The following is a 113817-nucleotide window of genomic DNA, read 5'->3' as shown; positions in this document are numbered from 1 at the left end:
AGGGCCAGTTGGGCGGCTGAAAGGCGATGGACACATGAGCACCTATGTTGTCATGGCTCCGCCTGAGTTTGACACTCTGGCCGGAGATCCGCGCGAAAGCGACCGAATTGTGTTTGTGCCGGACACGTTTTCCGTTCTGGCCTTTCTGTTCTCGTTCATCTGGCTGCTGGTCCACCGCATGTGGGTGGTCTTTCTTGCCTATCTGGCGGTAACCGTCGGGCTGGAGCTGCTGGCGCTGTCGCTGAACCCGGAGGCGAGCGCGGTCACGGCGTTTTTCGTGTCGCTGCTGTTCGGGTTTGAGGCCCAGGCCCTGCGCCGCTGGTCCCTGGAGCGCAAGGGCTGGCGGGTGATCGGAATTGTCGATGGGGCGAACCGGGCGGAAGCCGAATTGCGCTTCCTCAACAAAGAAGCCGGACAGGATGCGCCGGCAGAGCAACAAGAAGACCGGCAGCCCCGCCGGGTCCGTGAGCCGATTGTCCCGCGCGTGGGCTCGGAACGGGTGGTGGGCCTGACCCTTGGTCCGGAGACAAATCAATGACCATCGCGATTATCGATTACGGCTCGGGCAATCTGCGCTCGGCCGAAAAGGCGTTTGAGCGTGCGGCCCGTGCCCACGCGAAGTCTCCCGACGTGATCGTGACCGCAGACCCGGACCGGGTGCGCAAGGCCGACCGGGTCGTGTTGCCCGGAGTGGGCGCCTTTGCTGATTGCAAGCGTGGCCTTTGGGCGGTTGACGGAATGCCGGATGCCCTCAACGAGGTGGTGCGGCAGCAGGGCAAACCCTTTTTCGGCATCTGCGTCGGCATGCAGCTAATGGCCGAACGGGGGCTGGAATTCGAGACTGTCGAGGGGCTTGGCTGGATCAGCGGCGACGTTTCGGCCATGAAACCGGCGGATGCGTCCTTGAAAATTCCCCATATGGGCTGGAACACCATTGATGTCCGGCCGGAAAGCCACGAAGTGTTCAAGGGTCTGAAAACCGGGGCAGACGGCTTGCACGCCTATTTTGTGCATTCCTACCACTTTGCCTGTGCCCGCGAGGACGACCGGCTGGCCACCTTTGACTATGCCGGCACCTTCACGGCCATGGTGGCGAAAGACAACATGATCGGCACCCAGTTTCACCCGGAAAAGTCCCAGCGGCTGGGCCTGGAACTGATCGCGAATTTTCTAAACTGGGCGCCTTAATACCAAACCGTGGAGAGACGTTTATGAGCAAGGGCTACTGGATTGCGCGGGTGGATGTGCATGATGCGGACAGTTATCCGCAATATGTGTCGACGGCCAAACCGGCTTTCGAGCGGTTTGGCGCCAGGTTCCTGGTGCGCGGCGGCAAGACCAATGCCATTGAAGGCCCGGGCCGGGCCCGCAATGTGGTGATTGAATTTCCAAGCTTCCAGGCTGCGGTCGATTGCTATAACTCCCCCGAATATCAGGACGCGGTAAAAATCCGCCAGAAAGTTGCCGATGGCGAAATCGTCATCGTGGAAGGAATGGACTAAACATGATCCTGTTTCCCGCCATCGATCTGAAGGATGGCCAATGTGTGCGCCTGAAACTGGGCGACATGGACCAGGCGACCGTTTTTAATGATGATCCCGGCGCCCAGGCCAAAGCCTTTGAAACCCAAGGCTTTGAATGGCTGCATGTGGTCGATCTGAACGGTGCTTTTGCCGGGGAAAGCGTCAATGGCGCGGCTGTGGATGCCATTCTGGCATCGACCGGCAACCCGGTTCAGCTCGGCGGCGGGATCCGGACCCTGGAGCATATCGAGACCTGGCTGTCAAAGGGCATCACCCGTGTGATCCTCGGCACAGTGGCCGTGCGCGATCCGCAGCTGGTCAAAGACGCCTGCAAAAAATTTCCGGGCAGGATCGCGGTCGGGATCGATGCACGGGGCGGCAAGGTCGCCGTGGAAGGCTGGGCGGAAACCTCCGAGCTGACAGCCGTCGATCTTGCGAAACAATTCGAGGACGCTGGCGTTTCGGCGATCATCTATACGGATATCGACCGGGACGGGGTCCTGAAGGGCCTCAACATCCCGTCGACGCTGGAGCTGGCCCAAGCAGTCTCGATTCCGGTGATCGCCTCCGGCGGCCTGGCTTCGATTGACGATATTCACCGCCTGCTGGAACCGGACTGCGCCATTCTGGAAGGCGCGATTTCGGGCCGGGCGCTCTATGACGGGCGCCTCGATCCGAAGGAAGCGATGGATCTTATTCTGGCGTCCCGGAGCGCTGCGTCATGACCCTGAAAGCCCGTGTCATTCCCTGCCTCGACGTGAAAGACGGCCGTGTCGTCAAGGGCGTCAATTTTGTGGATCTGGTGGATGCCGGTGATCCGGTGGAAGCGGCCAAGGCCTATGATGCTGCCGGGGCTGACGAGCTCTGCTTTCTGGACATTACCGCCAGCCATGAGGGCCGCGACACGATCTATGATGTTGTCCGGCGCACGGCGGAGGCCTGCTTCATGCCGGTCACTGTGGGCGGCGGGGTTCGCACGGTGGAGGATATCCGCAAGTTGCTGATTGCCGGGGCGGACAAGGTGTCCATCAACACGGCAGCGGTGAAAAATCCGGATTTTGTGCGCGAGGCAGCGGAAAAATTCGGCGCCCAGTGCATCGTGGTGTCCATTGATGCCAAACAGGTCAACGCTCCGGGCACACCGGAAAAATTCGAGATCTTCACCCATGGGGGCCGCAATCCGACCGGGATTGATGCCATTGGGTTTGCCATGAAGGTGGTCGAGCTGGGCGCGGGTGAATTGCTGGTCACTTCCATGGATCGGGACGGCACCAAGGCGGGCTACAATATCGCACTCACCCGGGCAATTGCCGATGCGGTACGCGTGCCGGTGATCGCGTCCGGCGGGGTCGGCACGCTTGACCACATGGTCGAGGGCGTGCGCGACGGCCATGCAACAGCTGTTTTGGCCGCCTCGATTTTCCACTTTGGGGAATACACCATCCAGGATGCCAAGACACATATGGCCGGCGCGGGTATTCCCATGCGTCTTGATGCCTGACGCCTGCCGGAAGGACATAGCCAAATGACCAAGTTCACTCTGGATGATCTGGATGCCATTATCGCACTCAGAGCGCAAAGCAGCGACGAAAAGTCCTATACGCGCAAACTGGTGGGCCAGGGTGTTGCCAAATGCGCCCAGAAACTGGGGGAAGAGGCGGTCGAGGCGGCGATCGCCGCCGTTCAGAACGACCGGCAAGACCTGACGGCGGAAGCCGCTGATGTCCTTTATCATTTGTTGGTTGTTCTGAAGGTATGCAATGTACCTCTGGAAGATGTCATGGCCGAACTCGGGCGGCGTACGGGACAGACCGGACTTGAGGAAAAGGCGTCCCGGCCTCAGGAGTAGCAATCGGGCGCTGGACGGGAAGAAACTCTGCGGAACACGCAAGACGATGGATCAGAAAGTCGCAACGGCCCTGGACATGGATTTGTCCCCTTACCGGGTGTTCACCGAGCGCCAGTGGTCCCGTTTGCGTGCCGACACGCCCATGACCTTGCGCGAGCACGAGGTTGAGCAGCTTCAGGGCCTGAATGCGCCGGTCTCCATGGAGCAGGTGGAAACCATCTATCTGCCCCTGTCCCGCCTGCTGGCGTTCTATGCGGAAGCCACGATCAGCATTTACCGGGCCACCCAGACCTTTCTCGGCCATCGGGACGGCAAGACCCCCTTTATCATTGGGGTTGCCGGATCCGTCTCCGTCGGCAAATCCACCACCTCCCGCGTGTTGCGCGAACTTCTGGCCCGATGGCCCGCCAGCCCGAAGGTGGATCTGATTACGACCGACGGGTTTCTCTACCCGAACGCGGTTCTGGAAGCCGAAGGCCTGATGTCGAAAAAGGGCTTTCCGGAAAGCTTTGACCGGCCCCGTCTGCTCACGTTCCTGTCGGATATCAAGGCAGGCAAGCGCCATGTGCGCGCGCCGGTCTATTCGCACTTCTATTACGACGTCATGCCCGGTCACACGGTTGCAGTTGACCGGCCGGATATCCTGATTGTCGAAGGCTTGAACGTGCTGCAGGCTCGCGAGCTGCCCAAGGATGGGCGCGCGGTGCCGTTTGTCTCCGATTTCTTTGACTTTTCTGTCTATATCGATGCGGATGAAGACCTGTTGCACCATTGGTATGTGGACCGGTTCATGCGTCTTCGAGAAACCGCCTTCCGGGATCCAGGGTCTTACTTTCACAAATATTCCCGGATCTCGGATGAGGAAGCAGTGGCAACCGCCACCCGGATCTGGTCGGAGATCAATCTGATCAATCTGCGTGAAAACATTCTGCCCACCCGGCCGCGCGCAGATCTTATTCTCACGAAGAATGCCAGCCACCGGATTTCCAAGGTGGCTCTGCGCCGGGTCTGACGGTTCAAAAAAGACTTGAATTGCAGTGCGGGACCTCAGCCATTCCCATTGAGGGTTTTGCAAACCATTCGGCTTGCCGCCTCTTTGGCGAGGAAAAGAGGCCAGTCTCCTTTTGGGAAACCGGCCCCTGGTTTGTTTGCTTTATGCGGCGGAGCGCTTGCGCACCTCTTCCAGGAAATGCGCCACCTGGCCACGCAGCTGGGAGGCGTTGGCCCGCAGCTCCTGGGCCGAAGCATCAACCTTTTCCGCCGTGTCGCGGGTGTTTTCCGCAGCTTCCGCAACACTTTCAATATTGGTGGTCACATCAACCGTGCTGCGCGACGCTTCTGTTGCGTTGGAAGCGATCTCCTGGGTTGCAACACCCTGTTCATCGACAGAGGCCGTGATCGACGAGGCGATCTCGTTCATGTTGTTGATGATCTCGGTGACTGAAGAAATCGCGCTGGCCGCATGGCTGGTTTCTTCCTGGATCGCGCTGATCTGGCTGGAGATCTCTTCCGTTGCCTTGGAGGTCTGGGTTGCCAGTTCCTTCACCTCGGCCGCGACAACGGCAAAGCCCCCTTGCCGGCTTCCCCTGCCCGTGCCGCCTCGATGGTCGCGTTGAGGGCAAGAAGATTGGTCTGTTCGGCAATCGCCTGAATGAGCGTGACCACTTCCCCGATCCGGCTGGCGGCTTCCGACAGGCCGTTCATGCGCTGATTGGTGGCTCCAGCTTCTTCAGAGGCTTTGGCCGCGATCTCGCTGGAGGTCTGCACTTGACGGCGGATCTCATTGACAGAGGCAGACAGCTCTTCAGCTGCTGCGGCCACCGTTTCCACATTGTGAGCCGCTTGAGAGGAGGCATGGGACACCAGCCCGCTCTGTTCATTGGTGCGTGCCGCAACGCCGGTCATGTCCGAGGAGGCCGACTGGAGGTGCTGGACGGAGCTGTCGATAATGTTGAGCATCTCCATGATTTGCCGGTCGAAATCGCCGCTCAGGGTCTGGATCTCGGCGCCTTTTCGGGCGGCATCTTCCTGGGTTGCGGTTTGCTGCTCTTCCAGGCTGCGCCGTTCGGATTCGTTCTTGACGAAAACCTCCATGGCGGCGGCCATCTGGCCGATCTCATCGCCCCGGTCTGACCCTTCAATGGTAATGTCCGTGTTGCCGTTCGCCAGCGTGCTCATGTTCTCGGTAAGGGCTCTGAGGGGGCGCACGGTCTGGCGCAGGGCAACAATGGCAATGGCGATGGCAACCAGCGCTCCGGCAACCGCCAGCGCAATGATCTTGGCTGCGGTGCTCCAATAGGCCGCATCCAGATCATCCACATAAACGCCTGTGCCAACCATCCAGTTCCAGGGGGCGAACCCGGCGCCCCAGCCATATTTGGAAATGGCAATATCGCTGTTGGCGCGGGGCCAGAAATAAAGCACCGGGCCGCCGCCGGTCTGTGCCTTGTTGATCAGCTCCCGGACCATTTCCTTGCCGGTCTTGTCCTTCAGGCCGATCATGTTGGTGCCGTTCAGCGCCGTTTTCGGGTGAACCAGATTGATGCCGCTGAACTCATAGGCAAAGACATAGTTATTGCCTTCAAAGCGGATTGCGCCGATGGCGTCCTTGGCCCGTGCCTGGGCCTCTTCCCGGGTCATCTCACCCATCTGCTCCTTCTTGTAGAAATGGGCGGCAATGGCGACAGCGCTGTTTGAGATGTTCTCAATTTTGGTGATCCGCTCTGCGAACATGGCGGCGTAAAGATTGTTCAGGCTGAGGGCACAGATGGCGACCGTGAACACGAGGATCGTTGCGATGGGTAAGGTGATTTTCCAAGTTATTGGCCAGCGTGAAAAAGACATGGCTAAGTGATTCCCCCAAGGGTTGCAGTCGGGGGATATAACGCTGTAATTATTGACCAAATTCTTAAAGATCTCTAGGAAATCAACACAATTCAATCTTATGCAAAAGAATAAAAACTACCCTTGGAAAAAATACCTAAAGTATTTTTTGTAATCATCTAAATTTAATCGGATTATCGCCTTGCGCAAAACACATCCCTGAGACCGGGCCGCGACCAGGTCGCATTCTGGATCTGGCCCTTCAGGACGTGGCCCTGCGCCTCATAGTGGAAGGTATTCGGGCTGCCGAGACGTTGCAGGGTTACAGTGCCATAGCCCATCTCCGCAACCGTTGCGCTCTGCCCGTCCGGCGAAAAGACCACATTGAGGTCAATTCCTGCAGTGCACAGGTAGTCGGCCACACTGGCCTGGGCGTTCCGTTGCTGGACGGCGGGTTGCCCGCCGCCGCCAACGCTGCCTGGAGGCACCGGCCCGCCCTGGCCGCCCTGGTTGAACTGGTCTCCGCCCTGAAAACTGCCCTGGTTGTTGCCCGGAAAGACACCATTTTGCGCACCGCCCGGGAACCCGCCCTGCGGGGCGAACCCGCCTGCGCCGCCGCCTGTAATGACCACTTCCCGGTAAGGTGACTGGGTCACATAGATCCCCCGGCACTGCCCATTTGCGCCGCGCACGGTCCAGGCATGGGAGACATACGTCTGCTGTTCCAGGATCTGGCCGGGTTCCAGACGGGCATAGGGGCGTTCCCCGCCGCGGTAGTCCACCCAGTGAACTTCGATCGGCTCCTGGCTGGAATTGCGGAACACGATCTGTCCCGGTTGCACGGCCTCAATGGAACGGACGCGGCCGAGTTCGGCGCAGGACAGATCCGAGCCGGGGTCCTCACCGGTGCCGCCAAGGCCCTCTTCGCCGACAATTTGCTGCGGCAGGGCGCAGGTGGCCACAAACAGGCGCACCGGGTTGGCGCTGCCCTTCAGCGAAACCGAATAAGGCGGTAGGCCCTCCACCGAAATGGACAATTCGGATTCCCGGATCATGGCTTCCCAAAGGGGATCCGTCATCTCCACATTGACTTCCGGCAGCGAGACGCCCGCTTCATTGGCGCTGGACGAGCCGAAGGCGTTGAACGTGGCCGCATAGGTTCCTGCGGTGATCTGAACCGTCTGGGGCATGCCCTCTTGCAGCGCGGCCGGGGCCTGCTGGAACAGGATGCGGGCAAAGCCGGACTGCGTGGTGCAGTCGGCACGGAAGTCCCGGTCATCTGTCTGCGGCACGGCATGCTGGATCAGGGAGAGCGAGCCTGCCTGGTTGCCCGGATCGGTCACCCAGCTGCGGCTGTCGGACGGGGCAACAAGACGTGCCTGGCCAGTGCCCGGTCCGGACGCAGAACCGGTCACGGCCGTGTTCGGGCCCGGGGTTGAAATCGGTGTGTTGACCTGTTCAAGCGGTTTCAGGGAGCCGGGATCTTCAGGCGGCTTCACCTCAACGACAGACGGTGACGTCTTGGTGGCTTCTTTCGCCGTCTCTGTCGGCTCGGACGCCGGTTTGGGCAGTTCGGCCGGCCGTGTCTGTGCAGGTGCCGAGCTTGAGGGCCCGGCGGCAACACCGGCTTCCGTGCCCACAACCCGGGCGGCTGCGCCTGGCTTGCCGTCGCTGGACACGTCCACCACCAGGGTACCGCCACTGCACAGATTGGCGTCCCGGTGCAGAACCCGGCTGTTTTCCAGGGTCACTTCCAGTTTCACATCACAGGGCGGCAGCGTGTTGTCGCTGCCCATCGTGTCGATGACCACCCCCTTGTCGTCCCGGCTGATGATGGCCCGGTATTTTTTGTCGACGGTGATGGAACGGATGCCCGGTTCCGGCGGATCCACATTGATGCGCAAGGTTTCCGGGACGGATTGGGCGTGGGCGCCCAGCGACAGAACAGCCAGACCGCAGGCCGCAAACAGGCCGGATTTGAGGAACAGCGCAGTTTCATTGCGGGCAGCCAGAAGCCGCATGAGCAATCTCCGTCGGAGCGCCGGCCTCAACAAGCTGCGCACCGCCTGCCATCTCGACAGGTCCGGGCGCGGCGTTCAGGGCCGGGCAAGACCAGTTTTTCGTGTGAGTTGGGCTTGGGCCCCGGCTGGTGCTTCCGTTCCGCCGGTGCCAGGCCGAATCGCCTCACACGCGTGAATTCCCGATAGGACCTAATTAGGCAAAATGGCGTTGGAAGGGCAAGCCTCCATGCGGCCCGCCCGCGGGAAAGCGGGCTGAAACCGTCAGCGTGGTGCCCGTTTTGCTAGGATACGCTGCAAGGTGCGCCGGTGCATGTTGAGGCGGCGTGCCGTTTCGGAGACATTACGGTCGCACAGCTCATAGACTCGCTGGATGTGTTCCCAGCGCACCCGGTCCGCCGACATGGGGTTTTCCGGCGGCTGGGCCTTGTCTTCCGGCTTGCGCGCCAGGGCGGCGACAATGTCGTCCGGGTCGGCCGGTTTCGCGAGGTAGTCAATGGCCCCGAGCTTTACCGCCGTGACTGCCGTGGCAATGTTGCCATAACCTGTCAGCACGATGGCGCGCGCATCCGGGCGCTTGGCGTGGATTTTCTCGATGACATCCAGCCCGTTGCCGTCTTCCAGCCGCATATCGACAATTGCATAAGCCGGAGCGTTCTGGGCGATCTTCACCGTGGCATCCTGGACACCATCGGCTGTTTCAGCGGCAAAGCCGCGTTTTTCCATGGCGCGTGCAAGCCGTTGCTGAAACGGCTTGTCATCATCGACGATGAGGAGACTTGTGTCTCCGGAGCCGGTTGAAGGGATCATGTGGTCCGTCATGGCGTCTTACCGTCTGGTCTTCCATTCTTTCGTCAGGCGCCCGATCCATCAGAAGCATCACCCGCCTGTACAGTCAATTTCAGCCGTTATGGGGCGAAAACGATGTTTCGTCCACTCCATTGCTGCTCTCAAAGATTACGCGTGGCCAGCTGATGCGGATCTGCGCACTGTTTTTGGGCGGTGGCTGATTGTCCAGAACCAGCTTGGCCCCGGTGCGCTCCAGCAGGGTCTTGGCAATGAAGATGCCCAGCCCGAGCCCTCCGCCTGTGCCGCCCGAACCACCATGTGCGGATCTGCTGCCGCGCACGGAGACATAGGGGTCTCCGATCCGGCCCAGAATATCGATTGAAAAGCCGGGCCCGTCATCCAGAATGACGATCGACAGGGTGGTCTCGTCCCAGGTGGCGGTCACATCCACCCGTGATCTTGCGAAATCGACCGCATTCTCCACCAGATTGCCGAGCCCGTAGCGGATGGCGGCATTGCGGGTGCCGACCGGTTCTGCGCCCTCCCCGGTCCAGGTGGCATGAATGGCAACGCCGGTGCCCCGGTGCGGGTCGATCACATCCTCGAGCAGTTGTGACACCGGCATCCGCTGGTAGGTCCGGTCCTCTTCGCTGGACAGGCTGGTGAGCTGTTTCAGAATCTCCCGGCACCGTTCCGCCTGGGAGCGGATCAGGGCGACGTCTTCGCCCCTGGCGTCTCCGGTTTCGAACTCGCCGTCCAGCTCCTTCGCGGCGAGATAGATGGTGGCCAGCGGCGTGCCAAGCTCATGCGCGGCAGCGGTGGCCAGCCCGTCCAGGGCATTGAGATGCTGTTCCCGGGCCAGAACCAGTTCGGTGGCCGCCAGGGCATCGGCCAGCTGGCGGGCTTCTTCGGCCACCCGGAACGCATAGACCGCCATGAAACCGAGTGTCAGCACCAGGGCGATCCAGATCCCGGCGGAATATACCACCGGCAGGGCGAAATTCTCCGTATCTGGCCAGGGCAACGGAAAGTGGAAGACCGCCAGAAAACTGGCGCTGGCCGTGGCCAGAACCCCCAGCATGACCGTATAGCGCGCCGACAGGCCTGTGGCGGAGACCATGACCGGGGCCATCAGGAGAAAGGCGAACGGATTGCCGAGGCCGCCGGTCAAAAACAGGAGCACGCTCATCTGGATAATGTCATAGGCCAGCTGCAGCGCGGCGGCCCGTTCCGACAGGCGCATGGCGGAGGGCCAGCGGATCTTCAAAAAGATGTTGAGCCAGGCGGACAGGGCGACCATGGCAAAGGCGGGGCCGGCGGGTAGGCCATAGCCCAGGCCGACATGCACCAGAAGAAGGGCTGCTGTTTGACCGCCCACCGCAAGCCAGCGCAGCCTGACCAGGGTGTCGAGCTTCAGCCGCCTGTGCGGCAGCGTGATCATCGACGCAGGTTGATCCGTCATGACCTTCTTTTGAAATGGAATCGGCTTGCTGGCAAGGTCATGGCCCTTGTGCCCGCCGTTGGTAGATGTTAGCCAGCCGCTAACACGGCTGTCCGGATCACGCGGGCCGGCGGCCAGCCGGAGGGATTTCAGTACTCTTCATTTCAGATCAGCACCGCGAAACGGAATGAAATACGATGACCGACACAAATGACGGCGGCGCACAGCCGCAGACGGAAGGTGCTGCTGCACCGGGCATGCATATCCTGGGTCAGTACATCAAGGATCTGTCGTTTGAAAACCCGAACGCGCCGCGCTCCCTCCAGCAGGGCGAAGTTCAGCCGAAGCTTGACATCAATGTGAATGTCGGCGCCCAGCAGATGGGTGAGGACCAGTTCGAGGTTGTTCTGACCCTGACGGCCAAGGCTGCCCGTCCCGACATGGTCATGTTCAATGTCGAGCTGGTCTATGCCGGTCTCTTCAAGATCACCGGTGTGCCGCAGGAGCACATGCATCCGTTTGTGATGATCGAATGCCCGCGCATGATCTTCCCCTTCGCCCGCAACATTCTGGCCGAAGCAACCCGCAATGGCAGCTTCCCGCCGCTGATGCTCGATCCGATCGACTTTGCCCAGCTCTACCGCCAGAACATGGCCCAGCAGGCTGGCGACCAGAAGCCGAACTGACGCGCACCGGGCGCATTCAGCTTCAAGGTTCAGCCTTTAGGTAGGCGCTCAAACCCCGTGCCGGTCTCCGGCGCGGGGTTTTGCATTGAAGACCAATTTCAACGGACAGGGACCCTCTGTGCGTCATTCTAGACAGTGACATGTGAGAATGTTCCGTGGCCATCCCCAGTCAATCCGATGAAACGGGATTGGCTCTATTGGGCTTCAAATTCTGGATCGACGGGAACCTGAAGCGCGGTCACCAGGGCGTTGGTCATGGAGGCGAGACCGATGATCTGCACCAGTTCGCCATGTTCCTCATCGCTCATGCCTTTCGCCCTGGCGGATGCGGTATGGGAATGCACACAGTAGCTGCAGCCATTGGCAGCCGACACGGCGATATAGATCATCTCGCGGGTTTTCGGGTCGAGCGCGCCGGGCGTGGCCATCACCGCCTTCACCTGTTCCCAGGTGCGTTTCAGGCCGGCAGGGTCATTGGCGAGCGCCCGCCAGACATTGTTGATGAAATCGGAGCCGCGGGTGTGCCGGATATCGTCAAAGACCGCTTTGACGTCCGGCAGGTCTTCTGCCTCCTGATCTGAAATCAGCCGCACCGTAGCCATGGCTATCCTCCTCGTGAGCTTGGTGGTGGGCTCAGGCCTCTTCCAGAAGCGCCGCCCAGCTTTTTGGCGCCTCCCCGTTCAGCGGGTTTTTGGGGGAGCGTTTGTAGCGGATTGTTTCCATCCGGAAGCTGCGTGCGTCGAACATCACCATGCGCCCGGTGAGCCCCTCGCCGGTTCCGGTGATCTCCTTGATCACCTCCATGGCTTGCATGGCGCCGAGGATCCCGGTCAAGGCCCCCAGAACTCCGGCCTCCGCGCAGCTTGGCAGCAGCCCGGCACGGGGTTTTTTCGGAAACAGGCACCGGTAGGTGGGGTTGGGGGCACCATCGGCACCGGTTTCAAAGGGCCTCAAGGTGGTGATGGAGCCGTCGAACTGGCCGACCGCCGCTGTCACCAGCGGCTTCTTGGCAAAGAAGCAGGCGTCAGAAACCAGATAGCGGGTGTCGAAATTGTCGGAGCCGTCCACAACCAGATCATAGCCGGACACAAGGGCGAGCGCATTGTGCCCGGCTATGCGGGTTGGATAGGGCGTGACCTGCACATTTGGGTTCAGCCGGGCAATGGCCTCTGCCGCACTGGCAACTTTCGGCTCGCCAAGCTGGTCGGTATCGTGAATGACTTGCCTCTGCAGATTGGACAGCGACACCGTGTCGTCATCAACAATGCCGAGGGTGCCAACTCCGGCGGCCGCCAGATATTGCAGGACCGGTGCCCCAAGGCCGCCAGCGCCAATCACCAGCACCTTGGCCGCTTTCAGTTTCTGCTGCCCGGCCCCGCCAATCTCATGCATGACGATGTGGCGGGCGTAGCGTTCAAGTTCTGCGGAGGAAAGCATCTGGGGTCCTGCGAAACGGAAGGGGGTTATTTCAAGATGCGGCTGACAAGGCGGGCCGTGTAGTCGACCATGGGAATGACCCGCGCATAATTCAGGCGCGTGGGGCCGATCACGCCGAGCACGCCGACAATGCGCTGGTTGCTGTCCCTGTAGGGCGAGACGACAAGGGACGAGCCGGACAGGGAAAAGAGATTGTTCTCCGAGCCGATGAAGATCCGCACCCCGTCGCCCTTTTCCGCAAGGCCGAGAAGCTGGATCAGATCCTTCTTGTTTTCCAGATCGTCAAAAAGAAGCCGGATGCGCTCCAGATCCTCTGCTGCGTCCAGGTCGGTCAGCAGGTTGGACCGGCCCCGCACGATCAGGGTGCCCGGGTCGGTGGCCGTGTCGCCGCTCCACACGGCCAGACCCGCATCAATTACCTTCTGGCTGAGCTGGTCGAGTTCGGCCTGGTCCGCATCGCGCACCCGCTCCAGCTCTGTACGGATGTCTGAAAGCGTCCGGCCCTGGATCTGGGCGTTGAGATAGTTGCTGGCTTCTACCAGGGCGGAAGACGGCAGGTTGGCCGGAAGGTCGACAACCCGGTTTTCCACGGACCCGTCTTCGCTCACCAGAATGACCAGCGCCTTTTGCGGTTCAATGCGCACGAATTCGACATGTTTCAGCCGGGTATCGGATTTGTGGGTCAGCACGACCCCCGCGCCCATGGACAGCCCCGAGAGCATCTGGCTGGCCTCTGTCAGCACCTGTTCGCTTGAGGTGGCTTCCTGGGAGGCGCGCACCTGAACGTCGATCTGGCGGCGTTCGTCTTCGGTCAGGTCGCCCACTTCCAGCAGGGCGTCGACAAAAAACCGCAGCCCGACCTCCGTCGGCAGCCGGCCTGCGCTGGTATGGGGCGAGTGCAGCAGGCCAAGATGTTCCAGATCGGACATCACATTGCGCACGGAAGCCGGCGACAGGGACATGGACAGGGAACGCGAGACATTGCGGGAGCCGACCGGCTCGCCGGTCTCCAGATAGCTTTCCACGATGGAGCGGAAAATCTCGCGGGATCTCTTGTCGAGGTCGCTGAGGCTCAAAGGGCGTTCTCCGTATGACTGACCATGTTTTGCACCGGGTTTTGGCGCTGATACCCAAGATATAGGCGCAAAATGGGTCCGGCGTGAAGCAGGCCCTTTACCTTGCACGAAAATGAGGTCTACAAGGCGCACGGGATTTGAAGGAAACAGCGGTGTTGCACTGGACTGTTCCGTTTCATGGCGAAAGTCGAAAGGAAGTTTCATGCGTCCGTCTAAACGCGCAGCTGACGAGCTCAGGGCTGTGACCCTTGAGCGGGGAGTGTCCAAACATGCGGAAGGATCGTGCCTGGTCAAGTTCGGCGACACCCATGTCCTGTGCACCGCCAGCCTGGAAGAGCGGGTGCCGCCCTGGCTCCGCGGTCAGAACCGTGGTTGGGTGACGGCGGAATACGGCATGCTGCCGCGGGCAACCGGCGAGCGCATGCGCCGTGAGGCCAGCGCAGGCAAACAGTCCGGCCGGACCCAGGAAATCCAGCGTCTGATCGGCCGGTCCCTGAGGGCGGTTGTTGATCTGCAAGCGCTGGGCGAAGTGCAGATCTCCGTAGACTGCGATGTGATCCAGGCCGATGGTGGCACCCGGACGGCCGCCATTACCGGCGCCTGGGTGGCCTTGCGCGACTGCGTGGAATGGATGCGTTCCCGGGACATGGTGTCTGGTACGGTTCTCAAAGACCATATTGCCGCCATTTCCTGCGGCATTCATGAGGGCAGCCCAGTGCTGGATCTGGACTATGCGGAAGACAGCACGGCGGAAACGGACGCTAATTTCGTGATGACCGGATCGGGCGGCATTGTCGAAATTCAGGGCACGGCAGAGGGCGCGCCCTTCTCCGAGGACGAATTCAACCAGCTTCTGGGACTGGCCAAGGCAGGGATCACCCGTCTGGTCGATCTTCAGAAAATGGCCATTCTCTAAATCAGTGTGCCGGTCTCCCGCTGGGGAGGCCCGCCAAGAGGGGTCTGGCTTGACCAGGTTGAGCCGGTCCGGGAACATAGCATCATGAGCCACCGCAAACTCATCCCCGGCAAACTCGTTGTTGCCAGCCACAACAAGGGCAAGATTCGGGAAATCAATGAACTCCTGGGGCCATACGGGTTCGAGGTGGTCTCTGCCGGGGATCTGGACCTGCCGGAACCGGTTGAGGACGGGCTTACATTTGAGGACAATGCTGCGATCAAGGCTGAGGCGGCAGCAGAGGCGTCCGGCCTCCCTTCGCTCGCCGATGACAGCGGGTTCTGCGTTGAAGCGCTGAAGGGAGATCCGGGCATTTATTCCGCGCGTTGGGCGGGGCCGGACAAGGATTTTGCCATGGCCATGCGCACCATTGAGGAAAAGCTGCAGACGCTTGAAGGCGGCGCACCCGGCAACCGCAGGGGCTCCTTTGTAGCAGTGCTGTGCCTTGCCTGGCCCGATGGCCACAAGGAGTTTTTCCGGGGCGAGGTTGCAGGCGACCTTGTGTGGCCGCCGCGTGGCAGCCAGGGCTTTGGATATGATCCCATGTTCAGACCGGACGGGCATACGCGCACCTTTGGCGAAATGACGTCAGAGGAAAAACATGGCCTGGAAGCCGGAGCAGAGCCGCTGTCCCACCGCGCCCGTGCATTCACGGCCTTTGCTCGAGGCTGCCTGGAGGGGGCGACACGGTGACCGGTCAAGAGGCGGCAGAAGGCGGTTTCGGCGTTTATATCCACTGGCCGTTCTGCGCGGCCAAATGCCCGTATTGCGACTTCAATTCCCATGTCCGCCACCAGCCGGTCGACCAGGAGCGGTTCGCGGACGCTCTTGTCCGGGAAATGACCTATCTTGCCGGGCTGACGGGCCCAAAAACCGTCCAGTCCGTGTTTCTGGGTGGTGGGACCCCGTCGCTCATGGACCCGGCGACAGTGGAACGGGTGCTGGTGGCGGTCTCCGATTGCTGGAGCATGGACGAGAAGATCGAGATCACGCTGGAAGCCAATCCGACCTCTGTCGAGGCGACCCGCTTCAAGGGGTACCGGGCGGCCGGCGTGAACCGGGTTTCCCTCGGGGTGCAGTCCCTCCATGATCAGGATCTGAAGCTTCTGGGCCGCCTGCATGATGCAGCCACCGCGCGTGCGGCCATTGAAACCGCCCGGGCCACCTTCCCGCGCCTGTCCTTTGATCTGATCTATGCCCGGCCCGACCAGACTCTTGGCGCGTGGGAGGCGGAGCTGAAAGACGCAATTTCGCTCGCGGCCGATCACCTGTCCCTCTACCAGTTGACCATTGAGCCGGGAACGCCCTTCTTCGCGCTGCATCAGGCGGGCAAGCTGAAGACCCCGGAACCGGAACTGGGGGCCGATTTTTACGGGCTGACCCAGGATATTGCGGCAGAGGCGGGCTTGCCTGCCTATGAAGTGTCGAACCATGCCCGGCCCGGCGCCGAATGCAGGCACAATCTGGTCTATTGGCGCTATGGCGACTATGCCGGTGTGGGCCCGGGAGCCCATGGACGCCTGACGGTGGGGGCGAACCGGCTGGCAACATCCACGGAATCCCACCCGGAAACCTGGCTGGAAACGGTCGAAAACCATGGCCATGGGCTGGTGGAACAGGCGGGCCTGAATGAAGAGGAGCAGGGGGATGAATACCTGCTCATGGGCCTGCGCTTGACCGAAGGCATTGATCTGAAGCGCTATGAAGCGTTTGCGCACAGAGCCATTGATCCAATGCGATTGAAAGCGCTTCTGGAACACGGCATGGTGGAAGAAATCGGGGAAAACCGGGTCCGGGCGACGCCGGACGGATTTTTTGTGCTCGACGCGGTGGTCGCCGATCTGGCAGCCTGACCGTCGCGATTTGCCCATACGGCACATAAATCTACCAAGTTGATTTAAATACCCAATCTGCCTTTTGCGCTGCAAAGCGTTTCGGTGCCGAAGCAAGTTTGCCAATAGCACAGACCATTTACAGGTCTTGCAGCGTAGCAAATAGCAGTATTGCCGCAGGCTGCCTGCCTAGCTATTGTGCTGCAATGCAATAGATGGTGCCATAACAAGCGGGCCGCGACAAAAGATGTTCAATTTCATCAATGAGGCGCGCGGCTTCGCAAACAAAGGAGACGCGCCTTTGCCATTTTATCATCTGTACGAGCTGAACCATGCTGCCATGGCACCGCTGCGCGCGGTCGCCGACATGACCCGGCTCTGCTTTCAAAATCCGCTCAATCCCTGGACCCATACCAGCTATGGCCGCCAGGTGGCGGCTGGCTGCGAGGTGCTGGAACGCACGACCCGGCGCTACGGAAAACCCGAATTTGGCCTGCGCGAAACCACGGTGGGCGGTGTGCGGGTGCCCGTGCGCGAAGACATTGTCTGGAGCCGGCCCTTTTGCGATCTGATCCGTTTTGAGCGGGGCACCGCAACCCACCGCAACGATCCCAAGGTGTTGATTGTCGCGCCGATGTCCGGCCACTACGCGACCTTGCTGCGCGGAACGGTGGAAGCGCTGCTGCCCAACGCGGATGTCTACATCACCGACTGGATCGATGCGCGCATGGTACCGGTCCAGGACGGCAAGTTCGATCTGGACGACTATATCGACTACATCATTTCCATGCTTCATTTCCTGGGGCCGGATTCCCATGTGCTCGGCGTGTGCCAGCCGTCGGTTCCGGTTCTTGCGGCAACGGCGGTGATGGAAGCCCGGGAAGACCCTTATGTTCCGGCGACCATGACGCTGATGGGCGGTCCGATCGATACGCGCGTTGCTCCGACAGCGGTGAATGATCTGGCAGTTTCCAAGGGGATCGACTGGTTCAAGAACAACGTCATCATGAAAGTGCCGTTCCCGCATCCGGGGTTCATGCGCGATGTCTATCCGGGCTTTCTGCAGCTGTCCGGTTTCATGAGCATGAATCTGGACCGCCATGTCACGGCGCACCGGGATTTCTTCCAGCATCTGGTCGCCGGAGACGGAGACAGTGCGGAAAAACACCGGGATTTTTATGATGAATATCTGGCCGTCATGGACCTGACGGCCGAATTCTACCTGCAGACTGTTGAATCCGTATTCATCGATCATTCCCTGCCCAAGGGCAAGATGGAGCATAACGGCACGCCGATCGATTGCACTCAGATCAAACGCACGGCGCTGCTGACGGTGGAAGGCGAGAAGGACGATATCACCGGCCGGGGCCAGACACGGGCGGCCCATGACCTGTGCACCAGCCTGCCGGACGACATGAAGGCGCATTACGAGCAGCCCAATGTGGGCCATTATGGCGTTTTCAACGGCTCCCGCTGGCGGTCAGAAATTGCTCCGCGTGTGATGGACTTCATCCGCAGTCACCGGCCGGGTGTCTCCCGGCGCCCTGCTGCAGCAAAGAAAACCTCTACCCAGGCAAAAGTGGTCGCAGCCGTCAAATCCGCCGCTAAAGCGGTGACGAAACCGGCCGCCAAATCCAAAACCGCAGCCAAGCCGGTGGCCAAGACCGGAACGGCCTCTGCCAGGAAACCTGCCAGCAAACCCGGGCCGCTGGCGGACATTCTGCTGGCCAAGCCCGATGGGGCGGCGGACGACCTGAAAGCGATCAGCGGCGTCGGGCCGAAGCTGGAAACGGCTTTGAATGAGGCCGGTATTTTCCATTACTGGCAGATTGCCGGGCTCACCGGCGACCAAATCGAGGCGCTGGACAGCAAACTCGACTTCCGGGGCCGCATTGCGCGGGACAACTGGATCGAGCAGGCCCGCGAACTCTCGGAAGCTGTCAGTTGACAAGAGATGGATCGGGCACCGGGGCCGGGGCGATGCCGGACGGTGCCCGCAACCGGGTTGTTGCACGGTCAAAAGCTGGTTTGACCCTGTCCCGCGCAGGAAAATGAATTTTTCTTCATTTTCTTTTCGTTGAATTCCTGCGCCGGTTCTACTTTCCGAAGCGGCGGATTCCGTAAACAAAGCCAAAGAGTTGTCATTCCTTTAGACAATGCGCTTTCTGGGGCGCGTGTCTAGTCTACCGATGTGACACGCACCACAAATCCTTGAAGCGGCGGCGGGCAATGCCCACCTTTTTGGGGTGGATGTCTTTAATGGATAGGACGATGACGACGACCAAAAGTTGCATGATCAAACCTGCCTGGACGCCTGCGACCATCGGCCTGATGGTGCTGGGGTTCGTGGTGTTCTGGCCGCTTGGCCTCGCCATGCTCGCCTATATCTTGTGGGGTGACCGGTTCGAGGCCATGGCCCGCGATGCAAGAGATCACTGGCGGGGCAGCCCGCTGAAGGGAGCTTTCGACCAGATGTCAAACACACCTGCCTATGCACGGACCGGAAACGTGGCATTCGACGATTACCGTGAGCGTGAGCTGAAACGACTGGAAGAAGAGCGCGCGAAGCTGGACGCGATGCGGGCGGATTTCGACGAATTTCTGCGGGAGTTGCACCGGGCCCGCGACCAGGAAGAATTCGACCGCTTCATGGCCAAACGGGGCCGTTCAACCGGCGGCGAGGCGCCCGCCTCCTGAAACGGATTGTCCTGGACCCGTCTGCGGACGGCCTGACCGAAGGCGGCGCCCAAAGCGCCGCTTTCGTCATTTTCATTCCTTAAAAATAGTGTTTGGGCTGCCGACCCTGGGCGCGCCATGTTCCTGAGGGGAAACCGGTTTGTCTTTTGCGTTAACGTTTCTGATGTCAGGCAGCGAAAGGCAAAACCCATGAAACGCGATTTGCTTTAAACTCCCTGCAAGTGATTCGACCGGACCCCTGACCATGCGCCTGCGCCGCACGCCTTCCAAGCTGCCGGACCATATCGAGATTGAAACGGAGACGGCGGCTGTGCGCATCCGTCTGCGGGCCAATCCCAGAGCACAGCGCTATCTGCTCCGTCTGCCGGCAGACCGGTCCGGCCCCGTTCTAACGGTGCCCAAGGGTGGCGATCTCTCCCGCGCCGAACGGTTTGCCCGCCAGCATATCGACTGGCTGATCGACCGGCTGCAGGACCGGCCGGACCATGTGGCGTTCCGCGCCGGGGACATCGTTCCTCTGCGCGGGCAAGAGCATGTCATCGTTCCAACCGGCACACTGCGCGGGCTGGTCACGGTGGGCCGGGCGGAAGACGGAATGCCGGCCCTGCTGGTGCCCGGCGCAGACGATCATATTCCGCGCAAGGCGATATCCTGGCTGAAGGAAGAGGCGCGGCGGGACTTGACGGAGCGGGCCCATCATCACGCCGGAGTCCTGGGCAAGAAAATCGCCGCCATTAGCATCCGCGACACCAAAAGCCGCTGGGGCTCCTGTGCCTCCAATGGCAGGCTATCCTTTTCCTGGCGCCTGATCCTGGCCCCGCCCGATATTCTGGACTATGTGGCCGCCCATGAGGTTGCCCATTTGCAGGAAATGAACCATTCAAGCCGGTTCTGGCGCCTGTGCGAACATCTTGCGCCGCAAACCCCGCGGGCCCGCGTCTGGCTTAAGGAAAACGGTCTTCACCTGCACGGCTACGGCTAATACCACATGCCAAAACCCGGTCGGATGGGTCCTTGTCAAGTGAGTTTGGATCCACAGGCCTACTGAGTTCGCAGGTCACCGGCTTTTATAACGCGCGACAGGGGGGCGCTACCCGCCGCCGAAAATATTGCGCAGGAGATTGAGCGGGCCGCGCCGTTCGCCATCGCCGCCTTCGCCGCCAATTGGAGCGGGTGGGATTGGCGCACTGCCGGAACTGACAGTGGCTGGCCGCTGGGTCCGGGGTTTGCGCGGCGCGGCAATCGTGGCCGGAAGGTTTGGAACGCCGGGTAGATCGGCCACCGGCAGGCCTTTGTGATCCGAATCCATCACGGCTTTCCAGGTGGCAGCTGGCAGGCTGCCGCCGGTTGCCTTGCGGGTCGGCGAATTGTCGTCATTGCCGAACCAGACCGCTGTGGTCAGATTGCCCGTATAGCCGATGAACCAGGCATCGCGGAAATCCTGTGTGGTGCCGGTCTTGCCGCCGGCTGGCCGCCCGTTGTCAAGACGGGCCTTGTGGCCCGTACCGGTGAGCAGGGTTTCGGCCATCATCCGGTTCATGTCTGCGACTTGCTGGCGCTGGATCACCCGGCCCCGGCCGTCGCCGGATCTGGAATAAAGGGTTTTGCCGTCAACGGTACGGATCCGGCGGATGATATGCGGCAGGACCCCATAGCCGCCATTGGAAAAGGGCACATAGGCCGACGCGATTTCCAGCGGCGAGACTTCCGATGTGCCCAGGGCCAGCGACAGGTTCGCCTTCAGGGGCGAGGTGATGCCAAGCCGCTTGGCTGTGCTGGCGATGGTTCCGGGTCCGACCTGGTTGGCCAGTTGCGCGGCAATGGTGTTCAGGGACAGGCTGAGCGCCCGGGTGAGGGAGACCGGCCCGTAATATTGCTTGGTGTAGTTCTTCGGCGACCATTTGCCGATGGTGGTCGGCTGATCCTGACGGATGGTGTCCGGCGTCATACCGTTTTCCAGAGCCGACAGATAGACAAAGGGTTTGAAGGCTGAGCCAGGCTGGCGCTTGGCATAGGCCGCCCGGTTGTACTGGCTTCTGGCATAGTCGGCACCGCCGACCATGGCCTTGATCGCCCCGGCCGTATCCAGCGTGACAATCGCACCCTGAGACACCCTGAGGGTCTTGCCGTTTTCCTTAAGCGCAGCGCGCAGGGCTGTTTCGGCGGACTGCTGCATGGCCGGAACGATGGTCGTGTCGACCACAATGTCCTTTTCGATTGAGCCGACAAAATGCGGCAGCACGTCCATCACGTAGTCGGCCACGTAGTTCTCGCTTGCTGACGTGTAGCGGCGGACCACCTTGGCCGGAGCGGCCAGGGCGTTTTTGGCTTCATCTGCAGTAATGTAGCCCTCGTCATGCATGGCAGCCAGTACGAGCTGCGCCCGGTCCTCGGCCAGATCCGGATTGCGCGCAGGGGAATAGCGGGAGGGGGCTTTCAACAGACCGGCGATGGTCGCAGCTTCCGCGATCGTCAACAGGCGCGCCGACTTGCCGAAATAGCGCCGGGCGGCGGCATCCACCCCATAGGCACCGGAGCCGAGATAGACCCGGTTCAGATACATTTCGAGGATCTCGTCCTTGGAATATTCCGCTTCCAGCCAGAAGGCGAGCACCAGTTCCTGGATCTTGCGCTTCACGGTGCGGTCCGGTTCCAGAAACAGATTCTTGGCCAGCTGCTGGGTCAGGGTCGAGCCGCCCTGGGACACACGCCCGGCGGTCAGGTTGGTGTAGACGGCCCGCAGCAGGCCCACCGGGTCGACGCCGAAATGGGAGCGGTAGCGGCGGTCCTCAATGGCAATGACCGCATTGGGCAGATAGGGGGGCAGCTGTTCCAGCCGTACCGCCTCGCCGCCCGTGTCGCCGCGGTTGGCAATCAGATCTCCGTTTCCAGCCACAATTTTCACATTGGGGGGCCGGGCCGGCACTTGCCACTCGGAGGTCGGCGGCAGATAGGCGGCATAGTAGCCGACTACGCAGACCACGGCGATCACGCCCCAGATGCCAAGAACCGCGCTCCAGTAAAGACTGCGCTTGAACAGCCTGCCGACCACCGGGGGAATGCGCAAACGGAAGCCGCGCACACTGCTGCGCCGCTTTGCTCCGGACCGACTGCCCCGGCCTTTGCTCTGCCGGGGTTTTGTGCCCCGGGATCTGCCGGTTGCGGCTTTCGGTTTGGAGGGTTTTCCCGTCTTTTTGGCTGGTGCTTTCTTGCGGGTGCGGGCGCCGGCAGTCTTGCGTTTGGGTTTGGCACCGGATTTGGAGGCGGGTGCAGTTGGGCGGTCCTGCGGCCCAAGGCGCAGGTCAAGCAGAGTGCTGTCCGTTTCCCCGAAGGTCGGCTCAATCCGTGCCTGGCGTTTCGCCCGAGGCGCCATCGCTCATTCGTCCCGTCATCATGTCCGGTTGAAAACCGGTCCCCGGTGATGAAGATAGAATGCGGCAATTTAAGGGGGCGTTAAGGCTTCGCCCTTCCCGTGCAATTCCATAGTGCCAGATTCCGGCGGGCAGGTCCGTTGCTTTGCTGATGGCAGTTTTTACGAGCCACCTGAATCTGAAGCTCGTCTCATTTCCCGGCACGCTCCGAACGAACTTCAGAGTAAAGAAGGTGACCAGCAAACCTATGTTTCTAATGAGGTTTTCGGAACTGAAATACGCGACGGCGCGCGTTGCAAAAATCAGGCGTATTTCAAGTCCACCACACCGGCATCAGCTTGCGTAACGGCTTGCGTCGGCGCCGTAGTAATTCACGTAGCGGGTGTTGAGTTCGCTGACCGGCATGATGATGAGAATGTCGGTGGTTCCGAACTGGTGGTCGATCACCGCGCCGTCGCCGATAAAGGCCCCGAGCCGCAGGTAGCCCTTGACCAGTGGCGGCAGAGCGCGCAGGGCGGCTTTCTGGTTGATGTCTTCAGAGGCAAGGCGGTTCATTTCCACATAGCGGTCCTGAACGGCCCGTGCACGCCATTCTTCTGGCGCGCGTGAGGCGTGATGCAGGAAGGAGAGCTGCTCTGCCAGTGCATCGGGCTGGGTGCCTTCAATGGAAGCACAGCCAAGCATGACGTCGATCTTGTGCCGCAGCACATAGGACCAGATGCCGTGCCACAGCAGTTCAACCGTTTTTTTGTTGCGGTAGGGCTTGAGCACGCAGGACCGGCCCAGTTCCATGAACCGCTTGCCCGGATTGGCATCGATCAGGCGCTGGATATCATATTCGGCAGAGGTGTAGAAGCCGCCATGGCGATCGGCAATCTCCTGGAGCAGCACCCGGTAGGTGCCGACGATCTGCGGTTTCAACCGGCCCAGTTTGTTGCGTTTCAGGGATGCGTGATCCACCACGAGAAGATGGTCGCAATAGGTGTCAAACGGGTCCGCATCGCGCCGGGTTGCCTGGGTATGGGCATCGGCAATGGCGGACATTTCTTCATAAAAGACCTTATAGCGCAGCCGTTGCGCCTTTTTCACTTCCTTGAAATTGCGCGCCAGACGCACTTCCAGCGAGCCGATGCGGCCGAGCGTCTCGCCCGGTGTGTGGACTGGCGCTCCCGGGCGTATATGCGTTGAGGCCGCAGCGTCAGCGCGCAGAGCTGGCGAAAATTTGCGCACCAGTTTCTTCGGAGAAAAAAGTCCTTCACGCATCATGGACAGTCTACCCTCTTGCATTCCTTCAGCGGCACGTGGTCCGTTTCACAGCTTGCAAGCTGTTTCACGTGTCTTTTTACGTTCGCCGGTACAGGATCTCCGGCGCGGGCCCACATGCTTTAAACGCGTCCTAGAACACATCTTTCCTACAGCTGGATGACAGCCGGGTTGATTTCCGGATATCCCATCGCGGAAGTGTATATGAGCATTGGATAAGTGAAAACTGGAACATTGCCGCAGTCAGACCAAACCCCGGCCCCAGACCCGGATCTGCTCCGGCCGTGGTGGCCCTCAGGTTCAAAAGCAAGATCCTTTAGCGGGCGATGCTGTCGAGGGCCGCTGAAATGGCGTCCGCGGACAGGGGCTTGGTCAGATATCCGGCAGCCCCCATCTCTACGGCCTTGTCGCGGGCATCCTGCATCACATCGGCAGTGACGATCAGCACCGGTACGGGAGGACGCCCATGGGCCATCTCTTCTTCGCGGATCTTGCGGATCGCTTCAAACCCGTCGAGACCGGGCATGTGCAGGTCCATCAAGATGGCATCAAAGCCGCCGGAGGACGCCTCTGCGACCGCTGCCTCCCCATCGACCACCATCACCGGTACATGGCCGAGCTTGCGCAGCATGGCTTCGCTGAGCAGCCGGTTGATATCGTTGTCTTCAGCCACAAGCAGGCGCAGAGGCCGGGCGGGCGCCGCAGGGCGGCGCGCGGACGCTTCCGTGCTGACAGGATCGGCTCCGGCCTCCCAGGCATGGTCTTGGGCGGAGCCACTCAAGAGGCCGGAAAACACCTGAACCAGGGTCTCGATCCGCACTGGGCGGATCAGATAGGCGGCATAGCCGGCCGAGCGCAGATCCGCGAGCCGGTCCCGTTCGCCGGGTGAAATCAGCACTATGGCGGGAACCGGGCACCCGGCCAGCCGGGCGGAGGCCAGCCAGCCGCCGCTGTCCGACAGGGCCGCATTGTCGACCACCAGAAGATCTGCGCCCGCAAGCGCCTTTTCCAGGGTCGGGCTGCCGGGCACTTGAATGGAAACATCCGCCCGGTGGCGCTCCAGACGCCTGGCCAGCAGCGGGCATTCAATCCGGCTGTTGGTGACAAAGACGATGCTGCGGCCCGCCAGAGCCGCCAGACGCGGATCTTCGCTTTCGTTCAGGACTTCGGGAATAGGCAGGGTGACCCGGAAATGACCGCCGCCCTCTGCGCCGGGCCGGGCGGTGATCTGGCCGCCCATCAGCCGGACCAGACGCTGGGCAATGGCCAGCCCCAGTCCGGTGCCGCCGAATTTGCGCGCCGGGCCGTGATCCACCTGTTCGAATTCCTTGAACAGCCGTTCCGCCTCGGCCTCGTCAAAACCGATGCCGGTATCACGCACATCAATGGCCAGAAAACTGCCGCCCTCCGGATTGGGCTGGCCGGTCAGTTCAACTGCCACGCCGCCCTCATCTGTAAATTTGATCCCATTGCCGATCAGGTTGAACAGGATCTGACGAACCCGGGTTGCATCCAGGGTCAGCTCTTCGGGCAGGCACGGGTCCAGCATCATGCCAATTTCCAAGCCCTTGGCATGGGCTTTCGGGGCCAGCAGCTCCACGACATGTTCTGCCAGCGCCCCGGCTTTCACCAGCGCCAGCTGAATGTCCAGCTTGCCCGCCTCCACCTTGGAAAAGTCGAGCACCTCGTCAATCAGGAGAAGCAGGGTCTCTCCGGAGGTTTCCAGCGCATCGATATAGGCGCCCTGCTCCTTGGTCACGCGAGTGTCCTTCAGCAGAGAGGCCATGCCCAGAATGCCGTTCAGGGGGGTGCGGATCTCATGGCTGACCGTGGCCAGAAAGCGGGATTTGGCTTCATTCGAGGTTTCGGCCGAATGCCGGGCAGCCAGAAGCTCTTCTTCGATCAGCCGCCGGTCGGTCACGTCCCGCAGTACCGTCTGGACCAGTTGCCGGTCCGACCCGGTGTCGCGCACGGGCACGTCAATGCGGGAAAACCACCGCGGCCCGGCCGCCGTTTGAATGTGAAGGTCCTGAAACCCTCTGGCCGAAGGGCTGGCGGGATGCGGCGTGTTGCCCTGATCCTGAGGCAAATCCCCGGCGACCAGCGGCAGATGCAAGGGTCTGCCCGGGGTAAGGTCATGGGTCTGACCGAAGATGTTTTCGGCGGCAGAATTAACATAGGTGATCAGGCCATCCGTGTCTCTGCGCACCACAACATCGCCAAGGGTCGCCAGAATGCTGGCATGCCGTTCGTCGGATTCGCCAAGCTCCCAGGCCCGGTCTTCCAGCTCCTCGCAACGGCTGGTCAGGCGGCGGATTTTCCGGTCCTTGACCAGAAGGGCTTCCTGCGCCTGCTGCATTTCATCCGCCATCAGCCGCCAGACGGCAAGCCCGCCGGCAAAAAACACAAGACCGAGGCCAAGAAAGCGGTTGAGGCCGTCCAAGGCCACCAGAAACAGGGCAGCGGCAAGCGCAATCAACAGCCCGGCGGTGGCCACATGCTGAAGACGCTTGGCGGCCTTGGAAACGGGCCGGTCCGTGACCCTGCGGCCGCGATCTGCAAGAAATGCGGCGTCCGCGTCAGAAATCCGGGCGTCGACCGGGGCTGTTTCCAGCCGCTCCTGCCGCCAACCGGTTTCGCGTTCGTCCCCTTCGGGATCAGGGCCGTAGGCTTGCTCTCCGCTTTGATTGGACATGACTGCTCTCTAATCACCTGTTTGGCGTGAGAGTGCCGCTTAAACTTTTAGAAACCGTTTCACACAAAAAAGCGATGTGTCCCGGACAGGGACGCAAGGCCAAAAGGTGTTGACCCGCGGCACGGACAAACCCGCCCCGGCGCAGCGCCGGGGCGGGTTTGACCGGGGTCAGATGTCAGGAGACCGGGAGCGCTGCAGGTCCGGGGATGAGAACGCACCCGGCCGGTCAGCGCACGTCCAGAAAGCCGATGATCCGGCGCACATCTTTCAAGACCGGTTCGGCAATGGAGGACGCTTTTTCAGCGCCTTCCTTCAGCACCGCATCAATCTGGGTCTGGTCTTCCATCAACCGGCGCATCTCGTCTGTCATCGGTGACAGTTTGGCGACGGCCAGCTCGGCCAGGGCCGGTTTGAACCCGGAGAACTGCTGTCCGCCGAACTCCTTGAGCACGGCTTCCTTGGTGGCGCCACTCAGCGCCGCGTAGATGCCGACCAGATTGTCTGCTTCCGGGCGCCCGTCCAGACCGTCCACCTCGGAGGGCAGTGCGTCCGGATCGGTCTTGGCCTTGCGGACCTTCTTGGCAATCGCGTCTGCATCGTCGGTCAGGTTGATGCGGGACAGGTCGGAAGGATCGGATTTCGACATCTTCTTGGTGCCGTCGCGCAGCGACATGATCCGGGTGGCCGGTCCGGCGATCATCGGTTCGGTCATCGGAAAATACAGCTCTTCGGGCAGTTCCGGCGACGGATCCGGATTGGGCACACCGACACCCAGTTCCTTGATCCGGCCGCCAAAATCATTGTTGAACTTGGCCGCAATGTCGCGCGTCAGTTCCAGATGCTGCTTCTGGTCGTCCCCCACAGGCACATGGGTTGCGCGATAGGCCAGAATGTCGGCGGCCATCAGGTTCGGATAGGCAAACAGGCCGACAGAGGCGTTTTCACGGTTCTTGCCGGCCTTTTCCTTGAACTGGGTCATGCGGCTGAGCCAGCCCATCCGCGCCACGCAGTTGAAGATCCAGGCCAGTTCCGCATGTTCGCGAACCTGGGACTGGTTGAATATGATTGACTTCTTCGGATCAATGCCGGCGGCCATATAGGCGGCGGTCACTTCCCGGGTCGCGTTGGTCAGCTCCTGCGGGTCGGGAAAACCGGCCGTGATCGCGTGGCTGTCCACGACGCAGAAAATGGTCGGCATCTGGTCCTGAAGCGGGACCCAGCGGGACACGGCCCCCAGATAGTTGCCAAGATGAAGGTTGCCGGTCGGCTGAACGCCGGAAAAGACACGGGGCTGGAACGCCGTCATTTTCGATCCCTTTATTGATGCGGCCGGTTGGAAGGGCGCTGTGAAACTTTGGGCGCGCCGGGTTTAAGCTCCGGGCGCTCGGGATGCAAGCAAGAATGCGGGATGTGTGGCATTTCGGCCTTAGTTGTTGCGCCGGGTCAACGCCTTCACCATGGCGAGCAGATCGGCCCCGCCGCTGACCTGGGCGCAGACTGCAAAGGAGACGATCCCGGTCAGGACAAGCGCCAGAAGACCGGAAATCCGTACCAGCAGCCAGTGGCTGGCCAGAAGCGGCGCCAGGGCTGAAGCGGCGAAATGAATCACCACCCCCATGATAAGGCTGGCCAGAAGCACCAGCGACAACCGGCGCAAAAGCTCCAGATCCGGCACGAAATGGCCCCGCCGCCACAGGACGGCAACCAGCAGGCCCGTATTGACCCATCCGGCGATCGTGGTTGCCAGGGCAATGCCCACATGGGCGAGAACCGGAAACAGGGCGACAGACAGTACCACATTCACCACCATGCCGACGGCTGCAAATTGCATCGGGGTCTTGGTATCTTCCCGGGCGAAATAGCCTGGCGAGAACACTTTGTTGAGCACAAAGGCGGGAAGGCCGAAGGAAAAGGCCATCAGCGCTGCTGCCGTGCCTTCGACAGCGGCCGCATCAAAGCGCTGCCGCTGGAACAGGACGGAGACAATCTCGTCCGGGACCACGGCCAGGGCGGCGGTGGAGGGCAGGGTCAGGACCAGCGAGATCTCCAGCGCCCGGTTGAGGCTGCTTTGATAGGCCTGTGTTTCGCCGGAACGCAATTGCCGGGTCAGGCTGGGCAGAAGCACGACACCAATGGCAATACCGATGACCCCAAGCGGCAGCTGGTAGAGCCGGTCGGCAAAATAAAGCATGGCATTGGCGCCGTCCTGAAGGGAGGCGATGATGGTGCCAACGGCGATATTCAACTGGGTGACGCCGCCCGCAATGACGCCCGGGATGCCGAGCACAAGCAGCCGCTTTGCCGAAGCGGTGTAGCGGGGCCGGTAGATGGGCAGGCTGAAGCCGAGCCGTCGCAGATCGGCCACCACCACCACAAGCTGGACAATGCCGCTGACGGCGACCCCGGCACTGAGGACAATCCCGAGTGTCTGATTGTCCCGGATCCCGGCCACAAGCACGCCGCCCAGAACGATGCTCATAACCACATTCAGCATGACCGGGGCAAAGGCGGCGGCCGCAAACCTTTGATAGGTGTTCAGGATGCCGGCGGCAAAGGCCAGCAGGGACATGAACACCAGATAGGGGAAAGTAATCCGCGCCATCAGAACCGTAAGGTCGAACTTGTCCGGATCGGCCTGAAAGCCGGGGGCCAGACCCCAGACAATAAGCGGCATGAAAATCTGGGCGGCGGCGGTCAGGGCCAGCAGGCAGAACAGTAGAGCCGCACCGATTTCCCCGGCAAAGCGGCGGGCACCCTCCTCGCCGTCTTCTTCCACCGCCCGGGCGAACAGCGGCACGAAGGCGGAATTGAACGCCCCTTCGGCAAACAGCCGCCGGAACAGGTTGGGCAGGCGGAAGGCCACGGCAAAGGCGTCGGCCACCGGGCCCGTGCCGACGGCGGCAGCCAGAAGCACGTCGCGCACAAATCCCAAAAGGCGGCTGAGCATGGTTGCGCCGCCAACCGTGGTGAAGTTGCGCACAAGGCTCATGGCCTGGGCATCCCGGCCGGGATGGAGCAGACATCAGCGGCGGGCGCGGGCGCTTCAGTGGACGGGGACGCCATTCAGGAGGCCTGCCGCTGCGCTTTGCGGGCCACCGGCGCGGCCGGGTCGAGCTCTACCTTGCCCTCCACGGCCCTTGCCAGCCGCTCGCGGATAATGTCCTGGCGGCCGATATTGGCGATTTTCTGCCCCGTCAGATCGGTGACATAAAAGACATCGACCACCTTTTCCCCGAAGGTGGAGATATGGGCGGAGCCGATATTCAGGTTAAGCGTTGCAATCGATCGGGTCAGGTCATAGAGCAGGCCGGGCCGGTCCAGTCCGGAAATCTCCAGAACCGTGTAGTCGTCTGACAGGGTATTGTTGACCAGGATTTCGGTCGCGACCTTGAAGGCTTTCACCCGGCCCTTCATGGCGCTTTTCTTGGCAACGGGTTCGGGCAGGCGTTCTTCGCCGCGCAAGGTGGAGCGGATCAAATGGGTGATGCGCTCACCCCGCCGCCGTTCGTCGTCATCGTCGGGCAATTCGCGGCCGATAAAGATCGTGTCGATGGCAAAACCATCTGTGGTCGTGTCGATCTGGGCGTCCACAATATTGGCCCCGGTGGAAAAACAGGCCCCGGCAATAATGGACAAAAGGCGCGGGTGATCCGGTGCCATGATGTTCAGTTCCGTCACCCCTTCAAAGGCGCGCGGAATGACTTTGAAGGCCAGCTGTTTGCCCGCCTGCGCGGCGGTGTGCAGCAGCTCCGCATGGGTCAGCAGCCGCTCCGGTTCGGTGCGCAGCCAATAGGCCGGATAATGCCGGTCCATATATCCGGCTCTGTCCTCAATGCTCCAGTGGCCGAGATTGCCAGCCAGATCTTCCTTTGCCGCTGCAATCGTTTGTTTGTGCGACATCTTGGTATGGCCGCCGGACAGGTGCGGTTCGGTAGCGTAATAAAGGGTGCGCAGCAACTGACCCTTCCAGCCGTTGAAAACACCGGGCCCGACAGCCCGGATATCCGCCACGGTCAGGATCAGCAACTGCTTCAGCCGCTCCAGGGACTGCACCGTTTGGGCGAAATCGGTGATCGTCTTGCGGTCGCTCAGATCCCGCGACTGGGCAATCGTGCTCATGTCCAGATGGTGGCGGATCAGCCAGGCTACAGTCTCTGTTTCCGCTTCGTTCAGGCCGAACCGGGGGCAGATTTTGCGGGCCACTTTTTCCCCGGCAACGGAATGGTCTTCCGGCCGCCCCTTGGCAATGTCATGCAGGAACATGGCCACATAAAGCAGTTTGCGATTTTGGAGGGTCAGGATCAGGTCGGTGGACAGCGGGTGGTCCTCGCCGGACTCACCGCGCTCGATCTCCGCCAGAACGCCAACGGAGCGGATCAGGTGCTCATCCACCGTATAGTGGTGATACATGTTGAACTGCATCATCGCCACGACCTTGCCGAATTCCGGCACGAACCGGCCGAGCACGCCGGTTTCGTTCATCTTGCGCAAGGTCTTTTCCGGTGCGTTGCGCGAGGTCAGGATCGACAGGAACAGCCGGTTGGCTTCCGGATTGGTGCGCAGGTCATTGTCAACAAATTTCAGCGAATGCCGGATCAGCCGCGTCAGCCGGGGATGCATGTTGTAGTCATGCTTGTCCGACAGCTGGAACACTTTCAAAAGATTGAGCGGACTGGTCTCGAACAGGGTGTCGTTCGTGCAATTGAGCCGGTTGTTCTCAACCACGAAACCAGGGGCGCCCCGAACGGGTTTGGCCGTGTCGCTCATGCGGCCGGTGCGCAGGCGCCGCATCATGCCGGTCAGGCCCTTGCCGCGCGGCTCCTTGACATGCTCTTCCTCCAGCGCTGCGCAGATGATACGGGTCAGGTCTCCCACATCCTTGGCAACCAGGAAGTAGTGTTTCATGAAGCGCTCGACGTCGCGCATGCCCGGATGCTGGGTGTAGCCGAGGCGGATTGCGATCTCGCGCTGAAATTCAAACGCCAGCCGTTCTTCCGGGCGGCCGGTGAGAAAATGCAGGTGGCAGCGCACGGCCCACAGAAAGTCCTCCGACTTCAGAAAGCGGCTGTATTCGGCTCGGGTCAGCACCCCTTTTTTGACCAGATCCGACTGCCTGTCGACCCGGTAGTGGTATTTGGCGATCCAGAACAGGGTGTTGAGGTCGCGCAGGCCCCCTTTGCCTTCCTTGATATTGGGTTCCACCAGATAGCGCGAGGTGCCCTGGCGCCGGTGACGGTCGTCCCGCTCCTGCAGCTTGGCGGCGATGAATTCGGAACTGGTGCCGTTGACCACTTCCTGGCCGAACCGGCCGAGCAGTTCTTCAAAAAGGGGCGCGTCCCCCCAGATGTGGCGCGCCTCCAGAACGGCAGTGCGGATGGTCATGTCAGAGCGGGCGAGGCGCACGCATTCGTCGATATTGCGGGTGGCATGACCGACCTTGAAGCCCAGATCCCAAAGCATGTAGAGGATATATTCCACCACCTGCTCCCCCCAGGGGGTTTGCTTGTAGGGCAGGATGAACAGAAGATCGATATCCGATCCGGGGGCAAGGGTGCCGCGCCCATAGCCACCGACCGCAGCCACCGACATGCGCTCTGCGGCGGACGGATTGGTGACCCGGTAGACGTGATTGACTGCAAAATCATAGATCACCCGGATCAGTTCGTCCTGGATGAAAGACAGTCTGCGGGCGCATAAAAGACCACCGCCATCCCCATTCAACCGGGCCTCGGCGGCATCCCGGGCCGTTTTCACCTGCGCTTTCAAGCTGGTCAGGACAGCGGATCTGATCTCAAGGCCAGAGCCGTCGCCGTCGGTCTCGCGGGTCATGTCCGTCAGCCGGGCGCGCAGAGCGTCCGCATCGATCAGGCCGGTCAATTCATCTTGGCTGGGTTTCATGCGTGTCAGGGGGTCCGTTCAACGGGCAAGTGTCAAGGCGGTTATATAGCTGAAGGCGCATAAGGACAGGTAAATATGAACCATCCCGCCGCCGTCTGCACAAAAACTCCTGGATTGATCGCTTTTAAGTTGAAGCCTTTCATTTATTAAATCATTTTAAAATAACAACGCAGGCTGGAAGTGAAACAACTTTCGCGCACATTTTCAGGTGGGGGATCTCGTGCAGGCTGACATTTCCGGTGAAATCCAGGCTCTTATTAATGTGATGACACAGAGCCCGGAAAATGACGGCGTCTTACGCGCCGTTCTGGTGCTTCTGGAGCAAGCGCCGGACAGCAGCGTCATCATCGACGGGCTGGCGCAGATCGATCCGGACCAGATCGCCAATGCGGAGCTGAAGGCCAGGGCGGCCACCTTGCTGCGCAAGGCGGATGCGCTTGATCTTGCCGGCAAATGGCAAGTGGCTCCGCAACCCGGGCTGCCGCAAAATGTTGTCGCTCTGGCCTCAGCCAGCCTGCCTGTGCCGGAGGTGGCCGGGCAGATCAGTTTTGAGGACGTTGGCGGTCTGGAACACGTCAAGAAGCAGATCCGCCGGAAGATCATCAACCCGTTTCAAAACAAGAGAGCCTTGTTTGAAAGGTTCAAACGCAAGGCGGGCGGCGGGGTCCTGATGTATGGCCCGCCCGGATGCGGCAAGACCATGCTGGCGCGGGCATTGGCCACTGAGTGCAAGGCGACATTTATGAATGTGCGCGCTGCCGATATTCTCGACCAGTATGTGGGCAATGCCGAAAAGCGGATTGCGGAGATTTTTCAGGAGGCACGGGCCGCCCGGCCGGTTGTCCTGTTTTTTGACGAGGTGGAGGCGCTGGCGCAAAAACGCCAGTTCGAGAGCAGCGCCCGGGTCAACACGACCGTGTCTGCGCTGCTGACGGAGATGGACGGCTTCAATGACAATGAGGGGGTCCTGTTTCTGGGGGCAACCAATGTTCCGTGGTCGATTGATTCCGCGTTCCGGCGCCCGGGCCGGTTTGACCGGACCCTGTTTGTGCCGCCGCCGGACCGGATCGCCCGCAAGTTCATCCTGAGCGGGCTGTTGCAGGACCGCCCTGTGGCCCACGATCTGGATCTTGAGACTGTTGTGGAGGCCTGCACCGGGTTTTCCGGAGCGGATCTTTCGGCGCTGGTTGAGACCGCCGTCGATATTGCCATTGAAGAAAGCCCCTCCGTCAGTGCGCTGTCTCCGCTGTCAAACGGTCACTTTCAGGAGGCGCTGCTTGAGGTCAGGTCCTCTGTCGGGGAATGGCTCGGACAGGCGCGCAATTTCGCCGAATATGCCAATGCCGGAGGCATGTATGACGATCTGACCGCGTTCTTGAAGAAATATGCGAGGTAAGCCGTGACCCGTTCCCTTAACACCGCGCGGGCTCTGCTGAAGGCAGAGAACTTTGAAGGCGCGCGCAAGCTCGTTAACAAGGCGCTCGAAACAGAACCCTACGATCTTGAAAGCTGGTGCTTGCGGGTTGAGATCGAGTGTGAGGCGGAAGAGTATGAAGCAGCCCTTCGCATCTGCCGCAATGCACTGCCTGAATTTCCGGAGAGTATTGAATTGCGGTTTCTGGAAATTGACGCTCTCTTTCATCTCAGGTGGAAGAAAGCTGTCCGCAGAGCAGTTGAAAAGTTCAAGATCGACTTTCCGGATTGCCATGACTACATCGACTCCATGGAGGTTGGGCTCGATGCGCTAGCGGGTAGGACAGACAAGCTGAACAAATATCTGGATGGGTTTGATGCAGACGCTCTGGATATGAACGACAAGCGTGAACACGGAATGTTGTATCACAAAACAGGAAGCATGTACCGGGCACAGCCATTGATGGAAGCCGCCCATCCGTATTTCCCGGAAGATCTTGAGCTTAACAAGTCGCTTGCCATGAACAGCATGCTGCTGGGCAAACTGGCAACCGCCCGGAAATACGCAAGGATAGCTCTGCGTCTGAAGCCGGGCGACCGGCACATGCGAGTCCTCATTGTTGCAAGCTATCTCTATTACTATCCGGTTTTCTATATTTTCAACGCGCTGATGTCGTTTTTTTGTTTGGTGAACAGCTATCTGGGTGTGCTCGGAGGTGTCGCGGCTCTGATATTTGCCACAATTTATGCAAGTTATGCTACAGATTTTCTGGAAGGTGCTATAGCTATACTGATCGGAAGTGATGTAATTTTAAGATTTGATATGTATTACGTATTTGTATTCATATTTATTTTGGTTCAGCTTCCGGGTTATCTTGGGTTTTTGTACAAAACCAAACAGAGCGTAAAACTCGAAAGGTATTGAATTGAACTTGCTTCCCACACATTGGCCGGACATAGACCGGCAGACAGTCATGGGCGTGTCCCCGTGGCTGGGATTTATCGTCTTGTGCGCCGCGCTTCAGTATCAGTTCAAGCCATTGACCACGGACTTCAACCACACGGTCAAGGGGCTGGAAACCAGAACAATTTACGCGCGTCAAAAGGCCGGAACCATCTGTCCCGCAGATGTGGTCACTTTCACAGCCGGTGCGAAAGAGACACGCTACATCCGCCGGGTCACGGCAAGTGAGGGGCAGGTCTTTTCCCTGACCGCCAGCGGATACATGATCGACGGCAAACCGTTTGCGGCGGATAGCGGCTGGGTTGAGGCGGCACGCCCGCAGTTCGGCAACCGGTCTTCCTTGACGGTTCCCAAAAGACATTATCTGGTCGTCAATTCCGAATTCGGCCGGAAAGAGGGCAAAAACGCCTGGGCCTTTTATCTGGTGCCACGGGCACATATTGAAAATCAGATCACATATGTTCTGTTTTCAAGGGATTTTTCGCAGATCGGACACCGTTTGGGAGCAGGCCGTCCCGGCTGCTGACGTCTTTTACCTTGAAAGGTGTTCAGGCATCCGGATGAACGCTCACATCTACAGCGTGTTGCGATGAACCGGATTTGCCTTTCGCTGCCTGAAATCCGAGATTTCAACGCAAAAGACAAAGCGGTTTGGAAGCATTTGAACGCGACACCCCCTAGATATCATCCTTGGCGGCAGCGACCCTGAGCTGGTGCAGCAGGCCGGTGAGGGAGTCTTCCGACAGGCCGCCGATCTTCAGCGAAAGCTGATTGGCCAGTTCCGTCGCCCTGGGGTGCATCCCGGCCGTGTCGATGGTGATTCTGGGGTCGGACAGTTCCGCCAGACGCTGGATTTCCTCCGCTTCGTCCCAGATCACGTTGAAATAGGTGATGATGCGCTGGACAAGAAACCAGGTTGGCTTGCCCCGTTTGCCATGTTCCAGCGCGGACAGATAGGCGCTGGAAACCGACAGGGCCGTGGCCATTTCCTTCAGCGACACGCCGCGCTTTGCGCGCAACTCCCTTATTTTTGCCCCAAGAGGTGTCACGGTCTTACCTTCTTTTGCGTATCCGGACGTAGAGTGCCCCCGCCCCGCCATGGCTCTGATGCGCTTGCTCATAGCCAAGCACCACGGGCCGCAGGTCCGGCATGGCCAGCCACTGGGGCACCATTCTGCGCAAAACGCCGCGTTCGTCCATATAGGCGTTGCCCGGGCCAGCCCCTTTGCCCGTTATCACCAGCACCACCTTATGGCCGCGGGCCTGGGCCTGATAAACAAAGCCGCGCAGCCGGTCATGGGCCTGATGCTGGGTCAGGCCGTGCAGGTCAATGCGGGCGTCAATGGCCTGGACGCCGCGCACGATCTTGCGGCGGTACCGGGTTTCCAGCTGGTGCAGGGGCGGCAAGGCGGGCGGTTGCTGTTTCGGCTTGGGAGCCTGAATGGCTGTTTCCGTTTTCGGGGTCTTGGCTGTTTTGGGCGGCAACGCCTCTGTTGCCCGGGCCAGCTCCTCATCCAGGCGCTTGGCCCGCTCAGGATGAAGAGGGGTCAGGGTCTTGGTGACCTTGCCCCACAGGTCCCTGTCTTCCGGAGACAGGCTGCCCTTTTTGCCCCGCTTGCTCATTGCCTAGTCCGTGGCCCCGTCAGCAGGGGCGGCCTTGGGCAGCAAAAGGGTGAAGACCGCCTGATGGCGGATCGACCCGGCCAGGGCACCTGCCTCGTTGCCCGAGCCGGTGAAAATGTCCCCGCGGGCCGGGCCCTTGATGGCCGAACCGGTATCATCGGCCACCATCAACCGGGAGAATTCTTTGGTCTTTGTGTCAAATCCGGATATCCCGGCCGAGACATGGACCAGGGCGCCATAGGGAATGTAGCGGCTGTCAACCGCAAGGCTGCGTCCTGCGGTCAGCGGCAGCCCGGCAGCGCCAACCGGCCCGTCCTGCGGGCCGGTCTCCGTCACTTCCCGAAAGAAGATGTAAGACCGGTTTTCCTTGAACAGCGGGTCCCGCCGGTCCGGATGTGCCGCCAGCCAGGCCTTCAGCCCGGCCATGGTGAACGCCTCCGCAGTGCCTTCCCCGCGTTTGACCAGCAGCCGGGCGATGCCCGTATAAGGGTGTCCGGTCTTGCCCGCATAGCCGACCCGCATCACCGACCCGTCTGTCAGCCGCAGGCGTGCCGAGCCCTGAACGTGAATGAAATAGGCGTCCACTGGATCGGCAAGCCAGGCCAGCTCCAGCCCTTCGCCGTCAAGGGCGCCATCCATGATCGCCGCCCGGTCCGGCATTTCTTGAAGGCCCGCCTTGGTGCGGCGCCCGTGGCTCAGCTCTGCGGGCCAGCCCGGGGGCCGGTTGCGGCTTGAAACGCTCACAAGGCCAGCCGGTTTTTTCAAAAGGAGAACCGTAAACGCCCCGGTTCTGGTGCGCGAGGCGGCCACTTCCGGCTCGAAATAACCGGTGACGAACCCGGCCTGTTTTACCCGGTACGGCTGAAAAAAAGCTTCCAGAAAGCGGCGGGCGTCTGCGTCCGATTTGAGGGCGGCCCCTTGCAGATGCGCGCATAGTTCGGCAATGCCCTTTGGTCCATATCCGGGCAGCTCTGGCGCGTTTGTCCCAGCCGTGCCGGTCGGACAAAAGCGCCGAAAACTGGTCAAGGCGGCCAGGGGCGCGCTGCTCTCCCAGCCCGGCAGGGCGGAAAAGGCTGTTTTTTCAAACCGGTCGGGAAGTTTGGCGCTTGAGGCCATGGGTGAAACAGGTCCTGCAAAGAAAAGCGGCGCGGCCAGAACCGCGCCTTTCAGGCTTTGCCGGATCAGGGGCAGGACCGCCCGCCCCGGCATCCGGGTCTTCAAGCGCATGTCTATTCTGCGGATTCGGTTGCAACCAGTTTCCAGTTGGGATCGCGGGAAGTTGTGTCCCGCGCAAAGGTCCAGATATCGACCACTTCGGTGACCTTGGCCGGGTCGCCGTCGACGACATCGCCCGCCTTATCGCGGGTTGCGGAAATCAGCTGGCTGTGGATCTTCACGGTCACCTGGGCCATTGCGTCTTTCAGGGCAGCTTCCACGATTTCGGCCTTGTCGATGCCGACAAAGGTGGAGTCAATTGTCTCGCCGCGCTTCTCACGGTCTTCAATGGCGCCTACGAAGCCGTCAAACACCTCGGGAGACAACAGGTTTTTCAAGGCCTTCTTGTCCCCATCGGCAAAGGCCATGACGATCATCTCATAGGCGGCCCGGGCCCCTTGCAGGAACTCTTCCGGCTCGAAACTGCGGTCCACGGACAGGATCTGCTTCAGCGCGCTGTTGAGGGCGGAGCCTTCAGGCGCCATCTTGTCGATCACAATATCCTCGTTCGGGGCCGGGGACATGGGGGTTTCGGCCGGCTGCTCACCCTGGTTCGGCATCGGAATGACATTGTCGGGGCCCTGGGTCTGGTTGCCCGGCTTCTCCGGTTTGGAATAAGGGTCGAAGGGCGGGCGTTCGCTGCCGGTGCGTTTGCCCAGAACGGATCTCAGCCTGAACAGAATAAAAACCGCCAGTCCCATCAGGAGGAGGTTCAGTGGATCGAAAATCTCATTCATCTTAACTTCCGGCTACCCTTGGAGGCAGGTTATGCCGCCCCTTGCACATCCGGCTGCGCGCTGACCGCAGCCTATTTCTGTTACCACCTTATTTAGGAGGTTCTTGAACCAGCATCCAGACCTGAGGGCAATACTGAAAATTGCGCAATGGTTGTCTTTCCTGCAAGTGGCTGCTCGCATTTCTGCCAGTGACTGTCTAGAGTAGGGACACAAAAATGAAGATGATTTGGTGGCAAAAACAGTCCGGACGACCCAAATCACCTTCATCATGGGTCCGTCCCCAGGGTTTAGGTTGGACTCCCAGCTTATGACGGATCAGCTTATCAGACGTTGGAGGTCCCGTGGGACTTTATATCATTGCGGCCCTTATTTTCCTGCCCTTGCTTGAAATCGCTGTGTTCATCTGGGTAGGAGGCCTGATCGGTGTTTTGCCGACCATCCTTTTGACGGTACTGACCGCCATGGCGGGTACGGTGATGCTGCGCCAGCAGGGCCTTTCCCTGCTTATGCGCATGCAGCGCGAACTGGATGCAGGACATGCGCCGGGCAATGAGGTCATGGAAGGGGCGATGATCGTTCTGGCCAGCATTCTGCTGTTGATCCCGGGGTTTGTAACCGATGCAGTCGGTCTGCTTCTGTTCGTGCCGCCGGTGCGGGCAGCCCTCGCCAGCTTCATCATTTCCCGCTCCAACGTCGTGATTGTTCCAGGCGGTGCTCCGGGGCCGGGCCGCCACGGAGCGGACGAGCATGTGGTCGATCTGGACGCGCAGGACTGGTCGGAGAAGCAGGACGGGCCCGCCGCAACAGACCGGGCGCCGGGCCAGTCCAGGATTAGCCCGTGGAAGGATGGCGCCGGCGGTGAGCCGTCCTGAAGCCTTTCGGCCCGAAGCCTTCAATGCCGTATGTTGCGATCCTTTCTGGACCCGCAGAAAAACCGCCGCGCCAGTCACTAAAAAGTGAGGGCGCCCGTAGTCAGTATATTTACTGCCTTCGGTTAAAGCTCTTGCTTCGCCCGGCAAGGAGTGTCTGGTGCAAGGAGGAAGGTGCGGGCCATGAGTGCAGGGCGCGTTGACTGGGTCGATACGGCCAAGGGCATCTGCATTGTCTTTGTCGTCATGATGCATTCGGTGCTCGGGGTGGAAGCCGCAGCAGGCAGCACAGGCTGGATGCATGTGATCGTTGCCTTCGCAGCTCCTTTCCGCATGCCCGATTTCTTTCTGATTTCCGGCCTGTTCCTGTCCAATGTCATCACCCGGGACTGGAAGCTTTATCTCGACCGGAAGGTCGTGCATTTCGCTTACTTTTATGTGCTCTGGATGACGATCCAGTTCATGGTCAAGGCGCCTGTCTTCATGCAGGACATGGGTGCGGGTGGCGCATTTGCCTTTTATCTGATCAGCTTCGTGGAGCCCTTCGGCACGCTCTGGTTCATCTACATGCTGCCGGTGTTTTTTGTGGTCACGAAGCTTGCCCATGACGCCCGCATTCCCTGGCAGCTCATGCTGGCCTTTGGCGCCTGCCTGCAAATCGCGTCCATCGAAACGCAGATCCTGCTGATCGACGAATTCGCGGCGCGATTTGTCTATTTCTATGCGGGCTATGTTTTCGCCCCGCAGATCTTCCGTCTGGCCGCCTGGGCGCGGGAGCGGATCGGCGTGAGCCTTGCCTATCTGTCCGGCTGGAGCCTGATCAATGGCGGCCTTGTCTATCTTGGCTGGGCGCATCTTCCGGGGCTTGCCCTTGGCCTCGGTGTGGCCGGGGCAGGTGCGATTATCCTGACCAGCGCGCTGATTGTGAACTGGGGCAGGCTCGGCTTTCTGCGCCATTTCGGCGAGAACTCCATTGTTATCTATCTGGCGTTTTTCTTTCCAATGGGCCTTGCCCGGGTGATCCTCCTCAAGCTTGGTGTGTTCGACACCGGCACTGTGTCGCTGATTGTCACGGTCACCGCCACGGTCAGCCCGGTGATCCTCTACTGGATCATATGCAAGACAAACCTGGGCTGGTTCCTGTTCAAACGGCCTGCCTGGGCCCATCTGACCGGCACCTTTTCTGGCCGGCGCCGGCCGCAGGCGGCTGAGTGAGCTGAGCGGTCCGGAATTTTTGTCTTTAGGACTTTTCTCAGACGCGTGGGGCAGGCATGATCCGCGCCATGTCGACGCAAGATTCCTTCCCTGCCCTCACTGCTGACGACCACCTTATTCTGGTTGACGGTTCCACCTTCATTTTCCGGGCCTATCACGCGCTGCCGCCCTTGACGCGCAAGCCGGACGGGCTGCCGGTCGGGGCCGTTTCCGGTTTCTGCAACATGCTCTGGAAGCTGCTGCAGGAGGGCCTGACCCCGGAGGAAGGCGACGAGCCGACCCATTTCGCGGTGATTTTCGACCATTCCTCGAAAACATTCCGCAGTGAGATCTATCCCGAGTACAAGGCGCAGCGTCCGGAACCGCCGGAGGATCTGGTGCCGCAATTCGGCTTGATCCGGGAGGCCACCCGGGCCTTTTCCGTGCCCTGTGTGGAGCAGGAAGGCTTTGAGGCCGATGATCTGATCGCAACCTATGCCCGCCAGGCCGCGGAGCAGGGCTCACGGGTGACGATTGTCTCGGGCGACAAGGACCTGATGCAGTTGATCGGGCCGAAGGTCGGCATGATCGACACCATGAAAAACAAGGTCTTTGGCGAGCCGGAGGTGTTTGAGAAATTTGGCGTCGGCCCGGACAAGGTGATCGAGGTGCAGTCGCTGGCGGGCGACAGCGTCGACAACGTGCCTGGCGTACCGGGCATCGGCCTGAAGACCGCCGCGCTGCTGATCAACGAATTCGGCGATCTGGAAACGCTGCTGGCCCAGGCAGAGACCATCAAGCAGAAGAAGCGCCGGGAAAACCTGATCGAATTTGCCGATCAGGCCCGGGTGTCCAAGCAACTGGTTACCTTGAAGCAGGATGTGCCGGTGGAGATTCCTGTCGGCAGCCTGGGGGTGACCGAGGTGGACGGCCCCAAGGCAGTGGGCTTTTTGAAGGCCATGGGCTTCACGACCCTGACCAAACGGGTGGCGGAGACCACCGGCGCGGATCTGGCGGGCGTGGGCGCCACGGAGTTCGAGGTTCCCGGCTGGGATGTGCCCGATCACAAGGGCCGTATGGCCGAGCGGGCCCAAAGCGTGCAGGGCGGTGCGGCGGCCGGTGGCGAAAGCGGTGGCGTGGACGGCCTGATGACACCGGGAAGCCTTGCGGAAAGCCGGGCCCAGGCCATTGGCGCTCTGCCGGTGGCGCCCGGCGCCTATGAGACGGTCACCACCGTGGAGCGTTTGAAGGAATGGTGCGCTGCCGCCACTGAGAAGGGCTATGTCGCCTTTGACACGGAAACCACATCGCTGGATGCCATGCAGGCGGATCTGGTCGGCCTGTCCCTGGCCACCGAACCGGGCAAGGCTTGTTATGTGCCGCTGGCCCATGTGGATGGGGAGGGCGACCTTCTGGGCGGCGGCGGTCTGCTGCCGGACCAGATCCCCTTGAGCAAGGCGCTTGAGGTGCTCAAACCGATGCTGGAGGACCGGGCGGTTCTGAAGATCGCCCAGAACTTGAAATACGACTGGCTGGTCATGACCCGCCACGGCATCGATATCGGCCCGGCTGATGACACCATGCTCTTGTCCTACACGGTGGATGCGGGCAAGGGCGGCAACGGCATGGACGAATTGTCCGAGCGCTGGCTCGGCCACAAGCCGATCCCGTTCAAGGAGGTCTGCGGTTCGGGCAAGTCGATGATCACCTTCGACAAGGTGCCGGTCGACAAGGCGACCGCCTATGCCGCCGAAGATGCGGATGTCACTTTGCGCCTGTGGCTGATCCTGAAGCCGCGCCTGGCCAGCGAACATATGGCCACTGTCTATGAAACGCTGGAACGGCCGATGGTGCCGGTGCTGGCGCGCATGGAACAGCGGGGCATTTCTGTCGATCGGCAGATGCTGTCGCGTCTGTCCGGAGATTTCGCCCAAGGCATGGCCGCGCGCGAAGCCGAAATCTACGAGCTGGCCGGGGAGACCTTCAATATCGGCTCGCCCAAACAGCTCGGTGATATCCTGTTCGGGAAGATGGGCCTGCCCGGCGGCAAGAAAACCAAGACCGGCGCCTGGTCCACGTCTGCCCAGGTGCTGGAGGATCTGGCCGCCGAAGGCCATGACCTGCCGTCGAAAATCGTTGCCTGGCGTCAGCTCTCCAAGCTGAAATCCACCTATTCCGACGCCCTGCCCGGCTATATCAATCCGTCAACGAACCGTGTGCACACATCCTATGCGTTGGCGGCGACCACCACCGGCCGCCTGTCCTCGTCCGAGCCGAACCTGCAGAATATTCCGGTGCGCACGGAAGAAGGCCGCAAGATCCGTCAGGCATTTGTGGCCAACAAGGGCCACAAGCTTGTCTCCGCCGATTACAGCCAGATCGAATTGCGGGTCCTGGCCCATATGGCCAATATTCCGCAGCTTCAAAAGGCCTTTGAAGACGGGCTGGACATTCATGCCATGACGGCGAGCGAAATGTTTGGCACACCGATAGAGGGCATGGACCCGATGGTGCGCCGCCAGGCCAAGGCGATCAATTTCGGCATCATCTATGGCATTTCCGCCTTCGGCCTTGCCAACCAGCTCGGCATTTCGCGTGGCGAGGCGGGCGACTATATCAAGACCTATTTCGAGCGCTTCCCGGGAATCAAGGATTATATGGAAGCGGTCAAGAAACAGGTGCATGCGGATGGCTGTGTCACCACGATCTTCGGCCGCAAGGCCCATTATCCGGAAGTGAACACCAAGAACCCGAACATGCGTGCCTTTTATGAACGGGCGGCGATCAACGCGCCGATCCAGGGCTCGGCCGCCGACATCCTGCGCCGGGCCATGGTGCGCATGGAAGAGAGGCTGTCTGCCGCCGGATTGAGCGCGCAGATGCTGCTGCAAGTCCATGACGAACTGATTTTCGAGGTGCCGGACGCCGAGGTCGAGGCGACCCTGCCCGTGGTCCGGGACGTCATGGAAAATGCTTGCGACCCGGTTCTGAAACTGTCCGTTCCGCTCCAGGTCGATGCCCGTGCAGCAGACAATTGGGACGAGGCGCATTAGAGCGCGCCGCATTCATCCGGTTTCAGGCTGTTGTGTCTTGCGCGTTGAGATCGTTGATTTCAGGCTGCGACAGGCAAAGCCGATACAACGCGGCTTGTGTTGACAGCGCCAGAGCCCGGCCAGAGCCGGGGCTTTGGGCAGGGATATGGGCTGACCCCGGCCCGGTCAAACGGGTCGCGATCAACTGCACTTGGTAGTACACGTATCTGTCGTCCCGGCCTCGCGCCGGGACCGTCTCCAGCCGTAGAAAGGCCCCTGGCGCAAGGCCGGGGCTGTGCTTTGGGAGTGAAAGACGCGGGTCAGACCAGTGCCATCACGCGGGAAGGACCGCCGGTGCCGCCACGGTTTTTCGGGGCGCCGACAATCAGCGTGGCGCCGCTGGCAGGCAGAAGATCCAGATTGGCGATGCATTCCAGACCCCAGCGGTTGCTGGGAAGCCAGGCATAATGAACCGCAAAATCGGCGGACTTGCCGAAGTCAAGCGACAGGCTGTCGACGGCAATACCGGCCACATCCGCCTCATCCATCAGCATTTGCACCGCTTCCAGATGAAAGCCGGGGAAATGCATCACGCCGTCCGCATCCGCATTGCGGAATTTCTCCGTGGCCACATGGGCGTCCCAGCCGGAATTCATGGCCACACAGGCGCCCTTGGGAATGTCGCCATTTGCGGCAATCCAGGCTTTCAGGTCGTCCGGGGTCACTTGCGCATCGGCGCTCTCGGCGGCTCTCGCCTTGATGTCGACAATGCAGAGCGGTGCGACAAGGTTGGCCACCGGGATTTCGGCAACCGAATGGCCATCAGCGGAAAAATGTAACGGCGCATCCAGATGGGTGCCCGTATGTTCATTGATCCGCATGTCGAACAGATTGTAGCCGTCCTTGGCAAATTCGGTCAGCTGCTCGGCAAAGAATTGCTGCCCTCCAGCAAAGGTCGGAAAGCCGTCATGGAGCTCGTGGGTCATGTCCGTGACTGTTGACGGAACCTCGGCAAGGGCAGGCAGGGCCCCGGAGACCGACGCGCAGGCAGCAACTCCGGCACTGACCGCAGCCGCTTTAAAAAAGTCCCTCCGGGATAACATCCGCTCTTTGACAGAGTTCAAAACACAAAGATCACACATGACACCACTCTCTCTCGTTGTTTTCAAGAGAATGCTGCCAAGGGACTTCCAAAAAGGCCAGTCGAAAAGTTGATCAATCGCCGTCATCTTGTGCCGGGGAAACAGTCAGAGACTAGCGTCTACCCGAGTGCTTTGATGCCTGTGGCTTTCATATGGAGGCACTCTGGTTTTTCTTTTGCGTTGAACACTCTGAATTTCAGTCAGCGGAACACAAATCCGGTGAACCGCACGGGGCTATAGGCCTGGTTCAGATGACCCGGAGATCCGGCTGATTTTTCCCGGCAAGGGCGGAGCGCGGCGTGATGACGCTTTCCAGAAGCTTGGTCAGGTGCTCTTCCAGATAATCGACAATCGGCGAGCGGGCCTTGGACGGGGTGTAGATGGCAAGCTCTGCAGAGGGCAGGGCCGGGAATCCGTCCTGATCGCGCAGGAGCCGGAAGCCGTCCAGAATGGCGCCGGAGGGCAGGCAGCAGACACCGGCACCCGAAGTGACGGCCACCTGGGCAGCGGCAACGCTTGTTGTGGTGATACGCTCGTACCAGTGGCGGCCGGAGCTGGCGAGGGCCCGGAAAGCAAGCTCACGGAATGGGCAAGGCTCGGGAAACAGGATCAGAGGCAGCGGGTCCGTCAGGGCGCAGTCATCGCTGATGGCCCAATGGAGCTGCTCCTCCACGATCCCGGCGGGTTCCGGTTTGCCCTGGGGCACAAGGGCGATCGCCAGATTGATCTCGTTCTGGGACAGCATCTCGTGCAGGGTTGCGCTGTCGGCCACCGTCATTTCCAGTTTGACGTTGGGATGGATGCGCACGAAGTTGCAGAAAATCGATTGAAGCTGGCCGGTTGCGAACCATTCCGGCAGGCCGACATGCACCGTGCCTGTCAATTCGGGGGCGGACAGGCGTAGCCGGGCTTCCTCATGTGATTTCAGGATTTCCGTGGCATGCTGATACAAAATTCGTCCGGCGGGGGTCAGGTTCATGGTGCGCGCAGTGCGCTCAATCAGGGGCTTGCCGACCCGTTCTTCCAGGCGCCGAAGCTGGGTGCTGACACAAGGCTGGGTGCGGTTCAACTTCCCGCCTGCATGGGTCACATTGCCAGCTTCCGCTACGGCGACAAAGGCTTCCAGCAACTCAATGTTGAAACGGCCGATTGTCATTCTGTGTCATCCCGCTTTCAGGCCGGATCCTGATCAGATCTGGCGGGTTTTCCCAAGGGGTGATCGCCTTGGTCGCGAGCATAACGTTCCATTATGAAGTTGTTCAATTATAAATTTTATGCACCTGCCAAAGTCCCGTAAACCGTGAAGTCCCGCCATCAGAATGGGTTCCCGAAATGAGTCTTGCGTTTCCTGTCAGTCAGTCAGAACCAGAGCGTGTGGCCGCAGCCACATTGTCGCTTGAAGCCAGGGTGCACCGGTCCCTTGCCTCCCATACCGAATTCAGCCTCGACCGCATCGTCACTCAGGACAACCGGGTCAAATATGCAGCCGATGGGGAGCCAGGTGAAGACACCGGCCACCTGGACGAGGTTTTCCAGCTCATGCGGGAGTTGAACGAGGTGGGCGTTGCCTCTGACACGCTCGGCCGGTTGCGTCCGCAGGGAATGTCCTTCAAGGATGCGCTGGACCGCATCTGCGCAAAGATTGCCTCAGAAGCCGCCGGACAACCCCTGATCTATGTTGAACTGGGGCCGGAACCGGTCAAAACCGGTGTCATCGTGAAAACCCTTCAGGCTCTCGGGGTCAGGATCGAGCGCTATATCGCCGTGGACATCAACCCCATGTCGGTGGCGCATATGCGCACGGCGCTGGAAGAGCTTCTGCCCGGAACGCCGCTGCAATTCGTCACCTGTTCCTTTGAAGAGTTCCGTCTCAGCGATGTGGCTGGGCCGGGGCGCGGCAGCGGTGCCCCGGCGGCAGTGATCACCATGCTCGGCTTTCAGGAAGGCAATGACGATCCCTTCGTCGTGAATGAATGGCTGCAACAGATCGCCCGGCCCGGCGATCTGCTCCTTTCGGAAAGCCAGCTCTATACTGAACATCACCGTGACCGGATTCCGGCCTTTTATTCCCACCGGGCCATGCAGCGCTTCTCAAGGATTGCCTTTGAACAGGCAGTGGACAGCAGCCTGCCCACCCTAAACCGCTTCTTCGTGCTGCCGGTTCCGTTTGCGGGCGGGGAGACGGCGCAAGTGGCGATCCTCGGAGAGGAATTTTCAACCACAACCAAAACAAGAGCCTTGCACGTCTCCAACTTCTGCCTGAAACTCACTCTCGACCAATATCGACGTTACAGAGAGCAAGGTGGATCTTTCACGATTGCCGGTGAGACCTTTACCGATGACGAGACACTTCACTTCCAGCTCTCCCGCCGGGCATGAAGCGGCCCGGAAAGCCCGCGGCCTCACGGTCGCGGGTCTGGCCATTGTCGCGGCAACCTATGGGCTGGCCCGCTATTGTTTTGGTCTGTTCCTGCCCGAGATCCGGCTGGAATTCGGTCTGTCTACGGAAACGGTTGGCCTGATTGCGGGCCTGTCCTATGCCGGATATCTGCTGGCCACATTTCTGGGCTCCGGCCTGTCAACCTGGTTCGGCCCGAGGCTGCCCATTCTGCTCGGCGGTCTGGCGGCTGCCACCGGTATGGCCATCATTGCAGCCGCGCCCGATCCCTGGACCCTTGCTGTTGGTGTTTTTCTGGCGGGCACCAGCCCGGGGCTCGCCTATCCACCCTTCTCCGATGTGATTGTGCGGCACACGGAACCGCACCGCCAGAACGCCATCTATGCCTGGATCAATTCCGGCACGGGCTTTGGGGTGGCGCTGGCCGGGCCGCTGGCGCTGTTTGCCGGGGAAGACTGGCGGTTGGCCTGGTTCGTCTTTGCCGGGCTCGCCCTGCTGATCACCTTTTGCAATCTGTGGACCTTGCCCCGGCAGGGGCTTCGGGCCTCCAATGCCAGAGCGGCCCTGTCGCCCCGCTTTCTGTTGCAAACGGTGGCCAGGCCCCTGTTTGTGGCCGCCTTTCTGTTCGGGATCTTTTCTGCCGTCTATTGGACCTATGCGGTGGAACTTCTACTGGCGCTGACCGGCAACGGGCGCGACGCCATTTTGTTCTGGATCGTGCTCGGCATGGCCGGGGTCACCGGATGTTTCGCCGGCGGCCTGGTCAACCGCTGGGGTCTGACTACCACCTATTGGGTTCTGGCTCTTGTCGTCGGCTCGGCAATCGCCACATTGCCGCTTCTGATCGGCATTGCTTATGGCATTTATGTTTCCGCTGCCTTTTTCGGCTCCGGCTTCATCGTCATGACCGCCGTTTTTGGCATGTGGAGCATGCGCATTTTCCGGGATGCCCCATCCATCGGTTTCGGCCTGACATTTTTCCTGATTTCGCTTGGCCAGGCGGTCGGCCCTGTTGTGGGCGGGTTTGCCATTCCGGTTCTGGGCCATACGATGCTGTTTGCCGGCTCGGGCCTGTTGTGCTGCGGGATGGCGGTCCTGCGGCCGCCTGCGCAGGGGATCACCTTAAGGAATACATAACAGCGAATTATGATGTCGCAGAGCGGCATAACCGCAATCGTCTGGTTTTTGCCTCAAAACGCAGGCATCATAACAGCACGTTATAGTAGTAAAGTGTGAACATGCCGATGATCGTTTCCAAGCTGCAGACGGAGGAGCGCCAGCTCGATACAGAGCTGTGCCGCGCCATGTTTGAAAAAGACCCGGACAAGATGATTGCGCTCCTGTCGGACTGGCTTGAGCTGAACGGCTTGACCATAAGCGCGGATTTTCAGATCCCGGCCTATCTGGAACAGGTTTTGGTGGCGGCTTCCCAGAACAGCGAAACGGCCAGCGCGTTCCGCGTTTTCGCCTCCTGAGCAGTCTGATTGTCATGAAGGGTTTGAAGATGTCGCGTCTTCAATACCATCTCCCGGAACTGCGGGCCGGTTGAGAAGCTCCCGGTCAGACAAGGCCTTGACATAGGCAAATTTGTTCCATTTTTGTTCTTGATTCTCCCGCATCACTATGGTTCCCTTCCTGGCGCAACTTCAGCAAATCAGGTGCCTGCCGCTGTCTGGAATCAGAGATTTCAACGCAAAAGACGAAACAATTTGAATCCGGATGAACGCGACACGCTCCCAAGGGTGAGGACAGGCTATGGTCTCTCGGGTCACGACGGTTGCCTTTCAGGGCATCGAGGCGGTGCCGGTGGATGTTCAGGTCCATGTCGGCCCGGGCATGGTGGCCTTTACCATTGTGGGCCTACCCGACAAGGCGGTGGCCGAAAGCCGGGAGCGGGTGCGGGCCGCCCTCTCTGCCTCCGGGTTGGCGTTGCCCGCCAAACGGGTCACCGTCAATCTGGCTCCGGCCGATCTGCCCAAGGAAGGGTCCCATTACGATCTGCCCATTGCGCTTGGGGTGATGGCCGCTATCGGCGCCCTGCCGGGGGACTTTCTGGAGGGGTACGTGGTGCTGGGAGAGCTGGCCCTGGATGGCACACTGGCACCTGTCGCCGGTGTCCTGCCTGCGGCCATGGGCGCCAACGGGCTCGGCAAGGGCTTGGTCTGTCCGGAGGCCAGTGGCAGCGAAGCCGCCTGGGCCGATCCGGACATGGACATTCTGGCCCCCCGTTCGCTGATCCAGCTGGCCAATCATGTCAAGGGCACGCAGATCCTCAGCCGCCCGGCGGCAAAGCTTCAGGGCAATACCGGGCCGTTGCCCGATCTGGCCGAGGTCAAGGGCCAGGAAAGCGCCCGCCGGGCACTGGAAATCGCAGCGGCCGGAGGCCACAACCTGCTTATGACCGGACCTCCCGGCTCGGGCAAATCCATGCTTGCAAGCCGCCTGCCCTCCATCCTGCCGCCGCTGACCCCGCGCGAGCTTCTGGAAGTTTCCATGATTGCTTCGCTGGCCGGGGAGCTGGCAGAAGGCAAGCTCACCGACCGGCGGCCTTTCCGGGCGCCGCACCATTCCGCCTCCATGGCCGCCCTTGTGGGCGGCGGGCTGCGCGCCCGGCCCGGTGAAGTGTCTCTGGCCCATCACGGCGTACTGTTTCTGGATGAGCTGCCGGAATTCAACCCGCAAGTGCTCGACAGTCTGCGCCAGCCCCTGGAAACCGGCGAAGCGGTGATCGCCCGGGCCAATCACCGGGTCACCTATCCGGCGCGCATTCAATTGATCGCGGCTATGAACCCCTGCCGCTGCGGTCATGCGGGCGAGCCGGGCCACCAGTGCCGGAGGGGTGAGCGCTGCGCCGCGGACTATCAGGCCCGGGTCTCCGGGCCTTTTCTGGACCGGATCGATCTGCGCATCGATGTTCCGGCCGTCACCGCCACCGATCTGATCGGCCCGGCAGAGGCGGAACCGTCTGCGGCTGTGGCTGCACGGGTGGCCGAGGCGCGGCGCCTGCAGGAAGACCGTTTCTTGAACCTGGGTCTGCTCTGCCGCACCAATGCCCAGGCCCCTGCCGCTGCCGTGGAGGCCATGGCTCAGCCGGACGCTTTGGGTCTGGCGTTCCTGCGCGATGCAGCTGAAAAGCTGCGCCTCAGCGCCCGGGGCTATCACCGGGTTCTCAAACTGGCCCGCACGCTGGCGGATCTGGATGCGAAGGATCAGGTCGGCCGGATTCACCTTGCCGAAGCCCTCAGCTACCGGGGCCGGGATGTGTCAAGGCAGGCGGCGTGACAGCACTCCTTGAACAAAGGGGCGGGAAAGGCCGCCGGTCCAGCCGGTGGTGAGACCCTGTCAGGTGCGGGACGGCGCTTTCTGGAGGCTGCATTTGGCATGGCCTTGAAGATCAAGGGACGCAAGCGTCCCGGAGCGTTCATAAAGATACCCCTGGGCCATGTGGCCGCCGAGCTCCCGCATGATCCTGGCCTGCTCGTCCGTTTCCACCCCTTCCACGACAACATCAAGGTTCAGGGCCTGGCCAAGCTTGATCATTGCGGCTGCAATGGTCCGGGTCTCCGGGTTGCCGGTCACGTCCTGGGTGAAGGACCTGTCGATCTTGAGCGTGTGAAACGGCAGGCGGCTGAGGGTCAGCATATTGGAATAGCCGATGCCGAAATCGTCAATCGCAAAGCGGAACCCGTGTTGGCCAAGCGTGCTCATGATTTCCCGCGCCGCTTGAATGTCCCGGATGAGGGCCTGTTCGGTAACTTCAAACTTGACCTGTTGCGGGGCGACGTTCAGGCGCTGGCAGCTTGCCACAATATGGTCCGCGAGGTGGGGGTCCCGGAGATTTTGCTCCGCCAGATTGAAGACAGAGCGAATCAGACCCATGTCTCAAAGACCTATTGTCCGGCAGAGTTCACATGAGGAGAGACCCCGATGCTCGTGACCACCACCAACACCGTTCAGGGCAAGGATCTGGACTATAAGGGCCTTGTCACCGGGGAGGCCATTCTCGGCGCGAACCTGTTCAAGGACCTGTTCGCCGGAATTCGCGATATCGTTGGAGGCCGGTCCGGCGCATATGAGGAAGAGCTGGCTAAGGCGCGCACCATTGCAATCAACGAAATGTGTCAGCAGGCACAGGCCATGGGGGCAAATGCGGTGATCGGCGTGGATCTTGACTATGAAACCGTGGGCCAGAATGGCTCCATGCTGATGGTCAGTGCCACTGGAACGGCGGTTATTGTCCGCTGAGGCCGCCGGTGACGGAAGCCCGGCGGCAAGGCGGTGCCTCACCAATGCCTGACACCTTTCTGCTGCATCCAGGATTTTCCGAAGACCAGCGCGGGACGGCGGCGCAGCTCTTCTGGGACGCCTTTGCGGGCAAACTCGGCTTTGTCCTGCGGCCGGCTCCCAGGGCGCTTGCGTTTCTGGAGGCGGTCCTGGACCCGGCCTTTGCAATCGGAGCCAGTGCGCCCGACGGCACCTTGCTGGGTCTTGCAGGCTTCAAGACCCGAGAGGGGGCCTTGACCGATGGATCGCTGGGGCAGCTATGCAGCACCTATGGTGCCCTTGGAGGACTCTGGCGGGCGCTGCTTCTGGAGGGCCTGGAGCGGACGGTGGAACCGGACGGGCTGCTGATGGACGGCATTTTTGTCAGTGCCGCCGCCCGTGGCCAGGGCATTGGCAGCGCGCTTTTGCAAAGTGTGTTTGACAAGGCGGCCCAGGACGGGCTGAAGAAGGTCCGCCTGGATGTGGTCGACACCAATCCCCGGGCGCGGGCCCTTTATGAACGGATGGGGTTTGAGGCAGTGTCAGAGGAAAAAACCGGTCCGCTTCGCCATGTTTTCGGTTTTTCGGCGGCAACGCGCATGGAAAAGCGGATCGGCCGGGCTGCAGAGAAGACATAGCATCCTTTCGGGCGCCGCAGTGTACAGCAGAGCGCTTCAAAGGTATCGTGATGTGCAATGCCAAGGGAGGATGGCATGCGCGACGTAGACCATGTCAGCGAAATCGACCGGGTCTTGCAGGGACACGAGACCGGCAGGGATACGCTTGTGTCAGAAAGCTGGCGGCGCTGCGTGGAGACCTACGGCATGGATCCGGCCCGCCCGGAACCGGCCCATATCGTCACGGACCAGCAGCTGCGCGAACATCAGGAACAGTCCGAACGGCTGATTGCAACGGCCCGGTCTGGGCTGCGGAGCCTGTTCAAGCAGGTTGCGGGACAGAATTATGTGCTCCTGCTGGCGGATTCCAAAGGCATCTGCGTCGACTTTTTTGGCGATCCCCGTTTTGAGGAAGACCTGCGTCAGGCGGGGCTTTATCTTGGCTCCGACTGGTCGGAAGGTCTGGCCGGAACCTGCGGAGTCGGGTCGTGTCTGGTCACGGGCAAGGCGGTCACGATCCATCAGGGAGACCATTTCGGCCTTCCCCACACGCCGCTCTCCTGCACGTCGGCCCCGATCTATGACACGAACGGAAACCTGTCTGCCGTGCTGGATATTTCCCTGCTACGCTCCCCCAGTCCGAAATCAAGTCAGAATCTGGCCATGAACCTTGTCACCGCCTCGGCCCGCCGGGTGGAAATGGCCAATCTCATGGCCATGACCCGGCGTGAATGGGTGCTGCGTTTTTCCACTTCTGCGGAGTTTCTGGATGTGGACCCGGAAGCCGCTATTGCCCTCGACGGCAGCGGCCGCATCACGGGCATGACCCGGGGCGCGCGCGAGCTTCTGGCTCCGGAGGATTTTTTCGCGCCCCAAGGGCGGTCTGGATTGATCGGGTCCCGGATTGACATGCATCTGGATCTGGACATCAACGAGCTGCCCGCCCTCATGAGCGGGCGCCCGCCGGAAGACAGGGTGCTGCGCTTGCGGGATGGCCGGGGGCTCTATGCCCATGCGATTGCCCCGCAGGCGGCCCGGCATCCGGCGGGGCCTGTGGCACGTGGGCTGCCGGGCCCGATGCGCAGCTTCTGTGGACCGGATGCGGCCCTTGCCGGTTTGGCCGCCCAGGCTGCCCGGCTGGCCCCCACCCGGCTGCCCCTGCTGCTGAGCGGTGAAACGGGAACCGGCAAAGACTATCTGGCCAGGGCAATCCATGTGCTGGGCCCGTCGGACCGGTCCTTTCACAGCCTGTGCTGCTGCGGGCTCAAGGCCGGACAGCTGGCTGAGCTTGCCACGGCTCCGGCCGGAACCTTGTTCCTGCGCGGGGTTGAGGATCTGGACGGGCAGGAGCAGGCAGAGCTTCTGGCGCTTCTGGCGCTTCTGGACGCACGCAGCGACCTGCGCGCGATTGCCTCCACCCGGCGGGATCCGGAAAGCGCCCTGAAGCTCAAGGGCCTCCGGCCGGATCTTTATTTCCGTTTGGCAGGAGCCGTACTTGTTCTGCCGCCGCTGCGCCACCGGAAAGATTTCGACTGGCTGGTGGACCGGTTGCTGCGGCGTTCGCCCCGGGATGTCCGCCTGTCTCCGGCCGCGCGCACGGAGCTAGGCGGACGGGCCTGGCCGGGCAATATCCGCGAGCTTGCCAATATGCTTCACGGGGTCCTGGCGATTGTGGACGGGCCGCTCATCGATGTTGCCGACCTGCCGGTCTACCCCCTGGCCGGGCCGCAGCAGCAGGACCCCGGGGCGGAGCTTGAAACGCTTCTGGAGGCTTGCGGGGGGAACATGTCGAAGGCCGCACGGCGGCTCGGGGTCAACCGGTCCACGGTACTCCGGCGGATGCGCAAGGCCGGCCTGATTGGCAAAGACCCGTCCTGAGCTTTTCTGCCAATCCTTGGTGCGGATGTGTTGCATGTTGTTGCGTGCGCAACAGAATTGAAAAAATCCGGCCGCGTGCTGGCATTTTGGGCTGAATTCAGTCGCCATCAAGGAGCTGGCTTTGCGATCCTTCCTGCGCATTCAGGGAGGAACAAAATGCTCGACACACCATTGGTGCATCAAACCCAAACCTTTCTCGACACATTCGGCGCGGCCCTTGAGGCGGGGTGGATCGAGGAGGCTGTGGATCTGTTTCAGGACGACTGCTACTGGCGGGATCTGATCGCATTTACCTGGAACATCAAGACCGTTGAAGGCAAGGACCAGGTCCGGGATATGCTGACCCACCAGTTGAGCGCGGCATCCCCGGCCAACTGGCAGCTGGCGGACGGGGAAATTCCGGCCGAAGAAGGCGGCGTTGTCACCGCCTGGATCCGCTTTGAGACGGCGCTGGCCCGTGGCTACGGGCTGATCCGGCTGAAAGATGGCAAGATCTGGACGCTGCTGACGACCATGGTTGAGTTGAAGGGCCATGAAGAGCCCAAGGGCTTCAACCGGCCGCTCGGCGCCAAACACGGGGCGTCTAAACACCGGACCACCTGGAAGGAAGAGCGGACCCGCGAAGAGGCCGAGCTTGGCCACATGGAGCAACCCTATTGCGTGATTGTTGGCGGCGGCCAGGGCGGCATCGCGCTGGGGGCCCGCCTGCGCCAGCTCTCAGTGCCCACCATCATCATTGAAAAGAATGCCCGCCCGGGAGACAGCTGGCGCAACCGCTACAAGTCTCTCTGCCTGCATGATCCGGTCTGGTACGACCATCTGCCCTATATCAAGTTTCCGGACACCTGGCCGGTCTTCAGTCCGAAGGACAAGATCGGCGACTGGCTGGAAATGTATACCAAGGTGATGGAGCTGAACTACTGGAGTTCAACCCTGGCCAAATCTGCCAGCTATGATCCGCAGCGCAAGGAATGGACCCTTGTGGTGGAGCGGGATGGCCGGGAAATCACCTTGCGGCCGAAGCAGCTGGTCATGGCCACCGGCATGTCCGGCAAAGCCAATATTCCCGCCTTTCCGGGCATGGAGCGCTTCAGGGGCGACCAGCACCATTCATCCAGACATCCTGGTCCGGATGCCTATCGCGGCAAGAAAGCTGTTGTTGTCGGCTCCAACAATTCTGCCCACGACATCTGCGCAGCCCTTTGGGAAAACGACGTTGATGTGACCATGGTGCAGCGCTCGTCGACCCATATCGTCAAATCCGAGACCCTGATGGATGTGGGGCTTGGGGCGCTGTATTCCGAAGAGGCCGTACGCTCCGGCATGACCACCGAAAAGGCGGATCTGGTCTTCGCGTCCCTGCCCTACCGCATTCTGCACGAATTTCAGATCCCGGCCTATGCGGAAATGAAAAAGCGCGATGCAGTGTTCTATGCAGGGCTGGAAAAGGCCGGGTTCTGGCTGGACTGGGGCGATGATGACAGCGGGTTGTTCATGAAATACCTGCGCCGCGGATCCGGTTACTACATCGATATCGGCGCCAGCCAGCTCATCATCGACGGCGAGATCAAGCTGAAGCGGGGGCAGGTCACCGAGATTGCCGAGGACGGTGTGCTTCTGGACGATGGCACCCGGCTGGAAGCGGACGTGATTGTCTATGCGACCGGCTACGGCTCCATGAACGGCTGGGTGGCCGACCTTATGGGCCAGGACATGGCGGACAGGGTCGGCAAGGTCTGGGGTCTGGGGTCAGACACCACCAAGGATCCGGGCCCCTGGGAAGGCGAACAGCGCAACATGTGGAAGCCGACGCAGCAGGAGGCGCTATGGTTCCATGGCGGCAACCTGCACCAGTCACGGCACTATTCCCAGTATCTCTCCTTGCAGCTGAAAGCGCGGATGGAGGGTCTTGAGACACCGGTCTACGGTTTGCAGGAAGTGCATCACCTGTCCTGACACCCCCGGACAGGAAACAAACGCCCCCGGTCAAGGGCCGGGGGTGTTTTTTGAGGGCAAACAACATTTTGTCGGATGTGCCTTGCGCTGTTTGAGATCAGAGACTTCAACGCAAAAGACAAGCGGGTTTTCGTCAGGCGATCGCGGCCCGCTTCAAAACCTGGTGTTAGGGGCTCAAAACCCTTCGAACAGGGCCGTGGTCATGTAGCGTTCTGCAAAGGACGGGATGATGATCACAATGTTCTTGCCCGCCATGTCGTCCCGCTGGCCAACCCGGATGGCAGCCGTCAGCGCCGCGCCGGATGAAATACCGACCGGAACGCCTTCTGTTGCGGCGACTTCCCGGGCCATGGCAAACGCATCCTCATTGGCTATGGTTTGAACCTCATCAAAGAGGCTTGTGTCCAACACACCAGGCACAAAGCCTGCGCCGATCCCCTGGATCTTGTGCGGCCCGGGTGTTCCTCCGGACAGAACCGGGCTGTCCGCCGGTTCCACAGCCACCACATGAAGCTCCGGTTTGCGGCCTTTCAGCACCTCAGAAACCCCGGTAAGGGTGCCGCCGGTACCGATGCCGGAAACGAACACATCGATCTGGCCGTCGGTATCATTCCAGATTTCCTCTGCCGTGGTGTTGCGGTGGATCTCCGGATTGGCCGGGTTATTAAACTGCTGCGGCATGACCGCGCCGTCGATTTCCGACAGCAATTCCTCAGCGCGTGCGATGGCGCCTTTCATGCCTTTGGCCCCGTCGGTCAGTTCCAGCTCGGCCCCCAGGATCTTGAACATTTTGCGCCGTTCCACGGACATGGTTTCCGGCATGACCAGAACCAGCCGGTACCCCTTGGCGGCAGCGACAAAGGCAAGTGCGATACCGGTGTTGCCGGAGGTTGGCTCCACAAGGGTTGAGCGGTCCGGCTCAATCAGCCCGTCCTGTTCCATGGCCTCCACCATGGCAACGCCGATCCGGTCCTTGACGCTGGAAATCGGATTGAAGAATTCCAGCTTGGCCAGAAGGTTGGCGTGCACGTTATGCGCCTTGGCCAGACGGTTCAGGCGCACGATGGGCGTGTCGCCGATGGTCTCCGTGATGGAGGAATAGATTTTTCCGCGGCCGAATGTTTTCAGTGTCATGCCGTCTCTCCCTGGACCCCGTCATGCACAGCCTGTCTGGGAGGCGCATCGAAACGGGGAACGTTTTCAAAAATGCTCTTGTTGACCGGATCTCAAAATAGGACCCGTTGAGCAAATTTTTAAGGGATCGGACTTTTCCGGACAACAGGCTGCGGAGAACCTTTTTTCAAGAACAGCCTGCTTGCGGAAAAATCAGCCCGGTCAGTTCGCTCATCTGCTCAAACAGGACCGCCCCGGCCTTTTGTAGGGCTGCCCGGTCAGCGGATGGGTCATCGACATAGGCAAAAACGCGCATATTTGCCGCCCGGGCGGCTTTAACGCCGGGCAGGCTGTCTTCCACGACGACGCAGGCCTCCGGCGCAAAGCCGAGGCTGCGGGCCGCCAGAAGAAACACATCAGGCGCAGGTTTTCCACGGGCACAGTCTTCGGCTGAAAAGAGCCGGCCTTCCAGGCGCGGCAGCAAGCCCGCACTGCCAAGGGTCGTGCGCATCTTCTGATAGCGTCCGGAAGACCCGACACAATAGGGCAGCCCGGCCGTGTCCAGCGCGTCAAGCACGCCGGAGATCCCCGGAATGGCCGGGACGCCTGCCTTGAAGCTTTCCAGATCCCGCGCGCGCACCTGATCCGGCCAGTCTTGCGGCAGGGCCTGGCCGATAAGGGCTTCGACCATCTCCTGCACATTTTCAAGGGTGCGGCCCATGAAACGCCGCTGGCATTCCGGCCCGGAGATCGGATAGCCAAGATCCGTGATCAGTTCGGCCATGTTGGCGTTGGTGAGCCGCTCAGTGTCTACCAGAACGCCGTCACAATCAAAGATAACCAGGTCAGGTATCATGGGACCTGTCAGTTCTCGCCAGTGGAGCCGAAACCGCCGGTGCCCCGGATCGTTTCCGATAGGGCGCCGACCTCTTGGATCTCGGCCTGCAGCACGGGCGCAATCACCATCTGGGCGATCCGGTCCCCCCGGTTGATCTGAAACGGCGCGTCTCCGAGATTGATCAGGATGACCTTAACCTCGCCCCGGTAGTCCGCGTCGATGGTGCCGGGTGTGTTCAGAACCGTCACGCCGTGTTTGGCCGCAAGGCCGGAGCGGGGGCGCACCTGTGCTTCAAAGCCGGCCGGCAGGGCCATGGCAAGGCCAGTCGGCACCAGTGCACGCGCGCCGGGCACCAGCTCAAGGGGCGTGTCGACCGCCGCAAGCAGGTCGAGACCAGCGGCCAGTTCCGATTGGTAAGCCGGCAAAGGCAGGTCAAGGCCATGGTCGAGGCGTTTCAGTTCCAAAGTAACGCTCATGCAATTCGTTCCGTATTTGAGTTGAGTGCGAATGACGACATTCGGCGTCTCCTGTCAAGTTTGCCAATGCAGTGTCATTTCTGCAGAAATTTGATCTAACCACTTGAAGTCGCGACGTTCGCCTGAAACACTCTGGCCATCGAATTGTTGCCTTGGTTGGGAGATTTGCAACATGAGACGTTTGTTTTTTGCAGTTGCGGCAGGGGTTTTTCTGGTTGCCGCGCCAGCGGCCTTCGCCCAAACGGTCGGATTTGCCGAAGCCATCAAGATCCTGTCGGCAAGTTGCGGCAAGGACATCAACACCTATTGCAAGTCCGCAACGCTGGCCAATAACGGGATCGGCAAATGCCTTGAAGAAAACCAGGCGAAGATTTCGCAAAAGTGCAATGCCGACCGGCAGGTCGTGACGTCACTCATCCAGGAACGGCTGGCGGCTCAGGCTGCGGCACCGAAGATCTGCCAGCGCGATGCGGCCCAATATTGCAAGGGCGTGAAGGCCGGTGCCGGTCACATCCTGCGCTGCCTGCTAAAGGCGCAACCTTCCGTCAGCAAAAAATGCAACACCGCCATCGACCTGGCCGGCTACCGTTAAGTTTTCCCGGAGCAATTTCATGAAAAAGTGTTTACTTGCCGGCCTGTCGGCTGCTCTTGTCGCCATGTCCGCCTCCGCTGCGTTTGCCCAGACCAAGCTCAGCCGCAACGAGATTATCAACTCTCTTCAGGGCGCCCAGCAGAAAGTTGATGTCACGGCGGATGACTTGCAAAAAGCCGCCTTTGAGAACATCCAGAAATATCCGGGCGGCAACGCGCCGGGCAATCTGCCGCTCTGGGACAAGCTGGCCTCCCTGCGCCAGTTCAACGTGGAAATCACCTTTGAGCTGAACTCCGCCCGCATCCGGCCCGAATCCTACGAAACCGTGGGTCTGATCGCCGATGCGCTGCATACACCGTATCTTCAGGGTCAGACCTTCTTCATTGTCGGCCATACGGATGCAACGGGACCGCGGGAATACAATCTGGAACTGTCCATCAAACGGGCGCAGTCTGTCCGCGAAGCGCTGGTCACCACTTTCCAGGTGCCGGGAGAGTATCTGAAGGCGGTCGGCCTCGGTGAGGAGCAGCTCCGGGATCCCTCCAAACCCGATGCGGCGATCAACCGCCGGGTCCAGCTGATCAATGTGGGCTACCGTTGACAGGTTGACCCGGTCAGCAGGGTCACAGACCTGTCAGCCGCTCCCGGGAGGCCGGGGGCGGTTTTTGTTTGCCGGGATTGTTCTCAAATCCGGAACAGCCCTTTTCCGAAAACGTGCCTTCTGATCGCTTTGAAGCTGACTATCCTTAAGGCATGGAGTTGAAAGTGAATGGAAGGAGAGCCCGGATGAGCGCGGCTCTGAACCCGGTTCCACCGGTCTTTTTCGCCCATGGATCGCCGACCCTGGCCGTGGAAGACACGCCGGCCAGCCGGTTTCTGAAGGGATTTTCCAGATATCAGGATTGCCCGAACGCGGTGCTGATCCTGTCGGCCCATTGGCAGACGGAGCGGCTGAAACTGTCCGCCCCCGGGCCGCTGCGCACCTATCATGATTTCCGGGGGTTTCCGCCGGAGCTCTACGAGATCAGCTATCCGGCGAGCGCCAGCGAAGACCAGGTTGATGAAACAGCCAAGCTTTTGGAAGCAAGTGGCTATGACGTCGAGCTGGACAGCGAGTGGGGGCTGGATCACGGTGCCTGGGTGCCCCTGTCCCTGGCCTTTCCGCGTGCCAATATTCCGGTCGCCGCCTTGTCTCTTCCCATCGGCAGCACCCCGCAAAGCCTCTATGAGCTTGGCCGCGCCATTGCCCCGTTGAAGGAGAAGGGGGTTCTGATTGCCGGCTCGGGCAGCACCACGCACAATCTGGGCGAGATGGGCCCGCAAGGGGCGGACACTCCCGGTTGGGTCAGGACATTCGACAACTGGCTGGAAAAAGGTCTCACAAGTGGCCAGATCAGCTATTTTCAGAACCTTGAAGCGGCTCCGGACTATGGCCGGAACCACCCGACAAATGAACATATCCTTCCGGTGTTTTTCCCCTTGGGGGCCACCGGGACGCAGGCCCATGCGGAGTTGTTGCACAGAAGCTATGAATACGGCTCCCTCAGCATGAGTTATTTCCGCTTTGCCGCATGAGCCCTTTGGCGCAGGTAAGGAGGTAGGACCGGCAGGTCTATTTCAGCTCGCCAAGCTCAAGGGCCATTTCCCAGGAAACGGGGTCAAAGCCGACAAAATTCTTGACCGCCCCTTCCACGATGGGCCGTTTGATGGTGGACGGATTGCTGGTCATAACGTCCAGGGCGCTGGCTGCATCGGTCACACCGTCCTTGGTATCTTCGTCAAGCTTGCGCCAAGTGGTGCCGCGTTTGTTCAAAATGGTTTCCCAGCCGAACTCCTTCACGAAATCCGCCAGCTTACCGCTGTCCACACCCTCTTTCTTGTAGTCATGAAATTCATAGGCGACCCCCGCCTCTTCGAGAAATTTGCGGGCTTTCTTGACCGTGTCGCAGTTCTTGATGCCGTAAACTTTCATTGCGCGTCTTTCCTTGATCAGGCTCTGTGGCGCGGAGAGTTGCGCTTTGGCGCCGGGCTTTCAAGCCCCGCGGGCCACTTTCCACGGCTCCGGCTTGACCCGGGCGCGTTCTCAAGTATCAGGTCTTTGAGCGAAGGTGGAGGGGCCGCGCCTTCGCCAGCCAGCAAGAGGGAAAGGTCCTGCGCAACAGCCGGGAGACAGGCATGACAGCATCTGCAAAACCGGTCGCTTCGGCCAAGCCCCAGGCCAGCCCCCTGGCCAGAATGGCCCCTTCCCTGGGCAACTGGCGCCAGCGCCTGCGTCTGTGGAGCGGGCTGATCCTGTTCGTCTTTTGCCTCAGCCACTTTTCCAACCATGCGCTGGGCATTGTTTCTGTCGAGGCGATGGAGGCGGCGTCTGTCTGGCACTACCGCATCTGGCGCAGTGTCCCCGGCGAGCTGCTTCTCATTGTTGCGGCCCTGACGCATGTTGTGCTGGCCCTGTGGCGGACCGCCCGGCGGCGGACCTTGAAAATGCCCCGGTGGGAATTTGTCCAGCTTGTCCTTGGTTTCTACATCCCCTGGACGCTGATTCCCCATGTGGTCACTACCATGGGGCTCGCCAACGGGTTCGGCTTTTCCCCGACCTATCACCAGATGCTGACCATTCTCTGGCCCTCCAACGCGGTGTCTCAATCCCTGCTGCTTCTGGTGGTCTGGGGCCATGCCATGCTGGGCCTGCATTTCTGGCTCCGTCTATATCCGCTCTATCACCGGCTGCGCCATGCCGCGCTGGCCTTTGCCATCGCTCTGCCGGTTCTGGCCCTTTGGGGGTTCATTGAAGGCGCGCGCCGTCTGGAACTGGCGAAGGAAGTCAAGGTGACGGTGACAGAGGGCCAGTTCGACTGGCTCTACACGGTGACCGGCCAGATCCGCGCCGTCGTGTTTGGCCTGATTGCCGTCAGCCTGCTTGTGATCCTGATCCGCTATCTCTTCAGCTTGAGTGCCCTCAGGCTGACCATTTCCTATCCCGGCAGCCTCACGGTGAAAGCCAAGCCCGGCGCCACATTGCTGGAAATCAGCCGCAGCAATGATGTCCCGATTGCATCCGTGTGCGGGGGCCGCGCCAGATGTTCAACCTGCCGGGTCAAGGTGCTGGAGGGGAAGGATAAATTGTCGCCGCCGGAAGGCGCTGAAAAGGCCGTGCTGGCCAGGATCGGTGCGGAAGGCGATGTCCGGCTCGCTTGCCAGATCCGGCCGCAGCACAATATCGGGGTGCAGCCGCTGGTGTCGGTCAAGGCGGGTGCCCTGTCCGGTGACAGTCTCAAGGATGCCTATTATTGGGGCGTGGAGCAGGAGGTTGTGGTGATGTTCGTGGATTTGCGCAACTTCACCCGCATCACGGAAGCTCAGCTTGCCTACGATGTGGTGTATCTTCTGAACAATTATCTGGACCTCTCCTCAGCCGCAATCCTCGCCGAAGGCGGGTTTGTCGACAAGTTCATCGGCGACGGCATCATGGCCATCTTCGGCATGGACACCAATGCGAAGATCGGCGCGCGGCAGGCCTTGCGGGCTGCCCGGAGGATCGAACAGGTGATGACAACCCTGAACGCGGAAAAGGCCCCCCAGTTCCGGGACCCTATCCGCCTTGGCATCGGCCTCCATCTGGGATCTGCGATCCTGGGGCGGATCGGCGCAGCCGGGACCAATGGCGGGCTGACAGCCCTGGGCGATGTGGTCAATACCGCAAGCCGCCTGGAAACGGAAAACAAGTCGTTGGGCAGTTTCCTGGCGGTTTCCAAGTCTGTTATAGACGCGGCCGAGGCCAGAGTGCCGGAGGCGCAAACGGCGGAAATCACCCTTCGCGGCAAGGAAGCTCCCTTGCAGATATATGCCTTGCGCAGCCTGGAAACACTGGACCTGCCAGCCTCTTGATGGACAACCGCGCATCAGGGCTACAAATCACCCGCCAGCTCGCCGGCCCCGAAAGGATTTTTTTTGACACTTCGCTACACACCGCAGGACATGCTGGAAAAGCTCATTTCCTTCAACACGATTTCGGACCGCAGCAATCTCGATCTGATCGCCTTTGTCGAAGGTTATCTGGACGGTCATGGGGTGGCTTCCACACGGGTGCCGGACGGGACAGGCACCAAGGCGGGCCTGCACGCGCGCATCGGTCCGGCGGTGGCGGGCGGAGTGGTTCTGTCCGCGCACACGGATGTGGTGCCAGTGGAGGGGCAGGCATGGTCAAGTGATCCGTTCACGGCCCGGATTGACGCCGGGCGGCTTTATGGGCGCGGAGCGGCCGACATGAAGGGCTTTGCAGCGGTGGTTCTGGCCAAAGTGCCGGACTTTCTGGCCGCAAACCTGCAGCGGCCCATCCACATTGCACTGTCCTATGACGAGGAAATCGGCTGTTTCGGGGCCGGGCCGCTGGCACATGACATTCTGGCAAGGGAAGCCCTGCCGGATTTCGTCATTGTGGGCGAGCCAACAAATATGAAGGTTGTGACCGGCCACAAGGGCATTGTCGTTCTCAAGACCACGGTGACCGGGCATCCGGCCCATTCCAGCCAGTTGCACCGGGGCGTTTCAGCCATTTCCGCAGCCGCCAGGCTGATTTCCTGGCTGGATGCGCGCACAGCGGACAACAAGGCCAAGGCAGACCCGCATTGCCCGTTCATCCCTCCCTATACGACGCTCCATAGCGGCGTCATCAAAGGCGGGGAGGCCCACAACATCACGGCGCAAACCTGCGAATTCGTGTCCGATATCCGCCTGCTGCCCGGAGAGGCCGCAGCCGGCTGGATTGCCGCCTACAAAGGGTTCATCGAGCAGGATGTTCTTCCTGCAATGCTTGAAATTTCTGACGAGTGCTCAATAAAGGTTGAGGAGTTGGCAAATGTGCCGGGCCTTGCGGAAGAAACCGACGGCATGGCCGAAATGGTTGTCCGCGGCCTGACCGGTGACAATGGCCGGAACGTGGTGGTTTATGCGACAGAAGGGGGGATCTTTCAGGAGCATGGCCTGTCGACGGTTGTGTGTGGTCCCGGATCGATCGATCAGGCGCATCAAGCGGATGAATTTATTGCACTTGCCGAGCTTGACCGTTGCGCATCCTTTTTGGACAAACTGCAGCACGAAATGTCGCGAATTCGGGCATAAACAAATTTGAACTCAGACATTTGCAATGTCATAGTTCGCGCCAGTCATTGTCGGACATCTTCAGAAATTTGAGGGGCCCGGCGAAATTGGGTTGGGCAGGAAACGGGGAAAAACGAGGGGAACATGAACAAAAAGACACTAGCGCTCACCGCATTTTTGGCGGCGGGAACAATCACTGCTGCACAGGCTGAAACATTCAAGTTTGCTTTTCAGGGCAGCTTGAATTTCCTAGATCCTTACAGTCTTAACGAAACCTTTACCCTGTCGGCGCTGGGCAATGCCTATGAGGGCCTGACCCGCCGCGGGGCAGACCTGTCCATTCAGCCATCTCTGGCGGAGCGTTGGGAAATCATTGAGCCCAACCGGTGGCGGTTTTATCTGCGCAAGGGTGTGAAATTCCACAATGGCAACGATTTTACCGCCGAAGACGTGGCCTTTTCCGCGGACCGCATCCGGGCAGAAGGCTCGGATCTGACACCGCGGGTCCCGTCTGATGCAAAAGTGGAAATCGTTGACGACTACACCGTAGATTTTGTTCTAAGCGGACCCAATCCGATCCTGCACTATGAGTGGGACACGTTCTACATCATGGACAAGGAGTGGACGACCGAACACGACGCTGTCGCTGTTACCTCCGCCTCCGACGCCACGCCGAACTATGCGTCCCTGCATGCCAATGGCACCGGCCCGTTCAAGATCGTCAGCCACGAAGCTGGCGTGAAGACGGTCTATGAGAAGTATGACGGCTGGTGGGATACGCCCGAGCACAATATCGATACGGTCGAATTCACGCCGATTTCCTCCGATGCTACCCGCGTGGCCGCGCTGTTGTCCGGCGAACTCGACATGGTCTATCCGATCCCGGTTCAGGATATCAAACGCATCAATGACAATGCCAGCACGGTCGCGCTGACTGGTCCCGAACTGCGCACAATCTTCCTGGGCATGGACCAGATGCGGGACGAGTTGCTCCATTCTGATGTGAAGGGCAAGAACCCGTTCAAGGATGAGCGGGTGCGCAAGGCCTTCTATCAGGCCATCAATGTCGATGCGATCAAGCAGAAGGTCATGCGCGGCCTGTCCACGCCGTCCGCGATCATGATCTCCCCGCTTCTGTTCTCCAGGTCGGATGAATTCGAGCGCTATCCCTATGATCCGGATGCGGCCAAGAAACTGCTGGAAGACGCCGGTTATGGCGATGGCTTCACCGTCAGCATGGACTGCCCGAATGACCGTTACGTCAATGACGAAGCCATCTGCCAGGCCGTCGCGTCCATGCTGGCCCGCATCGGCGTGAAGATCGACCTGAATGCCCAGCCCAAGGCGAAATATTTCGCCAAGGTTCTGGCATCGGGCGGGTATGACACGTCCTTCTATCTGCTGGGCTGGACCCCAGGGTCCCTCGACAGCTGGAATATCCTGTCCAACCTGATGAACTGCCGCACGGAATCGGGCGAAGGCTCGCCGTTCAACCTGGGCGGGTTCTGCGACGAGAAGATCGATGCGCTGACCGGCGAAGTGCTGGTTGAGATCGACCAGGACAAGCGGGACGCCCTGATCGCCGAGGCCTACAAGATCAGCCACGACAATGTTTATTACATCCCGCTGCACCAGCAGGCGCTTGCCTGGGGTGTTGCGTCGAATATCGAGCTTGTCCAGCGCGCTGACAATCAGTTCAAGTTCCGCTTCATCAAGAAGAACTAACTTACGACACCCGTCAAAGATACGCTCCCGGAGCCCCGGGAGCGTATTTTCATACCAGACCCTAAAGAGCCGAAATGATTGGTTTTGCGACACGCCGCCTGATGCAGGCGATGATTGTCATGCTGGTGGTGGCCCTTCTCGCCTTCACCATGTTCCGTTTTGTGGGAGATCCCATCAACCAGATGGTCGGGATCGAAACCTCCCTCGAAGAGCGCGCGGCGCTTCGTGAAAAGCTGGGCCTGAACGATCCGGTGCCCGTCCAGTTCTTCAACTTCATCACCAAAGCGGCGCAGTTCGATTTCGGCACATCTTACCAGTTCCGGCAGCCCGTCTCCGAACTCTTTGCCAAACGCATTCCGGCAACGCTTGAGCTCAGCTTCACCTCCGCGCTGTTCGCGCTGGCCGTTGGCATTCCCATGGGGATCTATGCCGGGCTCAACCGGGAGTCTGCGATTTCCAGGCTGTTCCTGTCCGTGTCCCTGGTGGGCATCTCGCTGCCGACCTTCTTCATCGGCATTTTGCTGATTTTCCTGTTCTCGGTCACCTTGCAATGGCTGCCAAGCTTCGGCCGTGGGGAGACGGTGCCCATCGGCTCCTGGTGGACAACGGGCTTTCTGACCGTCTCCGGCCTCAAGGCCCTGGTGCTGCCCTCCATCACCCTTGGGCTTTATCAGATGACCCTGATCATGCGCCTGATCCGCGCGGAAATGCTGGAAGTGATCCGAACCGACTATATCAAATTCGCCCGCGCCCGGGGCCTGCCGGACCGGCTTGTCCATTTCCGCCATGCGCTCAAAAACACGCTTGTTCCGGTCATCACCATCACCGGCCTTCAGCTCGGTGCCATTATCGCCTTTGCCACGATCACCGAAACCGTGTTCCAGTGGCCGGGCATGGGGCTGATGTTTCTACAGGCGGTGCAAAATGTCGATATCCCGATCATGTCCGCCTATCTGTTGCTGACAGCCTTCCTGTTTGTCGCGATCAACTTCATCGTCGATATTCTTTACTTCTATATTGACCCGCGCCTGCGCGTGGGCCGGCCTTAAGGAGACCGTTTCCGATGTCCAACGTCTCCAGCAAAGACGCCGCCCAAGGCCGCCTTTCGAAGATAGTCGACAGTGACATGTTTCACGCGTTCCTGCGTTCCAAAGTCACCGTCGTGGCCGCTGTTATCACGCTGGTCCTGTTTCTGGCGGCGTTTCTCGCCCCCTGGATTGCGCCGCATGATCCGTTCGACCTTGCCTCCATTTCCATCATGGATGCCCGTGTTCCACCGCTCTGGATGGAATATGCCGATCCGCGCTTCCTGCTGGGAACAGATGATCAGGGTCGTGATCTGCTTTCGGGCATTTTATACGGCATGCGCATTTCCCTGATTGTCGGCTTCTGCTCCGTGTTTGCCGCAGCCGTGATCGGCATTTCCCTCGGTCTGGTCGCCGGCTATATGGGCGGCCGGGTGGATGCGGTGATCATGCGGATCGCCGATGTCCAGCTGACCTTCCCGGCCATCCTGATCGCGCTTCTGATTGACGGCATCACCGCCGGGATCTTTGGCGGGCTCGACCGGGATGTCTATGCGTTCTACATCCTCATTGTCTCCCTGGCCCTGTCGTTCTGGGTCCAGTATGCGCGTACGGTGCGCGGCTCGACCATGGTGGAGAAGAACAAGGAATATGTGCAAGCGGCCCGGGTGATCGGCATTCCCCCGGTCACCATCATGGCCCGCCATATCCTGCCCAATGTGATGGGGCCGGTCATGGTGATCGCCACCATTAATCTGGCGCTTGCCATTGTCACCGAGGCAACCCTCTCGTTCCTGGGGGTCGGCATGCCGCCCACCCAGCCCTCGCTCGGCACGCTGATCGCCATCGGCAACGATTTCCTCTATTCCGGCGAGTGGTGGATCGCCATTTTTCCCGGCCTGGCGCTTGCGCTGCTGGTCCTCAATGTCAACCTTCTGGGCGATTGGCTGCGCGACGCCCTGAACCCGAAACTGCGGTAAGGGCCCGATGAACGTTCTCGATATCAAGAACCTGACCGTCGAATTTCCCGGACGCAAATCCGTGTTTGTTGCGGTGGATGGGGTCAATCTGTCCGTGAAAGCCGGCAAGATCCTCGGTGTTGTCGGGGAATCTGGAGCCGGCAAGTCAACTGTTGGCAACGCGGTGATCGGCCTGTTGCAGGAGCCGGGCCACATCGCGGCCGGGGAGGTGCATCTCCACGGCCAGCGCATCGACAACCTGCGCGACAAGGACAAGCGGCGGCTGCGCGGCCGCAAGATCGGCATGATCTTTCAGGACCCGCTGACGTCGCTTGATCCGCTTCAGACGGTTGAATCCCAATTGGTGGAAACCATCCGCACCCATTTGCCGATGTCGGCCAAACAGGCGCGGGAGCGGGCTGTGGAATTGATTGACGCGGTCGGCATTCCGGACCCTGCCGAGCGGATCAAGCAGTATCCGCATCAGTTTTCCGGCGGCATGCGCCAACGCGTGGTAATTGCGCTGGCCCTGTGTGCCGAGCCGGAGCTGGTGATTGCGGACGAGCCGACAACGGCGCTGGACGTGTCCATTCAGGCGCAGATTCTGGAGCTGATGAAGAAGCTCTGCGCGGAGCGGAACGTGGCCATGCTGGTGATCACCCATGATATGGGTGTGATTGCCGACATCACCGACCATGTGGCGGTTATGTATCATGGCGAACTGGTGGAATATGGGGTGACGAGCCAGGTGCTGGGGGCTCCGGAACATCCCTATACCCAGAGCCTCATTTCGGCCGTCCCCCGCCCGGACATCAAGGTCGAGCGATTCCCGGTGGTCAATTATATTGAAAAGGCCAGCACCCCGCAAAAGCATATCGATATCTCGACCCATTGGCTGGGCAAGTCCCGTGACTATGAGAAAGTGTCCGGGCCTCTGGTTCAGATCCGGGATCTGGATATGCGGTTCGAGACGCGCGGGTCGGTTTTCCCGTCCCAGCGCAAATATTTCCAGGCAGTCAAGAAGGTCAGTTTCGACATCCAGCAGGGCGAAACCTTCGGAGTGGTGGGCGAAAGCGGGTCGGGCAAGTCGACCATCGCGCGCCTGATCACCGGGCTCTACCACCCCAGCGGCGGCTCGATCCTGTTCGGGAAGACCGAACTGACCTCCCTGAAGAACCGCAAGGAAGTGCTGGCCATGCGCCGGCAGATGCAGATGATCTTTCAGGACCCGTATTCGTCGCTCAATGCGCGCATGCGGGTGAAGGACATCATCGCCGAGCCGATCAAGTTCCACAAACTGGCCTCCAGCAACATGGAAGTCCGCCAGATTGTGGATGATCTTCTGGATCATGTCGGGCTGGGCGTCGAGGCGGGGAAGAAATTCCCGCACGAGTTTTCCGGCGGTCAGCGCCAGCGGATCTCCATTGCCCGGGCGCTGGCCACCCGGCCGCGTTTCCTGATCTGTGACGAACCGACCTCTGCACTGGATGTGTCCATTCAGGCGCAGATCCTCAACCTGTTGAAGGATCTGCAGGAGGAGCTGGGCCTGACCATGCTGTTCATCAGCCATGATCTGGCTGTCATCCGCCAGATGTGCAACCGGATCGGGGTGATGCGGCACGGTGAGTTGTGTGAGGTCGCCGAGTGCGACGCGTTGTTTGAAAACCCGCAGCATGCCTATACGCGCGAGCTTTTGAACCTGATGCCTTCCATGGAGCTTCTGTCCAGAGCCAATCTGGAAACGGCGTGACAGGGCGCGCAGGCGTTCAGCGGCCAAGGCCAAGACGGCGGCCCCGGTGAGAAACCAGAGCCGCCTTTTTCGGCTCTGCCTTTGGCTGACGGACATCAGGGATATCAGCGCAGCAGCCAGAACAGATCGTTTCTGCCAGAACGGGCTTGGCACGGTAATACCAACCGCACCTAACAAGATCTCGTCTGATGGCACGATCCGGTTTGCTGGCAAGGCGCGTTGCGCAGGACGGCCTGGTTGGCCGTTCAAGCGGCGCAACGCCGTCCGGCGGGCCGGTACGAGCCACCAGAGGCCGTGTTTGGGACCTTTCAGGTGCGGTTGGTATAACCTTTTGATCCAGAGTCTTTTTTGGGACTCGGGCGAGTCGCTCCCTTGACTCCCTGAAAGACCCCGATTCCCGGACCGAAGCCGTATGATAACCACAGGCGAGTCCGGACCCGGCAATTTTTGCCCCTGGGATCCAGGCCCGGAGCAGGGAGAGTAAAAACCTTACGTCCGGTCTCTGGTTGTCAAAGATTTCCGAAATTGTCCTTGGCTGAAAAACGCTCCGATAGAAATTAAAAGCCCTTGAAATAATAATGCAGGGAAAGCTTAACAGCGTTCCCTGCATTACAGTTTCAGGCAAAAATACCCCGTTTAAAGTATAACTCTACCTGGAGCCTTCAAATAAAAACGGCTCGGTCACCCAATACACACGATACAGTATAGACCCTGTCTGGCTGAGCAAGCCGACGCCAGCACAAATCATTGGCAGAAGTGACCAGAACTTGTCCAGAGCTGGTCCTCTATGCTCGTTCTGTAACCTTAAGTAGATTGCCCACACGGCCCCGGTTGCACATGCTTGGGGACGTCCGATGAGCACGTTCTTTCGTCCCCAATGCTCTGTATCGCCCGGATCCAGCAAACTGACTGACGTTACGAAAGCCGTCTCAAATGCCGAAAACTTCTTTGAACGCGATGACTTGGATTATTTCTATATGTTTCTCCGCGGGCTTCCTGATCCTGGCCATGCTTGAGGCGGACCAGGGCGCTCACCTTCCTTTTCAGAGTTTGTCCCCGCCCGGGCCGTTAAATGCCTTCTTTTTCAGCATGTTTTCGGCGCTTTTTGCGTTTCTTGGCCTCTCTTTCTCGTTGAATGAGCAGATTGGGCGCCTTTTATCCTTGTTGACAGTTTGTATCTCGATGTTTCTGTTTCTGGCGTCGTCCGTGCTGAAACACGTTGGTGGATTTGGTTCTGGAGCGGATGCACTGGCGCTTGCCGGGGCTTTCATGATGATATTGCGCACCCTTGGTGTTGCCGTTCTGCCGCCCCGGGGCGACCGGGACGGCCTGGTGGAGGCGGCCGGATCGGTGACGCTGGCAGGCACGGTGGGTCTGGCCTGGTTGCTGGCTGATCCGGTTTCAGCGCCGGCCGCGGCCGCGGCCAGTCTTCTCTTGTCCTGGCCAGTGCTGGTGGACGGCATCAATGCCTTTGCCGATACGGTGTTTCACAAGGCGGCCCGGGCCGCAGGGGTTCGGGATCTTGATCCATCCGCTCTCTCCCTGATTGGCCGGGCCCGCAACATCCTGATCGACAAGACGGCGGTCATGTCCGGCCCGGAATTGACGGTGACCAACGTGATGGCCTTCAACAACGAACCCAAAACCCTTCTGGCGGTTGCCGCCTCTGCCGAAGCCCCGTCCACGCACCCGGTTTCGGTCGCTTTGCGCCATCTTGCAGCCCAATGGCAGGTATCTGTCAAAACACCGGATCGGTTTGATCCGGCCCCGGGCCTCGGTGTCGTGGCACTGCTGGGCGGGCAGACCGTGGCAATCGGCACGCCGGATCTTCTGAAACGCCTGAAGATCGACAGTTTCACAGCCGACGCCATTGCACGGTCCCTGGAAGCAGACGGCAAAACCGTGCTGCGGGTGGCGGTTGGCGGACGTGTGGTGGGGGTGCTTGGGCTGGAAGGCACATTGCGCCAGGATGCGGGCGTTGCCGGAATGGCGCTCAAATCAGAAGGCCTGACCCCATGGCTGTTCACAAATGACAGCCCCAATACCCGGGAAGCCCTGGGGGATCTTCTGGGTCTTGGCCTGCCCAAGAACCCGCAGCCTGGGGAAACGGTGCATGAAGCTGCAGCCCGGCTGGCGCAAAGCGAAGGGTCCCTCGTTCTGACCCTGTCCGGTGACCGGATGGCTTTGGAGCTTTATGCAAGTGGTGCGTCCGGCAAAGATATGCAGAACGGCAGCCTGACACCGCTGGCGGTCAGCGACACCGATGATATCGGGGCTTTTCCGGCGCTCAAGGCTCTTGCCATGCGGCGGGACCGGATGGCGCTGCGCGCGCGGGGGGGGCTGTGCGGGCTCTGGGCCGCAGCCGGTCTTGCCGGTGCCTTGTTCGCATTGCCGCTGGTGGCGGCCCCGGCTCTGTTTGCGCTTTGCCTCTCCATTCTGCTGGCGTTTGCCCGGCTCGGCGCCACCGGGATCAGGGGGCTTCCGGCCCGGGCGTGATTTTCTCGCAATGTGAAACTGCTTTAGCGATTCCCTGCCTTTACAGCTTCCTGACGCTGGTGTTTATCGTTCGCCATGTGAACAAGAAAATCTGCGTGAGGGATGAGGCGCCATGAGCGACACAAAAAAACCGGCACTCCGGTCACAGGCCTGGTTTGACAATCCGGATAATCCCGGCATGACAGCGCTCTATATCGAGCGCTATCTCAATTTCGGCATCACCCGGGAAGAGTTACAGTCCGGCAAGCCGATCATTGGCATTGCCCAGACCGGCTCCGATCTGTCGCCGTGCAACCGGCATCATCTGGAACTGGCCAAACGAGTGCGCGAAGGCATCCGCGAAGCGGGCGGCATTGCCTTTGAATTTCCGGTTCATCCGATCCAGGAAACCGGCAAGCGCCCGACCGCATCGCTGGACCGCAACCTTGCCTATCTCGGGCTGGTGGAGCTTCTTTATGGCTATCCGATTGACGGCGTCGTCCTGACCATCGGTTGCGACAAGACCACTCCGGCCTGTCTGATGGCTGCGGCGACCGTCAACATTCCGGCGATTGCCCTGTCCGTCGGCCCGATGCTGAACGGCTGGCACAAGGGCGAGCGCACAGGATCGGGCACCATTGTCTGGAAAGCCCGCCAGATGCTGGCCGCCGGGGAGATCGATTACAAGGGTTTCATGGATCTGGTGGCGTCTGCGGCGCCTTCCGTCGGCTATTGCAACACCATGGGCACGGCCACCACGATGAATTCGCTGGCCGAGGCCCTTGGCATGCAGCTGCCGGGCGCCGCAGCCATCCCTGCGCCCTACCGGGAGCGGGGCGGGATCTCCTATGAGACCGGCAAGCGCATTGTGGAGATGGTGCATCAGGACCAGAAACCGTCCGACATCATGACCCGTGAGGCGTTTGAAAACGCCATCGTCGTCAACTCCGCCATCGGCGGTTCCACCAACGCGCCGATTCACCTGAACGGCATTGCCCGCCATTTGGGGGTGGAGCTGACCAATGACGACTGGCAGGCTCTCGGCCACGACATTCCGCTTCTGGTCAATCTGCAGCCGGCGGGTGATTATCTCGGCGAAGACTATTTTCACGCCGGCGGTGTTCCGGCGGTTGTCGCCGAACTGATACGCCATGGCAAACTGCCCCATCCGGAGGCCGTCACCGCAAATGGCCAGACAATCGGTGGCAATTGCAAGGACGTGGTCACGGACCTGCCCGATGTGATCAAACCCTATGACGCGCCGATGATGGAGCGGGCCGGGTTCATCAATCTGAAGGGCAATCTGTTTGACAGCGCGATCATGAAGACCAGCGTGATCTCGGAGGAATTCCGCACGCGCTACCTGTCCAATCCGGACGATCCTGAAGCCTTTGAAGGCCGGGCCATCGTCTTTGAAGGTCCGGAGGATTATCACCACCGTCTGGATGACCCGGCGCTGGAGATCGACGAATACTGTATGCTTTTCATCCGGGGCACCGGCCCGATCGGATATCCGGGCGGCGCGGAAGTGGTCAACATGCAGCCGCCTGCGGCGTTGATCAAACGCGGGATTACTTCGCTGCCCTGTATCGGCGACGGCCGCCAATCTGGCACCTCCGGGTCGCCGTCGATCTTGAACGCGGCGCCCGAGGCAGCGGCCATGGGCGGTCTGGCACTGCTCAAGACTGGCGACCAGGTGCGGATCGACCTGAACAAGGGCACGGCAGACATTCTTATTTCCGATGAGGAACTGGCGCAGCGGCGCCGGGATCTGGAGGCACAAGGCGGGTTCAAAGTCCCGGAGAGCCAAACCCCCTGGCAGGAAATCCAGCGTGGCATTGTCGGCCAGTTCGACCGGGGCATGGTGCTGGAACCGGCGGCCAAATATCAGGACATCGCCCATACCAAGGGTATGCCGCGCGACAACCACTGATCCTGGCAGAGGCGTTCTTGCGTTGCCGCGCAGTGGCGCCATGCCTTTTTCCACGGCAGCCCCGGCCATCAGCCGGGGTCCGTCCGGACGAAGTTCTGGCACCGGATGTGCGGATCTTTTGCATCCGGCAAAACAGGACTTGACGGTTACGTAAACGGCATGCTTCAAAACCCCCTCACCGGCACAAGCCGAACTCAGATGGGAGACTGAACATGTCCTTGGAACAGCTGACCGAAGGCGTCCGCGGGAAAGTCGCCGGTGGCGGCATTGAAGAAAGCGTCAAGTTTGACCTTGGCGGTGAGGGTGTGATTTTTTTGCAAGGCACTGAAGTTAGCAATGACAATGGGGACGCTGACTGCACCATCAAGATCTCACCGGACGATCTGGCCGAGCTTCTCTCCGGCGACTTGAACCCGACTGCAGCGTTTATGGGCGGCAAGATGCAGGTGGAAGGCGACATGAGCGTTGCCATGAAACTTGGCAGCATCGTTTAAGCGCCCTATTGCGGTTCCTGCCAACAGACAGCCGGTCCTTTGGGCCGGCTTTTTGTTGGCAGGCCTGTGTGACGCCTGGTCTGTGGCCAGGTGCGTGGCAAGACATGAAAAAGCGGCCGGAATGTTCCGGCCGCTTTGAAGTCTAAACAACAGCTGCGCAAGGCTTACTGCGTGATGATCTCCGGCCCCATCAGCAGGTAGGGAAGGAAGGTGGAGATCGCCGGCACATAGGTTACAAGCACCAGGAACACCAGCAGCACCAGCACGAAGGGTGCGGCCGCCTTGACCACCTGCACCAGGCTCATGCCGGTGATGCCGGAGGTCACGAACAGGTTCAGCCCGATGGGCGGCGTGATCATGCCGATTTCCATATTCACCACCATCAGGATGCCGAGATGGATCGGATCGACCCCCAGTTCGATGCCGATGGGGAAGACAACGGGGGCGACGATCAGCAGCAACCCGGAAGGTTCCATGAACTGTCCGCCGATCAGGAGCAGGATGTTGACGGCAATCAGGAAGGTGAACCAGTTGAAGCCGGCTTCTACCATCCAGTCCGTGATGACCTGCGGGATCTGTTCCGCCGTTAGCGTGTGCGCAAAAAGCAGGGCGTTGACGATGATGAACATCAGCATAATGGTGGTCTTGGCGGAATCGGTCAGAACCTTCTTGGTGTCCTTGTGGACCATGGCGGGAAAGAACTTCCAGACGATCAGGCCAAGGTTCCGTCCCCAGACAGCCCCGCCAGCGCTATAGGCCGCAGGCAGCTGCGCCGGGCCGAGGCCATGGCGCAGCATGGGATAGCCGATCAGGGCGGCGATCAGAACACCTGCGCTGTCCAGCCCGAAAAAGGCCCGCTCGGTCACGAGCGAGGCGATGCCGGACCAGGTGAACATGGCAACAAGGGCATAGGTGATCGTCTTGAACCCGGTCAGGGCCAGCGGACCGTCGCTGTCATTCAGCCAGCCGATACCTGAAAGCGGTCCCATGTCCCGGTAGACGAAGAGGGCGATCAGGCAGGCATAGACGGCGGCAACCGCAGCCGCTTCCGTCGGCGTGAAGATGCCCAGATAGATGCCGCCCAGGATGATCACCATCAGGAAGAGGCCGACAGCGGCTTCCGAAAGGGCGCCCCAGATTTCCCTGAAGCCGGGCCAGGGCTGCGCGGGCAGGTTCTTGACCCGGGCCATGACATAAATGGCGGTCATCAGCATCAGACCGGCAATGATCCCGGGAACGACCCCGGCCAGGAACATGCGGCCGACGGAGACGTTGGTTGCCGCGGCATAGACCACCATCACGATGGAAGGTGGGATCAGGATGCCGAGCGTGCCCGCATTGGCGATGACACCGGCCGCGAATTCCTTGGTGTAGCCCGCCTGGCGCATCCCGGCGATGGCGATGGTGCCAATGGCCACCACCGTGGCCGGAGACGAGCCGGAAAGCGCTGCAAACAGCATGCAAGCAAACACCCCGGCGATCGCCAGACCGCCCCGGATGGAGCCGACCGTGGCAATGGAGAAGCGGATGATGCGCCGGGCAACGCCGCCGGTCGACATGAAGCTCGACGCCAGAATGAAGAACGGGATCGCAAGCAAGGTGAAGTTCTGCGAGGCGTTGAACAGCTGGACTGCCACCGAACTCATAGAGTCATGGCTGAACAGTGCGATATAGAGGACTGCGGACAGGCCGAGGGAAATGGAGATCGGAACCCCGAGAAACAGGAAGCCGAAGACGAAGATAAACAGAAATGCGGTTTCCATCGGCCTAGTCCTTCAGCACGTCTTTGTTTTCCGCCACCAGATCCTCCGCCTCGTGGGCGGCGATGATGGCCTCTTTTTTCCCGAGAAGGATCAGCACAAAGGCCTGTGCGGCCCGGTAGGCCAGAAGAGCAAGACCGATGGGCAGAATGATATAGGGAATCCAGCGGGGCACCCGTTCGCGAATGCCAAGCCCTTCGGACATGAAGGCTGGCCATTTCAGGTCTTCCATGCCAATTGGCACTTTGTAGAATTTGGCGAAATAGGCATAGGCGCCACCGGTTGCGCCCTTGTTGTCCAGGCCCAGAAGGGCGCCGAACCAGCCCGCGTCGAACATCAGCACCGCATAAAGAACGGTCAGCGCAGCCCCGGCAAGAGCCGCGGCCCTGAAGAGCGGTTTCGGCAGGAGGTTGATCACAGCATCGACGCCTAGATGGGTGCCGATCTTGATGCCGTAGCTCATGCCAAACAGGATCAGCCAGGCAAACAGCACGCGGGTGAATTCTAGCGCACCGCCCCAGCCGGAATTGAACATGTAGCGGGCAATCACCTGGCTGAAGGTGACGAGTGTCATCAGCGCCAGCAGGATTGCGATGATATTCTCGTCCAGAGACGCGATTGTTCTCGGTGAAACCTGATCAACGGCGACATAAAGACAGAAGAAAGCGGCGGTGAGCAAGAGTGGCCAGTAATAGGCCAGGAACTCCGAACCCATGGGTCCCCCCCAATATGAATCGCTCTTGAACGAGCTTGTGTATGATTGAAGGAAGAAGGCCGTCCGGGCCTTCTTCCAATTTACGCAAGGCTTGGGATACCCGGGGCTTAGCTGCCCTGGTTGGAGGCCACCGCCGCGTCGATGACATCCTGACCGATATCGTCGCGGAACTTGTCCCAGACCGGTTTCATGGTCTTGACCCACTCGTCACGCTGCTCAGGCGTCAGCTGACGGACAACACCGCCATTTTCGATGATCTTCTGCTTGTTGGCTTCGTTGATCTCGGTGGAGCGGGCGTTGTACTCGTCGGAAACCTCGCCGAAGATCGTCAGGAACTGGTCCCGCACATCCGCATCCAGGCTGTCCAGCCATTCCTGGGAGGTCACGGCCAGGTAAGTCAGCAGCTGGTGGTTGGTTTCCGTGGTGCCGTCCTGCACTTCGAAGAACTTTTTGGTGTAGATGTTGGACCAGGTGTTTTCCTGACCGTCCACAACACCGGTCTGAAGTGCGCCATAGACTTCCTTGAAGGCCAGTTTCTGGGCATTGGCGCCCATGGCTTCGATCATGGCCACGGCAACGTCCGATGTCTGAACCCGGAACTTCAGACCCTTGGCATCGGAGGGCACCAGAAGTGGTTTGTTGGCAGAGAACTGCTTCAGGCCGTTGAACACGTAGCCGAGACCGACAAATCCATAGTCGGACATGGCGCCCAGAAGTTCCTGACCCTTTTCGCCCTTGGTGAAGGTGGTCACCGCATCCATGTTGGAGAACAGGAACGGCAGGTCGAACAGGCGGTATTTCAGCGTGTAGGACTCGAATTTCGACAGGGACGGGGCCGCCAGCTGGACATCGCCCAGAAGCAGGGCTTCCATCACTTTGTTGTCGTCAAAAAGCTGAGACGATGGGAATACCTGCATGCAGGCCTTGCCGTCCATCTCTGCGTTGATGCGTTTGGCAAGCGCGGTTGCCATTTCGCCTTTCGGGTGACCTTGCGCAGCCACGACATGGCTGAACTTGATGATGACTTCGCCGTCGGAGCACTCATCGGCCGCAAAGGCGGACGACGACATGGCGAAGGACGCTGCAGCCGCAGCGGCGATAACAAACTTTTTCATTAGGATGTCCTCCCAGACATATCAGTATGACGGCCGTTCGGGCCGGACAGCTTTTGAGCTGGTCGAACCTGTTTTGGCAAAACCTGTGCCAAATCTCCGCCAACAGCCTCAAAGGCCGCAAACCCAAGCTTAATCCGGCCTTGGGTGTCTGCGTATCCGGGGCTTTTCTTAGAAACCATTCCTGAGAATGGGTGGAGTCCGACACATGGACGCTGACCGATGTGTCGAAACCGACACATCGGGGCGCCTGCGCGGCTATTGCTGAAGACCCCCGCTTTTCAGGTCATGGCGGAGCGGTATGGCAAGCCGGTGCAGCTTGTCCGGATTGCGGATGACAAAGACCCGGGCAATCGTGCCGTCGGGTGCATATCCGAGGGTCAGGGCCGTTGCGAGGCCGGCGTCCTGAAAGACCACAATCCCGTGGAGCCCGTTAATCCCGAGAGGTTCCAGGCGGGCGCCGGACAGGAGCCGCCCCAGGATGCGTGCCAGGTATTTTGCAACCTTGTCCCGGCCTTCCAGAATCCGGCGCAATGCCGTGGCCTTGCCGCCACCATCGGATTGGAACTGCACCGTTTCGGCCAGCAACCCGGACAGGACCTCCACCGAACCGCTTTCCAACGCTGCGAGAAAAGCCGACAGCATGCGCTGCTGATGGTCCGGGCTGGGCATGTGGCTGGTGGCGGTGCCTTTGAGATGTTTGGAGGCGCGGGAGACCAGCTGGCGGCAAGCGGCGTCTGACAGGCCGAGGGCGGCAGCCACCTCAGCATAGGACTGGCCGAACACGTCCCGCAACAGATAGGCCGCCCGTTCCTTGGGGCTCAGCCGGTCCAGCAGAAGAAGAAAGGCGGTGGTGAGAGACTGGGCCCGGTCCAGATCCGCCTCCGGGTCTGAGGCCGCTTCCACCTGAAGCGGTTCGGGGATCCACGGGCCCACATAGTCGAGCCGTTTCCTGCGGGCCGCCTTCAAATCGTCCAGGCATCTGTTGGTGCAAATGGACGTCAGAAGCGCACTCCCGTTGACAACGGTGGATTTGTCAATATTCCGCCAGCGCAAAAACGTGTCCTGCACCGCATCCTCCGCATCGGCCATAGAGCCCAGCATGCGATAGGCAAGCCCGAGCAATCGCGGGCGTGCCCTTTCAAAGACAACACTGTCGGACGGGTCTGTCATCTCGTCTCTATGGTCTCAGTGATTGGAGATCTGCATCCGGTTCCACAGATTGATCATAGCCACGGCCGCTGTCATTGCACTGATGCTGGCCTCATCAAAATGAGCACGCAAGGTCTTCCGTAGAGGCGCATAGTCCATTTTCGGGTCAAGTTCCGTCAAGGCTTCGGCCCAGGCAAGAGCTGCTTTTTCCGCGTCGGTGAAATCGTCCACGTAGCGCCAGACCGTCAGCCGCTGCAAGCGCTCCTGGCGCTCGCCGTCTTGCAAGGCTTCGCTTGTGTGCATCATGACGCAATACGCACATTGATTGATCTGCGAGACCCGCAGATCCAACAAATGGCGCAATCCGGGTGACAGAGGTGACTTACCGATCTCGCCGCTGGCAGCCAGAAATCTCTTTAAGATCGAAGGAGCGAAGTCCTGATGGTGGATGGCATCTTGGTGTTTCATGGGTGTCTTCCGTAAGAAATTCGGGGAGGTGACACTTCCTTGACGAGTGAGCGCTGCAGTTTGTGACAGGCGCCAGGACTTTTCTGCTTCGAAGATGCGTTGCAACAATTCCAATGCTGGACCGGGATGTGTTTGCTTTTGCAGACGAAAGTGCCTTTCGTCTCAAGGCCAGACAAAGGCCTCACCCAAGAGCGGTGTCCTCCCGGCCGAGGCCGTATTTGCGCATTTTCTCATAAAGGGCTTTGCGAGAAAGGCCGAGACGCTCATAGGTGGGTTTGATGGCGCCGTCATTGCGCTGGAGTTCAGTGGCAATCAGAGCTTTTTCAAACCCGGCCACCTGATCGAACAGGCTGTTGCCCGGGCCGGCTGCCGGGTCTGGCTGCTGTTCCAGACCCAGCACGAACCGGTCGGCCACATTGCGCAACTCGCGCACATTGCCCGGCCAGTCCCGGGCCATCAGCCCGGACAGATAGGCGTCGCCGATATCGGGGATTTCCCGCCGGTAGCGGGCCCGTGCCTCCACAGCCAGATGCCGGAACAGCAGGGGGATATCCTCCAGCCGGTCGCGCAAGGGGGGGATGGACACATGGACCACATTCAGCCGGTAGAACAGGTCGAGACGGAAGCGCCCGTCCTTGCCGGCGGCTTCCAGATCCTCCTTGGTGGCCGCTATGAAGCGCACATCCAGGTCAATGGTCCGGTTGGAGCCGAGCCGCTCAATGGTGCGGGTCTCGATCACCCGCAACAGCTTGACCTGCAATTCCAGCGGCATGGATTCGATCTCATCGAGAAAGACCGTGCCGCCATGGGCGTGTTCCAGCTTGCCGATCCGCTGGCCGCTGGCCCCGGTGAAGGCGCCTTTCTCGTGGCCGAACAGTTCCGATTCGATGATTTCCGCCGGAAGGGCCCCACAATTGAGGGCCACAAAGGGCCGGTCCTTGCGCGGGCCTTCATCATGCAGCGCCCGGGCGACGACCTCCTTGCCCGATCCGGTCTCGCCCAGGATCAGGATATCCGCATCGGTCGCGGCCAGGGCCGTTACATTCTTGCGCAACAGGTCCATGGCCGGGGTGCGGCCGACCAGACGGCTTTCCAGCCCGGTCCTGTCGGCCAGTTCTTCCCGCAGCTTGCGGTTTTCCAGCACCAGACGCCGCTTGTCGAGCGCCCGCTCCACAACGGAGGCCAGATGGGCGACGGAAAACGGTTTTTCCAGAAAGTCATAGGCCCCGGCCCGCATGGCTTCGACCGCGAGCGGCACATCGCCATGGCCGGTGATCAGCACCACCGGCAGGGCCGGATCGATTTCAAAGGCCCGGCGCATCACAGCAAATCCATCCGTGCCCGGCATGCGGATGTCGGTGACCAGAATACCGTAAAACTCCCGGGTGATGCGCTCCAGGGCGGCTTCCGGACGGCCGGTGGCAAAGACGTTCTGGCCGGTCAGCTCAAGCCCCTGGCTGAGCGAGCCCCGGAGCGCGTCTTCATCGTCCACCAGCAAAACCGTTGCCTGATCCATCACCTTATTCCGCAGCCATGACCCTGGTATCGGCGGCCGGCAGGCGCATGGTGAAAACCGCCCCGCCGCCGTCGCGATTCGCTGCTTTCAGCGATCCGGAAAAGTCATGGACGATTTTATAGGCGATGGACAAGCCCAGTCCGAGCCCGGCGCCGACATCCTTGGTGGTGAAAAACGGGTCAAAGATCTGCGGCAGTACGTCTTCATCAATGCCGGGCCCATTGTCGGCCACATGCAGCACCGCCTCGTCCCCTTCCCGCGCAAGCGATAGGGTGATCAGTGGTGCGGGGCAGGACTGGACCGCATCAAAAGCGTTGGACAGAAGGTTGATCACCACCTGCTCCAGGCGGATATGCCCGCCTTCGACAATGATATCCTCCTGCGGCAGATCCACGGAGAGCACAAAGCCGCTCTGTTTGATCTGGGGCTGCAGCAGCAGCAGGGCCTCGTCAATCACCTGGCGCAGGGACACGGGCTTGATATCGGTGCCCGACTTGCGGGTGAAGCCCTTCAGGGTCTTGGCGATTGCGCCCATGCGCTTCACCATGCTGCCGATCCGGGTCAGATTCTCCCGGGCCTCCTCGGACCGGCCCCGGTCGATCAGCATCCCGGCGATTTCCGCATCGGTGCCGATGGCGGCAAGCGGCTGATTGTATTCATGGCTAAGCGCTGCGGACATGCGCCCAAGGGTGGCGAGCTTCGCGGCCTGGACCAGTTCCGCCTGGGTCTGGCGCAGATTGGCTTCGGCCTGCTGCCGCTCCCGCACCTCCCGTTCCAGATGGGTGTTTGCGCGGCGAAGTTCTGCTGTTCGGCTTTGCACCCGCCGTTCCAGCCTGAGGGCTGCAGCCCTGTTGCGGCGCTCGGTGCGCAGGAATTCCTGGCGGCGGGCCACAACAAGCCCCAGGCCACCGGCTGCGATGACGCAGACCAGAAGGGCGATCAGCATGGCCCAGCCCGATTGCTGACGCGCCTCGCCGATTTCCACCAGGGTCACGACTTTCCAGCCCAGAACCGGCACATTGGCGGCAAGCTGCATATGGGGCTTGGCCGCGTTGGCCCCCGGCAACAGAAGCTTCAACCGCCCCGGCAGGGCCAGATCGACAATACGCCACGTACCGTCCAGCCCGGCAAGGGACTTGCCGCGCAGCTCCGGCCGGTTGGAAACGACCACCTGTCCGGCCCTGTTCAGGGCCAGGATAGGGTCCTTGCTGAGCGCCCAGGCCTGTTCCACCTTTTCAAGGCTCACACGGACCGCAACCGCCCCCAGAAACCGGCCATTTTGGCGCAGTGGCGAGGCAAAGACATAAGACGATGGCGTCGCCGGCGTCCCGGGGATCAACTCCCGCCCAAGCTGGCCTTGCTGGACCTGGGTAAAGGCGCCGGGGATCATCTGCGCGTCGCCAAGGGCATGGGCCGGGACCTTGTGCTGGCTGGAGACTATCACTTGGCCTTCAGCATCCATCAGCCAGATTTCCTCTGCACCGGACATGCCGGCGGCAATGGCGGCAATGCCCGGCTGCATCGCATGCTGCTCGCCAAAGAAAAAATCCTGAATATCCGCACCCCGGGCCAGAAGCGGCGACAGCAGGCGGAACTTGTCCAGAAGACGTTCCAGCACGGCGGTCTGCACAGCCAGATTGGCCTCTGCCCGGGTGCGTGTCTCTGCAAGTGTGATCCGGAGGCTGGCCAAGCCGGTCAGAACGACAATGACCAGGGTGGTCACGACCACTCCGGCCCCGATGCCGATCTTGAGCCTGCGCCAGTTGGTGCGCCAATGTCCGGACCTGTGTCTGCGTGTCATCGCACCAGTATACGGGAGGATGCGGTTGTCCCAAAGCGCGCTGTGTGGAACGGCAGGTATTCTGCGCTTTCTCAAACGAGGCTGCGCTGGCGCCGGTCGATGGCCACACTCTTGATCAGCACGGTGACCTCTTTGCCGGTGGCCAGTTCCAGATCGGCAACGGACGCACGGGTGATGCGGGCGCGCAAGGTCTGGCCCTGCAGGGCACACAGGATTTCTGCGTAGGGGCCAGATTCTTCCGAGATGCTGGTGATCTTCGCCTGAAAGGCGTTGCGGATCGACAGGCCGGTTGGCGGTTCGGCCGCCAGCGCCACGTCCCGGGCCCGGATGCGCAGGCGCACTGTATCGCCTGCCTCGGCGGGAAGGTCCGGGATCTGCAGGATGGCTCCGCCAATATCGACAAAGGTCAGGCCCCAGGTGCTGTCGACCCGGTCCACCGTGCCGTGCACCAGCGCGCCCGCCTCGTGGCGGCCGGTGGCGCGGCCGAGATCGGTCCGGGTCAGCATGTCGGCCACCGGGCCATAGGCCGGCGTTGTGCCGTCCGACAGGATCACAAGCGTGCTGGACAGGCGCGCGACTTCCTCGATCGAATGGCTGACGTAGAGAATTGGCAGATCCGCTTCCACACACAGCCGGTCGAGATAGGGCAGAATGCCGTTGCGCCGGGCCTGATCCAGATTTGCCAGCGGCTCGTCCATGATCAACAGCTGCGGATCGGAAAGCAGCGCTCGGCCGATGGCCACCCGCTGCTTTTCCCCGCCTGACAGGGTCTCCGGTTTGCGGGCCAGAAGCGGCTCCAGCCCCAAGAGCCCGGTCACTTCGCCAAGCTCCCGCTTGCCCTTCCGTCCCCCCGCCCAGCGGGCATAGGTGAGGTTGGACTTGACGCTCATATGGGGAAAGAGGCGGGCCTCCTGAAAGACATGGCCGATCCGCCGGGTCTGAACCGGCAGATTGATGCGCTTGTCCGCGTCGAACAGGACCCGGCCATTGAGCACAATGCGCCCGCGTTTCGGCCGGACGAGCCCCGCAATCATATTGGTCAACGTGGTTTTGCCCGCGCCGGACTGGCCGAACAGGGACGTCACCCCGCCCGGACTTTCAAACCGGGCCTCAAAGGCAAAGGTGCCGATGTCTCCGGCAATATCAACCTCAAGCACGGGCGCCTCCTAGCCTGGCCTTCAGGCGGTAGGCCAGAAATTCGGAGGCGATCAGGGCGGTAAAGGCCACAAAGGCCGCAATCAAAGTCAGTCGGAAGGCGGCCAGATCGCCGCTTGGGGTCTGGGTGGCGGTGTAAAGCGCCAGCGCCAGTGTGCGGGTTTCGCCGGGAATGTTGGAGACAAAGGTGATGGTGGCGCCAAACTCGCCCATCGCCTTGGCAAAGCCCAGGATGGCGCCGCCCAGAATGCCGGGCAGTGCCAGCGGCAGGGTGACGGTCACAAAGCTGATGATCCGGTGCGCGCCCAGGGATTTCGCAGCATCTTCCAGTTTCGGATCGACTGCTTCAAAGGAGAGGCGGATCGGGCGGACAATCAGTGGAAACGCCATAACTCCTGCCGCCAGGGCTGCACCGGTCCAGGTGAAGGCAAAGCGGAGGCCAAACACCTCATCAAGAAAAGCACCCACCGGGCCCTTGCGGCCAAAGGCCAGCAGCAAAAGATAGCCGGTGACAACCGGCGGCAGGACGAGGGGCATATGCACCAGAGCATTGACCAGCCCATGGCCGGGAAAACGGCTGCGGGCCAGAAGATAGGCAACACAGATGGCGGCGGGCAGCGCAACGGCCAGCGCAACGGCGGCGACTTTCAATGTCAGAAGCAGAGCCTGCCATTCGGCGGGTTGAAGCTTGATAAATTCCACGCGCAGGCCCGGGGTTTTAAGATCACAGGACTGCCCCGGCAGGGCAGCCTACTTGATCTTATCTGTCACAAAGCCCAGGGAGCGCAAGATCTCTTGTGCCTCCGGGCCGGTGACAAAGGACAGAAACACGGTGGCCCCGGGCGCTGTGGATATTGTGGTCCGCGCCGCCAGATAGCGGATCCTGGGATGGCTGTCCTGCGGCAGTTCCACGACTTCGCTCACCTTGGGATCGATGGCCGCGTCCGTTCGGTAGACAAGGCCAAGGGGGGTTTCGCCCCTGGCAACGGCGGCAAGGGCGACCCTGACATTTTCCATCGGCGCCAGCTGTCCCGACACGCTCTGCCACAGGCCGAGGGTTTTGAGAGAGGCCTTGCCATAGCGCCCGGCGGGAACCGTCTCCGGATCGGCAATTGCCAGCCGCTCTCCGCCGAGCCTTTGGGACAGGCTGTCAGGTGAGAGGCGGAGCGGCGCGGCGCCTTCCGGCCCGACCAGCACAATGGCGTTGGAGGCAACCTCCTCGATGGAGGACTTTACCACCGCATCTTCTGCGGCCACATAGTCCATCCAGTCGGCATCTGCTGACAAAAACACGTCAGCGGGTGCGCCTGCGGCCACCTGCCGGGCCAGCGTGCCGGTTCCGGCAAAGGAAAAAACAACCTTTGTGCCGGTCTGGGCTTCAAAGGCGGTCCCGATCTGCTCCGCCGCCTCCCGCAGGCTGGCGGCAGCAAACACGGTTAGCTGTTCAGCCGAGACGGGCAGCAGCCAGGACAGCAGAAGAAAGCAGGTTAGTCCAAGACGGGCGAAACAGCGCATGGGTTTAGGCCGCACCGGCGCTTCTGCGGTCTGCCTTGATCATGTCGGAGCCTTTTTCCGCAATCATCACCGTTGGCGCATTGGTGTTGCCGGAGGTGATTTTCGGCATCACCGAGGCGTCGATCACCCGGATATTGTCGAACCCGCGCAGTTTTAGCCGCTCATCCACCACCGACCCCTCGTCCACGCCCATGCGGCAGGTGCTCACCGGATGGAAGATCGTGGTGCCGATCTCGCCCGCAGCCCGGCTCAGGTCTTCTTCGCTGATCAGATCCGGTCCGGGAAGATGCTCCTGCGGCTCGTAGGGCTGCATCGCCGGGGCGGACATGATCTTGCGGGCCAGGCGGATGGAATCGGCGGCAACCCGACGGTCCGCCTCCGCTGACAGATAATTGGGGCAGATCTCCGGCTGCTGTGTCTTGTGCGGAGCGGCGATATGGACATGCCCCCGGCTTTCCGGGCGCAGATTGCAGACGCTGGCGGTCATCGCCGGGAAGGGATCCAGCGGCTCGCCGAATTTCGACAGGGACAGGGGCTGGACATGGAATTCCACATTCGCCGTCTCAAAGGACGGGTCTGTGCGGGCAAAGGCTCCCAGCTGACTCGGGGCCATGGCCATCGGGCCGGAGCGCTTGAGCAGATATTCCAGCCCGATCTTGGCCTTGCCGTACCAGCTGCTGGCCAGCTCGTTCAGGGTGAGTACATTCTTCACCTTGAAAATCGGCCGGAGCTGCAGGTGATCCTGAAGATTTTCGCCCACATTCGGCAGGGCGTGGCGAGGCTCGACCCCGGCCTTGCGCAGAACATCCGGATTGCCGATGCCTGACAGTTCCAGCAATTGTGGCGAGCCGATGGCCCCGGCGGCCAGCAGCAATTCCCCGGCCACCGTTACCTTGGCAGGCTGACCGGCAACCTCCAGATCCAGGCCGGTGGCCTTGCCGGTTTCATAGGTGATCCGGTCCACATGGGCTTCGGTCACCACCTGAAGGTTCGGCCGGTTGCGGGCCGGGCGCAGGAAGGCCCGGGCCCCGTTCCATCTCCAGCCCGATTTCTGGGTCACCTGAAAATAGGCGGAGCCGAAATTGTCGCCGTCATTGAAATCCTGGGTCTTGGGAATGCCGGTCTGTTCGCAGGCGTCCCGGAAGGCATCCAGGATTTCCCAGGACATGCGCTGTTCTTCCACGCGCAGGTTGCCACCCTGCCCGTGCATGTCGTTGTCCCAGGCATAATGGTCTTCGGACTTGCGGAAATAGGGAAGAACATCGTCCCAGCCCCATCCGGTCAGTCCCAGCTGGCGCCAGTGATTGTAGTCCCAGGCCTGGCCGCGCATATAGATCATGCCATTGATAGACGAACAACCGCCCAGAACCTTGCCGCGCGGATAGAGAAGCGAGCGGCCGTTGAGACCGGGATCGGGCGCCGTCTTGAAGCCCCAGTCCACACGTGGATTGCCGATGCAATAGAGATAGCCGACCGGAATATGCACCCAGATGTAATTGTCCCGCTTGCCTGCTTCCAGAAGCAGAACTTTGACAGACGGATCTTCCGACAACCGGTTGGCCAGAACGCAACCCGCCGTTCCGGCGCCGACAATCACATAGTCCCAAGAACCAAGGTCGCGCATAGTTCCTCCTATCGGTTGTTTTTGCGATGGAGCACGGCAGAGGGGGGGGTCAACTTAGCCACATAGGGGAGGGCCTGCAACCCATCGCCGCGCCGGGCAGGCGGGGCGGTTTTGCGCTGTTTGCGACCTGTGCTTTCGTTTACCTCATCCTTACACAGCCTTGCGATTGTTGCGGAGGTTCCCTCCGGCGAGGCTTTTAAAACATGCCCAATTTGGCCCAACGCAGTCTGGAAGGCGGTTGTCTGGCTGTCTTCACCCTGCTTTGCCGTCTTTACCGTCCCGTGCGCGGCTGGATCGGCGGGGGTGTGCTGGGCGTGTTCATTGTAATGACCGCCGCCGTCGTTCATCTCTTTCCGGTTTCCAACTGGGACATGCTCGCCTATACGGCCGTTATGCTGGAACCGGAGATCCCGGACCCGCAAGCCCTGCACCAGCGGGCTTATGCGGCGGTGAAGGACAATATCCCGGCAGGCGCCTATGCAACCTTGACCGGCGACCGGCCCTACCGCATCCGTCAGGCGGAGGATGCGACGGCTTTCGCCACCATGCTCGGCTTCTACCGGCTCAAGATCCTTTATGTTGAAACCGCCCGCCTGTTGGCGCCCTTCACAGGGCCGGTGGAGGCGCTTCGGCTCATCTCGCTGGCCTCCGCCCTGGGGCTGGGCGGCGTGCTTCTGGTCTGGCTGGGGCGCAGCGGCTGCCTGATGTATGGGCCCGTCGTCGTGGCGCTGCTGATGGTCTCTGCCTTCGGCTATGCGGCCGAACTGTTGTCACCGGATCTCTACGCAGCCTTTTTCCTGGTGCTTGCCGCGCTGCTTTATCTGGAAAGGCTTGACCTTCCGGCCGCCCTCAGCCTCTTGGCCGCGTTTCTGGTTCGGCCCGACCATCTGGCCTTTATCGGGGTCTTTTTTGTGTTTGCGGCTATTTACGGTCCGGGCCGCTGGACCATGACTGCCTGCTTTGCCCTGTGCACCGGTCTCTATCTCTGGCTCACGAAAGGCGCGCATCATCCGGGCTGGTGGATCCATTTGTGGTTCACCCATATCGAATATGTGCCGACCCTTGAGGGTTTTGATCCGCCCTTTTCCATCGCCGCTTACCTCGAAATTCTGATGCGCTCAACGGTGCGCGCGCTGATGGGCTTCACCTGGCCTGCGGTGCTGTTTGCGCAAATCGTGTTTTTTGCCAGATGCCTCTCTGTGGAAGCCATGGAACTGCGTGCCAAGGTGCTGCTTTTTGCGGTGTTTGCGTCCGTCTGCGCGAAATATCTGGTGTTCCCGCATTACGAGACACGGTTCTACCTGCCCTATCTGGTGATCATGGGCATGATCCTGCTGACCTCCTGGCACCGGCAGCAGCGGCCGGTGTGAGCCGGCTCGCAAATCGGGTCGTCTTGGGTGGCTCCGTTTTTTATAGGTCTGTGGGTCCAAACCAATGGAGGCCTGCCCACAATGTTTCAGATCCACCCCCTGCCCGCTGACCCGTTCACCAAGCTTTTCGGCCTGTCCGATCGGCAACTGGCGTCGCATAACGTGCAAGCGCATATCTCTGACGGCCAGTTTCCCTGCCGCGTGTCACTGGAAGATGCGCCAGAGGGGGCACGGGTGCTGCTCCTGAATTTCGAGCACCAGTCCGGGGACAGCCCCTACCGCTCCCGCCACGCTATTTTTGTCCGCGACGGGGCTGTGGCGCGCCAGCCGGACGCGGACCGTCTTCCGGCTTCCATCTCCAGCCGTCTTCTGTCCGTGCGGGCGTTCAATGCCGCGCATGAAATCATTGAGGCGGATGTGATTGACGGGAAGGAGGCCATCCCGCTGATTGAGACGTATCTCGCCAATCCCGAGGCGGACTACCTGCATCTGCATTATGCACGGCGCGGTTGCTTCGCCGCCAAGGTCACCCGAGCTACACCCTGAACACACGCAAAAGGTGCGTTTTAACAAAAATCTTCCTTAAGGAGAGTTTTCCGGCCGGTGCCCAATTTTTTCTCTAAACTGGAACTGGTTTTTGCCGGTCTTGTTTGAAACCGTGTGCGCCGACAGCGGCACCGCGGACAAGAGCGGCAGAGCCGGACGAAACTGGTAAGGAGGATCGGACCATGCGAAGCGCAGCAGAACGGCGGACCGCTTTCAAGGCCCTGCATGACGGCGGGCGGGCGTTCCTGATGCCCAACCCGTTTGATATTGGCACCGCCCGCATCCTGGACGGGATGCGGTTTGAGGCCCTGGCCACGTCCAGTGCCGGGTATGCCTGGACCCGGGGTGTAAAGGATGCGGAAGGGCTGATCAGCCGGGAGGATGCCCTCGCCCATGCGGCCGATATCATTGGCGCAACCGATCTGCCGGTGAACGGGGATCTGGAAAACGGCTTCGGCGACAGCCCCGAGGCGGTGGTGGAAACTGTGAAAGGCGCCATTGAGGTTGGCCTTGCGGGCTGTTCGATCGAAGATTACACGGCAGATCCCAACAGGCCCTATTACCCGCTTGACGAGGCGGTCGAGCGGATCAAGGCAGCGGCGGACCTGCGCAACCGGCTGGCCCCGGATTTTGTTCTGACAGCCCGCAGTGAAGGGCCGGTCAGGACCCAGCATGAACTGGACAGGACCGTGACGCGCCTGAAGGCCTTTGCCGCAGCCGGGGCGGATTGTGTCTATGCGCCGGAACTGAAAGACCGGGACCAGATTGCAGCTGTGCTTGCGGGGGTCGGCGCGCCGCTCAACATTCTTGCCGGCCGCAAGCAGTTTCATCTGACCCGCAAGGAGCTCGCCGACCTTGGCGTTGCCCGGGTCTCGATCGGGTCCGGCCTTGCGCGGATCGCGCTCGGCGCGTTTTTTGCGGCGGCAGAAGACATGAAAGATGGGGGCTCCTTCGGCTGTTTTGAAAGAGCGGAAGGCTTCGCCGAATTTGATGCTTTCATGAGGGGCAGCGCATGACGCGGGACACAGAAACCGCAAGCCGGGAGGGGTTTGAACGCGCGGGATCGCAGGACGAAACGCCTCTGGTGGATCTCGCCCGGCGGGCCTATGAGGTCTTTATCCCGGTCATGAACGCCGTTCCTGCGCCGATGACGGCGGATTATGGCGCACTGATCCGGGAGGCTGAAGTCTGGGTGCAGCGTGGCGAGGCAGGCCACCTGGGGGCCAGCCTGGTGCTGGTGCCGCAGGACGCGTATTTGCTAATTGACAGCATTGCCGTTGACCCCGTCCGTCAGGGTGAGGGTCTTGGGCGGCAGCTTTTGGTCATGGCCCAGGACCGGGCCCGGGAAATGGGCTATGGGGAGGTGCGGCTCTACACCAATGTTCTGATGAAGGCGAACAGGGCCTGGTACAAACGCTCCGGCTTTGAAGAGACGGGCGAGGAACAGCGCGGCGACAAACGCATTGTGCATTTGCGCCGCATGCTGGCGGGGTAGGATACGGCAAAAGATGTTCGCCCTGCGGACTGGTGTGTCCAGAACGAAGCTTTGTAACAATTTCGGCTGGGGCTTCAGATCCGGACACCGGTCCGGGAAAGCGCAGCCAGAGGTTGGTTTTATTCCGGGCGTTCGCCGATATAGGCGGCGCGGGGGCGGATCTTTTCGTGGCTCTTATACTGCTCGAATGTATGGGCGATCCAGCCGGAGATCCGGCCCGCACAGAAGATTACCTTGCCCGCATCCTTGGGCAGGTCATAGACTTTTTGTATTACCGACAGGGCGAAATCGATATTTGGCGGCAAGCCAAACAGTTTGTCCGCCGCAGAAATCAGTTCCGGCAGGCGGGCCACAAAGGGCTGTCCGGCTTCTGTTGAGACAAGCAGGTCCAAAAGACAATCCGCTCTAGGGTCCCGTCCCTGATAGACGGAATGGCCGAACCCGGGCAGGGTCTCGCCCCGGGCCAGCCGGTCCGCGAACACGTCCTCAAAATCCGTCTCGGGCTGGAGAGTGGCGAGCCAGGCGGCTGCCCGGTCCGGCGCAGCGCCGTGCAGCGGTCCGAAAAACGCCCCGAGGCCGGACATCAGCGCCGCATGGAGTGGCGCCCGCGTGGAGGCTGCACAGCGCGCTGAAAAGGCGCTGGTGTTCAGCTCATGATCGGCAGACAGCACCAGGGCGGCCCGGATCAGTGACTTACCCGAGGATGACAGCCCATAGGCGTTGGCGATCTGGGTATGGACTGGCTGGTCCGAGGGCTCTGTTCCCAGAAGGGCGGCCACCGAATAGCGCAAAAGGGCCGCCGCCTTGCTGTGGAGCAGCTTCGGGGCAAGGGTGTAGGCGGCCTTGTCCTGAAGCGGCCAGGCGGCAAGGGCCATCATCAACCGGTCCAGCGGCGCCAGCCCGGCGGGCATTGGGGGTGCCGGATGCGGCACATTGCCGGCAAAGGGGTCGTCTTCGGAAGCCCAGAGCAGGGTCGCAACTGTTTCCAGGGTGGAGGTTTGGGCCAGATCCCGGGCTCTGCGGCCCCTGTACACCGGCCCGTCTTCGCTGATCAGCGTCAGTTCTGTTTCCAGCACCGGGTCCCCGCTCAGCGGGTGGGCGCCGGTATGGTCTTCCGCCTGGCGGCGGCCCTTCAGCCGGCGCACATCCGCAGCGTCATAGCGGCGTTTCTTGCCGGGACCGGCCACGGAGGCAATCAGACCCCGGCTGACATAGGCATAAAGCGTTGCGGGCTGGACACCGAGTTCGGCGGCGGCTTCCCGGGCGGAGAGGTAGATTGGTGTGCTCATATATTGATTGTATTAATCAATATTGATCAATTCAAGTTGGGTCCTCTTAGTGAGCGCAGCCTCAGGCAAACCAAAGGAGAGATCCATGACCGATGTGCCAAATCCCACCCGGATGACCCAAGACACCGCCGCCGGGCTGGAAGGGGTTGTCGCCGCCTTCACCCGCCTCAGCCATGTGGACGGTCAGAACGGCGTTCTGGTCCTGCGCGGACGCAGGATCGAGGACCTGGCCGGAAAACTGTCCTTCGAAGAGGCCGTCTCCCATCTGTGGCAGGACCACATTCCGGCAGACCCGGACCGCGTGAAACAGGCTTTTGGTGCAGCCCGGCAGACCGCCTATTCCCTGCTGCCGGTTCTGGAACAGGCACGGGAAACGCTGAGCGTCTATGAACGCATGCAGCTGGGGCTCGCCGCGCTGCCCGATGAGGGCACTGGGCAGGATGGTCTCACGATTTGCGGCGCCCTGCCCGTTTTTCTGGCGGCATCTTTCCGCCTGAAGACTGGCGCTCAGCCGGTGAAGCCGGATCCGGACCTGTCGGCGGCAGCCGATCTCCTGCGGATGCTGGACGGCACGCCCGCCGCCTTCAGCCGTATCAGCGCGCTCAACCGCTATCTGGTCACCATTCTCGACCATGGCCTCAACGCCTCCACCTTTACCGCCCGGGTGATCGGCTCAACCCTTGCCGACCCGAAACAGGCGGTGCTGGGGGCGATGGGAGCCTTGAGCGGGCCGCTCCATGGCGGCGCGCCGGGGCCGGTTCTCGACATGATCGACGCCATCGGCACGCCGGAGAAGGCCGGGGCCTGGATTGAAGCGGCGCTTGAGCGCAAGGAGCGGCTGATGGGATTTGGTCACCGCATTTACCGGACCCGCGATCCGCGTGCGGATGTTCTCAAAGAAGGGCTGAAGCTGCTGGGGCGGGACAGCCCAAAGGCCCGGCTTGCCGAAGAGATTGAAGCCGCAGCCCTGGCGGCGCTGAAAAAAGCCAAGCCGGACCGGGCGCTGCAAACCAATGTGGAATTCTATACGGCCGTGCTTCTGGATGCGATTGGCATTGACCGTAGCCTGTTCACCCCGCTTTTTGCGGTTGGCCGCACACCCGGCTGGTGCGCCCATATGCTGGAACAGCAGGAGACCGGCAAACTGATCCGTCCGGCCTCCCACTATGTCGGGCCGGTGCCGCAGTAGCGCTGCATGCCCGTGGCGCCGCCCCGGTTTGGCAACCGGGACGGCCCAGGCTCATTCGGCCAGTTCCGCCTCGCGCACGGCCAGTTCAATCTCGTTGATCAGCCCTTCTTCCAGACCGAGGCGGGCGGCCAGCATCTGAAGATAGGCTTTTTCCGCCGGATGGTCCGGGTTGATCGCAAGGCGGGAGGCAGCATAGATTTCGGCCGCTGTTTCCGGGCACGAAGCGCTGGCGACAATCTTGTCGAGATCCAGCGGAGCCCGCAATTCATCCATCAGAAATGCCTTGGCCTCCCTGTCGAGCCCGGCTTCGTCGATCTTGGCAAAGATCCGGTCCTGCTCTTGCTGGTCGATATGTCCGTCTGCCTTTGCGGCCCCAATCATGGCCGACAGAAGGGAAACGGCAAATCCGTTTTCGCCCCCGGGCTGCTCCGCCGGATCGAAGGCGGTTCCGCGCGGTGCCTCCAAGGGCACCAACTCGTCCTGCGGATAGTGCGGGCGCGGCTCATTTTGCTGGTTGGCCCGGTGGCCCTGATAGGCCTTGTAGGCAAGACCAGCCACCAGCGCAAGCCCGCCATAGGTCACGGCTTTTTTGCCCAGCTTGCGCCCGGATTTGGAGCCGAGCATCAGCCCAGCAAGACTGCCAAGCGCAAGGCCACCGCCCTGGGAAGTCAGGAAATCCTTGCCCTGCGACAGGAGATCCCCCGATCCGCCGCGCTGTGAGGGCGCACCAGAACGGCCGCCCTGCGGGCCTCCGGCCTGGCTTCCCAGAAACTGATCCAGCAAGGATTTTGCATCAAACATGTATGGCTCCCATAAATATTCCCGGTCAGGGCGGACGTAACGTGACCTAACAGATGGGACTTTTGCCCGCAGGTGCAAGATTGTGCTGGCGGATCGCATGGGCTAGCAAGCAGGCCTCCGCCATCTTTCAAGGGAAGCCGCTCTTGCCGCTATCAGGATCCAGGTTTTCTGCCGCCGTCCTTGCTGTCTTGCTGCCCGCTGCCGCACATGGCCCTGCCGCGCCCGCGCAGGCATCGGGTTTGTCCGGCAAAGCGGAGGCATATGACCCGGTTCCGCAGGAAGACAACGCAGCCTATTTCGGCGCGCTGGCGCAGACAGGCAGCAGCGCAACGGCAAAGCTCTACCGGTTTGTGCTGGACGAAAAACGTTCCGGCGCCCGTGCCATCTTCCATGTGGTTCAGGACCGGGGCCAGCCGCAAGGCGGGACTTATCCGACCTATGTGTTCAAAGTGGCAGATGGCAACAGTCCGCTGGTGTTGCTGGTCAAAACCACCGCCGGTAAGAAGCTTTACCTGGCCGATGGCACGCCGGCGCCGTCAGATTGTCTTGTGTCCGCCCAAAAAGGCTATTCGGATCTCTGCCTGTTAAACGGAAAGGGAGAGCCCGCCCCGGACCTGCCCGGCCTGCGCAAGGATGTCTGGTCGGATCTGATCAAACTGTTCGGGTTTTAAGGCAGGGAGAACCCGGGAGCAACAAACCGCCGCAAAGGTCAAGCTCCTGCGCGGTGCCGTCTCTTTTCAAGGACCCGTATCTCCCGCTCTCCCTCCTCTTGAGGAGGGCCTATGGACCGGCTCGAAAGAGGAGCGGCACACTCGGAACAAGGGGCGGAGCCTTCAAGACCGGCCTGCGTCCGCCCTCTGAATGAGGCGGAGTTTTGGTCGGCGGACGGGGGAGCATCAAGGATGCCGTACCAGTGAGGCCGCCCCTGCGGTCTGGAGGCGCAGTCGCAGAAAGGGCCGTCTTCTAACCAAGCGGCAGCAGATTGTCGTCTTTCAGAGTTTCCATGGCGATGGACGAACGCACATTCTGGACCGCTTCCTGGGGCAGCAGCTGGTCGTTGATGATCCGGCTCAGGGCCTTCAGGTCCGGCACCACGATCTTCAGCATATAATCCACATCCCCGGTCAGAGTGTGGGCCTCCTGCACCTCCGCCATGGCCGTGACCATGGTGCGGAACGTGCGCGCGTTTTCCCGGCTGTGGGCCCCCAGCGTCACCCCCACATAGGCCGTCACGGTGAGACCGAGGGCCTCCGGGTCGAGCGCGGCCCGGTAGCGCCGGATGGTTCCGCTCTCTTCCAGCTTCTGCCGCCTGCGGGACACCTGGCTGGCGGAAAGGCCAATCACGTCCCCCAGCTCCGAATTGGTCAATGCGGCATTTTGCTGGAGCGCCGCCAGAAGTTTCATATCAAAGCCATCAAGCGCGTATGTCATGCGTAAAGATCCATTTTGTTGCAAGTATTGTGCATATTATGACGCAAATACACGTAGTTTGCACACACCCTGCGCGCCGGGGCGGGCATTCTTCTGGTTCAGCATGTGACCACAAGGAGGATCAGCCATGGGACCGTTCCCGCACGACGCCCCGCCCGCCCGGATTTCGCAGGACAACCCTGCCGGGACCGACGGATTTGAATTTGTTGAATTCGCCCATCCGGAACCGGAAAAGCTGGACGCCCTCTTCCGCAAGATGGGTTATGTGCCCGTGGCCAGGCACAAGACCAAGGCGGTCACCCTCTACCGCCAGGGCGACATTACCTATGTGCTCAATGCGGAGCCCGGTAGCCACGGCATGACATTCGCCGACACCCATGGGCCGTGTGCGCCGGCCATGGCCTGGCGGGTGGTGAACGCACAGCACGCCTTTGACCATGCGGTGGCCAGGGGCGCGACGCCCTATCAAGGCGATGACAAAACGCTGAACGTGCCGGCCATTGTCGGGATCGGTGGATCGCTGCTTTATTTCGTTGACACCTATGGACCCACGGGTTCGGCCTATTCGGCGGAATTCGACTGGCTTGGTGAGGTGGACCCGAAACCGCAAGGGGTAGGATTTTATTACCTCGACCACCTGACCCACAATGTCTATCGCGGCAATATGGACACGTGGTGGGACTTCTACCGGGACCTGTTCAATTTCAAGCAGATCCATTTCTTTGATATTGACGGGCGTATCACCGGCCTTGTCAGCCGGGCGATCACCAGTCCGTGCGGCAAGATCCGCATTCCGCTGAACGAGTCCAAGGACGACACCAGCCAGATTGAGGAATATCTGAAAAAATACCAGGGCGAAGGCATTCAGCACATCGCGGTTGGCACAGACACACTCTATGACAGCACCGATCAGCTGGCCGCCAACGGGCTGAAATTCATGCCCGGCCCGCCGGAAACCTATTACGAAATGTCCCATGACCGGGTTCAGGGCCATGACGAGCCGCTGGAGCGCATGAAAAAACATGGAATCCTGATTGATGGCGAAGGGGTCGTGGATGGCGGCATGACCAAGATCCTGCTGCAGATTTTCTCCAAGACCGTGATCGGGCCGATCTTCTTCGAGTTCATCCAGCGCAAAGGGGATGAAGGCTTTGGTGAAGGTAATTTCCGGGCTTTGTTCGAATCCATCGAGGAAGACCAGATCCGCCGGGGCGTCCTGGCCACGGAAGCGGCTGAATAACCGGCTTGCCGTTTGAGATTGGCATCAGACTGCCCCGGCCCGCAGGTGCTCGCGCTTGCGGGCCGGGGCTTTCGGGTAGAAAAACAGATGCAACCCATTGTTGACTAAGTGATTGTGCCACTTGATGTTTCGAAAAAAGTTTCGAGACCGACCATGAGCTAACGTATTGATTTTTAACACTAACCTTTTTGACCATCGGAAAGGTGCAAACTTTTTTCCCGATATTTCCATTTTTCTTGGAAGAACAAGGACCTCGGTGGGTTCTATAGTCAGAGGCTGCCGTGAGGCCCTCTGTTGCATTGTCTAAGCACACAAACTTTCACCTCCGCGTTTTGCGCGGAGGTTTTTTCTTGGGCAAATCGTCTCCCTCTCCCGCTGGCGGCTGAACTGGACATTTGCTGCCTGGGCCAAGGTTGCTAGGGTGCGGGAAAGGCACCGGCGGGCCGGGTTGCCTGCGAAGGGGAGACAGGATGTGGACTGGGCAAAACTGATTGATTGCAACCGGTTGCGGGATTCGCGCTATGTGGAGCGTCTGCACCGGCCGATCTATGTTCAAGATGTCGACCGGATCCTGTTTTCCGCCCCCTTCCGGCGTCTGGCGAACAAGACCCAGGTTCATCCGCTTTATGAGCATGACCACATTCACCACCGGCTGATCCATAGCATCGAGACCGGCAGTGTCGGACGCTCCCTCGGATTGAAGGTGGGCGACTGGCTGGAAGAGCAAGGTCAGATCGAGGCGGATGACAAACACATTGTTTCCGGCATCGTCCAGGCGGCCTGTCTGGCGCACGACATTGGCAACCCGCCCTTCGGCCATTCGGGTGAAAAGGCGATCGGTCAGTGGTTTGCCGAAAAGATCGAAGAAGACGGATCTCTTTTCAACGGCCTGACGGAGGGCCAGCGCGCGGAACTGACCGCCTTTGAAGGCAATGCGCAGGGGTTCAGGATCTTGACGCGCCTTGAAATGTATCGAAATGACGGCGGCATGCGCCTCGCCCATGGCATTTTGGGGGCGTTTGCAAAATATCCGGTAACGGCCGGCATCCAGACCAATTTGGCGTCAGACTATTGCGGCCTGAAGAAATACGGGCTCTTTGAAAGCGAACTGGGCCTGTTTGAAGAAGTGGCCGGAAAGGTCGGCCTTTTGGAAGAAAGGTCGGTGCATGGCAGGTGGTGGCGACGCCATCCGCTGGTTTTCCTCGTCGAGGCGGCCGACGACATTTGCTACAATATTCTGGATCTTGAAGACGCCCATACATCCGGCGACTTCACCAGCGAGACGGTCCTGGAGCATTTGGATGCCCTCTTTCCGGCCTCCAATCATGATCTGTCGGACAGAACCCCGGAAGAACGGATCGCTTATGCACGGGCGCGGGCGATCGGAACGTCGATTGATGCCTGCGTGGAAGCGTTCAAGGACCAGTACGGTGCGATCATGAACGGGACTTTTTCCCGGTCCCTGATCGATGTGTCCAGCAAGGCCGCCGAATTCCGGGCCATGGAAGAGCTGGCCAACACCCGGCTTTTCACGACAGCGAGAAAGTCCGAACTGGAAGTCCAGGGCCGCAACGCCTTGCGCACCGTGCTGAACGGTGTCTTCTCGGTCTATCAGCAGCTGTCCCAAAAGGGCTGGGACGCGGACAAGCTGGATTCCTATCACCAGCAGCTGATCGGCAGCGCCTATGTGGATGTGCGCGATGTCACTGATGCCTATTCCGCGGCCCATTCGCTGGCCGATTATGTCTCCGGAATGACGGACCGCTTCACCTTGAAAATAGCGCGCATGGTTTCCGGAAACTAACCGTCCTAACCCTTGACCTTTGCTTCCAGTACGTCCCAGACCATCGCCGCCACATCAGGACCGCCGAGTTTGCGGATGGCGCGGATGCCGGTTGGGGCTGTCACGTTGATTTCCGTCAGCAGGCCGTCAATCACGTCAATCCCCACCAGAATGAGGCCCTTTTCCCTCAAGGATGGCCCAAGACGGGCGCAGATCTCCCGCTCCCGGCCGGTCAGGTCGCTGTCGGTCGGGGCGCCACCGCGCACCATATTGGAGCGCAGGTCCCCGGCCGCCGGAACCCGGTTGACGGCCCCGGCAAAGGTGCCGTCCACCAGCAGAATCCGTTTGTCGCCATGTTTCACATTCGGCAGGAATTTCTGGATTACCCAGGGCTCGCGGAAGGTGGCATCGAAAAAGTCGTAGAGCGATCCGTAATTGAGATCGTCCCGCGTGATGCGGAACACAGCCGCCCCGCCATGGCCGAAAAGCGGCTTCATGACAATGTCGCCATGCTCTTCCCGAAAGAGATCAATCTCCGCCCTGTCCTTGGTGATCAGCGTGGGCGGCATCAGGTCGGGAAATTCGGTGACGAACAGTTTTTCCGGAGCGTTGCGCACTTGCGCCGGATCATTGACGACAAGCGTGTGCGGGTGGATCTTTTCCAGAAGATGGGTGGCCGCAATATAGGACAGATCAAAGGGCGGGTCCTGGCGCATAAGCACCACATCCATCTCACGCATGTCCCGGCGCTGACGCGCACCAAGTGTGAAGTGGTTGCCCTTTTCATCGCGCACTTCAACCGGTTCCAGCGCGCACATGACCTCGCTGCCGCGCAGGGCCAGCCGGTCAGCCGTATAATGGTAAAGTTCATGGCCGCGGGCCTGGGCTTCCAGCATCATCGCAAAGGCACTGTCGCCGGCAATGTTGATGGTCGAGATATGGTCCATCTGGACCGCTACTTTCAAAGCCATGTGGCAACTCCCGGAGGATGCGCGATCCACGCTGGATCAGCTGATGGCCACCTCCACCGGATGACTATCAAAAAGAGGACCGCTTTCAAAGATATGCCCGGGACCAGGGTGTAACGGCCCGTTCCAGGGGGATTTCAGAATGGTTGGTCCAGATATGCGGTGGCCGGACCGGTTTGTCCAGAGGACCGTTAGAGAGAACGGCCCGCAAAAGCTGCGCGAACTGCGGGATCATCGGGGGATCATGAAAAAGCATCGAAAGCGTTTTCAATCCGCTCCGGCAGGGCCCAGGGCCGGACAATGACAATGTCAAAGCGCAGCGTATAGAAACCGGCCTTTGGATGCTCGGTTACAAAGATCTTGGCAGCTTTCGTGATCCGTCTTTGACTGGCCGGGGTCACCGCCTCCAGCGCGGCCAGGCGGCTGCGGCGGGCCTTGACCTCGACAAAGGCAACGGTCTTGCGCCTTTTGGCAATCAGGTCGATCTCGCCAGCCTTGGTCTTGTAGCGGTGTTTCAGAATGCGCCAGCCGGTCAGGCGCAGATACCAGGCGGCCCAGGTTTCCGCTGACAGGCCTAGCGCATGGGCCTTCCGGCGCCGGGCCGTGTCCTTGGACCGGCCGCTCTTGTTTGGGGCCGTGGCCATCTCAACGATCCCCGGACTTCAGATCGAGCGCCCGCTTGTAAAGGTCGTTCCGGTCAAGGCCGGTGGCTTTTGCAATTGTTTTGGCGGCCGCGCTCACGGGCATACAGGTCAGGGCCTCGCGCAGCAGGGCGTCCACATTTTCCGCCGGTGTGTCCGGGGTCTGCGGGGCGGGCGGGCCGATCAGAAGAACGATCTCCCCTTTCACAGTCCGGCCGTCAAAGCGTTCGGCCAAATCGTGCAACGGCCCCCGTTCGAAGGTTTCAAACCGCTTCGTGACTTCCCTGGCCACCACCGCCTCGCGCTCTGCGCCCAGATGGTCGCGCATCAGCTGGAGGGTCGCGCCGGTGCGGTGGGGCGATTCAAAGAAGATCAGTGTGGCCGGACTATCGGCCAGTTCCTCAAGGCGTTTGCGTTTCGGGCCGCCCTTTTGCGGCAGAAACCCGGCAAAAAGAACGGTGTCGCTCGGCAGGCCGGAAGCAACCAGAGCGGCCAGCGGCGCCGACGCTCCGGGGATCGGCACCACCTTGTATCCGGCAGCCAGAACATCCTTCACCAGCCGGTAGCCCGGGTCGGAGACAAGCGGTGTTCCGGCGTCGGAGACCAGGGCAACGGGCTGCCCGGCTTCAAGACCAGCCAGAATTTTGGGGCGCTGCTTGTCCGCATTGTGCTCGTGATAGGCCAATAGCGGGGTCTTCAGGCCGAATTTCTGGGTCAGGGTCGCGGTCACGCGGGTGTCTTCACAGGCAATCATGCTGGCAGCGGCCAGGGTCTCCAGCGCCCGCACTGTGATGTCGCCCAGATTACCGATCGGTGTGGAGACAATATAAAGCGCGGGCTCCAGATTGGGTGCGCGGAAGGCGTGTTCGGACAGGCTGTACCGGTTCTTGTCTGCCGGTGCTGCGGGTGAGTCGGTCCCCATGGAGCCTCCCTTGTGGCCGGGCGCAAAAGGCGCATTTCTCCCCTGCGCTACCTCCAGCGGAGGGGCGATGCAAGGTAAATCCACTGTTCATGAGGCGTATGTGCGGTGGAAAAGCCCCTTGAACTGGACACATCTGCAGTGAATACGTAAGTCTTTGAAAGGTTGCGGAGCGGCGGAGGCTGCCCCTCTTTTTGGCTTAAACCACGGGACAACATCGTGCAGCAGCACAGACGGCACTTTCTGAAAGCAGCGCTGGCCGGGGTCAGCACGGTCACCTTGGCGGGCTGCATGGGCTCCACACTTGGGTCTCTGCCGGGAGACCAGGTGCAGCCGAGCCTTCAGCCCCAGGTCACGGGCGAAGTGCTGGGCACGGGCAGCGTGCGGGTGGGCCTGCTGCTGCCTTTGTCGGGCAGCGGCAACAATGCGGCCATTGGCACGGTTTTCAAAAATGCCGCCTCCCTGGCGCTGCAGAGCTTTCCCAATGCGGATGTCCAGCTGCTCGTCAAGGACACGGGCGGCACGAGCGAAGGTGGCCGTGCTGCTGCACAGGCCGCCATCTCCGAGGGAGCCGAGCTGATCCTGGGACCTGTCTTTTCTGCCGCTGTTGCCGGAGCGGCCACTGCGGCACGTGCGGCCGGTGTCCCGGTGATCGCCTTTTCCACCGACACATCGGTGGCAACCCGGGGCGTCTATCTGTTGAGTTTCCTGCCGGAAACCGACGTCAAACGCATCATTGGCTATGCCACCAGCCAGCAGAAGCGCTCTTTTGCAGCGCTCATTCCCGAAGGCTCCTATGGCGCTGTGGCAGAAGCTGCGTTCCGTCAGGAGGTTGGCAGGGGCGCGGGCCGGATTGCCACCATCCAGCGCTACAAGATGACCGGGGGGGATACCTCCGATCTGGTTGCGAAAACCACCGCCCTGAAATCGGTCATGACCAGCATTGATGCCTTGTTTGTACCTGCCGGGCGAAGTGTCCCGGCCCTCGTGGTGCAGACGCTTGTCAGCCAGGGCGCCAATCTGGGCACGGTCAAGCTGCTTGGTTCCGGCCAATGGGACACGACGCAGGTGAAAAACACCCCGGTTCTGGCCGGGGCCTGGTTTGCGGGTCCGGAAGACAAGGGCTTTCAGGCCTTTGCGCAGCGTTATCAGAGCAGCTATGGCGCGGTGCCGCCGCGCAATGCCAGCCTTGTCTATGATGGGGTCACCCTGGCCGCCGGTTTGATCCGGTCCGCCGGTCCCCAGCGCTTCCAGCCGAGCATTCTGACCAACCGGGACGGCTTTATCGGGATTGACGGGCTGTTCCGTTTCAGGTCCAACGGGATGAACGAACGGGGCCTTGCGGTCTATCAGGTGACGGGCAAGGGCGCGCAGGTGATCTCTCCAGCCCCGCGGGATTTCCGCTCGGGGTCTTAACGCCTGCCGCAGCCGGGGGACGGGGTCATGCTCGAAGGCAAACAGATCGTCTTGATCATCAGTGGTGGCATTGCCGCCTACAAGTCGCTTGACCTGATCCGGCGCCTGAAGGACCGGGGTGCCCGGGTTGTGCCGGTCATGACCGGCGGGGCGCAGGAATTCGTCACACCCCTTGCGGTCGGAGCCCTGTCAGCGGAAAAGGTCTATTCTGAGCTCTTTGACCGGGATGCGGAGCAGGATGTCGGCCACATCCGCCTAGCCCGGGATCACGATCTCATTCTGATCGCCCCGGCCACCGCCAATCTTCTGGCCAAGATGGCCCATGGCATTGCCGATGACCTGGCAACCGCGATTTTGCTTGCAACGGACAAGCCGGTGCTTGCTGCTCCGGCCATGAATCCGAAAATGTGGCAGAACGAGGCGACCTTGCGCAATGTGGCCGTTCTGGAAGAGCGGGGCATCCGCTTCACCGGTCCGGCCCGGGGGGAAATGGCGGAAAAGGGCGAGGCTGGTGTCGGCCGCATGCGTGAGCCCCTGGAAATCGTGGCCGCAGCAGCCGCCGTTCTGAGAGATGATGGCCTCCAGGCGGGGCAATTGCCGCTGTCCGGCCGCCATGTGCTGATCACGTCCGGCCCCACCCATGAGCCGATTGACCCGGTGCGCTATATCGCCAACCGGTCCTCCGGCAAACAGGGCCATGCGCTGGCCACTGCTGCCTATGAGGCCGGGGCGCGGGTCACGTTGATCTCCGGCCCGGTTGGTCTCACAGCGCCTGACAATGTCGACACGGTTCAGGTGGAAACGGCCGCGCAAATGCTGGCTGCGGTTGAGGCCGCGCTGCCGGCGGATATCGCCATCATGGCCGCAGCGGTCGCCGACTGGCGGGTGGCCGCAGAAGGGCCCCAGAAACTCAAGAAGGACAAGAGCGGAGATCCGCCCGCGCTGCAGCTTGTCGAAAACCCGGACATTCTGGCCACCATCGGGCACCATGACCGTCTCCGGCCAAAGCTGCTGATCGGCTTTGCCGCCGAAACCCAGAATCTGATCGACAACGCCCGCGTCAAGCTGGCGCGCAAAAAGGCGGACTGGATCATTGCCAATGATGTCAGCCCGCAAACGGGCATCATGGGCGGCGATGTGAACCGGGTCCGCCTGGTAACGGCCACCGGCGTAGAAGACTGGCCGGAACTGGGCAAGGCGGAGGTGGCCCGGCAGATTATCGCCCGCGCCGCCGCCACTGTGCAGGGCAGCTGATCCGCACAAGGGGGCTGAACGCTTTCCAACATCTAATGCTACAGACTTATCGGCCGTTCCTCTAGGTCACGGATCGGGGTCCGGGATGGCAGTCAGCCCCCTGAGCCTTGGCTGTCCCGGCCACAGAGCCGGGACCCGGGCCGCCAGCGCGGCCTGTTTTTCGCAGGACCACCTTACCAGGTGCGGCGCGGACCGGTGTCGATATGATAATGTCCGGATGCATAGTGTTTATAGCCGCCGACTTCCGGCTGGGCCTTCAGGAAGGCGATGACGGAGGATGGGTTTGCGCTGACGGAAAAATCCACCGCCTGGCAATTCAGGTGATAGGAATTGCGGGCCCCGCCTTTCCACCAGTTCTCCAGCCACCAGCGTTTGGTGGAATGAACGGTGACCTTGCCATAGCGCCGTGCGACCCGGTTGAGCACCTTTTTCAGCTTGCGCGGCACGCACCAGGACGTGTCGTCATAGTCAATGGAGCTGTGGGAGCCGGTCGCCCAGCCAAGTCCGGTGACCCCGGCCACAGTGCCGCATCCGGCAAGGGCAAGGGTAAAGCCGATTAAGAAGATCCAGGCGAAGGGGCGCTGACGCATGACGGCGGGCCTTGTCTAAAACGGTTTGCGATGTCCCCCAAGGCACAAGAATGCATCTGATTTTATTAAAATTATCATGAAAAACGTGGTTAACAGGAATGAGAAACAAATGTTTCAGTATATCTAATAATCTGATACAAATGGGGCAAATGCCTCTTGAAGCGTCTTGTATCCGTTCAGGTGCCACGTCATGTCCCATGTCTTTCCCCGTCACACCAAGTCCTCCCCGCCTGTCGCGGTCAGGGGAGAGGGCTGCTACATCATCGATGCCGATGGAAACCGGTATTTTGACGGGTCCGGCGGGGCAGCGGTCTCCTGCCTCGGCCATAGCGACAGCGATGTGATCCGGGCCATTGAGTCGCAACTTGGCCAGATTGCCTTTGCCCATACCGGGTTTTTCACCAGCCAGCCTGCGGAAGATCTGGCGGACCTATTGAGTGCGCAGGCTCCGGGGGTACTCGACAGGGTCTATTTCGTCTCCGGCGGGTCCGAAGCGGTCGAGGCGGCCCTGAAGCTCGCCCGCCAGTATTTTCTGGAAAAAGGAGAACCTGGGCGGCACCGGGTGATCGCCCGGCGCCAAAGCTATCACGGCAACACGCTGGGGGCACTGGCGGCGGGAGGCAATGAATGGCGCCGGGCACCGTTCCAGCCGCTCTTGATCGGCACATCCCACATTCCGGCCTGCTACGAATACCGGGGCCGGCAGGAGGGGGAGAGCGCCTTCGACTATGGCCAGCGGGTGGCCGGGGCGCTGGAAACAGAAATCCTGCGGCTCGGGCCGGACAGTGTGATGGCCTTTGTCGCCGAGCCGGTGGTTGGCGCAACGGCCGGAGCGGTCCCGCCGGTGGCGGGGTATTTTCAGAAGATCCGTGAGATCTGCGACAGATATGGTGTGCTTCTGATCCTGGACGAGGTCATGTGTGGCATGGGTCGGACCGGCACCCTGTTCGCCCATGAGCCAGACGGTATTTCCCCCGATATCCTGTGCATCGCCAAAGGGCTGGGGGCCGGCTACCAGCCGGTTGGCGCCATGCTGTGCACGGCAGAAATCTACGGGGCAATTGAACACGGCTCGGGCTTCTTTCAGCACGGCCACACCTATCTGGGCCACCCGGCCGCCTGCGCCGGGGCCCTTGCGGTCGTGCGCAAGCTGTTAGGCGGAGTGGCCGCGCGGGTCACGCCCATGGGTGATAAACTCCAGGCCGCCTTGAGCGATGCGTTCGCCCAGCATCCGCATGTGGGGGATATTCGCGGGCGAGGCCTTTTCCGGGGCATTGAGCTGGTTCAGGACCGGGAGACGAAAACCCCTTTTCCCCCGGAGCGTGGGGTGAGCAAAGCGCTCAAAAAGGCGGCCTTTGAGGCCGGCCTGATCTGCTATCCGATGAGCGGCACAGTTGACGGCGTCCAGGGCGACCATATCTTGCTGGCTCCGCCTTTCATTCTGGAAGACGCGCAGATTGACGAGATCACCGGCAAACTCGAGACAGCCTTTTCGAGGATCTTTTCAGGCGCAGCGTGAGGCCGCCGGGGTCGTAAGCCCCGGCAGTTCCTTGCCATCACAGACCAGTTCCGCATGGACCCAGTCCCGGAAGAGGCGCACTTTGCGGGATGTCCGGTTGGCGGGAGAATAGCTCAAGTACCAGCTCTCCCCCTCCACTTGGCAGGTCAAGTCAAAGGGCTGGACAAGCTGACCGGTCTCCAGCGCGTGTTTGCAAAAATAGGGGGTCAGGATTGCAACGCCCTGACCGGCAATGGCCCGATTGGCTTCCAGGGCCTGCGAGCCCATGCGCGAATTGGGCGACCGGCTCAAATCCGGGTCCTTTACGCCAGCGGCATCGAACCAGATCTGCCACCAGGGATCTTGCGGGTCGACCAGGGGCAGATGCAGCAGATCCGTCGGGTCCTTGAGCTCTGCCACCGTTGCGGCAAGTGCCGGGCTCAGCATCGGGGAGAACTCGGCTTTGACGATTTCGTGGGCAATCCAGTTTTTGGGCGGGGCCTTGCAGGCGGAAACCACAATATCCGCGCTGTCGAATTCGGGACTGGCATAAGGGCCATAGGGTAGGATGCGCACGGCAAGATCCGGGTTCTGCATCTGAAAGTGCACCAGCCTGTGCGCCAGCCAGTTGACCGCGAAGGTCGTGTTGCTGGAGACCACCAGCTGGCCCGCATTCTGGCACGCAATGTCCTCAAACGCGTCGCGCAGCCCCTGAAAGGCATCGACGATCCGATCCGCCAGCTGGGCGCCACGTTCCGTCAGCTCGATCTGCCGGGCCTTGCGAATGAACAGCGGAAATCCGAGGCGTTCTTCCAGAAGCTTGATCTGGTAACTGACCGCCGCCTGGGTCATGCCCAGCTCTTCGCCGGCCTTTGTGAAACTGAGGTTCCGGCTGGCGGCTTCAAACGCCCGGATGGCGGGAAGGGGTGGTAAGCGGGTTTCCATGCATAAGCACTCCTTATGATAGCCCCTTGAGCTTTCGTTCGTCTTCCACTGCACAATAGCCGATAGTCCTGCCAGGTTCATCAGGAGTTTCAGTTATGTCACGGCAAAGTTCGTCTGGAAGCAGGGCGCTTCCGGGGGCCTCAAAAGTGTTTCAAGCCTTAGCCCGGCTTATTGGTGGATTTTTTTCCAGCCCGCGCCGCGTGCCCCGCAAACGCCTCAAGGCGCACAATCTGCCGCCCGAATTGATGCGCGATATCGGCCTCACGGAAGATGCACCCCACGGCCTGTCTCTGGAAGAAAAATGGCGCCTTGAGATGGAGCTGCAATCCAAGTGAGGAAGGAGCGGATGTTCGGCCCGTCGCCTAAAGCAACAGCGCCCACACGGTTGCCGCCAGCATGGCCAGGGCCATGAAGATGGTGATGGCCCGCATGACCGGGCCGTCGCCGATCAGAGCCAGAATGGAGACACCGGCAAGGGCCCAGAGCGAGTGAAACACCAGCCCGCCCAGGGTGAAGCCGCTGACCATAATCATAGCGTTTTCATGGATGGAGAGCCCGTTCCCCGCCAGAAAGGTTGAAAACGCCGCCAGATTCATGGCCCAGGTTTTCGGGCTGAGCGGATGGATCAGAAGCCCTTCCCAGAAGCTTGGTTCGGTCACGACCCCTTTGGGTTTGATGGTGAGCGAAATGATCCGCCAGGCCAGATAGGTCATATAGGCCATGCTGAGACCCTTGAAGAGGCTGACGGCAAGGCCCCCGGCCGCCATGAGATGTCCAAGCCCATAGGCAACGCTCAGCTGCAGGGTGATGGCGCCTATCTGGGAGGCCACAATCACGGGAAACGCGGTCTGGTATCCGGCAGACGCTCCGATGGCCAGAAAGGTCAGGTTTCCCGGCCCCGGTGTTCCGGTCATGACAATTACAAAAATTGCAAAGGCGAGCAGCGTGGCAGCGTCCATGGATAGTCTCCAGAACAATATGGATACAATCGATACAAAGCGAAGGACATACTAAGTGTCTTGAGAAATTGTATCCGTCAATGTAAACATTGTCCTCATGACAATGTGGATTCCGAAGATCGATCAGGCTGGCGGTCCGATTTATCTGGCCATTGCCGATGCTCTGGAAACGGATATCGGCCGGGGCGTCTTGAGCCAGGGAGACCGGCTGCCGCCCCAGCGTGAACTCGCCTATCAGCTTGGCGTGACGCTTGGCACCGTGACCCGGGCCTATGGCGAGGCAGAGCGGCGCCGCCTGGTCAAAGGCGAGACGGGGCGGGGCACCTATATTGCCCCGGAAACCCACAAGGTCTCGCCGCTGGTGCCCCTGGAAGATGAAGAGGGCATTTGCGACCTGGCGCGCAATTTCGCCTATCCGCATCTCAATCCCAGCTTGTCCGAAGGGCTCGTGCGCATGGCGGGCACGGCCGGAATCGACCGGCTGAACGGCTTTGTGCCGTCCGAAGGGCTCAAAGCCCACCGGGAAACCGGCGTTCTGGTGTTCAAGGATTATGGGCTGGAGGCCGATCCGGCGCGTGTGGCGGTGACATGCGGAGCCCAGCACGGCATCCAGGTGACCTGTCAGGCGCTGTTCCGCAGTGGAGACGCGGTGGCTGTTGACCGGTTCACCTATCCCTCCATCTTCTCTTCCCTGGCCAGCCTGGGCTTGAAGCCGGTGCCGGTTCCGGCCCTGCGCCGTGCCGATGGCGGGTTCGGGGCCATGGACCCGGAAGCGCTGCGGCTTGTGGCCCGCTCCCATGGGGTCAAGGGCGTCTTCCTGATGCCCAACATGCAGAACCCGACAACCCATACGATGTCCTTGGAGGAACGCTCCGATCTGGTGGCCGTGGCCCGCAGCTGTGAGCTGAAAATTGTCGAGGACGATCCCTATACGCCGTTCTTGAGCGACACCCTGCCCGCCTTCGGCGCTCTGGCGCCGGAGCGGACAGCCTCCATTGCCAGTATCTCCAAGGTCTGCTCTCCGGGCAGCCGCATCGGCTTTGTGCACGTGCCGCAGCTCTTTGGCGATTCCATCCGCAACAAGATTGGCGAAAGCACCTGGATGGCCTCCCCGATCACCGCAGAGCTGATCGCAGGCTGGGTCCGCGACGGGCATCTCTTCAAGACCTTGCGGGTGAAGCGCAAGGCCAATGCGGTTCGCTTCCGCAAGGCCCGGGAGACCCTGGCCCCCTACTTTCTGCAAGGGGATACAAATAAGGTCTTCGGGTGGCTGCGCCTGCCGGACACCGTTGATCCGGATGCGGTGCAGGCCGCGCTCGGCCATCAGGGGATTTCTGTTCTGTCCTCCCGCTATTTTCAGGCCAAGGGTCAGGCTCAGGCCCCCTATCTGCGCCTGACCTTCGGCTCGGAAGAAAGCGATGAGCGTTTCTCTGCAGCGCTGTCAAAGGTCAGGGCCACCATTGACCAATTGGCCGAATTGCCTGCCCTGACCCGGCCCGTAGGATAGGCCCTCTTTGACAATCCGGGCGATCCGGCCGATAAGCCCGGCAGAAAACGGGACCTCCGGCCGCGCTCCGGCGCGCAGGAACAAAGGTCCGGGTGCCCCCGGCGAGGTCATGTGGTGTTCTGGCCCAAACGCAAAAAACTGCTTCAGGCACGGGTCTGCGATCCCAAGGCAAACCCCTTTGCCGTCTTTGAAGACGCCGGTGTTGCCATTGGCGGGCGGACCATCCTGTCCGGGCTGAGCCTTGCCCTGAGCGAAGACCGGATCGGGGTCATCGGGCTTAACGGCTCGGGCAAAAGCACCTTCGTGCGCCTGCTCAACGGATTGCGCCAGCCGTACAGCGGCCGGCTCACCCTGTTTGGCGCCGATGCCGCGCAAGCGGCCCCCGAATTGCCGCGCCATGTGGGCTTTGTCTTTCAGAACCCGGACCACCAGGCCATCTTCCCGACGGTGGAAGAAGAAATCGCCTTCGGCCTGACCCAGCTCGGCCACGGCAAGGCGGAAAGCCGGGAAAAGGCCCTGGCATTCCTTTGCGAGCATCGCTGCGAAGCGCTTGCGCCCCTCCCCATTGCCGAGCTGTCGGAAGGCCAGAAACAGCTGGTCTGCATTCTCGCGGTTCTGGTGATGGAGCCGCAGCTTCTGGTGCTGGACGAGCCCATGACCAGCCTGGACGGGCTGGTCACCCGCCGCATCCGCGACAAGATCCTGTCCCTGCCCCAGAAAATTGTCATGATCAGCCACGATCTTGATCATCTGGCCGGATTTGACCGGGTTCTCTGGCTGGAAGAGGGGCGGCTGCGTATGGATGGCCCGCCGCACACGGTGTTGAGCGCGTTTCAGGCGGATCTGGACCGGCGTGCGGGCGGCAAGATGGAGTTGGCTGCCCTGTGATCCCGATCTATCTCACTGGCAACAGTTTTCTGCATCGCTGCCCCGCCGGGCTGAAATTGCTGTGCGTTGCGCTGGCAAGCGTGGCTTTGTTCCGGCTGGAAAGCCTGTCCGTGTTTTTGGGGCTTCTTTGTCTTGTGCTGGCGCTTTATGGCAGCCTTGGCCGGAAAGGTCTCGCGCAGCTCACGGTTCTGAAAGGCCTCGCGGTGTTTCTGGCCGCCTTGCTCGTCATCCACGGGCTGTCGGGAACCTTCTGGACCGGCGTGAATGTGCTGTTGCGGCTGACGGTTCTGTTTCTGGCGGCCCATCTGGTGTCGCTCACCACCCGAATGGACGACATGCAGGCGGCGGTCCTGCCGCTGTTCAGGCCGCTTGCCTGGATCGGCCTGCCACCGCAAAAACCGGCTCTGGCCATGACCCTGGTGCTGCGCTTTGCCCCCCATATGCTGCAGATCCATGGCAAACTGAAAGACGCTTACCGTGCGCGCACAGGCCGAATCTCCTCGTGGAGAATGCTGCCGCCGCTTGCTATTCAGTGTCTGAGGCTGTCCGATCACGTGGCCGAAGCCCTGCAGGCCAGAGGCGGCTCGCAGGGGCTCGCGGCCCCCAGTACGGCGCCCAGTACGGCCCCCGGCGCTGCCTTAAGTGCGGCCTGCCCGGGGCAATCCCCTCGAAGGTCAGGTGGCTCGAGGGCCTGAAAAACGAAAAAGGAATTGGGCCAATGCCCGCCCCGGAGCAGCTTCCGGATAAAAAACATAAACTGGAGACACCCCAAACATGACTGACCGCTCCCTTGTTCATATTGCCTTTTACGCGGCGCTGATTGCTGCCCTTGGTCTGGTGCCGCCGGTCATGATCCCGTTTCTGGGTGTGCCGATCACGGCCCAGAGCCTCGGAGTGATGCTGGCCGGGATTATGCTTGGCCCGGTGCGCGGGGCATTGGCTGTGCTCTTGCTCTTGTTCCTGGTGGCGCTGGGAGCGCCATTCCTGGCCGGCGGGCGCGGCGGTCTCGGAGTGTTTGCGGGCCCCTCGGCCGGCTTTTTGATCGGCTTTCCGGTGGGGGCCTTTGTGGCTGGCTGGATCATGCAGGTGACTGCGCAGCGTAACATTCTGGTTTCGGCTGCCGCAGCGGCAGTGGTTGGCGGGATTGGCGTGGTCTATCTCTTCGGCATTCCCGGCATTGCCCTCATGGCGGGAGTTCCTCTGTTGAAAGCAACGGCTTTGAGCGCGGTCTATATTCCCGGGGATCTGATCAAGGTCGCGATTGCTGCCGTTATTGCCCAGACGGTTGCGCGCGGCCTGCCCGGTGCAATTCTCTCGCGCAGCTGAGCCAGGAAGGCGGGTCAGAGGTACGATGGGCTTCGTCGGTGACAGTCTGGACCGGCTGGCCGGGGACGCCCCGGGACAGCCGGCGCTTGTCTGCGGCAGTCTGCATCTGACCCGCCGGGCCTTTCTGAACCGGGTCCGCGCGGCCGGGGCCCTTGTGGCCTCGCGGGCACCGCAGGGTGGCCGGGTGGCCCTGACCTTGACGGATCCGGCGGCCCTCTTGATTGCCTTTCTGGCCTGTGCCCGCCAGGGCCGGGTCGCGCTGGTGCTGGACCCCGCCTGGCCCGGGACGCACCGGGCCAAGGTGCTGGCAGCCGTTGCCCCGGACGCTGAGATCGGGGACCAGCTGTCCGCGCAGATATTGCAAGGAGATGCAGCCGCGGCCCGCCCGGCCCCTTCCAGGCCGCCTGCAGCAGGCGATCTTTTCTATGCAGGGTTCACCTCTGGCTCCAGTGGCGTGCCCAAGGGCTATGTGCGTTCCCACGGCTCCTGGCTGAAGAGTTTTAAGGTTACGCTCCAGGAATTTGGCCTGGCGCCGGACAGCCGGATTGTCATTCCCGGCCAGCTCTCCCACTCCTTGCATCTTTATGGGGCCGTCTGCGGGGCCGTCAGTGGCCAGGAGGTCGTGCTGATGCCCCGGTTCGACCCGCGCGCCATCCTGACGGCGCTGCGGGGAGCGAAATCGGGCTCAGTGCTTTATGCGACCCCGACCCAGCTGCATTTTCTGGGTGAGGCTGCCCGCCGCTCCGGTCCAGTGACCGGCTTGCGCCAGGTGCTGGCAGGCGGCGCCAAATGGCTGGATGAAGACCGCAAGACCTTGAGGCAGCTCTTTCCCAATGCGGCGCTTTATGAATTTTATGGGGCGTCCGAGACCAGCTTCATTACCCTGTCGAGCCCCCATGAGCCGGTGCCCGAGGGCTCTGTTGGCCGGGCCGCAAAGGGCGTCGAAATTGCCATCGGCAACCCGTCAGCCCCCTATCCCCCGGACAGTCCCGGGGCCATCTGGGTCAAAAGCGGTCTGCTCTTTTCAGGCTATCTTTGCGGCACGGCACCGGACACGCGCTGGCAGGACGGCTGGCTGACCGTCGGTGATCACGGCGCGCTGGACCGGAACGGCTATTTGCGTCTCACCGGCCGGGCCAGCCGGATGATCGTTACCTCGGGCCTGAATGTCTATCCCGAAGAGATTGAGGCGGTTCTGGGCGCGCATCCGGCGGTGGCCGTGGCGCTTGTCACCGGGATCTCAGATCCGGTGCGCGGCGAGCGGATCGAAGCCTTGGTTGAATTGAGGCAAGACCTGCCGGCCCCTGAAAGGCAGCTTCTGGCCCATTGCCGGATCCAGCTTGCCAAGGGCAAGCTGCCCCGCAAGATCCATATCCGCCAGCACCTGCCGCTGACCCCCGGCGGCAAGCCGGATATCCAGCGCATTGTATCCTCACTGGAGCTGGAGACGTGACGGACCGGCCGAAGGCGGTGATGATCGCCGCCCGGCGGACGGCGGTCGCCCCGCGCGGCGGTGCGCTGAAAGCCTTTCAGGCCGATGAGCTTGCCGCGCCGGTGTTCTGCCAGCTTCTGGCGGATGCGGGTCTGTCTGGGGATCAGGTGGATCAGGTTCTCTTGGGCAATGCGCTTTATGGCGGCGGCAATCCGGGGCGTCTTGCAGCCTTGCGGGCGGGGCTGCCTGACACTGTTCCAGCCCTGACCTTGGACACCCAATGCTGCGCCGGGCTCGACGCCATTGTCTTGGGGGCCCGCCTGATTGAAGCCGGATCAGCCCGGATCGTGCTGGCGGGCGGGGCGGAAAGCTTCAGCCGGGCGCCTTTGCGCTACCACCGGCCGCGCACCCCGGAGGAAGCCCCTGCGCCCTATTCCCGACCGCCCTTCGCCCCACCGCCCTTCGCTGACCCGGACTTGACAGACGCCGCCGCCCGCCTTGCGGCAGAGGATGGTGTTTCCAGAGAGGATCAGGCAGCCTATGCTGTTCGCTCCCATGACAAGGCCCGGGCAGCAGCTCCCTTTTGGGCTGAGCGCCTGGTGCAGGCAGGCGGGGCCTTTCCCAAAAGAGACAGCTTTACCCGGCCGCTCAGGACCAAGGCCGCGCTCCGGGCGCCGGTTCTAGCAGGGCGGCAGGCAACAGGGTTGACGGCCGCAACAATTGCCTGTGAGGCGGATGGGGCTGCGGCCGTGCTTCTTGTCTCAAGCGCTCTGGCGGCAGAGGCCGGGTGGTCCGGCGTCCTTGTCAGGAAGGGGCTGTCCCTGGGTGGCAGCACGGGCCAACCGGCGCTGGTTCCGGTTGACCTGGCGCGCCGCCTTCTGGAAAAAACAGGGCCCGGATCAGTCCGCCAGGACCTAGGCGGGATCACCGCTGTTGAGTTGATGGAAGCCTATGCGGTGCAGGCATTGGCAACGGTGGCGCGCCTGTCTTTTGGGAAGGAGACCCTCAATAGCCTGGGCGGGGCATTGGCCAGAGGCCATCCGATCGGGGCGTCGGGGGCCATTCTGGCCGTTCATCTTTATGAGCGCTTGCGCCAGCAGACAGCCTTGGATCCAGGTGCTCCGGCGCTGGGTCTGGCCCTGATTGCAGCGGCGGGAGGCCTGGCCAGTGGCCTCCTGGCAGAGGGTGGGTTTGCAAAGGTGGATAAAGAGTAACGCCTTGAGAAAATAAAGAAAAATTCATCTCATGAAACTTTTTTCGCTTTTTTGCATTTTTTTCGCTCACGGCTGTTGACGGTCATGCTTGGTGTGCGTATAACCGCGCTCATCGACGGCGGCAACGTCGCTGGCGACAGGGTTTTGCGACCTTACTTCCGGAA

102 protein-coding genes and 1 pseudogene (1 of these 103 only partly in view) are annotated in these 113817 nt (G+C 60.9%); 59 read left to right on the top strand and 44 right to left on the bottom strand.

The features are described 5' to 3' along the window. The 8 genes in view from hisB to coaA are tightly spaced (at most 46 nt apart) and all read left to right on the top strand, a layout consistent with a single transcriptional unit that may run on beyond the window. Positions 1-20, top strand: partial view of an imidazoleglycerol-phosphate dehydratase HisB gene (hisB, locus tag ACXAIC_RS16335; RefSeq protein WP_475182013.1) — the final stretch only. It extends 574 nt beyond the left edge of the window; the window shows 20 of its 594 coding nt (coding positions 575-594); its start codon lies off the left edge, out of view; its stop codon occupies positions 18-20. Between the two features lie 14 nt (positions 21-34). Next, the gene (locus ACXAIC_RS16330) at positions 35-538 is read left to right on the top strand and encodes a DUF2628 domain-containing protein (protein ID WP_475182010.1); all 504 of its coding nucleotides are present in this window, start codon (positions 35-37) and stop codon (positions 536-538) included. Continuing rightward, a complete protein-coding gene (hisH, locus tag ACXAIC_RS16325) occupies positions 535-1188 on the top strand; it encodes an imidazole glycerol phosphate synthase subunit HisH (RefSeq protein ID WP_475182008.1) in 654 nt (217 codons plus the stop codon). Before ACXAIC_RS16330 ends, hisH begins: the two co-directional genes overlap by 4 nt. 23 nt (positions 1189-1211) lie before the next feature. Continuing rightward, positions 1212-1502 carry a DUF1330 domain-containing protein gene (locus ACXAIC_RS16320; RefSeq protein ID WP_475182005.1) on the top strand — a complete coding sequence of 97 codons (291 nt, stop codon included), beginning with the start codon at positions 1212-1214 and terminating at the stop codon, positions 1500-1502. Positions 1503-1504: 2 nt separating this feature from the next. Then, positions 1505-2248, top strand: coding sequence for a 1-(5-phosphoribosyl)-5-[(5-phosphoribosylamino)methylideneamino]imidazole-4-carboxamide isomerase (gene hisA / locus ACXAIC_RS16315; protein ID WP_475182001.1), 744 nt, complete (start codon positions 1505-1507; stop codon positions 2246-2248). Further along, positions 2245-3024, top strand: coding sequence for an imidazole glycerol phosphate synthase subunit HisF (gene hisF / locus ACXAIC_RS16310; RefSeq protein ID WP_475181999.1), 780 nt, complete (start codon positions 2245-2247; stop codon positions 3022-3024). The genes hisA and hisF overlap by 4 nt, the downstream gene beginning before the upstream one ends. Before the next feature lie 24 nt (positions 3025-3048). Then, positions 3049-3372, top strand: coding sequence for a phosphoribosyl-ATP diphosphatase (locus ACXAIC_RS16305; protein ID WP_475181995.1), 324 nt, complete (start codon positions 3049-3051; stop codon positions 3370-3372). A 46-nt stretch (positions 3373-3418) separates the two neighbouring features. Continuing rightward, positions 3419-4384: a type I pantothenate kinase gene (gene coaA, locus ACXAIC_RS16300; RefSeq protein WP_475181990.1), complete on the top strand. Its 966-nt coding sequence runs from the start codon at positions 3419-3421 to the stop codon at positions 4382-4384. A 141-nt stretch (positions 4385-4525) separates the two neighbouring features. On the opposite strand, the pseudogene ACXAIC_RS16295 reads toward coaA, so the two are convergent. The 4 genes and pseudogenes from ACXAIC_RS16295 to ACXAIC_RS16280 all read right to left on the bottom strand — a co-directional run bounded on the left by ACXAIC_RS16295 (position 4526) and on the right by ACXAIC_RS16280 (position 10464). After that, positions 4526-6216 (bottom strand): annotated as a pseudogene (locus tag ACXAIC_RS16295) (methyl-accepting chemotaxis protein). A 173-nt stretch (positions 6217-6389) separates the two neighbouring features. Continuing rightward, positions 6390-8216, bottom strand: a complete 1827-nt coding sequence (locus tag ACXAIC_RS16290) for a VHL beta domain-containing protein (protein ID WP_475181986.1) — start codon at positions 8214-8216, stop codon at positions 6390-6392. A 261-nt stretch (positions 8217-8477) separates the two neighbouring features. After that, positions 8478-9023: an ActR/PrrA/RegA family redox response regulator transcription factor gene (locus tag ACXAIC_RS16285; protein WP_475181983.1), complete on the bottom strand. Its 546-nt coding sequence runs from the start codon at positions 9021-9023 to the stop codon at positions 8478-8480. A 91-nt stretch (positions 9024-9114) separates the two neighbouring features. Beyond that, the gene (locus ACXAIC_RS16280; RefSeq protein ID WP_475181979.1) at positions 9115-10464 is read right to left on the bottom strand and encodes an ActS/PrrB/RegB family redox-sensitive histidine kinase; all 1350 of its coding nucleotides are present in this window, start codon (positions 10462-10464) and stop codon (positions 9115-9117) included. 176 nt (positions 10465-10640) lie between these two features. Here ACXAIC_RS16280 and secB point away from each other — a divergent pair, with 176 nt between their 5' ends. Then, on the top strand, positions 10641-11129 hold the full coding sequence (gene secB, locus ACXAIC_RS16275) for a protein-export chaperone SecB (protein ID WP_475181974.1): 489 nt from the start codon (positions 10641-10643) through the stop codon (positions 11127-11129). A gap of 194 nt (positions 11130-11323) precedes the next feature. Here the strand turns inward: secB and ACXAIC_RS16270 are convergent, their stop codons facing one another. The 3 genes from ACXAIC_RS16270 to hrcA are packed head-to-tail and all read right to left on the bottom strand — an operon-like array spanning position 11324 to position 13642. Further along, positions 11324-11731 carry a carboxymuconolactone decarboxylase family protein gene (locus tag ACXAIC_RS16270; protein WP_475181967.1) on the bottom strand — a complete coding sequence of 136 codons (408 nt, stop codon included), beginning with the start codon at positions 11729-11731 and terminating at the stop codon, positions 11324-11326. Positions 11732-11762: 31 nt separating this feature from the next. Beyond that, positions 11763-12566 (bottom strand): HesA/MoeB/ThiF family protein, encoded by an 804-nt coding sequence (locus ACXAIC_RS16265; protein WP_475181964.1) that lies wholly within the window; start codon positions 12564-12566, stop codon positions 11763-11765. 26 nt (positions 12567-12592) lie between these two features. Further along, positions 12593-13642 (bottom strand): heat-inducible transcriptional repressor HrcA, encoded by a 1050-nt coding sequence (gene hrcA, locus ACXAIC_RS16260; RefSeq protein ID WP_475181960.1) that lies wholly within the window; start codon positions 13640-13642, stop codon positions 12593-12595. 202 nt (positions 13643-13844) lie between these two features. Here hrcA and rph point away from each other — a divergent pair, with 202 nt between their 5' ends. From rph to ACXAIC_RS16230, 6 genes are all read left to right on the top strand, one after another. Then, positions 13845-14558, top strand: a complete 714-nt coding sequence (gene rph, locus ACXAIC_RS16255) for a ribonuclease PH (RefSeq protein WP_475181955.1) — start codon at positions 13845-13847, stop codon at positions 14556-14558. A gap of 84 nt (positions 14559-14642) precedes the next feature. Continuing rightward, positions 14643-15290 (top strand): RdgB/HAM1 family non-canonical purine NTP pyrophosphatase, encoded by a 648-nt coding sequence (gene rdgB / locus ACXAIC_RS16250; protein ID WP_475181949.1) that lies wholly within the window; start codon positions 14643-14645, stop codon positions 15288-15290. Beyond that, on the top strand, positions 15287-16450 hold the full coding sequence (hemW, locus tag ACXAIC_RS16245) for a radical SAM family heme chaperone HemW (RefSeq protein WP_475181944.1): 1164 nt from the start codon (positions 15287-15289) through the stop codon (positions 16448-16450). The genes rdgB and hemW overlap by 4 nt, the downstream gene beginning before the upstream one ends. Before the next feature lie 319 nt (positions 16451-16769). After that, a complete protein-coding gene (phaZ, locus tag ACXAIC_RS16240) occupies positions 16770-18377 on the top strand; it encodes a polyhydroxyalkanoate depolymerase (protein WP_475182039.1) in 1608 nt (535 codons plus the stop codon). Between the two features lie 323 nt (positions 18378-18700). Next, positions 18701-19126: a DUF2852 domain-containing protein gene (locus ACXAIC_RS16235; RefSeq protein ID WP_475181941.1), complete on the top strand. Its 426-nt coding sequence runs from the start codon at positions 18701-18703 to the stop codon at positions 19124-19126. Between the two features lie 244 nt (positions 19127-19370). After that, a complete protein-coding gene (locus ACXAIC_RS16230; protein ID WP_475181936.1) occupies positions 19371-20108 on the top strand; it encodes a M48 family metallopeptidase in 738 nt (245 codons plus the stop codon). Positions 20109-20216: 108 nt separating this feature from the next. Here the strand turns inward: ACXAIC_RS16230 and ACXAIC_RS16225 are convergent, their stop codons facing one another. From ACXAIC_RS16225 to ACXAIC_RS16200, 6 genes are all read right to left on the bottom strand, one after another. Continuing rightward, a complete protein-coding gene (locus ACXAIC_RS16225) occupies positions 20217-22499 on the bottom strand; it encodes a transglycosylase domain-containing protein (RefSeq protein ID WP_475181932.1) in 2283 nt (760 codons plus the stop codon). A gap of 331 nt (positions 22500-22830) precedes the next feature. After that, positions 22831-23763: a l-ornithine N(alpha)-acyltransferase gene (gene olsB, locus ACXAIC_RS16220; protein ID WP_475181928.1), complete on the bottom strand. Its 933-nt coding sequence runs from the start codon at positions 23761-23763 to the stop codon at positions 22831-22833. A 313-nt stretch (positions 23764-24076) separates the two neighbouring features. Beyond that, a complete protein-coding gene (locus tag ACXAIC_RS16215) occupies positions 24077-26455 on the bottom strand; it encodes a hybrid sensor histidine kinase/response regulator (RefSeq protein WP_475181924.1) in 2379 nt (792 codons plus the stop codon). A 226-nt stretch (positions 26456-26681) separates the two neighbouring features. After that, positions 26682-27761: a tryptophan--tRNA ligase gene (gene trpS, locus ACXAIC_RS16210; RefSeq protein ID WP_475181921.1), complete on the bottom strand. Its 1080-nt coding sequence runs from the start codon at positions 27759-27761 to the stop codon at positions 26682-26684. Between the two features lie 120 nt (positions 27762-27881). Beyond that, a complete protein-coding gene (murJ, locus tag ACXAIC_RS16205; RefSeq protein ID WP_475181918.1) occupies positions 27882-29444 on the bottom strand; it encodes a murein biosynthesis integral membrane protein MurJ in 1563 nt (520 codons plus the stop codon). A 74-nt stretch (positions 29445-29518) separates the two neighbouring features. After that, entirely contained in the window at positions 29519-32353 is a 2835-nt protein-coding gene (locus ACXAIC_RS16200; RefSeq protein ID WP_475181914.1) for a [protein-PII] uridylyltransferase, read from the bottom strand. Between the two features lie 220 nt (positions 32354-32573). Here ACXAIC_RS16200 and ACXAIC_RS16195 point away from each other — a divergent pair, with 220 nt between their 5' ends. From ACXAIC_RS16195 to ACXAIC_RS16185, 3 genes are read left to right on the top strand one after another with little or no spacing between them, the layout of a single operon-like run. After that, positions 32574-33749, top strand: a complete 1176-nt coding sequence (locus ACXAIC_RS16195; protein ID WP_475181907.1) for an ATP-binding protein — start codon at positions 32574-32576, stop codon at positions 33747-33749. 3 nt (positions 33750-33752) lie between these two features. Further along, positions 33753-34691: a hypothetical protein gene (locus tag ACXAIC_RS16190; RefSeq protein WP_475181903.1), complete on the top strand. Its 939-nt coding sequence runs from the start codon at positions 33753-33755 to the stop codon at positions 34689-34691. Between the two features lie 49 nt (positions 34692-34740). Further along, the gene (locus ACXAIC_RS16185; protein ID WP_475181900.1) at positions 34741-35256 is read left to right on the top strand and encodes a S26 family signal peptidase; all 516 of its coding nucleotides are present in this window, start codon (positions 34741-34743) and stop codon (positions 35254-35256) included. A 151-nt stretch (positions 35257-35407) separates the two neighbouring features. Here the strand turns inward: ACXAIC_RS16185 and ACXAIC_RS16180 are convergent, their stop codons facing one another. Genes ACXAIC_RS16180 through ACXAIC_RS16165 form a run of 4 tightly spaced genes read right to left on the bottom strand, consistent with a single transcriptional unit; the run spans position 35408 to position 38305 of the window. Beyond that, positions 35408-35779, bottom strand: coding sequence for a helix-turn-helix domain-containing protein (locus ACXAIC_RS16180; protein WP_475181896.1), 372 nt, complete (start codon positions 35777-35779; stop codon positions 35408-35410). 4 nt (positions 35780-35783) lie between these two features. Next, complete coding sequence (locus tag ACXAIC_RS16175; protein ID WP_475181893.1) at positions 35784-36353, bottom strand: Smr/MutS family protein; 570 nt, start codon at positions 36351-36353, stop codon at positions 35784-35786. A gap of 3 nt (positions 36354-36356) precedes the next feature. Beyond that, entirely contained in the window at positions 36357-37580 is a 1224-nt protein-coding gene (gene mltA, locus ACXAIC_RS16170) for a murein transglycosylase A (RefSeq protein ID WP_475181889.1), read from the bottom strand. Positions 37581-37582: 2 nt separating this feature from the next. Then, on the bottom strand, positions 37583-38305 hold the full coding sequence (locus ACXAIC_RS16165) for a Tim44/TimA family putative adaptor protein (protein ID WP_475181886.1): 723 nt from the start codon (positions 38303-38305) through the stop codon (positions 37583-37585). A 341-nt stretch (positions 38306-38646) separates the two neighbouring features. On the opposite strand from ACXAIC_RS16165, the gene ACXAIC_RS16160 reads away from it, so the two are divergent. From ACXAIC_RS16160 to polA, 3 genes are all read left to right on the top strand, one after another. Next, positions 38647-39177, top strand: a complete 531-nt coding sequence (locus ACXAIC_RS16160) for an FxsA family protein (protein WP_475181882.1) — start codon at positions 38647-38649, stop codon at positions 39175-39177. Positions 39178-39357: 180 nt separating this feature from the next. Continuing rightward, on the top strand, positions 39358-40389 hold the full coding sequence (locus ACXAIC_RS16155) for an acyltransferase family protein (protein WP_475181877.1): 1032 nt from the start codon (positions 39358-39360) through the stop codon (positions 40387-40389). A gap of 56 nt (positions 40390-40445) precedes the next feature. Beyond that, entirely contained in the window at positions 40446-43421 is a 2976-nt protein-coding gene (polA, locus tag ACXAIC_RS16150) for a DNA polymerase I (protein ID WP_475181873.1), read from the top strand. A 299-nt stretch (positions 43422-43720) separates the two neighbouring features. Here polA and ACXAIC_RS16145 read toward each other — a convergent pair whose 3' ends face one another. Together ACXAIC_RS16145 and ACXAIC_RS16140 are read right to left on the bottom strand one after the other, a co-directional pair. Beyond that, a complete protein-coding gene (locus ACXAIC_RS16145; protein ID WP_475181871.1) occupies positions 43721-44542 on the bottom strand; it encodes a cyclase family protein in 822 nt (273 codons plus the stop codon). A gap of 247 nt (positions 44543-44789) precedes the next feature. Continuing rightward, positions 44790-45698 (bottom strand): LysR family transcriptional regulator, encoded by a 909-nt coding sequence (locus ACXAIC_RS16140; protein WP_475181867.1) that lies wholly within the window; start codon positions 45696-45698, stop codon positions 44790-44792. A 176-nt stretch (positions 45699-45874) separates the two neighbouring features. Here ACXAIC_RS16140 and ACXAIC_RS16135 point away from each other — a divergent pair, with 176 nt between their 5' ends. The 4 genes from ACXAIC_RS16135 (at position 45875) to ACXAIC_RS16120 (ending at position 50222) form a co-directional block, all read left to right on the top strand. Further along, on the top strand, positions 45875-46921 hold the full coding sequence (locus ACXAIC_RS16135; protein ID WP_475181862.1) for a hypothetical protein: 1047 nt from the start codon (positions 45875-45877) through the stop codon (positions 46919-46921). Next, positions 46881-48077: an MFS transporter gene (locus tag ACXAIC_RS16130; RefSeq protein WP_475181858.1), complete on the top strand. Its 1197-nt coding sequence runs from the start codon at positions 46881-46883 to the stop codon at positions 48075-48077. The genes ACXAIC_RS16135 and ACXAIC_RS16130 overlap by 41 nt, the downstream gene beginning before the upstream one ends. A 101-nt stretch (positions 48078-48178) precedes the next feature. Then, positions 48179-48415 carry a hypothetical protein gene (locus tag ACXAIC_RS16125; RefSeq protein WP_475181853.1) on the top strand — a complete coding sequence of 79 codons (237 nt, stop codon included), beginning with the start codon at positions 48179-48181 and terminating at the stop codon, positions 48413-48415. 280 nt (positions 48416-48695) lie between these two features. After that, positions 48696-50222, top strand: a complete 1527-nt coding sequence (locus ACXAIC_RS16120) for a YifB family Mg chelatase-like AAA ATPase (protein ID WP_475181848.1) — start codon at positions 48696-48698, stop codon at positions 50220-50222. Between the two features lie 60 nt (positions 50223-50282). On the opposite strand, the gene ACXAIC_RS16115 is transcribed toward ACXAIC_RS16120, so the two are convergent. Further along, complete coding sequence (locus ACXAIC_RS16115) at positions 50283-50819, bottom strand: EAL domain-containing protein (RefSeq protein ID WP_475181842.1); 537 nt, start codon at positions 50817-50819, stop codon at positions 50283-50285. Positions 50820-50867: 48 nt separating this feature from the next. On the opposite strand from ACXAIC_RS16115, the gene ACXAIC_RS16110 reads away from it, so the two are divergent. From ACXAIC_RS16110 to ACXAIC_RS16095, 4 genes are all read left to right on the top strand, one after another. Beyond that, positions 50868-51185, top strand: coding sequence for a heavy metal-binding domain-containing protein (locus tag ACXAIC_RS16110; RefSeq protein ID WP_475181839.1), 318 nt, complete (start codon positions 50868-50870; stop codon positions 51183-51185). A gap of 44 nt (positions 51186-51229) precedes the next feature. Next, positions 51230-51841, top strand: a complete 612-nt coding sequence (locus ACXAIC_RS16105) for a GNAT family N-acetyltransferase (RefSeq protein ID WP_475181834.1) — start codon at positions 51230-51232, stop codon at positions 51839-51841. A gap of 75 nt (positions 51842-51916) precedes the next feature. Beyond that, positions 51917-53698 carry a sigma-54-dependent Fis family transcriptional regulator gene (locus ACXAIC_RS16100; protein WP_475181828.1) on the top strand — a complete coding sequence of 594 codons (1782 nt, stop codon included), beginning with the start codon at positions 51917-51919 and terminating at the stop codon, positions 53696-53698. Positions 53699-53854: 156 nt separating this feature from the next. Continuing rightward, positions 53855-55654, top strand: coding sequence for an NAD(P)/FAD-dependent oxidoreductase (locus tag ACXAIC_RS16095; RefSeq protein WP_475181825.1), 1800 nt, complete (start codon positions 53855-53857; stop codon positions 55652-55654). 174 nt (positions 55655-55828) lie between these two features. On the opposite strand, the gene cysK is transcribed toward ACXAIC_RS16095, so the two are convergent. The 3 genes from cysK to dut all read right to left on the bottom strand — a co-directional run bounded on the left by cysK (position 55829) and on the right by dut (position 58081). Then, entirely contained in the window at positions 55829-56788 is a 960-nt protein-coding gene (gene cysK, locus ACXAIC_RS16090; RefSeq protein WP_475181820.1) for a cysteine synthase A, read from the bottom strand. A gap of 166 nt (positions 56789-56954) precedes the next feature. Then, complete coding sequence (locus tag ACXAIC_RS16085; protein ID WP_475181816.1) at positions 56955-57623, bottom strand: HAD family hydrolase; 669 nt, start codon at positions 57621-57623, stop codon at positions 56955-56957. 8 nt (positions 57624-57631) lie between these two features. Next, positions 57632-58081, bottom strand: coding sequence for a dUTP diphosphatase (gene dut, locus ACXAIC_RS16080; protein WP_475181811.1), 450 nt, complete (start codon positions 58079-58081; stop codon positions 57632-57634). A 172-nt stretch (positions 58082-58253) separates the two neighbouring features. Here dut and ACXAIC_RS16075 point away from each other — a divergent pair, with 172 nt between their 5' ends. From ACXAIC_RS16075 to ACXAIC_RS16065, 3 genes are all read left to right on the top strand, one after another. Further along, entirely contained in the window at positions 58254-58673 is a 420-nt protein-coding gene (locus ACXAIC_RS16075) for a hypothetical protein (protein ID WP_475181807.1), read from the top strand. 19 nt (positions 58674-58692) lie between these two features. Then, positions 58693-59274 carry an OmpA family protein gene (locus ACXAIC_RS16070; protein ID WP_475181802.1) on the top strand — a complete coding sequence of 194 codons (582 nt, stop codon included), beginning with the start codon at positions 58693-58695 and terminating at the stop codon, positions 59272-59274. A 185-nt stretch (positions 59275-59459) separates the two neighbouring features. After that, entirely contained in the window at positions 59460-60248 is a 789-nt protein-coding gene (locus tag ACXAIC_RS16065; RefSeq protein ID WP_475181798.1) for a DODA-type extradiol aromatic ring-opening family dioxygenase, read from the top strand. Between the two features lie 37 nt (positions 60249-60285). Here ACXAIC_RS16065 and ACXAIC_RS16060 read toward each other — a convergent pair whose 3' ends face one another. Then, entirely contained in the window at positions 60286-60645 is a 360-nt protein-coding gene (locus ACXAIC_RS16060; protein ID WP_475181794.1) for an ArsC family reductase, read from the bottom strand. Positions 60646-60848: 203 nt separating this feature from the next. Between ACXAIC_RS16060 and ACXAIC_RS16055 the strand changes: the two genes are divergently transcribed. The 9 genes from ACXAIC_RS16055 (at position 60849) to ACXAIC_RS16015 (ending at position 74134) form a co-directional block, all read left to right on the top strand. Beyond that, positions 60849-62561, top strand: coding sequence for an adenylate/guanylate cyclase domain-containing protein (locus ACXAIC_RS16055; RefSeq protein ID WP_475181789.1), 1713 nt, complete (start codon positions 60849-60851; stop codon positions 62559-62561). Between the two features lie 63 nt (positions 62562-62624). Continuing rightward, positions 62625-63794, top strand: coding sequence for an acetylornithine deacetylase (gene argE, locus ACXAIC_RS16050; protein WP_475181785.1), 1170 nt, complete (start codon positions 62625-62627; stop codon positions 63792-63794). A 123-nt stretch (positions 63795-63917) separates the two neighbouring features. Continuing rightward, positions 63918-65498, top strand: coding sequence for an ABC transporter substrate-binding protein (locus ACXAIC_RS16045; protein WP_475181780.1), 1581 nt, complete (start codon positions 63918-63920; stop codon positions 65496-65498). Positions 65499-65572: 74 nt separating this feature from the next. Then, positions 65573-66547: an ABC transporter permease gene (locus ACXAIC_RS16040; protein ID WP_475181776.1), complete on the top strand. Its 975-nt coding sequence runs from the start codon at positions 65573-65575 to the stop codon at positions 66545-66547. Positions 66548-66561: 14 nt separating this feature from the next. Next, positions 66562-67503 carry an ABC transporter permease gene (locus tag ACXAIC_RS16035; protein WP_475181772.1) on the top strand — a complete coding sequence of 314 codons (942 nt, stop codon included), beginning with the start codon at positions 66562-66564 and terminating at the stop codon, positions 67501-67503. Positions 67504-67510: 7 nt separating this feature from the next. Further along, positions 67511-69232, top strand: a complete 1722-nt coding sequence (locus tag ACXAIC_RS16030) for an ABC transporter ATP-binding protein (RefSeq protein ID WP_475181767.1) — start codon at positions 67511-67513, stop codon at positions 69230-69232. Between the two features lie 1206 nt (positions 69233-70438). Next, positions 70439-71728 (top strand): HAD family hydrolase, encoded by a 1290-nt coding sequence (locus tag ACXAIC_RS16025; RefSeq protein WP_475181762.1) that lies wholly within the window; start codon positions 70439-70441, stop codon positions 71726-71728. A gap of 112 nt (positions 71729-71840) precedes the next feature. Then, complete coding sequence (locus ACXAIC_RS16020; protein WP_475181756.1) at positions 71841-73640, top strand: IlvD/Edd family dehydratase; 1800 nt, start codon at positions 71841-71843, stop codon at positions 73638-73640. 212 nt (positions 73641-73852) lie between these two features. After that, the gene (locus ACXAIC_RS16015; RefSeq protein WP_475181752.1) at positions 73853-74134 is read left to right on the top strand and encodes an SCP2 sterol-binding domain-containing protein; all 282 of its coding nucleotides are present in this window, start codon (positions 73853-73855) and stop codon (positions 74132-74134) included. A 164-nt stretch (positions 74135-74298) separates the two neighbouring features. Here ACXAIC_RS16015 and ACXAIC_RS16010 read toward each other — a convergent pair whose 3' ends face one another. The 11 genes from ACXAIC_RS16010 to ACXAIC_RS15960 form a co-directional block, all read right to left on the bottom strand. After that, the gene (locus ACXAIC_RS16010) at positions 74299-75897 is read right to left on the bottom strand and encodes a TRAP transporter large permease (protein ID WP_475181751.1); all 1599 of its coding nucleotides are present in this window, start codon (positions 75895-75897) and stop codon (positions 74299-74301) included. A gap of 4 nt (positions 75898-75901) precedes the next feature. Beyond that, positions 75902-76609, bottom strand: coding sequence for a TRAP transporter small permease (locus tag ACXAIC_RS16005; RefSeq protein WP_475181748.1), 708 nt, complete (start codon positions 76607-76609; stop codon positions 75902-75904). 107 nt (positions 76610-76716) lie between these two features. Then, the gene (locus ACXAIC_RS16000) at positions 76717-77724 is read right to left on the bottom strand and encodes a DctP family TRAP transporter solute-binding subunit (protein WP_475181744.1); all 1008 of its coding nucleotides are present in this window, start codon (positions 77722-77724) and stop codon (positions 76717-76719) included. A 255-nt stretch (positions 77725-77979) separates the two neighbouring features. Beyond that, positions 77980-78894: an RNA polymerase sigma factor SigJ gene (sigJ, locus tag ACXAIC_RS15995; RefSeq protein ID WP_475181741.1), complete on the bottom strand. Its 915-nt coding sequence runs from the start codon at positions 78892-78894 to the stop codon at positions 77980-77982. 15 nt (positions 78895-78909) lie between these two features. Beyond that, entirely contained in the window at positions 78910-79341 is a 432-nt protein-coding gene (locus tag ACXAIC_RS15990) for a carboxymuconolactone decarboxylase family protein (protein WP_475181738.1), read from the bottom strand. 181 nt (positions 79342-79522) lie between these two features. Continuing rightward, on the bottom strand, positions 79523-80857 hold the full coding sequence (locus ACXAIC_RS15985; RefSeq protein WP_475181734.1) for a sigma-54-dependent transcriptional regulator: 1335 nt from the start codon (positions 80855-80857) through the stop codon (positions 79523-79525). A gap of 4 nt (positions 80858-80861) precedes the next feature. Next, the gene (locus ACXAIC_RS15980; protein ID WP_475181729.1) at positions 80862-82658 is read right to left on the bottom strand and encodes a sensor histidine kinase; all 1797 of its coding nucleotides are present in this window, start codon (positions 82656-82658) and stop codon (positions 80862-80864) included. A 71-nt stretch (positions 82659-82729) separates the two neighbouring features. Further along, on the bottom strand, positions 82730-83815 hold the full coding sequence (gene modC, locus ACXAIC_RS15975) for a molybdenum ABC transporter ATP-binding protein (protein ID WP_475181725.1): 1086 nt from the start codon (positions 83813-83815) through the stop codon (positions 82730-82732). After that, entirely contained in the window at positions 83808-84515 is a 708-nt protein-coding gene (gene modB / locus ACXAIC_RS15970; protein ID WP_475181722.1) for a molybdate ABC transporter permease subunit, read from the bottom strand. The genes modC and modB overlap by 8 nt, the downstream gene beginning before the upstream one ends. Positions 84516-84563: 48 nt before the next feature. Next, complete coding sequence (gene modA, locus ACXAIC_RS15965; protein ID WP_475181719.1) at positions 84564-85328, bottom strand: molybdate ABC transporter substrate-binding protein; 765 nt, start codon at positions 85326-85328, stop codon at positions 84564-84566. 4 nt (positions 85329-85332) lie between these two features. Beyond that, on the bottom strand, positions 85333-86952 hold the full coding sequence (locus tag ACXAIC_RS15960) for a GMC family oxidoreductase (protein ID WP_475181716.1): 1620 nt from the start codon (positions 86950-86952) through the stop codon (positions 85333-85335). Positions 86953-87155: 203 nt separating this feature from the next. On the opposite strand from ACXAIC_RS15960, the gene ACXAIC_RS15955 reads away from it, so the two are divergent. From ACXAIC_RS15955 to ACXAIC_RS15940, 4 genes are all read left to right on the top strand, one after another. Beyond that, positions 87156-88322, top strand: coding sequence for a hypothetical protein (locus tag ACXAIC_RS15955; RefSeq protein WP_475181711.1), 1167 nt, complete (start codon positions 87156-87158; stop codon positions 88320-88322). A gap of 81 nt (positions 88323-88403) precedes the next feature. After that, entirely contained in the window at positions 88404-88868 is a 465-nt protein-coding gene (locus tag ACXAIC_RS15950; RefSeq protein WP_475181707.1) for a DUF1203 domain-containing protein, read from the top strand. A gap of 182 nt (positions 88869-89050) precedes the next feature. Continuing rightward, positions 89051-89884: an isocitrate lyase/PEP mutase family protein gene (locus ACXAIC_RS15945; protein WP_475181704.1), complete on the top strand. Its 834-nt coding sequence runs from the start codon at positions 89051-89053 to the stop codon at positions 89882-89884. Continuing rightward, positions 89881-90363 (top strand): GNAT family N-acetyltransferase, encoded by a 483-nt coding sequence (locus tag ACXAIC_RS15940; RefSeq protein ID WP_475181701.1) that lies wholly within the window; start codon positions 89881-89883, stop codon positions 90361-90363. Before ACXAIC_RS15945 ends, ACXAIC_RS15940 begins: the two co-directional genes overlap by 4 nt. 119 nt (positions 90364-90482) lie before the next feature. Here ACXAIC_RS15940 and ACXAIC_RS15935 read toward each other — a convergent pair whose 3' ends face one another. Beyond that, a complete protein-coding gene (locus ACXAIC_RS15935) occupies positions 90483-91652 on the bottom strand; it encodes a citrate synthase (protein WP_475181698.1) in 1170 nt (389 codons plus the stop codon). 85 nt (positions 91653-91737) lie between these two features. Here ACXAIC_RS15935 and ACXAIC_RS15930 point away from each other — a divergent pair, with 85 nt between their 5' ends. Then, positions 91738-92841 (top strand): citrate synthase/methylcitrate synthase, encoded by a 1104-nt coding sequence (locus tag ACXAIC_RS15930; RefSeq protein ID WP_475181694.1) that lies wholly within the window; start codon positions 91738-91740, stop codon positions 92839-92841. A 51-nt stretch (positions 92842-92892) separates the two neighbouring features. Here ACXAIC_RS15930 and ACXAIC_RS15925 read toward each other — a convergent pair whose 3' ends face one another. Then, positions 92893-93642: a tellurite resistance TerB family protein gene (locus ACXAIC_RS15925; RefSeq protein WP_475181690.1), complete on the bottom strand. Its 750-nt coding sequence runs from the start codon at positions 93640-93642 to the stop codon at positions 92893-92895. A 239-nt stretch (positions 93643-93881) separates the two neighbouring features. Here ACXAIC_RS15925 and ACXAIC_RS15920 point away from each other — a divergent pair, with 239 nt between their 5' ends. After that, positions 93882-94313 carry a hypothetical protein gene (locus ACXAIC_RS15920; protein WP_475181685.1) on the top strand — a complete coding sequence of 144 codons (432 nt, stop codon included), beginning with the start codon at positions 93882-93884 and terminating at the stop codon, positions 94311-94313. Between the two features lie 292 nt (positions 94314-94605). Here the strand turns inward: ACXAIC_RS15920 and ACXAIC_RS15915 are convergent, their stop codons facing one another. Continuing rightward, positions 94606-95073: an Lrp/AsnC family transcriptional regulator gene (locus ACXAIC_RS15915; RefSeq protein ID WP_475181682.1), complete on the bottom strand. Its 468-nt coding sequence runs from the start codon at positions 95071-95073 to the stop codon at positions 94606-94608. Positions 95074-95200: 127 nt separating this feature from the next. Here ACXAIC_RS15915 and hppD point away from each other — a divergent pair, with 127 nt between their 5' ends. Together hppD and dgt are read left to right on the top strand one after the other, a co-directional pair. Next, positions 95201-96313 (top strand): 4-hydroxyphenylpyruvate dioxygenase, encoded by a 1113-nt coding sequence (gene hppD, locus ACXAIC_RS15910; protein ID WP_475181676.1) that lies wholly within the window; start codon positions 95201-95203, stop codon positions 96311-96313. A 472-nt stretch (positions 96314-96785) separates the two neighbouring features. Next, complete coding sequence (dgt, locus tag ACXAIC_RS15905) at positions 96786-98117, top strand: dGTP triphosphohydrolase (RefSeq protein WP_475181671.1); 1332 nt, start codon at positions 96786-96788, stop codon at positions 98115-98117. Positions 98118-98122: 5 nt separating this feature from the next. Here dgt and gshB read toward each other — a convergent pair whose 3' ends face one another. The 3 genes from gshB to rsmI form a co-directional block, all read right to left on the bottom strand. Continuing rightward, positions 98123-99067, bottom strand: a complete 945-nt coding sequence (gene gshB, locus ACXAIC_RS15900) for a glutathione synthase (protein WP_475181666.1) — start codon at positions 99065-99067, stop codon at positions 98123-98125. Between the two features lie 239 nt (positions 99068-99306). Further along, the gene (locus ACXAIC_RS15895; RefSeq protein WP_475181663.1) at positions 99307-99708 is read right to left on the bottom strand and encodes a YraN family protein; all 402 of its coding nucleotides are present in this window, start codon (positions 99706-99708) and stop codon (positions 99307-99309) included. 1 nt (position 99709) lies between these two features. After that, positions 99710-100627, bottom strand: coding sequence for a 16S rRNA (cytidine(1402)-2'-O)-methyltransferase (gene rsmI / locus ACXAIC_RS15890; RefSeq protein WP_475181660.1), 918 nt, complete (start codon positions 100625-100627; stop codon positions 99710-99712). 216 nt (positions 100628-100843) lie between these two features. Between rsmI and ACXAIC_RS15885 the strand changes: the two genes are divergently transcribed. Continuing rightward, entirely contained in the window at positions 100844-102040 is a 1197-nt protein-coding gene (locus ACXAIC_RS15885) for a penicillin-binding protein activator (RefSeq protein WP_475181658.1), read from the top strand. Positions 102041-102067: 27 nt separating this feature from the next. Then, the gene (coaBC, locus tag ACXAIC_RS15880) at positions 102068-103294 is read left to right on the top strand and encodes a bifunctional phosphopantothenoylcysteine decarboxylase/phosphopantothenate--cysteine ligase CoaBC (protein ID WP_475181651.1); all 1227 of its coding nucleotides are present in this window, start codon (positions 102068-102070) and stop codon (positions 103292-103294) included. A gap of 173 nt (positions 103295-103467) precedes the next feature. Here the strand turns inward: coaBC and ACXAIC_RS15875 are convergent, their stop codons facing one another. Then, positions 103468-103884, bottom strand: a complete 417-nt coding sequence (locus ACXAIC_RS15875; RefSeq protein ID WP_475181646.1) for a YcbK family protein — start codon at positions 103882-103884, stop codon at positions 103468-103470. Between the two features lie 190 nt (positions 103885-104074). Here ACXAIC_RS15875 and ACXAIC_RS15870 point away from each other — a divergent pair, with 190 nt between their 5' ends. After that, on the top strand, positions 104075-105403 hold the full coding sequence (locus tag ACXAIC_RS15870; protein WP_475181641.1) for an aspartate aminotransferase family protein: 1329 nt from the start codon (positions 104075-104077) through the stop codon (positions 105401-105403). Here the strand turns inward: ACXAIC_RS15870 and ACXAIC_RS15865 are convergent. After that, on the bottom strand, positions 105389-106327 hold the full coding sequence (locus ACXAIC_RS15865) for a LysR family transcriptional regulator (protein WP_475181638.1): 939 nt from the start codon (positions 106325-106327) through the stop codon (positions 105389-105391). The two genes, ACXAIC_RS15870 and ACXAIC_RS15865, sit on opposite strands and share 15 nt — an antisense overlap. A 146-nt stretch (positions 106328-106473) precedes the next feature. On the opposite strand from ACXAIC_RS15865, the gene ACXAIC_RS15860 reads away from it, so the two are divergent. After that, the gene (locus ACXAIC_RS15860; RefSeq protein WP_475181634.1) at positions 106474-106662 is read left to right on the top strand and encodes a hypothetical protein; all 189 of its coding nucleotides are present in this window, start codon (positions 106474-106476) and stop codon (positions 106660-106662) included. 27 nt (positions 106663-106689) lie between these two features. On the opposite strand, the gene ACXAIC_RS15855 is transcribed toward ACXAIC_RS15860, so the two are convergent. After that, a complete protein-coding gene (locus ACXAIC_RS15855; RefSeq protein WP_475181631.1) occupies positions 106690-107286 on the bottom strand; it encodes a LysE family translocator in 597 nt (198 codons plus the stop codon). Positions 107287-107383: 97 nt separating this feature from the next. Between ACXAIC_RS15855 and ACXAIC_RS15850 the strand changes: the two genes are divergently transcribed. The 6 genes from ACXAIC_RS15850 to ACXAIC_RS15825 all read left to right on the top strand — a co-directional run bounded on the left by ACXAIC_RS15850 (position 107384) and on the right by ACXAIC_RS15825 (position 113653). After that, positions 107384-108793 carry an aminotransferase-like domain-containing protein gene (locus ACXAIC_RS15850; RefSeq protein ID WP_475181627.1) on the top strand — a complete coding sequence of 470 codons (1410 nt, stop codon included), beginning with the start codon at positions 107384-107386 and terminating at the stop codon, positions 108791-108793. A 114-nt stretch (positions 108794-108907) separates the two neighbouring features. Then, a complete protein-coding gene (locus tag ACXAIC_RS15845; protein ID WP_475181623.1) occupies positions 108908-109681 on the top strand; it encodes an energy-coupling factor ABC transporter ATP-binding protein in 774 nt (257 codons plus the stop codon). Then, on the top strand, positions 109678-110376 hold the full coding sequence (locus ACXAIC_RS15840; protein WP_475181619.1) for an energy-coupling factor transporter transmembrane component T family protein: 699 nt from the start codon (positions 109678-109680) through the stop codon (positions 110374-110376). The genes ACXAIC_RS15845 and ACXAIC_RS15840 overlap by 4 nt, the downstream gene beginning before the upstream one ends. A gap of 79 nt (positions 110377-110455) precedes the next feature. Beyond that, positions 110456-111007: a biotin transporter BioY gene (locus tag ACXAIC_RS15835; RefSeq protein WP_475181616.1), complete on the top strand. Its 552-nt coding sequence runs from the start codon at positions 110456-110458 to the stop codon at positions 111005-111007. A 25-nt stretch (positions 111008-111032) separates the two neighbouring features. Beyond that, a complete protein-coding gene (locus ACXAIC_RS15830) occupies positions 111033-112460 on the top strand; it encodes an AMP-binding protein (RefSeq protein WP_475181613.1) in 1428 nt (475 codons plus the stop codon). After that, positions 112457-113653, top strand: coding sequence for a thiolase family protein (locus ACXAIC_RS15825; RefSeq protein ID WP_475181611.1), 1197 nt, complete (start codon positions 112457-112459; stop codon positions 113651-113653). The genes ACXAIC_RS15830 and ACXAIC_RS15825 overlap by 4 nt, the downstream gene beginning before the upstream one ends. The last annotated feature ends 164 nt before the right edge of the window (positions 113654-113817 follow it).

The organism is Roseibium sp. AWQ4_254 (assembly GCF_056161025.1).
Note: the sequence above shows the minus strand (reverse complement) of the source record. Positions and strands in the feature narration are given on the sequence as shown.

Excerpts from the sequence above, each read along its gene's own strand:
- ACXAIC_RS16015 (WP_475181752.1), top strand. The coding sequence starts at position 73,853 with ATGTCCTTGGAACAGCTGACCGAAGGCGTCCGCGGGAAAGTCGCCGGT.
- ACXAIC_RS15835 (WP_475181616.1), top strand. The coding sequence starts at position 110,456 with ATGACTGACCGCTCCCTTGTTCATATTGCCTTTTACGCGGCGCTGATT.
- ACXAIC_RS16055 (WP_475181789.1), top strand. The coding sequence starts at position 60,849 with ATGACAGCATCTGCAAAACCGGTCGCTTCGGCCAAGCCCCAGGCCAGC.
- ACXAIC_RS15925 (WP_475181690.1), bottom strand. The coding sequence starts at position 93,642 with ATGTTTGATGCAAAATCCTTGCTGGATCAGTTTCTGGGAAGCCAGGCC.
- trpS (WP_475181921.1), bottom strand. The coding sequence starts at position 27,761 with ATGACGGCGTTCCAGCCCCGTGTCTTTTCCGGCGTTCAGCCGACCGGC.
- ACXAIC_RS15870 (WP_475181641.1), top strand. The coding sequence starts at position 104,075 with ATGTCCCATGTCTTTCCCCGTCACACCAAGTCCTCCCCGCCTGTCGCG.
- hisA (WP_475182001.1), top strand. The coding sequence starts at position 1,505 with ATGATCCTGTTTCCCGCCATCGATCTGAAGGATGGCCAATGTGTGCGC.
- ACXAIC_RS16105 (WP_475181834.1), top strand. The coding sequence starts at position 51,230 with ATGCCTGACACCTTTCTGCTGCATCCAGGATTTTCCGAAGACCAGCGC.
- modA (WP_475181719.1), bottom strand. The coding sequence starts at position 85,328 with ATGCGCTGTTTCGCCCGTCTTGGACTAACCTGCTTTCTTCTGCTGTCC.
- coaBC (WP_475181651.1), top strand. The coding sequence starts at position 102,068 with ATGCTCGAAGGCAAACAGATCGTCTTGATCATCAGTGGTGGCATTGCC.
- ACXAIC_RS15935 (WP_475181698.1), bottom strand. The coding sequence starts at position 91,652 with ATGAGCACACCAATCTACCTCTCCGCCCGGGAAGCCGCCGCCGAACTC.
- ACXAIC_RS16070 (WP_475181802.1), top strand. The coding sequence starts at position 58,693 with ATGAAAAAGTGTTTACTTGCCGGCCTGTCGGCTGCTCTTGTCGCCATG.
- polA (WP_475181873.1), top strand. The coding sequence starts at position 40,446 with ATGATCCGCGCCATGTCGACGCAAGATTCCTTCCCTGCCCTCACTGCT.
- ACXAIC_RS16005 (WP_475181748.1), bottom strand. The coding sequence starts at position 76,609 with ATGGGTTCGGAGTTCCTGGCCTATTACTGGCCACTCTTGCTCACCGCC.
- ACXAIC_RS16185 (WP_475181900.1), top strand. The coding sequence starts at position 34,741 with ATGGGCGTGTCCCCGTGGCTGGGATTTATCGTCTTGTGCGCCGCGCTT.
- ACXAIC_RS15830 (WP_475181613.1), top strand. The coding sequence starts at position 111,033 with ATGGGCTTCGTCGGTGACAGTCTGGACCGGCTGGCCGGGGACGCCCCG.
- ACXAIC_RS16230 (WP_475181936.1), top strand. The coding sequence starts at position 19,371 with ATGCGCCTGCGCCGCACGCCTTCCAAGCTGCCGGACCATATCGAGATT.
- ACXAIC_RS16130 (WP_475181858.1), top strand. The coding sequence starts at position 46,881 with ATGACGAGACACTTCACTTCCAGCTCTCCCGCCGGGCATGAAGCGGCC.
- ACXAIC_RS16320 (WP_475182005.1), top strand. The coding sequence starts at position 1,212 with ATGAGCAAGGGCTACTGGATTGCGCGGGTGGATGTGCATGATGCGGAC.
- ACXAIC_RS15895 (WP_475181663.1), bottom strand. The coding sequence starts at position 99,708 with ATGGCCACGGCCCCAAACAAGAGCGGCCGGTCCAAGGACACGGCCCGG.
- ACXAIC_RS15915 (WP_475181682.1), bottom strand. The coding sequence starts at position 95,073 with ATGACATACGCGCTTGATGGCTTTGATATGAAACTTCTGGCGGCGCTC.
- ACXAIC_RS16010 (WP_475181751.1), bottom strand. The coding sequence starts at position 75,897 with ATGGAAACCGCATTTCTGTTTATCTTCGTCTTCGGCTTCCTGTTTCTC.
- ACXAIC_RS15980 (WP_475181729.1), bottom strand. The coding sequence starts at position 82,658 with ATGACACGCAGACACAGGTCCGGACATTGGCGCACCAACTGGCGCAGG.
- ACXAIC_RS16040 (WP_475181776.1), top strand. The coding sequence starts at position 65,573 with ATGATTGGTTTTGCGACACGCCGCCTGATGCAGGCGATGATTGTCATG.
- ACXAIC_RS15855 (WP_475181631.1), bottom strand. The coding sequence starts at position 107,286 with ATGGACGCTGCCACGCTGCTCGCCTTTGCAATTTTTGTAATTGTCATG.
- ACXAIC_RS16175 (WP_475181893.1), bottom strand. The coding sequence starts at position 36,353 with ATGAGCAAGCGGGGCAAAAAGGGCAGCCTGTCTCCGGAAGACAGGGAC.
- ACXAIC_RS15950 (WP_475181707.1), top strand. The coding sequence starts at position 88,404 with ATGTTTCAGATCCACCCCCTGCCCGCTGACCCGTTCACCAAGCTTTTC.
- ACXAIC_RS16035 (WP_475181772.1), top strand. The coding sequence starts at position 66,562 with ATGTCCAACGTCTCCAGCAAAGACGCCGCCCAAGGCCGCCTTTCGAAG.
- ACXAIC_RS16000 (WP_475181744.1), bottom strand. The coding sequence starts at position 77,724 with ATGAAAAAGTTTGTTATCGCCGCTGCGGCTGCAGCGTCCTTCGCCATG.
- ACXAIC_RS16020 (WP_475181756.1), top strand. The coding sequence starts at position 71,841 with ATGAGCGACACAAAAAAACCGGCACTCCGGTCACAGGCCTGGTTTGAC.
- ACXAIC_RS16265 (WP_475181964.1), bottom strand. The coding sequence starts at position 12,566 with ATGCTTTCCTCCGCAGAACTTGAACGCTACGCCCGCCACATCGTCATG.
- ACXAIC_RS16330 (WP_475182010.1), top strand. The coding sequence starts at position 35 with ATGAGCACCTATGTTGTCATGGCTCCGCCTGAGTTTGACACTCTGGCC.
- ACXAIC_RS16140 (WP_475181867.1), bottom strand. The coding sequence starts at position 45,698 with ATGACAATCGGCCGTTTCAACATTGAGTTGCTGGAAGCCTTTGTCGCC.
- ACXAIC_RS16100 (WP_475181828.1), top strand. The coding sequence starts at position 51,917 with ATGCGCGACGTAGACCATGTCAGCGAAATCGACCGGGTCTTGCAGGGA.
- olsB (WP_475181928.1), bottom strand. The coding sequence starts at position 23,763 with ATGATGCGTGAAGGACTTTTTTCTCCGAAGAAACTGGTGCGCAAATTT.
- ACXAIC_RS15990 (WP_475181738.1), bottom strand. The coding sequence starts at position 79,341 with ATGAAACACCAAGATGCCATCCACCATCAGGACTTCGCTCCTTCGATC.
- ACXAIC_RS16270 (WP_475181967.1), bottom strand. The coding sequence starts at position 11,731 with ATGGCTACGGTGCGGCTGATTTCAGATCAGGAGGCAGAAGACCTGCCG.
- ACXAIC_RS16125 (WP_475181853.1), top strand. The coding sequence starts at position 48,179 with ATGCCGATGATCGTTTCCAAGCTGCAGACGGAGGAGCGCCAGCTCGAT.
- ACXAIC_RS16120 (WP_475181848.1), top strand. The coding sequence starts at position 48,696 with ATGGTCTCTCGGGTCACGACGGTTGCCTTTCAGGGCATCGAGGCGGTG.
- ACXAIC_RS16030 (WP_475181767.1), top strand. The coding sequence starts at position 67,511 with ATGAACGTTCTCGATATCAAGAACCTGACCGTCGAATTTCCCGGACGC.
- ACXAIC_RS16280 (WP_475181979.1), bottom strand. The coding sequence starts at position 10,464 with ATGACGGATCAACCTGCGTCGATGATCACGCTGCCGCACAGGCGGCTG.
- ACXAIC_RS16215 (WP_475181924.1), bottom strand. The coding sequence starts at position 26,455 with ATGTCCAATCAAAGCGGAGAGCAAGCCTACGGCCCTGATCCCGAAGGG.
- rdgB (WP_475181949.1), top strand. The coding sequence starts at position 14,643 with ATGAGCCACCGCAAACTCATCCCCGGCAAACTCGTTGTTGCCAGCCAC.
- murJ (WP_475181918.1), bottom strand. The coding sequence starts at position 29,444 with ATGAGCCTTGTGCGCAACTTCACCACGGTTGGCGGCGCAACCATGCTC.
- rsmI (WP_475181660.1), bottom strand. The coding sequence starts at position 100,627 with ATGGGGACCGACTCACCCGCAGCACCGGCAGACAAGAACCGGTACAGC.
- ACXAIC_RS16065 (WP_475181798.1), top strand. The coding sequence starts at position 59,460 with ATGAGCGCGGCTCTGAACCCGGTTCCACCGGTCTTTTTCGCCCATGGA.
- ACXAIC_RS16285 (WP_475181983.1), bottom strand. The coding sequence starts at position 9,023 with ATGATCCCTTCAACCGGCTCCGGAGACACAAGTCTCCTCATCGTCGAT.
- hppD (WP_475181676.1), top strand. The coding sequence starts at position 95,201 with ATGGGACCGTTCCCGCACGACGCCCCGCCCGCCCGGATTTCGCAGGAC.
- ACXAIC_RS16115 (WP_475181842.1), bottom strand. The coding sequence starts at position 50,819 with ATGGGTCTGATTCGCTCTGTCTTCAATCTGGCGGAGCAAAATCTCCGG.
- ACXAIC_RS16135 (WP_475181862.1), top strand. The coding sequence starts at position 45,875 with ATGAGTCTTGCGTTTCCTGTCAGTCAGTCAGAACCAGAGCGTGTGGCC.
- ACXAIC_RS15945 (WP_475181704.1), top strand. The coding sequence starts at position 89,051 with ATGCGAAGCGCAGCAGAACGGCGGACCGCTTTCAAGGCCCTGCATGAC.
- ACXAIC_RS16290 (WP_475181986.1), bottom strand. The coding sequence starts at position 8,216 with ATGCGGCTTCTGGCTGCCCGCAATGAAACTGCGCTGTTCCTCAAATCC.
- dut (WP_475181811.1), bottom strand. The coding sequence starts at position 58,081 with ATGAGCGTTACTTTGGAACTGAAACGCCTCGACCATGGCCTTGACCTG.
- gshB (WP_475181666.1), bottom strand. The coding sequence starts at position 99,067 with ATGGCTTTGAAAGTAGCGGTCCAGATGGACCATATCTCGACCATCAAC.
- coaA (WP_475181990.1), top strand. The coding sequence starts at position 3,419 with ATGGATCAGAAAGTCGCAACGGCCCTGGACATGGATTTGTCCCCTTAC.
- ACXAIC_RS16110 (WP_475181839.1), top strand. The coding sequence starts at position 50,868 with ATGCTCGTGACCACCACCAACACCGTTCAGGGCAAGGATCTGGACTAT.
- ACXAIC_RS15865 (WP_475181638.1), bottom strand. The coding sequence starts at position 106,327 with ATGGAAACCCGCTTACCACCCCTTCCCGCCATCCGGGCGTTTGAAGCC.
- ACXAIC_RS16165 (WP_475181886.1), bottom strand. The coding sequence starts at position 38,305 with ATGAATGAGATTTTCGATCCACTGAACCTCCTCCTGATGGGACTGGCG.
- ACXAIC_RS15875 (WP_475181646.1), bottom strand. The coding sequence starts at position 103,884 with ATGCGTCAGCGCCCCTTCGCCTGGATCTTCTTAATCGGCTTTACCCTT.
- ACXAIC_RS16225 (WP_475181932.1), bottom strand. The coding sequence starts at position 22,499 with ATGGCGCCTCGGGCGAAACGCCAGGCACGGATTGAGCCGACCTTCGGG.
- phaZ (WP_475182039.1), top strand. The coding sequence starts at position 16,770 with ATGGCACCGCTGCGCGCGGTCGCCGACATGACCCGGCTCTGCTTTCAA.
- secB (WP_475181974.1), top strand. The coding sequence starts at position 10,641 with ATGACCGACACAAATGACGGCGGCGCACAGCCGCAGACGGAAGGTGCT.
- ACXAIC_RS16095 (WP_475181825.1), top strand. The coding sequence starts at position 53,855 with ATGCTCGACACACCATTGGTGCATCAAACCCAAACCTTTCTCGACACA.
- ACXAIC_RS16235 (WP_475181941.1), top strand. The coding sequence starts at position 18,701 with ATGACGACGACCAAAAGTTGCATGATCAAACCTGCCTGGACGCCTGCG.
- ACXAIC_RS15985 (WP_475181734.1), bottom strand. The coding sequence starts at position 80,857 with ATGGATCAGGCAACGGTTTTGCTGGTGGACGATGAAGACGCGCTCCGG.
- ACXAIC_RS16200 (WP_475181914.1), bottom strand. The coding sequence starts at position 32,353 with ATGAAACCCAGCCAAGATGAATTGACCGGCCTGATCGATGCGGACGCT.
- ACXAIC_RS16085 (WP_475181816.1), bottom strand. The coding sequence starts at position 57,623 with ATGATACCTGACCTGGTTATCTTTGATTGTGACGGCGTTCTGGTAGAC.
- ACXAIC_RS16155 (WP_475181877.1), top strand. The coding sequence starts at position 39,358 with ATGAGTGCAGGGCGCGTTGACTGGGTCGATACGGCCAAGGGCATCTGC.
- ACXAIC_RS15940 (WP_475181701.1), top strand. The coding sequence starts at position 89,881 with ATGACGCGGGACACAGAAACCGCAAGCCGGGAGGGGTTTGAACGCGCG.
- ACXAIC_RS15960 (WP_475181716.1), bottom strand. The coding sequence starts at position 86,952 with ATGCGCGACCTTGGTTCTTGGGACTATGTGATTGTCGGCGCCGGAACG.
- ACXAIC_RS15930 (WP_475181694.1), top strand. The coding sequence starts at position 91,738 with ATGACCGATGTGCCAAATCCCACCCGGATGACCCAAGACACCGCCGCC.
- ACXAIC_RS16060 (WP_475181794.1), bottom strand. The coding sequence starts at position 60,645 with ATGAAAGTTTACGGCATCAAGAACTGCGACACGGTCAAGAAAGCCCGC.
- sigJ (WP_475181741.1), bottom strand. The coding sequence starts at position 78,894 with ATGACAGACCCGTCCGACAGTGTTGTCTTTGAAAGGGCACGCCCGCGA.
- ACXAIC_RS15850 (WP_475181627.1), top strand. The coding sequence starts at position 107,384 with ATGACAATGTGGATTCCGAAGATCGATCAGGCTGGCGGTCCGATTTAT.
- ACXAIC_RS16305 (WP_475181995.1), top strand. The coding sequence starts at position 3,049 with ATGACCAAGTTCACTCTGGATGATCTGGATGCCATTATCGCACTCAGA.
- ACXAIC_RS16075 (WP_475181807.1), top strand. The coding sequence starts at position 58,254 with ATGAGACGTTTGTTTTTTGCAGTTGCGGCAGGGGTTTTTCTGGTTGCC.
- hisF (WP_475181999.1), top strand. The coding sequence starts at position 2,245 with ATGACCCTGAAAGCCCGTGTCATTCCCTGCCTCGACGTGAAAGACGGC.
- rph (WP_475181955.1), top strand. The coding sequence starts at position 13,845 with ATGCGTCCGTCTAAACGCGCAGCTGACGAGCTCAGGGCTGTGACCCTT.
- ACXAIC_RS16045 (WP_475181780.1), top strand. The coding sequence starts at position 63,918 with ATGAACAAAAAGACACTAGCGCTCACCGCATTTTTGGCGGCGGGAACA.
- ACXAIC_RS15955 (WP_475181711.1), top strand. The coding sequence starts at position 87,156 with ATGCCCAATTTGGCCCAACGCAGTCTGGAAGGCGGTTGTCTGGCTGTC.
- mltA (WP_475181889.1), bottom strand. The coding sequence starts at position 37,580 with ATGCGCTTGAAGACCCGGATGCCGGGGCGGGCGGTCCTGCCCCTGATC.
- cysK (WP_475181820.1), bottom strand. The coding sequence starts at position 56,788 with ATGACACTGAAAACATTCGGCCGCGGAAAAATCTATTCCTCCATCACG.
- hisH (WP_475182008.1), top strand. The coding sequence starts at position 535 with ATGACCATCGCGATTATCGATTACGGCTCGGGCAATCTGCGCTCGGCC.
- ACXAIC_RS16145 (WP_475181871.1), bottom strand. The coding sequence starts at position 44,542 with ATGTGTGATCTTTGTGTTTTGAACTCTGTCAAAGAGCGGATGTTATCC.